85 protein-coding genes, 1 rRNA gene and 1 pseudogene are annotated in these 86,205 nt (G+C 71.1%); 38 read left to right on the plus strand and 49 right to left on the minus strand.

The window, feature by feature from the left end; translation table 11 throughout:
- Positions 1 to 4: 4 nt before the first annotated feature.
- A complete protein-coding gene (locus tag YWW_RS0118525; protein WP_035696939.1) occupies positions 5 to 1,258 on the plus strand; it encodes an ATP-binding protein in 1,254 nt (417 codons plus the stop codon).
- Between the two features lie 194 nt (positions 1,259 to 1,452).
- Here the strand turns inward: YWW_RS0118525 and YWW_RS0118530 are convergent, their stop codons facing one another.
- Positions 1,453 to 2,718 (minus strand): ATP-binding protein, encoded by a 1,266-nt coding sequence (locus YWW_RS0118530; protein WP_026931281.1) that lies wholly within the window; start codon positions 2,716 to 2,718, stop codon positions 1,453 to 1,455.
- 292 nt (positions 2,719 to 3,010) lie between these two features.
- On the minus strand, positions 3,011 to 3,937 hold the full coding sequence (gene sigJ, locus YWW_RS0118535; protein WP_026931282.1) for an RNA polymerase sigma factor SigJ: 927 nt from the start codon (positions 3,935 to 3,937) through the stop codon (positions 3,011 to 3,013).
- Between the two features lie 182 nt (positions 3,938 to 4,119).
- On the opposite strand from sigJ, the gene YWW_RS0118540 reads away from it, so the two are divergent.
- The 3 genes and pseudogenes from YWW_RS0118540 to YWW_RS0118555 all read left to right on the plus strand — a co-directional run bounded on the left by YWW_RS0118540 (position 4,120) and on the right by YWW_RS0118555 (position 5,969).
- A complete protein-coding gene (locus YWW_RS0118540) occupies positions 4,120 to 4,731 on the plus strand; it encodes a DoxX family protein (RefSeq protein WP_026931283.1) in 612 nt (203 codons plus the stop codon).
- A 184-nt stretch (positions 4,732 to 4,915) separates the two neighbouring features.
- Positions 4,916 to 5,292, plus strand: a pseudogene (locus YWW_RS35240) (transposase family protein); the annotation flags it as partial.
- 101 nt (positions 5,293 to 5,393) lie between these two features.
- A complete protein-coding gene (locus YWW_RS0118555) occupies positions 5,394 to 5,969 on the plus strand; it encodes a hypothetical protein (RefSeq protein WP_026931284.1) in 576 nt (191 codons plus the stop codon).
- A 327-nt stretch (positions 5,970 to 6,296) separates the two neighbouring features.
- Here the strand turns inward: YWW_RS0118555 and YWW_RS31440 are convergent, their stop codons facing one another.
- Entirely contained in the window at positions 6,297 to 7,709 is a 1,413-nt protein-coding gene (locus tag YWW_RS31440) for a helix-turn-helix domain-containing protein (RefSeq protein WP_156037350.1), read from the minus strand.
- 160 nt (positions 7,710 to 7,869) lie between these two features.
- On the opposite strand from YWW_RS31440, the gene YWW_RS0118565 reads away from it, so the two are divergent.
- From YWW_RS0118565 to YWW_RS0118575, 3 genes are all read left to right on the plus strand, one after another.
- Positions 7,870 to 8,811, plus strand: a complete 942-nt coding sequence (locus YWW_RS0118565) for a phosphotransferase (protein ID WP_026931285.1) — start codon at positions 7,870 to 7,872, stop codon at positions 8,809 to 8,811.
- Between the two features lie 166 nt (positions 8,812 to 8,977).
- A complete protein-coding gene (locus YWW_RS0118570) occupies positions 8,978 to 9,418 on the plus strand; it encodes a hypothetical protein (RefSeq protein WP_026931286.1) in 441 nt (146 codons plus the stop codon).
- 48 nt (positions 9,419 to 9,466) lie between these two features.
- A complete protein-coding gene (locus YWW_RS0118575; protein WP_026931287.1) occupies positions 9,467 to 10,528 on the plus strand; it encodes a hypothetical protein in 1,062 nt (353 codons plus the stop codon).
- A gap of 116 nt (positions 10,529 to 10,644) precedes the next feature.
- Here the strand turns inward: YWW_RS0118575 and YWW_RS0118580 are convergent, their stop codons facing one another.
- Positions 10,645 to 11,565 carry a LysR family transcriptional regulator gene (locus YWW_RS0118580; protein WP_026931288.1) on the minus strand — a complete coding sequence of 307 codons (921 nt, stop codon included), beginning with the start codon at positions 11,563 to 11,565 and terminating at the stop codon, positions 10,645 to 10,647.
- 193 nt (positions 11,566 to 11,758) lie between these two features.
- Here YWW_RS0118580 and YWW_RS0118585 point away from each other — a divergent pair, with 193 nt between their 5' ends.
- Together YWW_RS0118585 and YWW_RS0118590 are read left to right on the plus strand one after the other, a co-directional pair.
- Positions 11,759 to 12,427 (plus strand): DUF998 domain-containing protein, encoded by a 669-nt coding sequence (locus YWW_RS0118585; RefSeq protein WP_026931289.1) that lies wholly within the window; start codon positions 11,759 to 11,761, stop codon positions 12,425 to 12,427.
- A gap of 41 nt (positions 12,428 to 12,468) precedes the next feature.
- Entirely contained in the window at positions 12,469 to 12,696 is a 228-nt protein-coding gene (locus tag YWW_RS0118590; protein ID WP_026931290.1) for a DUF4287 domain-containing protein, read from the plus strand.
- An 11-nt stretch (positions 12,697 to 12,707) separates the two neighbouring features.
- Here YWW_RS0118590 and YWW_RS0118595 read toward each other — a convergent pair whose 3' ends face one another.
- On the minus strand, positions 12,708 to 13,931 hold the full coding sequence (locus tag YWW_RS0118595) for an RNA polymerase sigma factor (protein ID WP_026931291.1): 1,224 nt from the start codon (positions 13,929 to 13,931) through the stop codon (positions 12,708 to 12,710).
- A 4-nt stretch (positions 13,932 to 13,935) separates the two neighbouring features.
- A complete protein-coding gene (locus YWW_RS0118600) occupies positions 13,936 to 14,328 on the minus strand; it encodes a YciI family protein (RefSeq protein WP_026931292.1) in 393 nt (130 codons plus the stop codon).
- Positions 14,329 to 15,015: 687 nt separating this feature from the next.
- Here YWW_RS0118600 and YWW_RS31445 point away from each other — a divergent pair.
- Together YWW_RS31445 and YWW_RS0118610 are read left to right on the plus strand one after the other, a co-directional pair.
- Complete coding sequence (locus tag YWW_RS31445) at positions 15,016 to 15,528, plus strand: DUF3995 domain-containing protein (RefSeq protein WP_051326016.1); 513 nt, start codon at positions 15,016 to 15,018, stop codon at positions 15,526 to 15,528.
- A gap of 345 nt (positions 15,529 to 15,873) precedes the next feature.
- Entirely contained in the window at positions 15,874 to 16,638 is a 765-nt protein-coding gene (locus YWW_RS0118610; protein WP_155830258.1) for a 2'-5' RNA ligase family protein, read from the plus strand.
- A gap of 29 nt (positions 16,639 to 16,667) precedes the next feature.
- Here the strand turns inward: YWW_RS0118610 and YWW_RS0118615 are convergent, their stop codons facing one another.
- The 11 genes from YWW_RS0118615 to YWW_RS0118670 form a co-directional block, all read right to left on the minus strand.
- A complete protein-coding gene (locus YWW_RS0118615) occupies positions 16,668 to 19,298 on the minus strand; it encodes a right-handed parallel beta-helix repeat-containing protein (RefSeq protein ID WP_026931294.1) in 2,631 nt (876 codons plus the stop codon).
- A gap of 124 nt (positions 19,299 to 19,422) precedes the next feature.
- Positions 19,423 to 19,575, minus strand: a complete 153-nt coding sequence (locus tag YWW_RS36100; protein WP_155830259.1) for a hypothetical protein — start codon at positions 19,573 to 19,575, stop codon at positions 19,423 to 19,425.
- Between the two features lie 9 nt (positions 19,576 to 19,584).
- Entirely contained in the window at positions 19,585 to 20,082 is a 498-nt protein-coding gene (gene rbsD, locus YWW_RS0118625; RefSeq protein ID WP_026931295.1) for a D-ribose pyranase, read from the minus strand.
- On the minus strand, positions 20,079 to 21,038 hold the full coding sequence (locus YWW_RS31450) for a ribokinase (protein ID WP_051326017.1): 960 nt from the start codon (positions 21,036 to 21,038) through the stop codon (positions 20,079 to 20,081). The genes rbsD and YWW_RS31450 overlap by 4 nt, the downstream gene beginning before the upstream one ends.
- Positions 21,028 to 21,732: a deoxyribose-phosphate aldolase gene (gene deoC, locus YWW_RS0118635; protein WP_026931296.1), complete on the minus strand. Its 705-nt coding sequence runs from the start codon at positions 21,730 to 21,732 to the stop codon at positions 21,028 to 21,030. The genes YWW_RS31450 and deoC overlap by 11 nt, the downstream gene beginning before the upstream one ends.
- Before the next feature lie 58 nt (positions 21,733 to 21,790).
- A complete protein-coding gene (locus YWW_RS0118640; protein ID WP_026931297.1) occupies positions 21,791 to 22,633 on the minus strand; it encodes a carbohydrate ABC transporter permease in 843 nt (280 codons plus the stop codon).
- Positions 22,630 to 23,544 (minus strand): carbohydrate ABC transporter permease, encoded by a 915-nt coding sequence (locus tag YWW_RS0118645; RefSeq protein ID WP_026931298.1) that lies wholly within the window; start codon positions 23,542 to 23,544, stop codon positions 22,630 to 22,632. The genes YWW_RS0118640 and YWW_RS0118645 overlap by 4 nt, the downstream gene beginning before the upstream one ends.
- 1 nt (position 23,545) lies before the next feature.
- Positions 23,546 to 26,377: an ABC transporter substrate-binding protein gene (locus YWW_RS36960; RefSeq protein ID WP_211228616.1), complete on the minus strand. Its 2,832-nt coding sequence runs from the start codon at positions 26,375 to 26,377 to the stop codon at positions 23,546 to 23,548.
- Positions 26,374 to 27,369, minus strand: a complete 996-nt coding sequence (locus YWW_RS0118660) for an aldo/keto reductase (protein ID WP_026931299.1) — start codon at positions 27,367 to 27,369, stop codon at positions 26,374 to 26,376. The genes YWW_RS36960 and YWW_RS0118660 overlap by 4 nt, the downstream gene beginning before the upstream one ends.
- Positions 27,362 to 28,372, minus strand: coding sequence for a hydroxyacid dehydrogenase (locus YWW_RS0118665; protein WP_026931300.1), 1,011 nt, complete (start codon positions 28,370 to 28,372; stop codon positions 27,362 to 27,364). Before YWW_RS0118665 ends, YWW_RS0118660 begins: the two co-directional genes overlap by 8 nt.
- Positions 28,369 to 29,541, minus strand: coding sequence for a mandelate racemase/muconate lactonizing enzyme family protein (locus YWW_RS0118670; protein ID WP_026931301.1), 1,173 nt, complete (start codon positions 29,539 to 29,541; stop codon positions 28,369 to 28,371). The genes YWW_RS0118665 and YWW_RS0118670 overlap by 4 nt, the downstream gene beginning before the upstream one ends.
- 156 nt (positions 29,542 to 29,697) lie before the next feature.
- Here YWW_RS0118670 and YWW_RS0118675 point away from each other — a divergent pair, with 156 nt between their 5' ends.
- The 3 genes from YWW_RS0118675 to YWW_RS0118685 all read left to right on the plus strand — a co-directional run bounded on the left by YWW_RS0118675 (position 29,698) and on the right by YWW_RS0118685 (position 33,603).
- Positions 29,698 to 30,450 (plus strand): FadR/GntR family transcriptional regulator, encoded by a 753-nt coding sequence (locus YWW_RS0118675; protein WP_026931302.1) that lies wholly within the window; start codon positions 29,698 to 29,700, stop codon positions 30,448 to 30,450.
- Positions 30,451 to 30,649: 199 nt separating this feature from the next.
- Positions 30,650 to 30,991 carry an effector-associated constant component EACC1 gene (locus YWW_RS36505; RefSeq protein WP_026931303.1) on the plus strand — a complete coding sequence of 114 codons (342 nt, stop codon included), beginning with the start codon at positions 30,650 to 30,652 and terminating at the stop codon, positions 30,989 to 30,991.
- A 17-nt stretch (positions 30,992 to 31,008) separates the two neighbouring features.
- Positions 31,009 to 33,603 carry a tetratricopeptide repeat protein gene (locus YWW_RS0118685; protein ID WP_162145975.1) on the plus strand — a complete coding sequence of 865 codons (2,595 nt, stop codon included), beginning with the start codon at positions 31,009 to 31,011 and terminating at the stop codon, positions 33,601 to 33,603.
- A 231-nt stretch (positions 33,604 to 33,834) separates the two neighbouring features.
- Here the strand turns inward: YWW_RS0118685 and YWW_RS0118690 are convergent, their stop codons facing one another.
- Together YWW_RS0118690 and YWW_RS0118695 are read right to left on the minus strand one after the other, a co-directional pair.
- Positions 33,835 to 36,249 (minus strand): MMPL family transporter, encoded by a 2,415-nt coding sequence (locus YWW_RS0118690; RefSeq protein ID WP_026931305.1) that lies wholly within the window; start codon positions 36,247 to 36,249, stop codon positions 33,835 to 33,837.
- Between the two features lie 23 nt (positions 36,250 to 36,272).
- Positions 36,273 to 36,908 (minus strand): TetR/AcrR family transcriptional regulator, encoded by a 636-nt coding sequence (locus tag YWW_RS0118695; RefSeq protein WP_026931306.1) that lies wholly within the window; start codon positions 36,906 to 36,908, stop codon positions 36,273 to 36,275.
- Positions 36,909 to 37,121: 213 nt separating this feature from the next.
- Here YWW_RS0118695 and YWW_RS0118700 point away from each other — a divergent pair, with 213 nt between their 5' ends.
- Genes YWW_RS0118700 through YWW_RS0118715 form a run of 4 tightly spaced genes read left to right on the plus strand, consistent with a single transcriptional unit; the run spans position 37,122 to position 41,029 of the window.
- On the plus strand, positions 37,122 to 38,036 hold the full coding sequence (locus tag YWW_RS0118700; protein ID WP_035704705.1) for an ATP-binding cassette domain-containing protein: 915 nt from the start codon (positions 37,122 to 37,124) through the stop codon (positions 38,034 to 38,036).
- Positions 38,033 to 38,836, plus strand: a complete 804-nt coding sequence (locus tag YWW_RS0118705; RefSeq protein WP_026931308.1) for an ABC transporter permease — start codon at positions 38,033 to 38,035, stop codon at positions 38,834 to 38,836. Before YWW_RS0118700 ends, YWW_RS0118705 begins: the two co-directional genes overlap by 4 nt.
- A gap of 43 nt (positions 38,837 to 38,879) precedes the next feature.
- Positions 38,880 to 39,581 (plus strand): response regulator transcription factor, encoded by a 702-nt coding sequence (locus YWW_RS0118710; RefSeq protein WP_026931309.1) that lies wholly within the window; start codon positions 38,880 to 38,882, stop codon positions 39,579 to 39,581.
- Positions 39,578 to 41,029 (plus strand): sensor histidine kinase, encoded by a 1,452-nt coding sequence (locus YWW_RS0118715; protein WP_211228617.1) that lies wholly within the window; start codon positions 39,578 to 39,580, stop codon positions 41,027 to 41,029. Before YWW_RS0118710 ends, YWW_RS0118715 begins: the two co-directional genes overlap by 4 nt.
- A gap of 8 nt (positions 41,030 to 41,037) precedes the next feature.
- Here the strand turns inward: YWW_RS0118715 and YWW_RS0118720 are convergent, their stop codons facing one another.
- Positions 41,038 to 41,757: a TetR/AcrR family transcriptional regulator gene (locus YWW_RS0118720; RefSeq protein WP_026931311.1), complete on the minus strand. Its 720-nt coding sequence runs from the start codon at positions 41,755 to 41,757 to the stop codon at positions 41,038 to 41,040.
- An 84-nt stretch (positions 41,758 to 41,841) separates the two neighbouring features.
- Here YWW_RS0118720 and YWW_RS0118725 point away from each other — a divergent pair, with 84 nt between their 5' ends.
- Entirely contained in the window at positions 41,842 to 42,699 is an 858-nt protein-coding gene (locus YWW_RS0118725; protein WP_026931312.1) for an NmrA family NAD(P)-binding protein, read from the plus strand.
- 25 nt (positions 42,700 to 42,724) lie between these two features.
- Here YWW_RS0118725 and YWW_RS34290 read toward each other — a convergent pair whose 3' ends face one another.
- From YWW_RS34290 to YWW_RS0118740, 3 genes are read right to left on the minus strand one after another with little or no spacing between them, the layout of a single operon-like run.
- A complete protein-coding gene (locus YWW_RS34290; RefSeq protein ID WP_026931313.1) occupies positions 42,725 to 43,021 on the minus strand; it encodes a hypothetical protein in 297 nt (98 codons plus the stop codon).
- Positions 43,018 to 43,296, minus strand: a complete 279-nt coding sequence (locus tag YWW_RS34295; protein WP_051326018.1) for a hypothetical protein — start codon at positions 43,294 to 43,296, stop codon at positions 43,018 to 43,020. Before YWW_RS34295 ends, YWW_RS34290 begins: the two co-directional genes overlap by 4 nt.
- A complete protein-coding gene (locus tag YWW_RS0118740) occupies positions 43,293 to 43,544 on the minus strand; it encodes a hypothetical protein (RefSeq protein WP_026931314.1) in 252 nt (83 codons plus the stop codon). The genes YWW_RS34295 and YWW_RS0118740 overlap by 4 nt, the downstream gene beginning before the upstream one ends.
- A 305-nt stretch (positions 43,545 to 43,849) precedes the next feature.
- Here YWW_RS0118740 and YWW_RS0118745 point away from each other — a divergent pair, with 305 nt between their 5' ends.
- Positions 43,850 to 44,308: a GNAT family N-acetyltransferase gene (locus YWW_RS0118745; protein WP_026931315.1), complete on the plus strand. Its 459-nt coding sequence runs from the start codon at positions 43,850 to 43,852 to the stop codon at positions 44,306 to 44,308.
- Positions 44,309 to 44,527: 219 nt separating this feature from the next.
- On the opposite strand, the gene YWW_RS31470 is transcribed toward YWW_RS0118745, so the two are convergent.
- The 8 genes from YWW_RS31470 to YWW_RS0118785 form a co-directional block, all read right to left on the minus strand.
- Positions 44,528 to 45,442 carry an N-acetylglucosamine kinase gene (locus tag YWW_RS31470; RefSeq protein WP_035696947.1) on the minus strand — a complete coding sequence of 305 codons (915 nt, stop codon included), beginning with the start codon at positions 45,440 to 45,442 and terminating at the stop codon, positions 44,528 to 44,530.
- 54 nt (positions 45,443 to 45,496) lie between these two features.
- The gene (locus tag YWW_RS0118755) at positions 45,497 to 46,705 is read right to left on the minus strand and encodes a family 16 glycosylhydrolase (RefSeq protein WP_026931316.1); all 1,209 of its coding nucleotides are present in this window, start codon (positions 46,703 to 46,705) and stop codon (positions 45,497 to 45,499) included.
- Between the two features lie 27 nt (positions 46,706 to 46,732).
- Positions 46,733 to 47,560: a carbohydrate ABC transporter permease gene (locus YWW_RS0118760; RefSeq protein WP_026931317.1), complete on the minus strand. Its 828-nt coding sequence runs from the start codon at positions 47,558 to 47,560 to the stop codon at positions 46,733 to 46,735.
- Positions 47,557 to 48,465 carry a carbohydrate ABC transporter permease gene (locus YWW_RS0118765; RefSeq protein ID WP_026931318.1) on the minus strand — a complete coding sequence of 303 codons (909 nt, stop codon included), beginning with the start codon at positions 48,463 to 48,465 and terminating at the stop codon, positions 47,557 to 47,559. Before YWW_RS0118765 ends, YWW_RS0118760 begins: the two co-directional genes overlap by 4 nt.
- A 13-nt stretch (positions 48,466 to 48,478) precedes the next feature.
- Positions 48,479 to 49,891 carry an N-acetylglucosamine/diacetylchitobiose ABC transporter substrate-binding protein gene (ngcE, locus tag YWW_RS0118770; RefSeq protein ID WP_026931319.1) on the minus strand — a complete coding sequence of 471 codons (1,413 nt, stop codon included), beginning with the start codon at positions 49,889 to 49,891 and terminating at the stop codon, positions 48,479 to 48,481.
- A gap of 21 nt (positions 49,892 to 49,912) precedes the next feature.
- Entirely contained in the window at positions 49,913 to 50,680 is a 768-nt protein-coding gene (locus YWW_RS0118775; RefSeq protein ID WP_051326019.1) for a sugar isomerase domain-containing protein, read from the minus strand.
- Complete coding sequence (locus YWW_RS0118780) at positions 50,677 to 51,588, minus strand: MurR/RpiR family transcriptional regulator (protein WP_035697018.1); 912 nt, start codon at positions 51,586 to 51,588, stop codon at positions 50,677 to 50,679. Before YWW_RS0118780 ends, YWW_RS0118775 begins: the two co-directional genes overlap by 4 nt.
- A gap of 112 nt (positions 51,589 to 51,700) precedes the next feature.
- A complete protein-coding gene (locus YWW_RS0118785) occupies positions 51,701 to 52,231 on the minus strand; it encodes a TetR family transcriptional regulator (protein ID WP_035696951.1) in 531 nt (176 codons plus the stop codon).
- Between the two features lie 23 nt (positions 52,232 to 52,254).
- On the opposite strand from YWW_RS0118785, the gene YWW_RS0118790 reads away from it, so the two are divergent.
- Positions 52,255 to 52,683 carry an SRPBCC family protein gene (locus tag YWW_RS0118790; protein WP_026931323.1) on the plus strand — a complete coding sequence of 143 codons (429 nt, stop codon included), beginning with the start codon at positions 52,255 to 52,257 and terminating at the stop codon, positions 52,681 to 52,683.
- Between the two features lies 1 nt (position 52,684).
- Here YWW_RS0118790 and YWW_RS0118795 read toward each other — a convergent pair whose 3' ends face one another.
- Positions 52,685 to 53,590: a LysR family transcriptional regulator gene (locus YWW_RS0118795; protein ID WP_026931324.1), complete on the minus strand. Its 906-nt coding sequence runs from the start codon at positions 53,588 to 53,590 to the stop codon at positions 52,685 to 52,687.
- Positions 53,591 to 53,703: 113 nt separating this feature from the next.
- On the opposite strand from YWW_RS0118795, the gene YWW_RS0118800 reads away from it, so the two are divergent.
- The 3 genes from YWW_RS0118800 to YWW_RS0118810 all read left to right on the plus strand — a co-directional run bounded on the left by YWW_RS0118800 (position 53,704) and on the right by YWW_RS0118810 (position 57,050).
- The gene (locus YWW_RS0118800; RefSeq protein WP_026931325.1) at positions 53,704 to 54,564 is read left to right on the plus strand and encodes an aldo/keto reductase; all 861 of its coding nucleotides are present in this window, start codon (positions 53,704 to 53,706) and stop codon (positions 54,562 to 54,564) included.
- 18 nt (positions 54,565 to 54,582) lie between these two features.
- Positions 54,583 to 55,515 (plus strand): aldo/keto reductase, encoded by a 933-nt coding sequence (locus tag YWW_RS0118805; protein ID WP_026931326.1) that lies wholly within the window; start codon positions 54,583 to 54,585, stop codon positions 55,513 to 55,515.
- Positions 55,516 to 55,835: 320 nt separating this feature from the next.
- Positions 55,836 to 57,050 carry a sulfotransferase family protein gene (locus YWW_RS0118810; RefSeq protein ID WP_026931327.1) on the plus strand — a complete coding sequence of 405 codons (1,215 nt, stop codon included), beginning with the start codon at positions 55,836 to 55,838 and terminating at the stop codon, positions 57,048 to 57,050.
- Here YWW_RS0118810 and YWW_RS0118815 read toward each other — a convergent pair.
- From YWW_RS0118815 to YWW_RS34300, 5 genes are all read right to left on the minus strand, one after another.
- Positions 57,044 to 57,583, minus strand: coding sequence for an alpha/beta fold hydrolase (locus tag YWW_RS0118815; RefSeq protein WP_026931328.1), 540 nt, complete (start codon positions 57,581 to 57,583; stop codon positions 57,044 to 57,046). The genes YWW_RS0118810 and YWW_RS0118815 overlap by 7 nt on opposite strands.
- A gap of 62 nt (positions 57,584 to 57,645) precedes the next feature.
- Entirely contained in the window at positions 57,646 to 58,488 is an 843-nt protein-coding gene (locus YWW_RS0118820) for an alpha/beta fold hydrolase (RefSeq protein WP_026931329.1), read from the minus strand.
- 112 nt (positions 58,489 to 58,600) lie between these two features.
- Positions 58,601 to 59,584 (minus strand): Gfo/Idh/MocA family protein, encoded by a 984-nt coding sequence (locus YWW_RS0118825; protein ID WP_026931330.1) that lies wholly within the window; start codon positions 59,582 to 59,584, stop codon positions 58,601 to 58,603.
- A 141-nt stretch (positions 59,585 to 59,725) separates the two neighbouring features.
- Entirely contained in the window at positions 59,726 to 60,166 is a 441-nt protein-coding gene (locus tag YWW_RS0118830) for a DUF4383 domain-containing protein (protein WP_026931331.1), read from the minus strand.
- Positions 60,167 to 60,337: 171 nt separating this feature from the next.
- Entirely contained in the window at positions 60,338 to 61,861 is a 1,524-nt protein-coding gene (locus tag YWW_RS34300; RefSeq protein WP_162145976.1) for a serine/threonine protein kinase, read from the minus strand.
- A 219-nt stretch (positions 61,862 to 62,080) separates the two neighbouring features.
- Between YWW_RS34300 and YWW_RS0118840 the strand changes: the two genes are divergently transcribed.
- Complete coding sequence (locus tag YWW_RS0118840) at positions 62,081 to 62,590, plus strand: SigE family RNA polymerase sigma factor (RefSeq protein WP_026931332.1); 510 nt, start codon at positions 62,081 to 62,083, stop codon at positions 62,588 to 62,590.
- Complete coding sequence (locus YWW_RS0118845) at positions 62,587 to 63,873, plus strand: hypothetical protein (protein ID WP_026931333.1); 1,287 nt, start codon at positions 62,587 to 62,589, stop codon at positions 63,871 to 63,873. The genes YWW_RS0118840 and YWW_RS0118845 overlap by 4 nt, the downstream gene beginning before the upstream one ends.
- A 96-nt stretch (positions 63,874 to 63,969) precedes the next feature.
- Here the strand turns inward: YWW_RS0118845 and YWW_RS0118850 are convergent, their stop codons facing one another.
- Positions 63,970 to 64,521 (minus strand): TetR/AcrR family transcriptional regulator, encoded by a 552-nt coding sequence (locus YWW_RS0118850; protein WP_026931334.1) that lies wholly within the window; start codon positions 64,519 to 64,521, stop codon positions 63,970 to 63,972.
- Positions 64,522 to 64,623: 102 nt separating this feature from the next.
- On the opposite strand from YWW_RS0118850, the gene YWW_RS0118855 reads away from it, so the two are divergent.
- A complete protein-coding gene (locus YWW_RS0118855; protein WP_035697023.1) occupies positions 64,624 to 65,697 on the plus strand; it encodes an aldo/keto reductase in 1,074 nt (357 codons plus the stop codon).
- 6 nt (positions 65,698 to 65,703) lie between these two features.
- Here the strand turns inward: YWW_RS0118855 and YWW_RS0118860 are convergent, their stop codons facing one another.
- On the minus strand, positions 65,704 to 66,711 hold the full coding sequence (locus tag YWW_RS0118860) for a cytochrome d ubiquinol oxidase subunit II (RefSeq protein ID WP_026931336.1): 1,008 nt from the start codon (positions 66,709 to 66,711) through the stop codon (positions 65,704 to 65,706).
- Positions 66,708 to 68,135 (minus strand): cytochrome ubiquinol oxidase subunit I, encoded by a 1,428-nt coding sequence (locus tag YWW_RS0118865; protein ID WP_211228618.1) that lies wholly within the window; start codon positions 68,133 to 68,135, stop codon positions 66,708 to 66,710. The genes YWW_RS0118860 and YWW_RS0118865 overlap by 4 nt, the downstream gene beginning before the upstream one ends.
- Positions 68,136 to 68,288: 153 nt before the next feature.
- Between YWW_RS0118865 and YWW_RS0118870 the strand changes: the two genes are divergently transcribed.
- The 4 genes from YWW_RS0118870 to YWW_RS0118885 all read left to right on the plus strand — a co-directional run bounded on the left by YWW_RS0118870 (position 68,289) and on the right by YWW_RS0118885 (position 70,548).
- The gene (locus YWW_RS0118870) at positions 68,289 to 68,942 is read left to right on the plus strand and encodes an SRPBCC family protein (RefSeq protein ID WP_026931338.1); all 654 of its coding nucleotides are present in this window, start codon (positions 68,289 to 68,291) and stop codon (positions 68,940 to 68,942) included.
- Positions 68,942 to 69,325, plus strand: a complete 384-nt coding sequence (locus tag YWW_RS31480; RefSeq protein ID WP_035696955.1) for an ArsR/SmtB family transcription factor — start codon at positions 68,942 to 68,944, stop codon at positions 69,323 to 69,325. The genes YWW_RS0118870 and YWW_RS31480 overlap by 1 nt, the downstream gene beginning before the upstream one ends.
- A 50-nt stretch (positions 69,326 to 69,375) precedes the next feature.
- Positions 69,376 to 70,056 (plus strand): nucleoside/nucleotide kinase family protein, encoded by a 681-nt coding sequence (locus YWW_RS31485; protein ID WP_051326021.1) that lies wholly within the window; start codon positions 69,376 to 69,378, stop codon positions 70,054 to 70,056.
- A 144-nt stretch (positions 70,057 to 70,200) separates the two neighbouring features.
- Positions 70,201 to 70,548, plus strand: a complete 348-nt coding sequence (locus YWW_RS0118885; RefSeq protein WP_026931339.1) for a DoxX family protein — start codon at positions 70,201 to 70,203, stop codon at positions 70,546 to 70,548.
- 52 nt (positions 70,549 to 70,600) lie between these two features.
- Here the strand turns inward: YWW_RS0118885 and YWW_RS0118890 are convergent, their stop codons facing one another.
- Positions 70,601 to 71,329, minus strand: a complete 729-nt coding sequence (locus YWW_RS0118890) for a class I SAM-dependent methyltransferase (protein WP_051326022.1) — start codon at positions 71,327 to 71,329, stop codon at positions 70,601 to 70,603.
- A complete protein-coding gene (locus YWW_RS0118895; protein ID WP_026931341.1) occupies positions 71,326 to 72,048 on the minus strand; it encodes a DUF998 domain-containing protein in 723 nt (240 codons plus the stop codon). Before YWW_RS0118895 ends, YWW_RS0118890 begins: the two co-directional genes overlap by 4 nt.
- A gap of 144 nt (positions 72,049 to 72,192) precedes the next feature.
- Between YWW_RS0118895 and YWW_RS31490 the strand changes: the two genes are divergently transcribed.
- From YWW_RS31490 to YWW_RS0118910, 3 genes are all read left to right on the plus strand, one after another.
- Positions 72,193 to 73,560 (plus strand): sensor histidine kinase, encoded by a 1,368-nt coding sequence (locus YWW_RS31490; RefSeq protein ID WP_155830262.1) that lies wholly within the window; start codon positions 72,193 to 72,195, stop codon positions 73,558 to 73,560.
- 5 nt (positions 73,561 to 73,565) lie between these two features.
- Entirely contained in the window at positions 73,566 to 74,249 is a 684-nt protein-coding gene (locus YWW_RS0118905; protein WP_026931342.1) for a response regulator, read from the plus strand.
- Positions 74,250 to 74,379: 130 nt separating this feature from the next.
- Complete coding sequence (locus YWW_RS0118910) at positions 74,380 to 75,204, plus strand: NmrA family NAD(P)-binding protein (protein ID WP_026931343.1); 825 nt, start codon at positions 74,380 to 74,382, stop codon at positions 75,202 to 75,204.
- A gap of 75 nt (positions 75,205 to 75,279) precedes the next feature.
- Here the strand turns inward: YWW_RS0118910 and YWW_RS0118915 are convergent, their stop codons facing one another.
- On the minus strand, positions 75,280 to 76,125 hold the full coding sequence (locus YWW_RS0118915; protein WP_026931344.1) for an oxidoreductase: 846 nt from the start codon (positions 76,123 to 76,125) through the stop codon (positions 75,280 to 75,282).
- A gap of 177 nt (positions 76,126 to 76,302) precedes the next feature.
- On the opposite strand from YWW_RS0118915, the gene YWW_RS0118920 reads away from it, so the two are divergent.
- The 3 genes from YWW_RS0118920 (at position 76,303) to YWW_RS36510 (ending at position 79,499) form a co-directional block, all read left to right on the plus strand.
- A complete protein-coding gene (locus YWW_RS0118920) occupies positions 76,303 to 77,190 on the plus strand; it encodes a LysR family transcriptional regulator (RefSeq protein ID WP_026931345.1) in 888 nt (295 codons plus the stop codon).
- A gap of 285 nt (positions 77,191 to 77,475) precedes the next feature.
- Complete coding sequence (locus tag YWW_RS31495; RefSeq protein WP_035697028.1) at positions 77,476 to 78,630, plus strand: S1 family peptidase; 1,155 nt, start codon at positions 77,476 to 77,478, stop codon at positions 78,628 to 78,630.
- Positions 78,631 to 78,833: 203 nt separating this feature from the next.
- The gene (locus YWW_RS36510) at positions 78,834 to 79,499 is read left to right on the plus strand and encodes a lytic polysaccharide monooxygenase auxiliary activity family 9 protein (RefSeq protein ID WP_026931346.1); all 666 of its coding nucleotides are present in this window, start codon (positions 78,834 to 78,836) and stop codon (positions 79,497 to 79,499) included.
- Between the two features lie 115 nt (positions 79,500 to 79,614).
- Here YWW_RS36510 and YWW_RS36515 read toward each other — a convergent pair whose 3' ends face one another.
- The 3 genes from YWW_RS36515 to YWW_RS0118945 all read right to left on the minus strand — a co-directional run bounded on the left by YWW_RS36515 (position 79,615) and on the right by YWW_RS0118945 (position 83,571).
- Positions 79,615 to 80,736 (minus strand): DNA glycosylase AlkZ-like family protein, encoded by a 1,122-nt coding sequence (locus YWW_RS36515; RefSeq protein ID WP_051326025.1) that lies wholly within the window; start codon positions 80,734 to 80,736, stop codon positions 79,615 to 79,617.
- Between the two features lie 152 nt (positions 80,737 to 80,888).
- On the minus strand, positions 80,889 to 82,424 hold the full coding sequence (locus tag YWW_RS0118940; protein WP_026931347.1) for a gamma-glutamyltransferase family protein: 1,536 nt from the start codon (positions 82,422 to 82,424) through the stop codon (positions 80,889 to 80,891).
- Between the two features lie 67 nt (positions 82,425 to 82,491).
- Positions 82,492 to 83,571, minus strand: a complete 1,080-nt coding sequence (locus YWW_RS0118945) for a tetratricopeptide repeat protein (RefSeq protein WP_081687580.1) — start codon at positions 83,569 to 83,571, stop codon at positions 82,492 to 82,494.
- A 231-nt stretch (positions 83,572 to 83,802) separates the two neighbouring features.
- Between YWW_RS0118945 and YWW_RS31505 the strand changes: the two genes are divergently transcribed.
- Positions 83,803 to 84,939 (plus strand): hypothetical protein, encoded by a 1,137-nt coding sequence (locus tag YWW_RS31505; RefSeq protein WP_155830263.1) that lies wholly within the window; start codon positions 83,803 to 83,805, stop codon positions 84,937 to 84,939.
- A gap of 5 nt (positions 84,940 to 84,944) precedes the next feature.
- On the opposite strand, the gene YWW_RS0118960 is transcribed toward YWW_RS31505, so the two are convergent.
- From YWW_RS0118960 to rrf, 3 genes are all read right to left on the minus strand, one after another.
- Positions 84,945 to 85,100 carry a hypothetical protein gene (locus YWW_RS0118960; RefSeq protein WP_155830264.1) on the minus strand — a complete coding sequence of 52 codons (156 nt, stop codon included), beginning with the start codon at positions 85,098 to 85,100 and terminating at the stop codon, positions 84,945 to 84,947.
- Between the two features lie 255 nt (positions 85,101 to 85,355).
- Positions 85,356 to 85,697 carry a VOC family protein gene (locus tag YWW_RS0118965; protein ID WP_026931350.1) on the minus strand — a complete coding sequence of 114 codons (342 nt, stop codon included), beginning with the start codon at positions 85,695 to 85,697 and terminating at the stop codon, positions 85,356 to 85,358.
- Positions 85,698 to 85,969: 272 nt separating this feature from the next.
- Positions 85,970 to 86,086 (minus strand): 5S ribosomal RNA (gene rrf / locus YWW_RS0118970).
- Positions 86,087 to 86,205: the final 119 nt, after the last annotated feature.

The following is an 86,205-nucleotide window of genomic DNA, read 5'->3' on the forward strand; positions in this document are numbered from 1 at the left end:
CATTATGAGCAGGGAATACATCGCGCGCATCGCAGACCAGTTGGTTGACGATCTCATGGAGGATTTTCCGGCTGTGCTCATCGTCGGACCGCGAGCGTGCGGCAAGACAACGACGGCTCGGCGTCACGCGCGGACCGTGATCCAGCTCGACCGCGAGGCTGAAGCGGCGGTTGTGCGCGCCGATCCTGAAGGGGCCCTTGATGTGGACCGGCCGGTGCTGCTGGACGAATGGCAGGTGGCGCCGGGGGTCCTCGGTGCCGTGAAGCGTGCGGTCGACGCTCGGCCCGGGCCGGGCGCGTTCCTCATCACCGGTTCCGTCCGTTCGGACCTCGAAGCCGAGGGGTGGCCGCTAACAGGGCGTGCGATTCGGGTCGAGATGTACGGCCTCATCCAAAGGGAGGTCGAAGGGAACGTGGAGGTGGCTCCGCTCTTCGATCGTCTGCGTTCCGATCCCGAGGGAGCGCTACGAGGGGCGACGACGGATCTAGCCCTCAACGACTATCTGGACTTCACGATCCGCGGCGGATACCCCGACTCCGTCCTGGCGCCCAGCGCTACTGCTCGGAACCGATGGCTCAGGGCATACGTCGATCAGGTGGTCTCGAGGGATGCCGAACTCATCGACGGCGGACGGGATCCGATCAAACTGCGGCGATACCTGCATGCCCTCTGCCTCAACACCGCCGGGGTCACGGTCGCGAAGACGCTCTACGAGGCCGCAGGCATCAACAGCAGGACCGCGCAGGCGTACGACCGCCTGTTGGGGAACCTCCTACTCGTCGAGGAAGTGCCGGCGTGGTGGAACAACCGCTTGAAACGCCTGGCGAAGACGCCGAAACGGTACATCATCGATCCCGCCGTAGCGGCCGCCGTCCTTCAAGTGGACCGCCAAGGTCTGCGACGCGACGCCGACATGGTCGGGCGGATGCTCGACACCTTCGTCGCCAGTCAGCTCCGTGTCGAGGCCCGCTTGGGCGAGTCCGATCCCGTGCTGCACCACCTGCGTACGAGCGACCAGCTCCACGAAGTGGACCTCCTTGCCGAGTACCCCGACGGCAGTGTGTTCGCCTTCGAGATCAAGTCGTCATCGGCGGTCGCCGCCAAAGACGGGCGACACCTGGCCTGGCTCCGCGATGAACTCGGCGACCGATTCCTCGGAGGCGCAGTCCTGCACACCGGCCCGCGTTCGTTCACTCTCGGCGACCGGGTGATCGCCGCACCGATCGCCGCCCTCTGGTCTCGACCGACGTCGACCTAGAGCGAATGGTTCCAATCGGGTGCGCACGACCGTGACCTGCGGGTACAAGTTCCCATAGGCCTCGATGATCCCTGCAGATCGCTGAAGGGCCTCTCCGGTATGTCGGAGAGGCCCTTCACTTTCCCCATTCGAGTTGCCGGGCGCACGTCGATCGCTGCCGAGTTGCGGTGGGCCTCAATGCGTCGAAGCGGCGGTCACGGCAGGGGCGCGCCACCCCAGAGCGCTGAGAGGGGAACGGCTGCCATGTCAGGTCCGAACGGCCGCAGCTCCTCACCCAGGTAGAGGACATAGCCCGCGCGGAACCGGTCACCGAGTCGATCACGCAGCCAATGGAGGTGCTTGAACGAGTCGGACCGCACCGTCGCCGAAGCCTTGACCTCGATGGCGACTACCGCTCCGTCTCTGCGTTCGAGTACGAAGTCGATCTCGCGGCCGTCCCTGTCGCGGTAGAAATGCAGTCCAGCCCTGATCGCGCTCACTGTGAGCTGTCGGGTCAGCTCGGCGAACACGAAGGTCTCCACCAGCGGTCCCGCGAGCGGGTGCCCAGGGGCGGACACCGCTTCCAGATCCGCCCCGAGCAGCGATGCCGTCAGACCCGAGTCGGTGACGTAGGCCTTCGGGGTCTTGATGAGCTTCGAGGTCAGGTTGGTCGACCACGTCGGCAGTTTCGCGGTCAGGTAGACGATGTCGAGATAGCCGAGGTAGTCACGGACGGTGGCGTGGTTGAGCTCGAGGCTCCTGGCGAGATCGGAAAACACCAGGTTCGACCCGCTACGCGCGGCGACCAGGCGCAGGAGTTGCGGCACCAGGTTGGCATGGCGAACGTCTGCGAACTCCGCGACGTCCCGCAATACCACCGTGGACACATAGCTGTCGAACCAGTCCGCGCGAAGCGATTCGGACCGGATTCGGATCGCCTCCGGATAGCCTCCCTCGCAGATGAGTTTGAAGTAGTCGCCCCTACCCCACTGCGATGCCGGCGATGAGTGCAACAATCGCTCCCGATCGAACAGGAGCGCAGGCGCATCCACCTCTGACCTCGTCCGCTCGGCGGCGCTCAACGGCCAGAGATCGACGAACACGGCTCGCCCCGCAAGCGACTCTGACAATGTCGGTACCGTCAGAAACCGCGTCGAGCCCGACAGCACGAACTGGCCGGGCGCATCGTCGAGATCCATGAGCCGCTTGACCGCGAGCAGAAGATCATCGCCACCGCGTTGGACCTCGTCGAAGATCCGCGGCGCCGAACCATATCCTGCGAATCCCGACGGGTCGGCCCGGACCGTCTGGAGAACGGTCGGATCATCGAGCGTCGCGAAGGTTCCGCCTCGTTCAGCATGCAGCTGCCGCAGCAGCGTGGTCTTTCCCGCTTGCCGAGGACCACCGACCACGACCGCTCGGAACGCGTCAACGCGCTCGTTCAAATGGGCGAGCGCTCGGCGAGGCAGAAGGTTCGACATGCGGCGACGATATCAGACGAATTTATGATCGTAATAACAGATCTGCCGATACTACAGTCATAGTTTCGCCGAACTTCTGATCCCAGTTCGGCCGCGCTCAACGCTGGTTACAGCTACCACCTTCCAGCCAGACTGACCACCATGCGGGTATGAAGGGCGTCTACCTGCGGGAACAAGTTCCCATAGGCCTCGATGATCCCTGCAGATGCATAGAAGGGCCCAGGCCGAATGGCCTGGGCCCTTCACTGTCGTTGTCGCTGATTCCGGGGCGCGGCACCGGTTGGGCCGTGTTTCACCACCGACTGAGTTTCGCGGGGTTGCGCACCGCCCAGATGCGGGTGATGCGGTCGCCCTCGAAGTCGAACGCGTACACCGACACGGTGACGCCGCCCAGCTGTGCGATGAGGCCGGGCTGGCCGTTGACCGTGCTTTCCAGGAACTCCATCTTGCGGAGCCGGCTCTCGAACGGGGCCAGGGAGCGCACGATCTGCTCGGCACCTTCGACCGGGCGGAGCAGCGCACTGGCGGCACCGCCGCCGTCGACGATCGCGGTGACGTCCGGGTCGAGCAGGCCGATGAGCGCGTCGATGTCCTTGGCCTCCCAGGCTCGCTTGAGGTCTCGGACGATCGCGGCGCGCCGGTCCGCGGACGCGGCGGGCGCGCGCTCCCCGCGGACGCGGCGGCGGGCCGATGAGGCCAACTGGCGGCAGGCCGCCGGTGAACGCCCCACGACCTCGGCCACGTCGTTGAAGGGATAGCGGAAGACGTCGTGCAGGATGAACGCGACGCGCTCGGCCGGGGTCATCGACTCCAGCACGACGAGGAACGCCATGTGGACCGACTCGTCGAGGGTGATCCGGTCGGCCGGGTCGACCGCCGCGGCGCCCGAGGGGCCGACGTCCCGCTCGGAGAGGTCGGGCAGCGGCTCGGGAAGCCATTCGCCCACATAGGTCTCCCGTCTGGACCGCGCCGAGTTGAGCAGGTTGAGGCAGATGCGGCTGGCGACCGTGGTCAGCCAGGCGCCGGGTGAACTGATGTCGTCCCGCTGCTCCGGGGACATGGCGCACCACCGGGCGTAGGTCTCCTGCACGACGTCCTCGGCGTCGGCGAGGGAGCCGAGGAGCCGGTAGGCGACGTTGATCAGCTGGGGCCGCTCGCCCATGATCGCGCTCAGGTCCGGATCGGCCTGACCGTGCTCCGGCCCGAATCGGTTGGTCATGGCATGCCGCCCGTCATCCCGCTCCCCCTCTCGCTTCGGTCCTCACCGTTCCGACATGACAGCACGCTGGAATGTGAGGTCGTCGCGTCACCTCACATTCCAGAGGGCTCGATTGTCGTACTGGTGTAGGGCGGCGTGCTGCTCAGGGCACACCGACCGGACCGAAATGACGAGGAGCCGCCATGCCGACACGAACGACCCACGACTTCCCACGCGCGACCGTCGAGCGCTCGACGGCGCGCAGCGGGCCGGGCCGATTCCGATCGATCGCCTTCTGGGCCGTGACCTTGGTGGTCGCCTACGAATTGGCTTCTGGGTCGGTGTGGAACCTGGTGCCGATCACATGGGTCGAAGTCCAGCTGCACCACCTGGGCTACCCGCACTACTTCGCCCACATCCTGGGCGCGGCGCAACTCGGCGCGGCCATCGCGATCGTGGCGCCCGGCCTCCCGATCCTCAAGGAATGGGCGTATGTGGGCTGCTGCTTCCTGTGGGTGGGCGCGGTGGTGTCGCACCTGATCGTCGGCGACGACGTTCAGACGTGGTCGGTGCCGCTGGGTTTCGGGGCCCTCGCCATCGCCTCGTGGGCGCTGCGCCCCGCCGACCGCCGCGTGCCCCGAACAGGCAGGGGCGCCGACGAGCCGGGGACCGGCGCCTGGGAGATCCGCCCGCGCGCCTGGGTCGTCCCGCTCGTCGTCCTCGTCGTCCTGTACGCCGTCTCCATCCTCACGCTTCCCATCTTCGATGACATGACGTACCAGTGGGCGGTCGACTACGGCTGGATCACCGAATAGCCGCCTTGCCGAGGATTCGCAGCCACGCCCTGGACCGGCCGGATCAGGTCTCGCTTGGTCGGTACTCGCCGATCACTTCGATGAGGCCGATGATGTGGCGGTTGAACTCGTCGAATTCAGCACTCGCCATGCATCCGGTTTGCGAGCGGACGGGCGCTGGACGAGCCGGACCGTGTGGGAACCACTGACGTCCGGTTTCAGGATCTCGCGGGCGACCGCCGCACAGCGAGTGCACGAGGTGATCGACCTGCTGGCCGCCTGCGCCCCGAAACCGCAGTCCGGGCTGCGCCGGGCCAAGCGCTTGGGCCGGGCTTCGTCATCCTCGACGGCACCCTCGTCCGCTGCGACCGGCTCGCGGCCGATCGGCCGTTCTACGCCGGCAAGCACCGGTCGTGCGGGATGAACCTCCAGGCCATCGCCGATCCCGATGGGAACCTGCTATGGGCCTGGGGCGCGATCGGCGGCTCAGTGCACGATGTCAAGGCCGCCTGGATCTGGCAGGTGCCGCGGCTGCTGCGCGAGCACGGCCTGTTCGCCCTCGCGGACACGGCCTACCAGGGCCTCGACGTCGACCTGGTGATCACGCCCTGCAAGGGCGAAGGCAAGCCGACTCGCCCCAATCGGGTCCTCGCGCCCTGAGGCCCGCCGATTCAGTCGCCGAAGTGGTCGTTCAGAACGCGGAAGCGGTCGAGTACGTCCTGACGGAACAGACTCCCGTGGCCAGCCGCCGCGCGGGGTACGGCAGCTGCGGGTTCAGGCCGCTCACCGGATACGGTTCATGTATGGCCTACAGCTATTTCTCTCAGGACGATGCTTCGGCCGCCCTCCAGTCCACGCTCGCGCATGCGCAGCGTCTCCCCGCATTGTCGGCACTGCTCGACGGCGACCTGCTGTGGGACCGGTCGGCGCACCAGCTCGTGTTCATGGTCGATTCCTGGATCGACGGCACCGGATACGGGCGTCGCATGCACACCTGCACGGACCGCCGCGTCATCGACGACATCGACCTCGTGCGCGGGTTCTCCAACGGCACCAAGACCGCCGACCCCGAACTCGTGAACGCGGCGGCCGACGAGGTCCTCGATATCATCGGCGCCTGCATCTCCGCGGTCGACAGGTCCGCGGCGTCGGCCGCGATCACCGCGACGCTCCATGGCGGCCTGGCGGAGTCCCCGTCTCGAAAGCCGATGTTCACAGCGCTGCGGGCACGGCAGCTCGAGCGTACGGCCCAGCGCTGAGCAGGAGGCGAGAGCCGACTCGATCGCGGAATGACAGGTGGCTCGCGAGACCTTCGGAACAGTCCGGGCGCTCCGTGTACGCCCATCCGGGGCTCGGCGCTTCACTGATGGCGCAGACAATCCGATGTCCGATGAGCGCTCAAGATCGCTACTTCGGGATACAGGTCCCCATAGACCTCGATGATCCCTGCAATGTGATGTATCAGAACATGAAAAACGGTCCGATCCTGCAGGGTTCGAGCCGCTCGCCGTTCGTTGGCATGCGGGTCCTTCGGGCCAGTCGGCGGCCCGGTGTCCGCCTATCCTGCCGGCGGGATCGACGAGACATCAATCGGGAACGGGCTCGCCCAGGCCTGAGAACAGCTTCAGGGTCTGCGTCGACGGGTAGTCGGACAAGGAGGCGATCCCGTGAGCGAGGTCGATGGGCGCCAGAGATCCCTCGTGCAGATAGCTGACCAGGTGCGGCAGGGTGGCGACGATTCGATGAAAGCCGATGAAGTCCTCAGGATGTGATGGTTTCTCTAGTTCATCGAGGTACTGTCCGGTGGGGATGTTGAGCACAAGCGAGAAGTTCGAATCGAGCCGGACCAGGATCTTCTCACCGTAGTTGGTGCGCTTCCCGTAGAGATTCTCCATCTGCGGTGCCCGCTGGACCTTCTCCCGGATGTACCGATGGGACAGGATCGCGGTCTGCGGCCACTTGGTCTCTTGCCCAGCGTGCAGCGCCCGGCGTTCGTCTTCGAGGTGGTCGAAGAGCATTCCGGACTTCTCCTGCCCCATCAGGTGGATGGTGACTCCTTGCCGCTTGGCGTACTCCAGCAGTTCCCGAAGCCGTCTGGTCAATTTCGCATACTGCCGAGGGAACATGAGCGGGCCGTCCTTGACCAGCAGGGTGTTCTCCAGGGTCGCGAAGTCTCCGCGCTCCCAGCAGTGCTGGATGAACGAGACCAGCAGGAGCATCTCGTGGATGGCCATATAGGCGCTCGCGACCGTGTCTCGGGCCGACTCCTCGTTCATATCGAGGTGAAGGCCGGGTACGTCGGTGATGTAGACCGGCTCACCACACCTCAGGTTGGGGCACTGCGTCTCGTCCACCCCATGTGGAAGGCCACCGGTCAGGTTGTCGCAGTGCGGGCATTCGACGCCGGGGCTGGGTTCATCAGATGATTCCCACTGCTTGTAGAGCAGCCACTTCAACGCGTCATGAAGCAGGCCGCCGTGCTCTTCGCGGAGGATGTCCCGGACGATCTCGCGGATCGAGCGGTACACCGCTCCGGCCTCGCCGAACCGTTCCTCCAGGGACACGTTGCGCAGCGGGAACACGGCATTGCAGTGAAGCGCGGAGTCGCTCATGAGCCGCTCCATGTGGAGCGGATGCGGGGCGTGCGGGTCAATCCGCTCGGTCTCGGCCCGGCTCAGCTTGAACAGGGCCGTCTTGACGAAGCAGATCTCGCGCATCCTGTCGTCGGAGGTGACCCGTTGGAGCGAGTCGATGATTGACTCCACCAGGGCCCAGGCCTCCGAAGCTGAGAGCTTCGTCTGCTCACCGTCCCGCCGGCCCGGCGTCCCCGAAGACAGACCCGCGGCGCCACCGGTGTCGAAGCGCGCCCTCCAGTTCCGGACCGACCCGCGCGAGACTCCGAACACCCGCACCGCCTCGGCAGTGCTCATGCCGTCCCCTACAGCGGCCATCACTCGCTTCCGCAGCACTTCCTGCTGCTGGGGCGAGAGCCTGCGCATGTCCACCCTCAGATCATCGCCCACACCAACCACACGCGATGATCAACCGATAAGTTTCGGATCAATACGAGTTCCCACGGGCCGCTGTGAAGTCTGTGAACCGGGAGCGGCCCGGTTAACCTGTTGGCGCGGTGAGGGGCGCTGCCGTGATACTGCTCGGATGACGAGCGATCAGTATTGGCCCAAGGAGCGGTTCGGGCTCGATTTCCCGAAGTTCTTGCAGCAGTATGGGCTTCAGGCCCGGGGCGAGCCGGTGCCCTTGACCGGGGGCGAGGACAACCGTCTCGCTCGGATCCCCACCGACCGGGGCGAGGTGGTGATCCGCGAATACCTCCACTCCGGCCGTGCCAAGGTCGGCGCCGAAGTGTCACTGCTCGAGCACCTCGCCCGAGACGGGTTCCCGACGCCGATGCCGATCTTCCCCAAGGCGGGCGAGCGGGTGGCGTTGGTCGGCGGGAACCCGATCGTGGTGTTCCCGTTCGTCTCCGGCCGCGTCCCCGAGGCGATGACGGAGGCGCTGGCCGGCCAGTGCGGGGCCTTGCTGGCCCGGATGCACGTGAGCACCGAGGGCTGGGCCGACGAGCGGATACCGGTGGTCGACCGCCGCGGCATCCTCGAACAGGCCGCCGCGAGCGACGTCAAGCTCGCGGGGGCGCAGTTCTGGCGGTCCGAGACACGCGGCTTCCTCGAGCGGAACGCCGCGGCACTGGGGCTGCTCGGCGAGCTTCCCTCCGGCCCTCTCCACCATGACCTGCACCGGCAGAACGTGCTCGTGGACGGGGACGCGGTCACCGCGGTCCTCGACTTCGACGAGCTCAATCGAGGCCCGCTCATCCTCGATCTCGCCCGATGGTGCCATTACGCGGCGCTCGAACAGGACGACATGCGGCTGCCCGCCGCCCTCGTCGAGGCGGCCGTGGCCGGCTACCAGAGCGTCAGGCCCCTCACCGGCGCCGAGCTGAAGATGCTGCCGTTGGCACTCGACCTCGCCGGCATCGTCGACGCGGCGGGCTTCGTCATGTGGGCCGCACCGTATCTGGGCCTGGAGTCGATCAGCGAGTGCCGCAGCTGGAAGGCCTACCTCGCGAACTGCGACTCCTGAGCCCAGAGAGCGGGCTTCGCGGGCCGGTCGAGCTCGTCATGGATGCGTCATGGATTCGACGGCGGCGAGAAGGACCGATCGAGGACGCGCACCGGCACGCTTTCCCTGTTCGCAGTGCGTCGCAGTGCGACGGCGAGAGATCTGCACTCGAAGGAAGTGATTCGCCATGGGCGACAGGATCAGCTACAGCCCGGAGCACATCAGGGAAGTCGGGGAGACCGTCTGCCCCGACATCGCGAACTTCTACGACGACGTCGGCTACAAGGCGGCCGAGGCCGGGCGCGTGGGGGCTTCGGTCTTCGGCGACCACGGCCTGGGCGAGACCTGGACGACCTTCTTCAACCTCTACTACGACGTCGTCTACGAAACGGGGTCCAACACCCGCGCCATGGGCCGGACCCTCACGCAGATCGCGGAAGATCAGGAGATCCTCGAGGGCGAACTGGTGAACACGTTCGGGCAGATGGAATCCGAGATCGACGCGGGCGGATACACCTCGACGCCCTCGACCAGCTACCCCGAGGCGCCCTTGAAAGCCCCCGCGCCGGAGGACAAGGACGAGAACCCCTACACCGCCGAACTGGGCGGCCCGGTCCCCGGCCTCTGACCCGCCCCGACCGCTTTCAAGGTCCTGCACGACGAAGGAGCAAGCCGCATGAGCGCCTATCAACCACTCGACTTCAACTCGCTGGCGGAGGCGACCGGCGACATCCCCCAGATGATCGCCGACCTCCGCGACCCCTTCTTCGACATGTACCAACGGGAGATCGCGATCGCGAAATGGCCGGCCTACGCCGACGTCATCAGGCTCAGCAAGGAAGAGGCGTGGCGCCGGATCGGCATCGGCCCGGGCCAGGGCATCCCGAACTCGGACAACCCCCTGAACCACCGGCAGCCGAGCCGGCAGTCGAGCATCCTCCCGTTCTTCGTGCCCCAGGAGGCGACCGCCGCGGAGGAGCAGGCGATCGCCGACAGCGGAGCGGCCAGCGCGACCTCGGCCGTCGACGAGATCCGTTCGGCGTTCGACGAGGTGCTGGAGAACGGCTCCCTGGCCGCGGCGGACACCTTGCTCCAGAAGCTCTCCGCCGCGGGCGAGTCGGTCGATCACCTCATCGAGACGCATGACCGGGGCGGGTTCGCGAAGGTGGAGGACCTGTTCGACGCCTGGGACGGGCGCGACTCCGAAGCCGGCGCGGAGCAGTTCGGCGAGCGCCTGCGGACCGCGGCGGGCCTCCACCGCATGATGACCGCGCAACTGATACAGGGCGGCTCCGCCGAGTGCGCCGCCAAGCTCACGACGCAGATGTACCTGGGCTCGACGCTCAAGAGCGTTCACGAGCAGATCGACGAGCTCATGACCGGCACGAGCACGCTGGTGAAGGTCCTCGTCCGGACCGCGTTCAACGAGATTCCCCACTCGGGGGGCATCGTCAGCCTCCTCGACGGCCTCCTCGAGCAGCAGGGCAGCGGCGAGACCGCGGCCGGCAACTGGCTCACGGCCGCCTTCGGCAAGCTCGACATGGAATACGACATGGGACTGGAACCGCAGAAGGGTTCGGTTCTGCGTCAGCAGCTCCTCGCCGCCGCCGCGTACTGCAAGGACACGCTGAAGAACGCCCGTGACGAGGCGCAGCGGGGCCTGGGCATCGACCTGAGCACCTGGCAGGGCTTCTTCCCTCAAGCGGCGAACGTCCTCATCCCGGGCGAACCCGTCTAGGCAGTGTTCGAGAGGTCGATGCGCGCACCGGGCGAGTCGGATCCGCCCGGCGGTCGGGCCGGGCCCGCCGGGACGGCCATCGACTCGCAGGACACCAGGGCCGGCCGGCACTGAGTTCAAGCGGATCCTGGTGTCGCCGCCCGCGAAGAGGGCCGGCTGTTCGGGGCGGTCTCGGCAGCGCAGTCCACGAAGGCGCGCACCCTGCCGGTTTCGTTGGATTCGAGCCAGACCGGCGCCCATTGGAGTTCAGGCGCGCCGGTGATCGGCAGGTAGACGACGCCGGGGCGCGGGTAGAAGCGCGCGGCGTGCGCGCCGACCGGAAAGACGCCCTGTCCAGCGGCGACCAGCGCCAGAATCTCCGAGAAGGTCTCCGCCACCGGGCCCGACCGCACCGGGCGGCCCGAAGGGGCCGTGGCGGGGACGCGGTAGCGGATCGCCGCCTCGGGGAGGCCGCTGGGGTGGATGACCGGATGGGCTGCGAAGGCCTCAGCGGTCGCCTGCCGTTCGCGCGCGAGCCGGTGGCCTTCGGGGACGGCCAGCACGAGCGGCTCGGTGAACAGCACCGGCCCGACCCGCACCCCCTCGACCGGAAGGGCGGTGATGAGCACGTCGAGCTGCCCGGACACGACGCGTTCGCAGGCGTCGTGGAGCTGCGCCTCGTGGAGGTGGACCCGGCAGTCCCGGTATCGGCCGCTGAACCGGTCGACGGCCGAGAGGAGCGCTTGACCGGCCGCGGCGCCGACGAAGCCGACGTGCAGCTCCCCGGCGAGTCCGCGTCCGGCCTCGACCGCGCGCCGCTCGGCCGCGTCCATCTGCGCCACCAGTGGACGCAGCTCCGTCGCCAGCCGGGCGCCGATCGGGGTGGCCGCGACGGTGCGGCTGGTGCGGGTGAACAGCGGGGCGCCGATACGGCGCTCGAGGCGCTTCACTATGCGGCTGACCTGTCCGGTCGACAGGCGCAACCGCTCGGCGGTCCGGCCGAAGTGCAGCTCCTCGTCGAGCGTCAGCAGCACTTCGATGTCAGTGCGTTCGAGCACCTCAGCCTCCATCGTTGCGTCGGACGCAACGACTGTAGCCGGAATCGATCTTGATGGCGGCGCGGGCGGCGCGCAGAGTGGTCTTCGCATACGGCACCGGGACCTGCCGCGGAATCGTCGCCCGCGATGAATCCGCGCCCGCCGCCTCGTCTAACCGGACAGCACCCATCACCCGCCACAAGGAGCACTGCTCATGACCACCGTGACCACCACCCGCCCTCTGGCCGCCCCGGCCGCGACCGCCGCCGTCCCGCGCCGACTGCTGGCGTGCGGAGTACTCGCCGGGCCGCTGTTCGTCGGCCTCACCGTCGCCCAGGCCGCGACCCGCGACGGCTTCGACCCGGTCGTGCACCCGCTGAGCCTGCTCAGCCTCGGCGAGCTCGGCTGGATCCAGATCGCGAACTTCGTCGTCTCGGGCCTGCTGGCCCTGACCGGAGCGGTGGGACTCCACCGCTCGCTCGCAGGCGGCCCCGCCGCCACGTGGGGCCCGAGGCTGTTCGGCCTCTACGGGATCGCCCTGGTGTGGGGCGGCGTCTTCGTCGCCGACCCGGCCTTCGGCTACCCGCTCGGCACCCCGGACGGCGCTCCCGCCGAGCAGAGCTGGCACAGCGTCCTCCACGCGTTCGCCGCCCCGGGAGCCTGCCTCACACTGTTCGCCGCCTGCTTCGTCTTCGCGCGCCGGTTCGAGCGCGAACGCCGCACCGCCTGGCGCGCGGTCTGCCTCACCGTGCCGGTCCTGTACCTGGCGCTCACGGCGGCCTCCTTCGCCGCGGCCGACTACCGGTTGATGCTCGCCGGCGGCGCGCTCATCTGGCTGTGGGCCTCGGCCCTCACGTTCCAGCACCTGCGCTCGGTTCGCTAGCGCAGACCGACCACCCGACGACGACCCCACGGAGGATTCCCATGACCACGCCGCCCAAGGGCCCCACCTCGTACTTCCCTTCGATCGAGCGGACCCACGGCCGAGCGATCGCCGACTGGCTCGACGACATGCGGGCGAGCGGCCACACCGGACACAAGGCCCTGGTCAACTGGCTCAAGGCCGAGCACGGCCTCGGCCACGGGCACGCCAACGCGCTGACCGCCTACCACCTCAACCCCGGGAAATGGCCCGAATACCGGGCGACGTAGGCCCCGCCCCGTCAGGGGCGGCACGCGGCGGCTCTGCGCAAGAGGTATCGCTGCTCGGGCATGCTCGTGGCGAGCCGTGCCGCCTCCAGGTAGGCGGTGCGGGATTCGTCGATGCGGCCCGCCCGCTCCAGCAGGTGCGCCCTGACCGCGTGCAGGCGGTGGAGCGGCTCCAGCTTCCGTTGCCGCATCAGCGGTTCGAGCATCGACAGGCCGGCGTCGGGTCCCTCGGTCATCGCGACGGCCACGGCGCGATTCATGGTGACCACGGCCCCCGGCGCGACGGCGTCGAGCATTCGGTAGAGCTCGGCGATCTGCGGCCAGTCCGTGTCGGCGTAGTCGGCCGCCTCGTCGTGGACGGCGGCGATCGCCGCTTGGAGCTGGAACGGCCCGACCGGGCCGGTCGGCAGCGCGTGCTCCACGAGCGCCACGCCTTCGGCGATCATCGCCCCGTCCCACCGGGCGCGGTCCTGCTCGGCCAGCGGCACGAGTTCGCCGCGGTCGTCGACTCGCGCCCTCGCCCGCGCCTCGGTCAGCAGCATCAACGCCAGCAGGCCGGCGGTCTCGGTGTCGCTGGGCAAGCGGCGCCGAAGTTCCCGGGCGAGCCGGATCGCCTCCCGGGTCAACGAGATGTCGAGCAGCTCGGTTCCGGCGCTTCGGGCGTACCCCTCGTTGAAGATCAGGTACAGCACCTGGCGCGCCGACCGCACCCGCTCGGGCAGGTCGTCCGCGCCGACGTCGCCGAGACTCGCGTCCGAGGCCGACAGCTTCGCCTTGGCCCGGCTGATCCGCTGCGCCATGGTGGCGACCGGCACGAGGAACGCCGAGGCGATCTGCTCGGTGGTCAACCCGCCGACCGCGCGCAGAGTCAGGGCGACCTGGGAGGCCTCGGAGAGCGAGGGGTGGCAGCACAGCAGCAGCACATGCAGCGAATCGTCCCGTTCGGCGCCGGAGCGGCGGGGAGTGGGGTCGCGTTCTGCGGCGGTCTCGCGAGCCGTGCGGGCCTGGTCGCTGCGCTGGGCGTCGATCAGCCGCCGCGACGCTGCCCGGACCAGCCAGGCGCGGGGGTTCCTCGGCAGCCCTTCGCGCGGCCAGTGCAGCGCCGCCGCGATCAGCGCCTCCTGGACGGCGTCCTCGCAGCGGTCGAAGTGCCCGTAGCGGCGGACCAGCGCCCCGAGGACGTGCGGCGACTCGCGCCGCCACACCGCCTCGAGGTCGCCGTCCGGAGTCTGGACCATGCCCTTACCGCTCCTCGCCGCCCGGCCACATCGCCGGTCGCAGCTCGATCGTCTCGCCGGGCCCGGAGAAGGCGTGCGCGATCTCCTGGGCGCGTTCAGGGCCGGCGACGTCGATCAGGAAGAACCCGGCCAGGTGCTCCTTGTACTCGGAGTAGGGGCCGTCGGTGGCCAGCGGCTCGCCGTCGCGCCAGCGGTAGAGCGTCGACGTGGTCGGATCGCCGAGGGCCTCTCCGGTGATCAGCTCGCCGTTCTCCTGCATCTCCCCCAGCAGCCGCTCGAACTCGGAGTTCAGCCGCTCGCGCTGCTCGGCGGGCAGGGCCTGGTTCTCGGCGACGAAGTCGCCGGTCGGGTGCCCCCACGGCTGGGGGTTGGAGTGGATCAGAATGACGTACTTCATGGTGACCTCCTGGCCATCGTCATCGGGCCGGACTTTCCGGCCGCTCACCTGAGACGACGGAGCCGCACCGCGGTTCTCGACATCGTCTGCCGCCTCACCCGGAAAATGCTTCACCGGCGCCGCCCGCCTGGGCGTTCCCCGGCTCGGCTCCGCGATGAACTCGACTGCCGGTCCCCCGGCAAAGCCCGCAGTGACCGACTCACGGCCGATCTGGTGCCCCGGTCGGAGACATCGTAGTTCAACAGTTCGGCGGACTGCTGAGCCAACGCTGCGGGCACATGCATCGTTAAGCGACCATGCACGGCCACTACCTGTCGAAAGAAATCCACATAGGCCTCGATGAGGCCTGCCGTGGTGCCCGCACCGCCCGACGCGTCCTCGACATCGCCTGGGCGGCCGACGGCGTCACACTGCGCGCTCGCCTCCATCGCCGCAGCGCCGTTTCACGGAGCGTCACAGCTGCGAGGTCGGTCCACGTTCAGGTTCGGCAATGCTCTTGATCGTCTCCTGGTATTCGTCCAGACGGCCCTCCATGCCAGAATGCGAAGTGCGGTCAGCCCGTGGCACGCATCGAGAACGTCGCCACCGATGCCCGCGTGCCGATTGCCCTTCGGCAGCCTGAAGGCCAGGGATCCGCGACCGGCGGCCGACTTCCGTCGAGCACTCGTTCTTTGACCGGGAGACAACATGGCAGAGCCCAATGGTCACCCGACCGCCCTCAACCCCGCCGCCTGGCTGCTGATCCTGTGGTCGCTGGGCTTCGGTGGCCTCAGCGTCTTCTGGGCCTGTGGCGGCACCTGGCTGGCCGACAAAGTCTCCGAACAGGCCCAGCAGATGGCCGCCGACCGCGTGTGGTGGTTCATGCTCCTGCTGTGGCTGACGGCGGCACTGAAACTCGGCTACGGCGTGCGGGCACTGGCGATCACCCGCGCCTGGGGGCGGGTCTTCCCCCGCTGGCTGCTGCTCCTCGGCGGCTGGGGCGCCGGCCTGGCGACCCTCGGCTACGGCGCAGTGCAGTTGGCATTGTCACTCCCGGTGTACACCGGCGCGGTCGAATACGCCAACGCCCCCGACCGCGAGACGCTGTGGTGGCACGTCTTCGTCTGGCAGCCGGTCTGGATCGCCGGAGGACTCCTCGTCCTGACCGCCACCCTCACCTACCAGATCCAAAGCGGACGGTCCCGGGCGCGAGCCGAGTGACATGTCCGAAGGAGAATGGTCTTCCCGTCGGTGGGGGTGTTGTTCCGGTCCTGGTGCGGGCTCACCTGTCGTCCGCGTTCAATGAAACCCTCCGAGGCCCGATGGGTTGCTTGAGGGCGATCGCCGGTTGAGCACATATGAGCACTGCGGCACCGGGCTCGGCGGTCGCAGCCGTGCAGGGATCAATTCGCCGTCTCGGCGGGGAGGCGAGCCGGTTCAAGTCCGCGGATCCGATCCGGAGCGGCGAAACCACGTGTCACGGCCATCAGGGTCGACACCCATCCGGTCGAGGGCGGCGGGTTCGCCCTCCAGGGTGCCGAAGGCCTGCTCGGTCGCCTGAGCGCCTTGAGCGGGTTCGGCGGTTCGTTCTCGATTTCTATGCTGGTGGCATCGTTTTCGAGTGAAGGGGTGGCCTTGAGCGGCGAGGATGAGCGCTTGCGGAAGCTCTATGACGAGGTGTGGGCCGGTGGGGCCGCCGCGTTCCGGGGTGGGACGTATCGTGCGGATCCGGTTCCGGCGCATGGTGCCGGGCGGTGGGGGCTGAGTTTCGTGGTCCGGGTCGAAGGTGCTTTGGCGGAGGCGTTCGCGGCCGAGTGCGATCGGATCGCGCGGGTGCGGCGCTCGCCGCATCTGGTGTACCGGCGCGATGAGCTGCACATGACCGTTCGCAGTCTGGAGGGCTACCAGGAGACCGTGCCTGAGGAGCAGGTGCTGCACTACCGGTCGCAGCTCGAGCGGGCCGTCGAGGGGGTCGGCCCGTTCGCGGTCCGGTTCAGGGGCCTGTGCGGTTCACCCGCCGGGGTCTTCGTGCGCGGCTATCCGGACGGGGCGTTGTTCGAGCTGCGGCACAGGCTCACCGAGGCGCAGCGGCCGCAGGGGAATCTGGGCGTGCCCGGTGGGGACGGCGAGCGGGTCAGGGACAACGCGCACGTCTCGTTGCTGGTCGCCAAGTCGCCGGTCGTGGCCGAGCCGGAGCTCGTGGAGTATGTGGACGCCCGGAGCGAGGTCGAGTTCGGGACGCTGCGGTGCGCGGCGGTCGCTCTGGTCCGGTATCGCCCTGACGCGGTCTCGGTCGGGCTTGAGGAGTACGAGCGGATCCGACTCGGGTGAGGGCCGGGAGACCGGCCCTCACCCGCCTGCTAGCGGCCTATGCCGTCGAGGGTGAAGTGCTCGTTCCACTCGTGGACCCATTGCCTGCCGAAGGCGTCGGCGACCGCTCCGTTCCTGGAGAAGGTCAGGGTCTCGGCGTCGAGGCCGGCGTCGTCGAGGGAGGCGGGCTGCACGACGTTCGTGTTGATCTTGTCGCTCCACCTGGCCAGCTCGTAGGTGGACGACGGGTTCGCGAACGTCGCCGAGGCCGCGCTGTAGTCGCCGCCGCCGATGATCACGGAGTGGTCGAGCTCGTTGCGGGACGGGACGTAGAGCGAGTCCGGGTCCTCCCAGACGGCGGCCCGGTCGCAGCCGTTGCTCGCGTCCGTCGCATAGTGCTCGGCTTTGCAGTCCTCACCGGTGTCGTCGACGCGGGGCACGTACCAGTCGTCGATCTCCGGGTAGAGGATCGGCGTGCCGTCGGCGTACGTGTGCTCGCCGCTGGTGTAGTGCTCGTGCCAGGCGGCGACGATCTCCGGTGTCGCGCTGTACTTCTCGCCCTCGCGCACGTCGAGGAAGGAGTTGAAGCGGCTCTGCACCACCCAGCCGTTGGACACGGGCAGGTCGGTCTCCCCGTCCTCGTGGTAGAGCTTGTCGTGCCCGGTGTGCTCGACGTCGATGTACACGTTGTCGTTGGCGGTGTTCGAGTGTCCGGACTGGAAGAACACGCCCGCGTTCGCGTCCTGGACCACGTTGTGGTGGAACCGCATCCCTGAGGCGCCGTCGTCCATGTAGAAGGCGTTGTTCGAGCCGCCGATCGTCTCGAAGTAGTTGTAGGCGACCTCGTTCCCCAGGTAGGTGTAGTCGCGTCCGGTGTAGACGACGCCCTGGTCGCCCGCGTTCAGCACCAGGTTCTGGAAGTGGTTGTGGTTGACCTTCATGTCGTTGCCCATGATCTGGATCGCCATGTGCGGCGCGTCGTGGACGTAGTTGTACTCGAAGGTGTTCCCCACTCCGTAGAGGTATCCGGCGGGCGTGTAGGTCGCGAGTTGGGAGAAGCGCGCGATCTCGTTGTGCCGAGCGACGTTGTCGCCGCGTTCGAGGGTCTCGCGGTCGCCGCCGCCGAGGAGGACGCCGCCTCCTCCGAGGTCGTGGAGGTAGGAGTGCTGCACGACGTTGCCGTGCCCGCCGCGAGTGGTCTCGTAGTCGGGCAGGGCCGTGAGGGTCTCGCTGGTCTCGCCGATGCGGATGGCGTCCATGCTCACATTGGAGATCTCGACGCCGTCGATGAGCGTGTCGACCGCGTCCAGCAGCTGCACGCCGGTCACGAGCGAACCGGTCATCGCCATGCCCTGCAAGGTGACGCCGGCGGTGCCCTCCAGGCGGAAGAAGTTCTGGTCGAAGGTCATCAGCTCGATGTCCTTGCCCTCGACCGTTCCGTCGGCGGGCGCGTAGTAGAGGACGTCGTTGCCCTCGTAGCGGTCGATGTAGTACTCGCCGGCGACGTCGAGTTCGGACAGGGCGTTGACGACCTTGACCTTGGTCCACTCGTCCTGCGGGATGTACATCGAGGGGTACTTCGCGTAGAGCCGGTCCTCGCTCCAGGAGACGAGGCGGACCATGTCGTTGGCGTAGTTGTTGCCGAGGTAGCCCGAGAGCCAGGTCTCCGTCTCGTACGTGGTGTTGTCGATGTCCTCGATCCACTGCGGGTCGAGCTGGGTCGCCACGTCCGAGTACTCGCCGAAGCCGCGGCCGCCCAGGTCGTCCACGACCGGCTCGCCCTCCGGGGCCCAGGCCTGGTACCGCTCGGCGGCGCGGCCGCCGACGGTGAAGATCGACGGCGTCATCGTCAGCATCTGCTCGTAGGACCACGAGTCGCTGTCGTCGGGGTGCTCCTGCTTCTTGTCCTCGAACTGGGCGCGCGGGGTGGTGCCGCTCCACTGCCAGTCGTCCTGCGCGCCGAAGCGGCCGAGCAGGTCGACGTTCATCAGGTCCTCGGGGCCTTCGGCGTCCCACTTCTCGCCGGTGCCCCACAGGTGGCACGCGGTGTCGGTGGTGTCGCAGGAGTCGCCGTTCGGGTACTCGGCGAGCGTCTGGATCGATCCGTCGACGATGAGCTCCGGCGCGAAGGGCTGCTGCACCCAGTTGAAGCCGTTCTTGTAGAGCGTGCCGGGGTCGATGCCCGCCGCTCCGAGGTCGTAGACCCAGACGTCCTCGCGCAGGGCCGCGTCGGTCAGGCGCGTGTTCGAGGAGTACTGGGGCTGGGCGAGCTCGTCCTCGCCGAGCTCGGCGAGCCGCTGCCAGCCGTCGGCGGGGAGCCCGTGGGAGCCGGTGATCGTCACCTGCTCGTCCTTGTAGGCGGTGTAGGTGACCCACGAGTGCTCCTCGCCGGTCAGCTCGATCGTCTCGTCCAGGACGTACTCGCCGCCGCGGAGGTAGACGGTGCCGCGTTCGTCCTCAGAGGTCTGTCCGGCCAGCGCGTCGCGCGCGGCCTCGATCGTCCGGAGCGGGGCCTGCTTCGTGCCGGGGTTCGCGTCGTCGCCTTCGGTGCTGGAGACGTACACGGTCAGCGGCGGCGACGCCTGCGCCGGGGCGCTCACGCTGAGCGCCGCGCTCACCATGAGGACCACCGCGGCCGCTTTCGCGGCGAGGCGTCTGGCGGGGTGGTGCGTTCTCGTCATCGAGAAACTCCCTCGTCGTAGTGCCATGCGCCGATTCGTGAGAGCACACATGACACATCTACATGTATGACATGTTAAGAATAGGGGTCGGGAGGGCGGTACGCAAGACCTGAGGGCGACCGGTTCAGTCGTCCTGCGGCGCCCGGGTCTCGCACTGCGGCTGTTGGCGTCCGAGGCCGTCGATCTCGGCGGTGAGCGGGCGCAACCCGCGCCGGCGCTCGCCGCCGTGCGCCGCTGGGCGCTCCTCGCCTCCGGCGCCGACGCGGGCGGGCTTCACGCGGTCTCCTCAGCTGAGGTCGGGGCGCTCGCCCTCGGTGATGCGGCGGCGGCGTTCGACGTAGGCGGGCAGGATGGTCACGTCCTCGTCGGTGAACCAGTCGAAGGGCGCAGTGGAGGCGACAAGCGCGAAGTTCGCCCACGGCTCGAAGGAGCCCGAGCGGACGACGAGCTTGGCGCGCGGGGCCCACTGTTCGATGAGCGTCTCGTGCGTGGTGCCGTGGAAGACGGCCCCCGAGCCGGTGAAGCGGTCCTGGACCTCGCCGTAGAGGCGCGGGTGGTGCGTCTTCAGCTCGGTGGCGAAGTGGACCTCCTCGACGCAGACGGCGTCGAGGAGCGCCTGGAGCACGACGCGGACGTCGATCTGGCCGCGCGTGAGGGCCAGGTCGATCCGGTTCGCGTCGGCGGGGATGGGGAATCCGGCGTCGGTCACCAGGACCACGTCGGTGTGTCCGAGCGCGGCCAGGCCGCGGGCGAGCTCGGGGTGCAGGATGGTGCCGTTTCTCATTGCCGCTCCAATGCGTTCGTCGGGTTCGTGCGGGCGAGGGCCGCCTCGACCGCGGCGCGGTCCTGATAGGAGGGGACGGTCTCCCAGTGCTCGCAGCACAGGCCCGCCGTCGCGTTCGCGAAGCGCGCCGCCTCGGGGAGGCTCCCGCCTTCGCCGAGCGCCACGGCCAGCGCGGCGTTGAAGCTGTCGCCGGCGCCGTTCGAGTCGACGACGGTGACGGGCACCGGCGGGACCGGCACGGCGCCCTCGGCGGTGGCGACCAGGGCGCCCGCTTCGCCGAGGGTGATCACGACGGCCTTCGGGCCGAGCGCGAGGAGGCGGCGGGCCAGTGCCTCGGCGGGCGTGCCGTCGCCCGGTTCGAGGCCGAGGACGGTCTTCGCCTCGTGCTCGTTCGGCGTCAGCACGTCCACGCAGGACAGATCCACCTCGCGCAGGTCCGCCGCGGGAGCGGGGTTGAGGATCGTGGCCGCGCCGCCCCGCCGCGCGAGCGCGAGCGCGTGCAGGGCCGTCTCCAGGGGTGTCTCCAGTTGCGCGAGCGCCGCGTCGGCGGCGAGCAGCGCGTCGGCGCAGCGGTCGACGTCGGCGGGGACGAAGGCGGCGTTCGCACCCGGGTCGACGACGATGACGTTGCGGCCCACGGTGTCCTTGACGATGAAGCCGACGCCGGTCGGCCGGTCCGCGGTGGTGCGCAGGCGCTCGATGTTCACGCCTTCGTCCTCCATGAGCGCTTTGAACTCCTCGCCGTGGGCGTCGTCGCCGACGACGCCCAGATAGGACACCTCGGCGCCGAGGCGCGCGGCCTGGACGGCCATGTCGGAGCCCTTGCCGCCGAAGGTCTCCCGGTAGTCCCGGCCGATGAGGGTCTCGCCCGCCCCGGGGATCCGGTCGGCCGTCATGACCAGGGCCTTCGCGTAGCTGCCGACGACGGCGACCCTCGCGCGCGCGTCAGTAGGCATCGGGGTCCCCCTCCAGGCCGTCGACGATCGCCGGGCCCGAGCTGGTGCCGACCAGTTCGGCCCCCGCGGCGAAGAGCGAGCGCATCTTCTCCAGCGTGTTGACCTTGCCGGAGACCTTGACCCGGCAGGGCGCCTCGATGTGCTCGGCGAGGATCCGCACGTCGTGCTCGGTGGCGGCCAGGCCGCCCCTGCCCCAGCCGGAGGACTGCTTGACCCAGTCGACGCCCGCCTCGTAGGCGATCCGGGTGGCCTTGGCCTTGAGCTCGTCGGTCTCCAGGAAACCGAACTCCAGCATGGCCTTGACCTTGATCCCCTCGCCGTGGGCGGCCTCGACGATCGCGGCGATGTCCTTCGCGTACAGCTCCTCGTCGCCGCCGAGCAGGAGCCCGGGGTGCGGCGGGAAGTCGAACTCGTCGACGCCGTCGGCCGCGAGCGCCTGCAAGGCCGCCAGGCGCATCGCGAGGGTGTCGTTCGCCATCGGGAAGTTCAGGGTCGAGGCGACTCTCACGCCGGTGCCGGACAGCGCCTCTTTGGCCAGGCGCACCCAGTACGGCGCGATCATGGCCGCGTCGAAGCCGTACTCGACGCAGGTCTCGAGGTGCTTGAGCAGCCCCGCCCGGGTCAGGTCCGGGTTGACGTTCGTGTACTGGATCGCCCCGGCGACCTGTCTGGGGTCGGTGAAGTCGGTGGTCATCGTGGTCTCCTTCCGAATGCGGGCTCAGCCCCTCATGGCGAAGCCTGCGAGCCGTAAATCAGCCCTTGACGGCGCCCGCCGAGAGGCCGCCCATGATGTGCCGCTGCATGACCACGAAGATCAGCAGGATCGGGGCGACGGCGAGCAGCAGGGTGGGAAAGACGATCTCGTAGTTCGTCGAGTAGGTGGACACCGCGGCGTACACGCCGGTCGTGATCGTGCGGAACTCCGAGCCGGGCCCGAGGATCAGCTGCGGGCTGACGAAGTCGTTCCAGGCGCCCAGGGCGTTGAGGATGAACGCGGTGGCGACGATCGGCCGCATGAGCGGGAAGATGATCGTCCACAGGATGCGCTGGCGGCCCGCGCCGTCGATCGAGGCCGCCTCGTCCAGGGAGCGGGGCAGCATCCTGATGTAGGCGCTGAAGACGAACAGCGTGAACGGGATCATCGTCGCGGACATGAACAGGACCAGGCCCGGCAGCGTCCCCATCAGGCCGAGCGACTTCAGGACGAAGACCGCCGGGACGAGGATGATCTGCGCGGGCACGAACATGCCCGCGACGAAGAACATCAGCAGAATCCTGAACAGGAGCTTGGGCGTGCGGGCGATGGCGTACGCGGCGGGGACCGCCGTCCCGATCGCGACGGCGTTGCACGCCAGGACCAGGAACAGCGAGACCGCGTAGCCCTCGACGACGGGGAAGCTCGTGCTCTGCCAGGCGGCCTCGAGGTACTCGGTGGACGCCGTCGCGAAGTCGATCCCGAGCGGGGACAGCAGGATCTCCTGCTGCGGCTTGAACGCGTTGACCACCATGATGTACATCGGCACGAGCATGGCGGCCGAGAGCACCGCCACGACGGTGACGCGGGCGGCGGTGCGGAACGTGCGCTTGCTGGTCATCCGAGGCTCTCCGCTCCCTCTTCGGCGCGCCGGCGCAGCACGATGATCGTGAACGACAGGAGCCCGGCGACGAGGACGAGCAGGACCGCCTGCGCGCACGCGAGCCCGATGTCGTTGTTGGCGAAGGAGACCGCGAGGATCTCGTACGCCCAGTTCTGGGTGGCGTCGCCCGGCCCGCCGTTGGTCAGGCCGAGCACGACGTCGTAGACCTTCAGCAGCGAGAGCACGGTGGTCACGAGCGTGACGGTCACGGTCGGCGCCAGCGCGGGCCATGTGACGTGCCGGAACACCTGGCCGCCGCCGGCGCCGTCGATCCTGGCCGACTCCTTCAGGTCCGGTGAGACCGCCTGGAGGCCGGCGAGGTAGAGGACGAGCTGCACGCCGAACTGCGCCCAGACGATCACCGCGATGAGCGTCGCCAGCGCCCACTGCGGGTCGGCCAGGAACGGCAGCGTGGACTGCCCCCAGCCTCCGAGGATGTTGTTCACCGCGCCCTGCGGCCCCAGGATCGCCTGCCACAGGAAGCCGACGATGAGGGCCGAGAGCACGTGCGGGTAGAACATCACGACGCGGGCGAAGGTGTTGAACGGCGTGGTGCGCCGCAGCAGCAGCGCGAGGCCGAGCGCGGCGGCGTTCACCAGGAGGGTGCCGACCACGGCGATCGCCACGGTGACCCAGACCGAGGGGTGCAGATCGCCGATGGGGTCGTCGGCGATCCGCCGGTAGTTCTCGAGGCCGACCCACGTCGGCGTCCGGCTCGGGAAGCCGTTGTAGTCGGTGAACGAGTAGTAGACGGCGAAGCCGACGGGCACGACCAGGAGTCCGACGTAGACGGCGAGCGCCGGCACCGTCAGCAGCCCGTTCGCGAAGGCGCCGGCGCGGGTCCGCCACGAGGTCGAGGTCCGGGGCATGTCAGCCGGCACTCTCCGCCTCGTACCAGGCGGTGAGGTCGGCGGCGACGTCGGCGGGGTCGGCGCCCTGCCACAGGCTCTGGACGAGCTCGGTGAACTTGGGGTTGAACCCGGCCACCGGCAGCGCGTAGTCGCCGACGGTCTGGTTGCCCGGCACGACGAACGACGGCGCCTGGTCGGCGACCTCCTGGACGGCCGAGGCGTACTCGTTGCCGCTGGTGTCCAGGCCCTCGCGGGTGAAGTGGTCCATCTCGGCCTGCGTGGCGATCGCCTCCGCGTCGGTCACGAGGTACTCGACGAGCGCGGTGGCGTCGTCGACCTTCTCGGTGCCGTTCCACACCATGTACGGGTAGGCCATGGTGGCGCCCATGGGGCCGGGGGCGTCGGCGGCGGCGTCGACGGGCGCCGAGAAGACGCCCACTTCGAAGTCCGGCGGCGAGGCGGCCAGCGTCGTGGTGAACCAGGAGCCCATCGGGTAGATCCCGACCTCGCCGGCGATGAAGTTCGCCTCCTGGGTGCCCGAGTCGGTCGCCACGTCGTCGGCGGTCGTGTAGCCGGCGTCGATCCACTCGGAGAGGTGCTCGAACAGCGGCTCGAATTGCTCGCCGAGGCTCGAGGAGCCGTCGGCGACGCTCTGCTGCCAGCCGGGGGCGGCGACGTTCTGCTGGGGGTGCCAGATCTGCTGGGCCTGCACGCCGGTGGCCCATTCGGAGGCGAAGGCGATGGGGGTGGCCACGCCGGCGCCGTCGAGGGCGGCGAGGGCGGCGTCGAGTTCGTCCCAGGTCTGGGGCGGCTCGGTGACGCCGGCCTGCTCGAACAGGTCGGCGTTGTAGTACAGCAGCGACTGGGGCTGCATGCCGACGCCGACGACATTGATCTCGCCGTCGGTGGCGTACAGGTCCGCCATCGGCGTCCCGGAGGCCCACTCGTACTCGGTGAGGTCGAGGATCTCGGGGGCGGTGTCCTCTGAGGGGAAGATCGACTGGATGACGTCGGGGGCCGTCCCGGCGGCCAGGAGCGAGGGGAAGGACTCGGCGACCGACTGGCCGGTGGGGCCCTCGATCTCGACGTCGATCCCGGTCTCGTCCTCGAAGGGCTTGACGAGCGCTTCCCACTTCTCCTGCGTGAGGTTGTCGGTGATGTTCACGAGCATGCGCACCGAGTCGCTGTCGGAGCCGCCGCCGGAGCCGCAGGCCGTGAGCGCGAGGACCGGGGCGAAGCCGAGGATGACGGCGCCGCGGGTGCGGCGCCGGAGCGGAGTTGACATCGTTGTCTCCCAACCTTGGTCCGAGTCGCCTCCACCCGGAGGACGACTACTTGTAATACATACTACATGTGCTAAGTCATGGTCAAGTGTGCGGTCAGCCTCGCGCACGTGCCCCCGGTAGGGGATCGCGCCGAGGACCGAGACGTCGGTCGCGCGCGCCGAGTCGTCGAGGCGCCAGATCCCCTCGTCGGCGACGAAGAAGACCGGCGCCTCGTCGAATGCGAGCTCGGCGGGCAGCGGCTCCTTGTCCGTCCAGGCGAAGAAGGACCGCGCGAAGTCGTCGCGGTCCTTGCGGCCGTAGATGCTGAGGTCTCCGGCCGTCAGCGGGCTGAGGATGCACCAGTGGACGCCGTCCTCGACCCAGTAGGCGCGGTCGGAGAGCAGGACGGACCGCCGCTCCGGCTCGGCGAACACCACGTCCCAGAACGACTCGGCCCAGAAGGACTCGGCGGTGTCGTAGTGCCGCACGAGGAACAGCAGGTCGTGGGCGTGCCAGGCGGTGCTCGGGGCGACGTCCGCCTCGTTGTGCCAGCCGGTGGCGGAGGCGAAGTACCCGGCGGGGGTCTGGTACGCGGCGTAGGTGGCCAGGCAGTCCTCGACGAAGGCCGCGAGCTCGGGGTGCTCGGTCTCGGAGAGGACCTCGTCGATGCCGTAGAGGCTCAGGCCCATGCCCGCGATGAGCATCGGCTCGGTGGTCTTCAGGGCCGTCTCGCCGCGCACGTACCAGTAGCGGTGGAAGCGGGTGCGGCCCCGCTCGTCCGTCCAGGCCGAGCGCGCGACGTGGAGGCTCAGGCGGACCGCCTCGTCGAGCAGGTCCGGGCGGGCGAAGCGCCGCGAGCCGATCACGAGCGGCACGATCATCAGCCCGTAGTACTCGGCCGGTTCGAGGATGCCGCCCTCGGCGCGGTCGGCGGGCTGCCGGTAGGCCCCGCAGCTCGCCGCGTCGGGGACGCCGGGGGCGCGGCTGAGCCGGACGAGGGCGTCGAGGTCGTCCTCCAGCTCGTGGGCGTAGCGGTCGTCCCCCGACAGCTCGGTGTACCTGAACTTCGCCCAGACGCGGGCGTACTCCTGGTTCACGGTCCCGTCCTCGCTCGGGCGCCCGCCGCCGTAGACGCGGCACGCCTCGAGGTTCGCGCGGACGGCCCGCAGGACCTCCTCGGCCTCGCCGGGCTCCAGGAGGTGCCCGGCGTGGCGCAGGCCCTCCAGGAGGCCGATGCACCCGGCCATGTTGTGGATGAGCCCGGAGGTGGCCGACTCGCCGACCTGGAAGCCGATGTGGCGGAACTGGCCGTCGCCTTGGACCGTGCGCGCCTGGAACAGCATCATGCGGCGCCACATCTCGCGGGCCCGGTCGTCGGGCCGCCTGGCGAGGGCCTGGGCGAACGCCGCGGTCGCCGGGGCCGAGAACGCCTGGTGCCCGCTGGTGAAGTCGATGAACGTGGCGGGGTTGGTGCCCCACACGCTGTGGTTGTGGAAGCCCCGGATCTGGCCTTGGGCGCCGATCCAGGTGCGCATCCACCGGGCGAGCGCGGCCGTGTCCGGTGCGGGGGCCTCGTGCGTGCTCATGTCGTGCTCCTTCCCGTGTGCGCCTCGTCGAGTGCCGGGACGAGGCCGAGGCGGTCGAGTTCGTCCCAGAGCGCTTGCGGCACTTCGCGTGCGATGCGTTCGGCGTTGGCCGTGACGTGGTCGGCGGTGCGCATGCCGGCGACGACCGAGGCCACCGCGCCGTGCCGCAGCGCGAACTGCGCGGCGAGTTCGGGGACGGTGACGCCGTACGGCTCGGCGGCGTCGGCGATCCGGTGGACCAGGGCGGCGAGCTCCGAAGGCACCCGCCGGTAGTCGAAGCGGGCGTCCGCGGCGGGGCGCGGCTCGGCGAGGAGCCCGGAGTTGTAGACGGCCGCGGCGACCACCGCGACCCCGCGGTCGAGCGCGGCGGGCAGGAGGTCGGCGAGGGCGCCCCGGTCGACGAGGGTGAACCGGCCCGCGCACATGACGACGTCGATGTCGGTCTCGCGGACGAAGCGGGCGGGCATCGCCGACTGGTTCATGCCCACGCCGATCGCCGAGACGACGCCCTGCTCGCGCAGTTCCACGAGGGCCTGGACGCCGCCGGTGGACGCCTCGTCCCAGTGCTCGTCGGGGTCGTGCAGGTAGACGATGTCGATCCGGTCGGTGCCGAGCCGTTCGAGGCTGCCCTCCAGGGACCGGAGGATGCCGTCCCTGGAGAAGTCCCATTCCCGGCGGAAGGCGGCGGGGACGGCGAAGCCGCCGTCGTCTCGCAGGTGCGCGCGCTCGGGCGTCGGCACGAGCAGGCGCCCGACCTTGGTCGACAGGACGTACTCGTCCCGGGGCCGCCCGGCCAGGACCGCGCCGAGGCGCCGCTCGGAGAGGCCGAGCCCGTAGTGCGGGGCGGTGTCGAAGTACCTGACGCCTGCGTCCCAGGCGGCGTCGACGGCGCCGCTGGCCTCCGCTTCGGTGGTCTCGCGGTAGAGGTTGCCCAGCTGCGCGGCGCCGAAACCGAGCTCGGTCAGCCTGGTGCCGGTTCGCAGTTCACGCATGCCCGGGCCCTCCCAGGTCTTCGGGGCAGGCGAAGGGGAGCCCGGCCGCGAAGCGCTCGACTTCGGCGGCGACCGAGTCGCCGATGCGGTGCAGCTCGCGGCCGATCGAGCCGGCTATGTGCGGGGTGAGCACGACGTTCGGCAGGGTCCACAGTTCACTGTCCGGGGAGGGCGGTTCGGGCTCGGTGACGTCGAGGACCGCTTCGATGCGGCCGGTGCGCAGTTCGGCGACGAGCGCGGCCTCGTCGACGACGGCGCCGCGCGCGGTGTTGATCAGCGTCGCCCCGTCGGGCATGAGCGCCAGGACGCGCGCGTCGATCTGGCCGACGGTCTCCGGCAGCAGCGGCTGGTGCAGTGAGAGCACGTCGCTCTGCGCCGCGACCTCGTCGAGGCCCGCTGTGCGCACGCCGAGCGCCGCGGCGTCCTCGGGCCCCAGCTCGGGGCTGTAGACGACGACGTCGAGTGCGAAGGGGCGCAGGAGCTCGATGAGGCGGCGCCCGACCTGCGAGGCGCCGACGATGCCGACGGTGCGGCGGTAGTTGCCCGCGTCGCTCGGGCGCTCGGGCATGCGGCGGTGCTCGCGGTACTCGCGTTCGAGCGGACGGGCCCGCTTGTTGGCCAACAGGATCTGGGCGAGCGTGTACTCGGCGACCGGGGCGGCGTTGACGGCGCGCGCGTTCGAGGCCCGCACGCCGCGCGCGGCGTGCTCGGCCGGGTCGGCCAGGCAGGTGGCGGCGACGCCGCCCGCGTAGACGACGGCGCGCAGCCGGGGGACGAGCGGGGGCGGAATGCGGGGTGCTCCCCAGCCCGCCAGCAGCACTTCGGCCTCGGCGAGGAGCGCGCGGTCCCGCTCGGAGCCGGTGTCGGTGACGACCCGCTCGGTGTCGACGTCCAGCAGCGCCGAGATCCGGTCGAGCGCCTGCGGGGTGAAGACCTGTCCGATCAGGTCCGCCGGCCGGAAGGACAGGGCCGCCCGGGGCCTGCGGGTCTCGGCGGCGCTCATGCGCTGCCGCCCTCCTCGGCTCCGGCGCGGCGGTGCCGCGACGCGAGCCGCAGGCCCGCGTCGGGCGGGCGCACGTGCGGGCCCGCGGCGTCCCCCCAGGTGCCCGCGCCGCGCTGCGCGGCGATGTGCGCCTCGTCGACCTCGATGCCGAGGCCGGGCGCGTCGCCGAGCCGGATGCCGCCGTCGGCGATCTCCTGGTCGGCGCTGAGGCCGACCGGCAGCGCGAGGTCCTGGAGCTCGGTGGCGAGGTGGTTGGGGACGGCGGCGGCCGCGTGCGCCAGCGGGTTGGCGTTGTACGCGACCGGGCTGACGGGCAGGTCGCGGCCGAGCGCGAGGACCGACACGCGCAGGAAGTGGGTGATGCCCCAGACGCTTCCGGCCTGGACGACGCCGAGGGCGTCGGCGGCGAGCAGGTGCCGGTACTGCTCGAGGCCGGTGAGGTTCTCGCCGCTGGCGACCGCCGAGCGGACGCCCGCGGCGACGGCCCGGTGCCCTTCGACGTCCCAGCGCCGCACCGGCTCCTCGATCCAGGTGAGGTCGACCTGCTCCTCGACGCGGCGGGCGAGCCGGACGGCCTGGTGGCGGCCCCACGCCTCGTTGACGTCGTACATCACCGCAGGCCGCTCGGCGTTGACGCGCAGGACGTCGCGCACGGCGACCAGGCGCTTGGCGTCCCGGTCGACGTCGAGGCCGCCCTTGACCTTCGCGCCGGTGAAGCCGCGTTCGGCCCAGCGCTCGTAGAGGCCGACGAGCGCGTCGTCGTCGAGCGCGTACTCCAGGCCCGAGGCGTAGCCGGGGACGAAGCGGTCGGCCGCGCCGAGGGTGCGCCACAGCGGTTCGCCGGCCATCTTCGCCTTGAGGTCCCACAGGGCCATGTCGAGGGCGCCGATGGTGCCGAAGGCCGCGCCGTTGTGCCCGGTCTTGAACACGAAGGCGAGCATGCGGTCGTACAGGGCGGTCACGGCGCGCGGGTCGCGGCCCTCCAGGGCCGGGAAGACGCGGTCGACGTCGGCGTTCGAGCCGAGGCCGACGCCGGTCAGGCCGCCGTCGGTCTCGAGCAGCACGATCGGGACCTCCGTGACGCCGTCGGCGATGACGCCGTTGACGTCGCCCACTGGGCGCCCCCATCGGTGGACCGTGGTCAGGCTCCGATACCCGGTGATTCGCATCGTGCTCCAGATCAGCGTCGCGATAGCATGCTCGCAGGCTTCCGCCAGCATGTCACTTATAACTTATGATACGACTGAAGATAACACATCACTCGGCTACACTTGGCCGAGCGGCGGAGTCCCGTCTGCCAGTACACCAATGGAGTCCTCGACGACATGAACCCGACACACGCGCCCGGCGGTGAGGTGCCCCGCCCCCAACGTCACCGGCCTCCGCTCGCCGCGGCGGTCGTCCAGAGCCTGGTGCGGGCGATCGTCGTCGGAGAGCACGCCCCCGGCTCGGCCCTGCCGACCGCCGGAGAGCTGTGCGAGGAGTACCAGGTGAGCCGGACCGTCATCCGCGAGGCCACGACGACCCTGGCCGAGAAGGGCCTCGTCGCGCCCCGGCAGGGCTGGGGCACGGTGGTGCTCGACCAAGACCAGTGGAACCTGTTGGACCCCTTGGTCCTCGACGCGCTCTTCCAGCGCGAGGACCGGCTGTTCTATCTCGACAACCTCATCGAGGTCAGGGCGAACCTGGAGTGCGCCATGGCCGCTCGGGCGGCGAGCCGCCTCGACGACGCCCAGCGCTCGGCGCTCACGGCGAAGCTCAAGGAGCTCGGCGAGTTCATGGGCGATCCCGTGGCGTACTCGCGGGCCGACGTGGAGTTCCACGAGCTGATCCACCGCGCCTCGCAGGACGCCTTCGGCCGGGCGATCGTGGCGAACATCCAGGGCAAGGCGCTCCACACGCCCCAGTACAGCGGGCACCCGACCCCCGAGGACATCGAGGTGACCCACGAGGGCCACACGGCGATCCTCGCGGCCCTGCTCCTCGGCGACGCCGACCGCGCCGCCCACGAGATGCGCGAGCACATCACCTCCTCGTGGGCGAGACGCCGCCCCAGCGAAGCGCCGCCCGTGGCCTGAGCGCCCCTCGAGCCGCGAGGCCGGCGCGGCGCTCCCTGTGACGCGATCAGGCGGCGGAGGCCGCCCGCCCGCGGCGTTTCCGCCGCCCGGCCCGCGAGGGCGTTCCGCCCCTCCGGAGTTAGGCGAACCTCTATGGCTCTGCGGCCCAGGGTCTGCCATGATGTAGAGCCAGACTCGGTTTCCGAACGAGGTGCGCCCCTTGCCTGAGATCAGAATTGAAGTCGACGGACAACCTGGTGACACTGCAGATCTCTTCGAGGAGCTGCGGTCCGCCCGGATCCATCCGGGTGTCGAGATCAAGGCCGTATCGAACCGCGATGGAACGCTGGGCCCCTTCGACGCGGTCCTCGCCGTCGTCAACTCGCTCGCCGCGGTCGGGAGTCTGGTGGTCGCCGTCCTGCAATGGAAGACCCCGTCCGGCCCCAAGGTCCGCATCGAACTCGGCGAAGGCAAGTCGATCGTCATCGAGAACGCCGACGCGGACACCGTCGAACGCATCTGGAAGCTCATCGAGCCGCCCGAGGAAGACGACCTGAGGTGACCCCGTCGGCGGTCCCTGTGCCTGAGGGATCACAGGTCGTGCTGATCGGGGTGTCCGAATACGACGACCCGGCCCTGCACTCCTACGACGCCTTGGCAAACGGTGTCGAGGAGCTGGCGCGCCTGCTCAAGGACCCCCGGATCCTCGGCGTCCCGGACGGCAACTGCCATGTCATCACCGGGGCCGAGGCGACTAGAGACCGCATCCACCGCACGCTCACCGACGCCGCCGAGCGCACGACCTCGCTGCTGTTCGTCTACTTCGCCGGGCACGGCCACTGGAGCAGACGGGAGCACCCCACCCGGCTCACGCTCGCGCACAAGCAGGTCGAGCACGACGACTTCCTCGACTGGATGCCCTTCGAGTGGCTGCGCGGCCATCTCGCGCGCGGCCGGAGCCCACGCGCGAAACACCGCGTGCTGGTCATGGAGACCTGCCACAGCGGTGCCGCACTGGAGCATGGGACGCTCGCCGGTGCCGGCACCTGGGTCGACGACGACCGCAGCGATCTCTCCACGATCCTGACCGCCTGCGACAAGGCGGAGACGGCGCGGGTCGTGGACGGGGAGCCGTATCCGCTGTTCGCCTCCGCCCTCATCGACGTGCTCCGAAGCGGCATCGAGGGCAAGGGCGGCTTCCTCACCCCCGACGAGATCTGCGACGCGATCCGCGCCGAGATCGGCGATGTCCAGACGCCTCGGCTCGTGTGCGCCGACGGCGCGGGCGCCCAGCCGCTGTTCGGCAACCGGCGGGCGGCCGCGCCCGCGGCGGTCGTTCCGGGGAAGTCGACGATCCCGCCCCTCGCGAACCCGCTGTTCGGACACAGAGAGCAGGTCGAACGCCTGCTGGAGGGCGCCAGGAGCGCCGCTGAGGACGCCGGGCCGTTCATCGGCGTGATCACCGGCAAGGGCGGCTACGGGAAGTCCCTGCTGGCCCATGCGGTCGCCGCCGAGCTGGGCACGGCCTTCGCGTGGCGCCTCCATCTCGACCTGCGCGCCTCGGAGCTCGCACGGACCGAAGTGGACTCCTTGGTCATGCTCAGGGAGCTGCTGATCCAGTCCGGGCAGACACCGCCGAACTGCCTGGCGTCGAGCCGGAGCCGCTGGACCAACTGGCTCGCCGAGCACCGGGTGCTCCTCGTGCTCGACAACGTCGCCGACGCCCGCCAGATCGAGGCCGCGATGCCGCCCGCCGACTCGCGGTGCGCGGTCCTCGCCACCAGTCGCGATCCGCTCAGGGGCCTGCCGTCCGCGACCACGATCGAACTGGGCCCGCTCGGCCGGACCGACGCCGTCGCGCTCCTGCGCCACCACGTCGGCGACCGGTGCAGCGAGAGCGAACTCGTCGCCCTCGCGGCCGAGGCGTGCGGCGTGCCCGCGGTCCTCCACGCCCTCGGCGGGCAACTGGAGTACCAGCCGCCGCGGATCCTGCTCGAACGGATGCGCCGCTCCGGAAGCGGGGTGATGAAGGAGATCTTCCGCAGCACCGTGGCGAACCTCGAGCCGGACGCACTGCGCCGGACCGCGCTCGCCTGCGGCCTCCACCCCGGGCCGAGCTTCGACCCCGACTCGATCGCGGCCATGACCGGCGCGGACGGCGACGACACCTGGGACCACTGCCACTCCCTGTCGGTGCGTCGCATCCTCAAGCCGCTGCCGGGCTACCGGTACCGCCTCCATGACGAGGACCGGGCCTTCGCCCCGGCGGTCGCCGCGGCCCTCGGCCCCGACACGGCCGAGCACGCCGGGGACCGGCTGTGGGACTGGACGGCGAGACGGGTCGACGCCGCGGTGTCGCAGCTGTGGGGAAGCGAGCGCCCGTCAGCGCCCGCCGAGCCCGATCGGCGGATCGGGTTCGCCGAGCCGCACGAGGCGGAGCACTGGCTCTCGCGCGCCAGTGACGAGCTGCTCGTCAGCGGCCGCCTGGCGCTGCGCCGACGGCACGAACGCGGACTGCGCATGGCCGCCGCCTACACGCGCTGGCTCCGCCTGCGCGGCAGGTTCGAGCCGGCGGCCGGACTCCTCAACGAACTCAAGTCCGTTCCCGGCGACGAAAGCGCCATCGCCGCCTCGCTGGGGCTCGGCGACATGGCGCGGCTCCAGGGCGAAGACGCCCGCTCAGAGCGGTTCTTCCACCGCGCGATCGCGATCGCCGTGTCCATAGACGACGTCCGGAGCCAGGTCCGGGCGCTCGACGGGCTCGGGGGCGTCGCGCGACTGCGGGCCCAGCACGATAAAGCGAGGGGCTACTTCGACCGCGCGCTCGATCTGGCGGAGTCGATCGGCGACCTCCCCGGCCAGGGGCACGCGCTGTGGGGTCTCGGCGTCGTCTTCGGCGGCCAGGGCGAGTGGGATACGGCGGCCGAGCAGTTCGACTCCGCGATGAGGACGGCCCGGCGGGTCGGCGACCGCATCGGCGAGGCCAGCGCCCAATGGGGCATGGGCCAAACGCTCAAGGCGATCGGCAACCGCGAGGGCGCCAAGCACGCGTTCCGCTCGGCGAGGCGGCTCTACGCCAAAGTCGGCTGGACCGACTGGGCCGCCAACTGCGAGGAGGTGCTCGCGCAGATGGACGCGGGCTCGACCGTCCTCTGGTGGGGCATCAGCGCCTGAGGAGGCGAACGCGGAACGGCCCGCGGATCCTTGGGGGTCGCAGTGGACGCGGAGTCGCTCCCGCCCTTGGGGCGCGCCACCGCCCCGGCGAGGCGACCGCCGCCCCTGAGGGCTCTCGCGCGGATGGGGACCCGGACCCTCAATCGTCCGCGGCGAGGCCGGGAGCGTCGGTGACCGTGGAGGACTCGGCCGGTGGGGCCGCCGCGCGGACCTGACGCGTGAACGGCCCGGTCAGACCGAGACCTCGACCTTGTCGGCGTCGCGGTGCGGGTGGCGGCGCTCCAGGGCGGCGCCCTCGACGTCCACGTCCGGCAGGATCCGGTCGAGCCACTTCGGCAGCCACCAGACCTTGTCCCCGAACAGGTGCATCAGGGCCGGGATGATGAGCATCCGCACCAGGAAGGCGTCGACCAGGACGCCGAAGGCGAGGGCGAAGCCGATCGGCCGGATCATCGCCGAGTGCGAGAAGACGAAGCCGCCGAAGACGGAGATCATGATGATCGCCGCCGCGGTCACCACGGCCCGGCCGGCGCGCAGGCCGTGGACCACGGCCGGGCGGGCCGGGACGCCGTGGGCGTAGGCCTCGCGCATGCCCGAGCCGAGGAACAGCATGTAGTCCATCGCGAGTCCGAACAGGACGCCGACGACGATGGTCGGCAGGAAGTTCAGGATCGGCCCGGGCGTGTCGACGCCGAAGACGTCCGCGAGCCAGCCCCACTGGTAGATCGCCACGACGCCGCCGAGCGCGGCGAAGTAGCTGAGGATGAACCCGAGCGTGGCGATGACCGGCACGAGGATCGAGCGGAACACCAGGATGAGGATGAGCAGCGACAGGCCGACGACGACCGCGAGGTAGACCGGGAGGGCGTCGGCGAGCTTCTCGGAGATGTCGATGTTGCCGCTGGCGCTGCCCGCGACGCCGATGTCCTCGACGCCCTCGACGTCGAGGCCGCGCAGGGTGTGCACGAGCTCCTCGGTCGACTCGCTCGTCGGCCCCTCGGCGGGGACGACCTGGAACGCGGCGACGGTGCGGTCCTCGGAGAGGCCGACGGGCGCGACCGCCTCCACGTCGTCCTCGGCCGCGATCGCCTGGGCGACGGCGGCCTGGGCGGCCTGCGCCTCGGCCTCGCCGGGCGAGCCGGGGAGGTCGGCGACCACCAGCAGCGGGCCGTTGGCGCCCTCGCCGAAGCGCTCGGCGATCGTGGCGTACGCCTGGTACTGCGTCGTGTCGTGCGGCTCCGAGGAGCCGTCGGGCAGGTTGAGCCGCATGTCCATGGCGGGCAGCGCGACCAGGACGAGCGCGCCGACCGCGACGAGCGCCCGGAGAGCGGCGCGGGGAGTCGACATGGCCTTCAGGGGCTTCTCGTCGCCGCCGCCGCCGTTCGCTTCGCGTGCCGCCCGCTCCTTGCGGCCGAGGACCTTCATGCCCACCAGCGAGAGCAGCGCGGGCATGAACGTCACGGCCACCAGCACCGCGACCGCGACGCAGAACGCGCCGACCGAGCCCATCAGGCCGAGGAACGGGATACCGGTGACGTTCAGCGCCACCAGTGCGATCAGGACGGTCGTCCCGGCGAACACGACCGCGTTGCCGGAGGTGCCGTTGGCGAGGGCGATCGACTCGTCGAGGTCGTAGCCCTCCTTGAGCTGGCGGCGGTGCCGGTTGAGGATGAACAGCGAGTAGTCGATGCCGACGGCCAGGCCGAGCATGAGGCCGAGGATCGGCGTCACCGACGCCATGTCCACGACGCTGGACAGCGACATCGTCGCCAGCGCGCCGACGCCGACGCCGACGAGCGCGGTCAGCAGCGGCAGGCCCGCGCCGATCAGGGTGCCGAGCATGACGATCAGGACGACGCCGGCGACGATCAGGCCCACGACCTCGCTGACGCCGAACAGGCTCGGGAGCGGGTCGCTCATCTCGGAGGAGTAGTCGACCGCGACGCCCTCGAGCGGCGCCTCGTCGAAGACGTCGGTCACGCCCGCCTTGGTCTCGGGGGTGACCTCCATCTGCGGCTCGGTGAACGCGACGTTGACGATCGCGGCGCTGCCGTCCTCGGAGACGGTGGTGATGCCCTCGGCGAGTTCGAGCATGGCCGCGCCCTGTTCGAGGGCGGCGGCCTGCGCCTCGGCCTCGGCCAGGCCCGCCTGGACCTCGGCCTCCTGGGCGTCGAGCTCGGAGGACGATCCGCCCTGCTCGCGGGCGGCGTCGATCTGGGCCTGGGCCGCCTCGAGCTCCTCGCGGGCGGCCTCGATCTCGGCCGCGCCCGCCTCGATCGCCTGCGCCCGCTCGGCGCGCTCGGCCTCGGCGGCGAAGGGGTCGACGACGGCCGCGACGCCGTCGGCCTCGCCCGCTTCGGCGGCCAGGGCGCTGATCTCGGCTCGCTGCTCCTCGGTGAAGGGCTCGCCGTCCTCGGTGCTCAGCACGATGCTGCCGCTGCCGCCCGAGGCCTGGGGCAGCTCCTCCTGGAGGTGCTCGGTCACCTCCTCGGTGGCGGTGCCCGGGATCGAGAACGCGTTGGACAGCGTCCCGCCGAACAGGGTGAACGCCGCGGCCGCGGCCGCGAGCAGCACGGCCCAAGCGGCGATGACGGTCCAGGCGCGGCGGGCGCTCCAGCGCCCGACCCGGAAGAGGAACTCAGCCATGTCGGCCTTTCTGTGTCGGCGGTTCAGGAAGCGTGGGAGTCCGGTTCGCGGAGGACGGAGGCCAGGCTCGCGATGAGCTCGTCCCAGACCCGCCGCGAGGCGGGCGTGTCGGCTCCGCCGGTGGCGGTGATCCACCGGTCGACGAGGCCGAGCAGGCCGCCGCCGAAGGCCGCGACCAGCAGCTCCACCGTGAGCACGTCGCTGTCGGGATGGCGCTGCGCGATGACGGTGGACATCCGGTCGGTGAACAGGGCGAAGGCGCGCTGCATCAGCACGGCCTCGCGGGTCGACTGCCTCGGGTCCTCGGCGTCGAGGACTTCGATGAGGTAGGCCACCGGCGGCACCAGCTGGTCGCCCGAGGCGGTGGCCGCCAGGTCCTCCAGGATGGTGCCGGCCTCGCGCGAGGCGTTCGCGGCCTCCATCCGGCCGACGACCTCGACGAGCATCTGCCCGGCCACCTCGGTCGCCACGTCCTCCAGGGAGGCGAAGTGGTTGAAGACCGTGCGGCGCGAGACGTCGGCCACGGCGGCCAGCTCGTCGACGGAGAAGTCGGCGCTGCGGTGCTCGTGCATGAGCGCCGCGGCGGCCTCCAGGATCGCCTGGCGGCTCTTGGCCTTCAGCGCCGCACGGCGGTCGGCGGAGTCGGATGTCGCGTCCACGGCGCCTACACTAAATGCAACGATGCACTCAGTGCAAAGAAATGGGCTGTGGCAGCTCGCACAGCGGCCGCGCGTCCTTCTCAGGATTTCCTGTGAATCGGCGCCGCGGCGGAGCTCGCGGGCCCTCGGGGCGCACGCCGCGGGAGCGGCGCTCACAGCGTTCTCCCAGAAGTCCCCAGGACCCGGCCAGCCCGGGCCGCCAGGATCGCGGCCATGACCGTGATAGCGATACGAGGGCTGACCAAGCGGTACGGCCCCGACACCGTGGTGGACGACCTGTCGTTCACCGTCGAACCCGGCCAGGTGACCGGATTCCTCGGCCCCAACGGCGCCGGGAAGTCCACCACCATGAAGATGATCCTGGGCCTGGCCGCCCCCACGCGCGGCACCGTCGCCATCGGCGGCAGGCGCTACGGCGAGCTGCCGGTGCCGCTGACGGAGGTCGGCGCGCTGCTCGACGCCGGCGCCGTCCACGGCGCCAGGAAGGCGCGCGACCACCTGCTGGCGCTCGCCGTGAGCAACGGCCTCCCCCGGAGGCGGGTCGACGAGGTGCTCGCCCGGACCGGTCTCGAAGGCGTGGCCGACAGGCGGGCCGGAGGCTTCTCCCTCGGCATGCGCCAGCGGCTCGGCATCGCGGCCGCACTGCTCGGCGAGCCGCGGGCGCTCATCTTCGACGAGCCGGTGAACGGGCTCGACCCCGAGGGCATCCGGTGGGTCAGGGACTTCATGCGCTCGCTCGCCCGCGAGGGCCGCTCGGTGCTGGTCTCCAGCCACCTCATGAGCGAGATGGCGCTGACCGCCGACCACCTCGTGGTCATCGGCAGGGGCAGGCTCATCGCCGACACCGGCATGGGCGAGTTCATGCGCTCCAGCGGACAGGGGACCGTGCTCGTCCGCACCGCCGAATCCGAGCGGTTCTCGCTCCTGCTGACCGCAGCCGGGGCCGCCGTGCGCGACGGCCTCGAAGCCGCGCTCGTCGTCTCCGGCATGGACGGCGACGAGATCGGCAGGCTCGCCGCCTACCACGGCATCGCGCTCTCGGAGCTCACCCCGCAGCAGGCCTCATTGGAGGACGCCTTCATGGAGCTGACCCGGGACAGCGTCGAATTCCAGGGGGCCGGGGCATGACCGCGATCGCCGACGCGCCCGCGGTGGCCTTCCACCGCACCCTCCGCGCGGAGTGGATCAAGCTCCGCAGCCTGCGCTCCACCTGGTACACCCTGGCCGGCCTCTTCGCCGTCGGCATGGGGATCACCTCGCTCGCCATGGGCTCGGCGGTCGCGGCCGAGTACGAGAGCCTCACGGCCGCCGAGCGGCTGGACTGGGACCCGACCGCCCTCAGCCTGCGGACGTACATCGTCGCCCAGTTGATCATCGGGTCGCTGGGCATCCTGACCGTCACCTCCGAGTACGCGACCGGCCTGATGCAGACCTCGCTGGCCGCCACGCCCCGCAGGCACCGGCTGCTGGCGGCCAAGGCGATCCTGATCACCGGCGTCGCCGTGGTCACGGGCGAGGTGCTGATGTTCACTTCCTTCCTCCTCGGCCAGGCGCTCCTGGCCTCCCAGGACGTGCCGAACGCGAGCCTCGGCGACCCGGGGGTGCTCCCGGCCGTGGCCGGCGGCGGGGTCTACCTGGCGGCCATCGCACTGCTCGCGGTCGGTCTCGGCGCCCTCCTGCGGGCCACGGCCGGGGCCCTGGCCACACTGGTGGGCGTCATCTTCCTGATCCCGGGCTTCTCGGGCCTGTTCCCCTCGTGGCTGGAGGACCTGCTCGACTTCTGGCCGACCGCGGGCGGGGCCGCGGTCATGGCGACGGTCCCCGACCCCGACTTCCCGCACCCCTGGCTCAACCTGGGCGGGATGTGCCTCGGCGTCGCCGCCGTGCTGGCGGCCGCGTTCGTCCTCTTCCGACGGCGCGACGTGTGAGGGGCCGCGGCCGCCGCGCTTCCGTATGCTGGGCGTCGTGGAGATGACGGAGACGGATCATCTGCTGGTGGTCGACGACGAGGCGACCGTGCGCGAGCTGCTGTCGGCGACGCCGCGGTTCGCCGGGTTCCGGGTGTCCTCGGCGGCGAACGCCGCCGAGGCGGTCGCCCTGGCCGAGGCCGAGCCGCCGGACCTGGTGCTGCTCGACGTGATGCTGCCGGACACGGACGGCTTCGAGGTGGTCCGGCGGCTCCGCGAGCGGCGCCCGGCGGGCCGCACCGGGCCGGTGCCGGTCCTGTTCCTCACCGCGCGGGGCCGCCAGGCCGACAAGGTCACCGGGCTCTCGCTCGGCGCCGACGACTACGTGACCAAGCCGTTCGACCTCGAGGAGCTGATCGCCCGCATCCGGGCGATCCTGCGCCGCACCGCGGGCCACCGCCCGGAGGTGCTGACGGTGGGCGCGCTCGCGCTCGACGCCGAAGGGCGCCAGGTGACGCGGGGCGGGGAGCCGGTCCGCCTCTCCCCCACCGAGTTCCGGCTCCTGCACTACCTGATGGAGAACGCCGGGCGCGTGGTGTCCAAGGCCGAGATCCTCGAGCGGGTGTGGCGCTACGACTTCGGCGGCGACTCCGGCATCGTCGACACGTACATCTCCTATCTGCGCCGCAAGGTCGACGACACCGAGCCCAAGCTCATCCACACCGTCCACGGCACGGGCTATGTGATGCGGGAGCCGCGGCCGTGAGGTCGCCGCTGCACCGGTTCTCGCTGCGCGCCAGACTGCTGGCGCTGACGTCGGTGCTGCTGCTGGCGGGCCTGTCCCTCATCGGCGCGGTCGTGTCCGACCGCCTGGAGCGGTACCAGCTCGACCGGATCGACGAGCGGCTGCGGTCGTTCACCGCGATCGTCTCGCAGGTGTCGGCCACCGGGCCCGTCGAGCCCGGACAGGCCGCCGAACGGCCCGAGCTGCTGGATCCGGCGCTCGACCTGGTCGGCGCCCCGTACCTGGTCTACCTCGACGCGGACGGCGAGCCGATCAGCGAACTGCAATCGTCGCGAGTGGATGGAGCCTCGCTGCCTCCGCTGGAGCGGCTGCGGGCGGTCCCCGTCGACGGGGAGGCGGTCACCGTGGACGGCGCGGAACGCTGGCGGGTCGTCGCCCTCTCGGCCGCGAACTGGGACGGGACGGTGATCGCCGCCGCGCCGCTCGACGAGGCCGACGCCGCCGTCACCGCGCTGCGGACCACCAGCGTCGTCAGCGGCGCCGTGCTGCTCGTCGCGCTGACCGCGATCGGCTGGTTCGCCCTCGGGCGGGGCCTGCGGCCGCTGCGCCGGATCGAGCACACGGCCGCGGCGATCGCCGGAGGCGACCTCACCAGACGAGTGCCGCTGCTGGCGCCGTCCACTACGGAGATCGGGCATCTGGCGGACTCGCTCAACACCATGCTCGGGCAGCTCGAGCGGGCCTTCGCGGAGCAGGCGGCGTCGGAGGCGAGGATGCGCGACCTGGTCTGGGACGTCAGCCACGAACTGCGCACGCCGCTGGTCGGCATCAAGGGCTCGACCGAGCTCTACCGCATGGGCGCGATGCCCGATCGATCCGATGTGGACGAGGCGATGCGGCGCATCGACGGCGAGGCCACCCGGCTGGCGGCCCTCACCGAGGACCTGCTGCTGCTGGCGCAGCTCGACGAGGCGCCCGAGGCGCAGCTGGAGCGGATGCCGATGGACCTGCGCACGCTCGCGGGCGAGGCCCGGCACGACGTGCGCTCGCTCGATCCGTCCCGGCCGGTCGAGCTGACCGGGCCGGACGGGACCGGCGCGCCCGGCCCCGCGCCGGTCCTCGCCGACGAGGCCAGGCTGCGGCAGGTCGTCACCAACCTGGTCGGGAACGCCGTCGCGCACACCCCCGCCGGCACGCCGGTGCGCATCGGCGTCGGCACCTCGGGCGGGCGATCCGTGCTGGAGGTGGCGGACGAGGGCCCGGGGATGACGGCCGAGCAGGCGAGCCGCGTCTTCGACCGCTTCTACCGGGCCGACCGCTCCCGCAACCGCCAGGGCGGGGCGAACGCCGGGCTCGGGCTGTCCATCGCCCGCTCCCTCGCCAGGGCCCACGGCGGCGACGTCGAACTGACGACGGCCGTGGGCGAAGGCGCCCGCTTCAGGCTGGCATTGCCGTTGGACCGGGACTGAGACGCCGCTCAGCCTTGGAGTTCGGCGACGGCGCGGGTGAGCCACTCGGTCAGCAGCGTCCGCTCGGCGTCGCTGAGCGCGGGCAGGTCCGGGACGGACGCCAGCAACGCGACGGCGAGCGCGGCCGGGCCGGAGGCGGGCGCCGCCGGGCCCGCGGCGAGGATGCCGCCGAGGACGCTCTCGAGCATCGCGTCCGCGAGCCCGGAGTCGCGCTCTCCTTCGGGGCGGCCGAGGAGCGCGAGCACGACGCCGCTGCCCGCGGCGTGGATCATGCCGACCGCGCGGGGCTCCGAGACCCGCAGCAGCCCGGCGGCCGCCACGCGCGCGACGCGGGCCTCGAGCACCTCGGCGCCCGCGGCCGTGGCGGGCGAGCGCTGGAGGCGCCCCGGCGCGGCGAGCAGCGCGTACAGGTCCGGGTTGGCGAGCCCGAAGTCGATGTGCGCGCGCCAGGCGGCGCGGAGGTCCTCGACGGGGTCGCCGTCCTCGCTCGCCGCCCGCTCCGACTTGGCGGCGGTGTAGGCGGCCATGACGTGCTCGGCGACGGCGTCCAAGAGCCCGTCCTTGTCGCCGAAGAGCCGGAAGATCGTCGGCGCGGGCACTCCGGCGGCCTGGGCGACCGCGCGCGTGGTCACGGCGCGCGAGCCGCCGTCGCGCAGCAGGCGAGAGGCGGCGTCGACGATCCGCGAGCGCGCGTCGGCGCGGTCGGCGGGAACGGGCGAATCAGGCATGGATCAACGATATCAGGTAGGTGGACCAACGATCCGAATCAATGATATCTTCTTGAGTGAATCAACGATTCACGAAGGAGAACCATGCTCATCATCACCGGCGGCACCGGCCGCCTCGGATCCCTCATCGTCGACAAGCTGCTCGAACGCGTCCCCGCCGACCGGGTCGGCGTGAGCGTGCGCGACGTCGCGGGCGCCGCGGCGCTCGCCGAACGCGGCGTCCGCGTCCGGGCGGGCGACTTCACCGACCCCGCGTCGCTCGACCACGCATTCGAGGGCGCCGAGCAGGTGCTCGTCGTCTCGCCCTCGATCCGCGGGGACGGCGCGGTCGCCGCGACCCGCGCCGCGATCGACGCCGCCGCCAGGGCCGGAGCCTCGCGCGTGCTCTACACCAGCCACCAGGCCTCGTCCGCCGACTCGCTCTTCGCGGCCCAGCACCAGCACGCGGCGGCCGAGGCGTATCTGGCCGAGCGGGCAGGCCGCTTCACCGCGCTGCGCCACGGGTTCTACGCGAGCACCTTCGAGATCTACGTGCCGACGGCCCTGGAGACCGGGGAGTTCCGGCTCCCCGAGGACGGCCCGGTCTCGTGGACCGCGCACGGCGATCTCGCCGAGGCGGACGCCATCGCCATGACGCGACCCGGCGCCTTCGACGGGATCACCCCGGCGCTCGCCGCGCCCGAGGCGCTCGACCTCGTCGACGTCGCGCGCATCGTCGGCGAGATCACCGGCCGCACGCTCAAGCGGATCGTCGTGGACGACGAGGAATGGAAGGCGACGGCGGTCGCGGGCGGCCTCCCGGCCCCGGCGGCCGAGTTCGCCCTCGGCATGTTCCGCGCCGCGCGGCGCGGCGAGTTCGCGGTCACCGACCCGGCCCTCGAAACCGTCCTCGGCCGCCCGGCGACCTCCGCGCGGTCCGTGCTCGAAGCGATGCTGCGCTAGGGCGTGGCGGAGCGGCCGTCGCGGCTCAGCCCTCGCATTCGCGCGCGAGCCGCTCATTTCCGCGCCACAGCTCGACCGCGAGGTCGAGCACGGCGAGCGAGCGCGACGGGTCGTCCTGGCGCAGCCAGTCGAGGTTGTCGGGCGCGGCGACCAGGCGCGGCGAGTCCTCGAGGGCGACGACCCGGCCGAGCAGGCGCGGCTCGCTCTCGATGAAGGTCACGCGCAAGAGGGGCCGCCGCCAGGCCCAGGCGAAGGCCAAGGTGCGGCCGTCGACCCCGCGGTAGCCCAGTACCGGGAGCGAGTCGACGAAGTGGAGGGTCAACCGTCGACCTCCGCTTCGTGCTGGGCGGCGTGGAGCCAGATCCCGGCGGCCTGCTCCTTGGCGACACGCCGAAGGGCGGGAGGCCACTCGGCCCGGTACAGATGCAGCCGGGCGAAGGGGGAGCCGATGCGGTCGATGTAGCCGAGATCGACGACCGGTTCCGGGGTGAGGCGGCGCAGCCGCACCGAAGTGGTGGAGCGGCCTGCCACCTGGTAGACCTCGATGCGGCGGTGTTCGAGGGTGAAGCGGCCGAGGACGATGCGTTCGGGATTCATGCGGCACCGCCCCAGGAGAAGCCGATGAGCTGGGTGAGCACCTCGCGAAGCGAATCAGAGTTGATCTTGGAGGCGAGCAGCTTGACCGCCGAGCGGCGCTTGGGGCAGCCGTGGGCGCCCCATTTGTGGTTGCACCACTCGCACCTCAGGCGACCGAGACCGAACCACGTTCGGTACGGCTTGTGCAATTCGAGGTCGATTTTGACCGAGGCGGGGACCGGGTCGTAGCGTAGGCTGGAGTGCACCACGGGAGGTTTCCTCTCTGGTAGGGGGCGGGCCGCCTCAGGACGCCAATCTCAGAGGGCGGCCCGCCGTTTTGCGATATTCAGTTGGGGCTCAAGGACACGTGCTACACGCGTGCTGAAACCTTTGCACACCAAGCCCTCAAGATCAACCAGCGACACGCCAGCGACGCAGAACCGTCTAGAAGCCCGCACATGGAACGGCGTGATCCCTTGCCAGGCAACGGGTTCGACCAAGCCCTTGAAATCGTTCCTGTGGAGTGGCCCGCAGCGTGGTGGAGAGTGTGGGAGCCGGTCGCTAGGTTGAAGGGATGAGCGATGCTCCCCGACTCGAGATCATCACGCCCGCCAACGTCGCCTTGGCCTGTCAGATTAAGGTCACGCCCGAGCAGGAGGAGTTCGTGGCTCCTGTCGCGGTCTCGCTGGCCGAGGCGTATGCGTCCTTCCAGATCGCGTGGCCGCGTTTGGTGTACGTCGGTGCCGAACCGGTCGCGTTCGTGATGGGGGGATTCGACCCGGATGCCGAGATCGAGTTCTTCCGTTGCGGCATCTGGCGGCTCAACGTCAGCGCCCAGCATCAACGCGCCGGCCTCGGTCGCTTCGCGGTCGAGGCGGTGCTCGACGAGGCGCGGCGGCGCGGCTCGAAGCGGGCCACCGTGATGTGGAAGCCCGGCGTGAACGGCCCTGAGGGCTTCTACCGCAGGATGGGGTTCGAGCCGACCGGTCAGGAGTTCGCCGGGGAGGTCGTCGGAGCGATCGCGCTGGATTGACGGCGCCCTCGACGTCGGTGGGGCGCATGGGGTCATATCGGCGTGGCGGGTGTGATCAGTGCGGCGGACGAGACGACGATCGGGCTGTTCAGCGGCCTGTCGGTCCGGCAGAGCGCCCAGACCGCCGGCCGCCGACCCGCCTGCCTACGGACAACTGTCGGGACAGCGCTCATGCGCCGAGGAGAGGTCTCCGCGGCCAACGGACGACGAGCAGCCTTGCTAGGCGGCGATGATACGGGCGGCGAGGCGGGCGGCTCCCAGTTCTCCTGGGGCGGCCAGGCTGATTCCAGTGTGTGGCAGGGCTGCGGTGAGTCGGGACCGGACTCCTTGTCGGATCAGTTCGCATTCGCGCAGGACGCTGCCGGACAGGACGATCGGGTCCCTCTGGCCGGGCGCATGGACGGCCAGGGCGCTCCGGGCGAGGTGGTCCGAGGCGCGGTCGAGGATGGTGACGGCCAAGCGGTCACCGCCCTGCGCGCATCGGTCGACCAGCGGCGCCAGCTCGGCCAGGCGCAGAGCAGGTCTCCTGTAGACCTCCCCCGCGAATTCGTCCGCCGTCGCCGCGTCGGTGCCGGTGACGGCCTTGACGATCGCGGTCGTCAGTGGGGTCGGCGCCTCGCTCTGGAGCGCCTCGGCGGTCCCGGCGGCGGCCTCTCGGCCGATCCAGAAGCCCGATCCGCGGTCGCCGAGGAGCCAGCCGAGGCCGTCGCGCACTCGGACCTCCCGCTCGCCGTCGATCCGCGCGGCGGCCGCTCCGGTCCCGGCTATGAGGACGGTGCCGCTCGGTTCGTCGGTGCCCGCCGCGAAGGCCACCACCACGTCGCCGACGGGCCTCACCTCGCACCGCAATCCGATCGCGTCCCAAGCGTTCTGGAAGGCCGAGCCGGTCGCGGCGTGGCCGAAATCGCTGGTCCCGGCGATGCCCATGACGGCGGCGCCGACGCGGGCGGGGTCGAGCTCGGCGAGGGCCGCTCGCACCGCCTCGGCGACGTGCTCGGCGGCCTTCTCCGGGCCCACCGTGATCGGGTTGCCGCCTCCCGCTCTGCCTCGGCCCACCACTCGGCCGCGCAGGTCGGTGACGACGGCTCTCGAGGCGGTGCCGCCGACGTCCAGGCCGAGCACCAGTGGCTCCATACGCTCCTCCACGGGGGTGCGGGTGCGCCGATCCCGACGCACCCGCAGCTTAGATCAGCAGGCTCCCAGGTCGGTCCACTGCGGGGTCCAGCCGGGCTCGGAGCCCTGCGTCCACCACTCGGCCCGCCACAGGTGCGGCCCGTCGCCGGACTTGGGGCCGGACGGGTCGCCGTAGGCGCTGCGCTCGTGCACGACCACGTCCCCTTCGGTGTAGACCGAGCCGAAGGCCCAGTCCGGGGCGGTCTCACAGTCCGCCCCGCCAGGCGGGTCGGTGGGGTCGTCGGGCGTCGTCGGGTCGTCGGGGTCGGTGGGCGGGTCGGTCGGGGTGGGGCACTCGCCGCCGCCCGTGCCGACCGTGTCGGTGTGGCTCACGCCGTCGACCCGGTACCCGGCGACGAGGCCGCCCACCTCGGCGGGAGTGAGCACTTCGTCGGCGCTGTGGAACAGGTAGTCCACCTGCTGGGTGTAGACGCTCGTGCCGCCCGCGTGAGCGGCGGTGTCGATGAACCACAGGTTGAAGTTGATCGACATCGGCGTCTCGGGGTAGTACTCGCCGCTGTGGTCGGCCACCAGTTCACCGTCCACGTAGTACTTGACGTGCCCGTCCGAGACGGTGAACATCAGGTCGTGCCAGCCCGCGAAGCTCTCGCGCTGCGAGGTGTGCGTGTTGTCGGCGACCCACGGCTCGTTCTGGTAGGTCTCCCAGGTGGTCTGGTAGAAGATCGGCCCCTGCTCGCCCCAGCCGCCGTTGGGCAGGTACTCGAAGTCGATCTCCCCGTAGTCGGGGTCCATCGGCGCGTCGAGCGGCGTGATCGTGAAGAAGGTCTCGACGATGTGGTCGCCGTCGGTGCCGCTCTCGGGCGCGTCGGGGAACTTGACGCGGGCGGCGTAGGTGCCCTCGTAGAACTTGCGCTCGTGGAACAGCTCGGCGTGGCTGGTGCCTCCGGCGGTGCCGTCGGTGGCGGCGCGCAGTTGCAGCGAGCCAGCTCCGTCCACTGTGGGGAAGGAGACGTTGGAGGCGGGCCAGGACGCGCCGGGCACGCCCGGGCCGCCGGCGTTGGTGCGCACGGTCCAGCCGCGCGCGTCCAGGTCCGGGTCGGAGGACGAGGCGTAGTCGAAGTCGTCGAACAGGGTCTGGTCGCAGACGGGATCGGCCGCGGCGGCGGTCATGTCGGTCATGCCGACGGCGGTGACGGCGGTCGCCGCTGCGGCAGCGGCGGCGAAGGCGGCGATGCGGCGTCTGGTTTTCGGGTTGGCGGTCATGGCGAGTTCCCCTTCCGATTGAACTCGTTACCGGACCGCCCCGGCGGTGAGGCCGGAGCGGATCTGTCGTTGGAACAGGACGTAGGCGGCCAGGACCGGGAGGATCGCGATGATCAGCCCGGCGAACAGGCCGCTGAAGTCGCTGCGGTAGCCCTGGCTGACCGCGAGCGCGGCCAGCCCCTGTGCCAGGACGTAGCGGTCGGGGTCGGGGTTGAGGACGAGCGGCAGCAGGTATTGGTTCCACAGGCCGAGGAAGTTGAAGATGCCGACGCTGACCATGCCCGGGCGGGCCATCGGCAGCATCACCTTGAAGAACGCGGCGGTGTGGGAGCAGCCGTCGAGGAAGGCCGCCTCGGTGACGGCCGTGGGCAGCCCGCGGAAGAAGGCGTGCAGGAAGAACACCGTGAACGGCAGCGCGTAGGCCGCGTACACGAGGATCAGCCCGTGGTAGGTGCCGAGCATCCCGAGCTGGTCGACGACGAAGAACAGCGGGACGAGGGCGAGGAACACCGGGAAGAGCATGCCCGCGACGAGCGCGTAGTAGATGAGGCGGTTGCCGCGGAACTCGTAGCGGGCCAGGCAGTACGCGGTGAGCGATCCGAGGAGCATCACCAGGGCGAGGGCGCCGCCGACGACGATGAGCGTGTTCAGCAGGTACCGGCCGATGTGGGCCTCCTGCCAGGCGCGGGCCCAGTTGTCCCACTGCGGCGCTTCGGGAACCGACCACGGACTGGCGAAGATCTCGGCGTCGGTCTTGAGCGAGGACACCACCGCCCACACCAGCGGCAACGTCACCAGGGCCGCCCAGCCGAGCAGGACCACGTGCAGGACGGCGTCGGTGGCTTTGCGTCTCATGCGATCTCCACCCGCTCCCTGCGGGTCGCCCTGAGCGCCAGCGCGGTCAGGGTGAGGGTGATGAAGAACAGGGTGACGCCCATGGCCGAGGCGTAGCCGAACTCGCCGTAGGTGAACGCGGCCCGGTAGAGGGTCAGGCCGACGACCTCGGTGGCGTTGTCGGGCCCGCCGGGGCCGACGGTCATGATCTGCACCAGCGCGAAGCCGTCGAGGGCGAGGATGCCGAGGTAGACGTAGGCGACCTGCACGGTGTCCCACACGAACGGGAGGGTGATGCGCCGGAACGTGGTGAGCCGTCCGGCGCCGTCGAGCCGGGCGGCCTCGAGGACGTCGCGCGGGATGGACTCCATGGCGGCGGCGAACAGGACGACGTAGAAGCCCACCGCGGCCCAGACCATCACGGCCATGACGGCCGGGAGCGCCCAGGCCGGCTCGGCCAGCCAGGACCGGGTGAGCGAGCCGAGCCCGAGCGCTTCGAGCAGGCCGTTGAGCAGGCCGTTGTTGGGGGTGTAGACGAACTGGAACAGGACGCCGAGGATGGCGACGGACAGCAGCTGCGGGAAGAAGTAGACGATGCGGTACGCGCCCGAGCCGCGGAAGCCGCCGTGCCGGTCGGACCGGCCCATGGTGAGCAGCGCGGCGAAGAACAGCGCCAGGACGATCGTCAGCAGCGGCACCGCCAGGAGCATCAGGCCGTTGTTGCGCAGGGCGGCGAGGAACAGCCCGTCGCTCCACAGTGCGGTGAAGTTCGCGAATCCCACGTTGTCCGCCTGCCCGGCCAGGCCGTTCCAGTCGGTGAAGGCCAGGTAGAACGCCTGCGCGTAGGGCGAGACGACGAAGACCCCGTACAGCAGCAGCGGCGCCGCCAGCGCCCCGATCAGGAAGCGGTTCTTGCCGTGCCGCATCGCTTCCCGCCTCTCAACGCCGGTGCTTGGTGATGGAGTCGTCCGCGGCCACGTCGTCGGCGGCCGTCTGGATGCGGTCGGCCCACGCTTCGGGGTCGAGGCGTCCGGTGAGGAGCTCCCCGGTGGCGTCGTCGACCGCTTTCGCCAAGGGCGCGTACCAGAGCCGGTACTTGTAGCCGAAGACGTGCTCCCCGGCGGCCTCGACGGCCGCGGCCACGGAGGCCAGACCGGTGCTCATCTCGACGCCGTCGGTGGCGCCGCGCACGACCGGGAGGGCCTTCGCGGTCTCGGTGAAACCGCGCGCGACGTCGAGGGAGAACAGGCAGCGCAGGTAGTCGAGCCCGCCGCGCGGGTTCGCGGCCTGGGCGGGCACGAGGAAGGACTCGCTGCTGGAGCCCTGGAGCGCCCCGAACGGCATCGCGTCCGCCGCGGTCAGGTCCGGGACGGGCGCCATGACCATGTCGAAGCCCTCGGGCGTGACCTCCTGCTGCTCGCCTTCGAGCCATGACCCGCAGGGGATGAAGGCGGCCTCGCCGTTGCTCCAGGCGTTCTGGGCCTCGGTGTGGGACAGGGCCTCCGAGCCGGCCATGATGTGACCGCCGGTGACGAGGCGGTGGATCGCGTCGGCGGCGGCGAGCATGCCGTCCTGGCGCCACGCGTCGGCTTCGAGGTTGTCGATGTTCTCGACCAGTTCGATGCCGCCGGTCTTGGCGGCCAGGGACTGGAGCGGGTCCACCATGTACTCGGGGAACTTGCCCTGCCAGGTCCACGGCGCGATCCCGGCCTGCCCGATCTCCTCGCACAGGGCCAGCATGTCGTCCCATGTCTCGGGGTAGGCCCAGCCGTGGGCCTCGAACAGGGAGGTGGAGTACCAGACGCCCCACAGCACCGAGGAGTAGTTGAGGAAGCGGACGGCGCCGTCGAGGGTGCCGTCGGCGACGACGCCGGGCATGAGGGTGTCGCGGACGGGGACGGCCGGGTCGTCGAGGCTGGGCGCGTCGAGCAGTTCGGCGAGGTCGTGGAGCTGCCCGGAGGCGGCGAGCTGGGCGAGGTCGAGCCGCCCGGCGCCGGTGTTGTCGACGACGTCGGGCGGCTCGCCGGCGACGAAGCGCGGCTGGAGGGTCTCGCCGACGCGCTGGACGCCCTGGTGGTCGACCTCGGCGCCGGGGTGGCGCTCCTCGTAGAGCTCGGCGGCGTGCTCGGTGTAGGCCTGGCCGTAGCCGCCGTTGAACATGACGACTTCGAGGCCGGTGTCGTCGGGGACGCCGAGGGGGTTCTCGTCGGTCACCGCTCCGGTCGCCTCCTCGGTGTCGTCACCGCCTCCGGCGGTGACGCAGCCGGAGAGGAGGCCGGCCGCTCCGGCGGCGGTGGCGCCGCGCAGGAGCGTGCGGCGGGTGGGGCTGGGACGGGTGGGTGGCGGCGTCATGAGGGGGCCTCTTCCGGTGGTTCAGGCGGTGCGGCGGATGCGCCCGGCGTACCGCGCTTCGAGGGACTGGTTGTGCTCGTCCCCGCCGGCCATGTTGGCCGACAGGTAGATCGGCGGGTGCTCTCCTCGGTCGACGAAGCGCTGCGCGACCTCGGCGACGATCATCTGGGCGAGGACGGCGGCGGTGACCGAGGAGACCGCGCCGACCGCGCCGCCGTCCGGCAGCGGCAGGGCGGCGTCGCCGTAGGGCGCCCCGTTGTCGAGGACGATGTCGGCGATGTCGGCCAGGCGCCTGCCCGAGGGGTGGCGCGAGGCGGACTTGGCGCTGTGGTCGGCGGAGGTGAAGGCGATGAGGCGGTGGCCGCGTTTCTTGACCTGGATCGCGAGTTCGACGACGACGCCGTTGATGCCCGAGTTGGACGCGATGGCGAAGACGTCGGCCGGGTGCACCGGCGCCGTCTCCAGGAGCCGGTGGGCGACGGCGGGGTCGCGTTCGAGGAACGGGTCGTCGAGGGCGGTGCGGGGCTGGTCGCCGTGGAGGACCATGTCGCGCAGGGCGATGCGGTTGCTGGGCACCAGGCCGCCGGCGCGCCCGGCCAGTTCCATCGCGAGGGCCTCGGAGTGGCCGGAGCCGAAGGCCTGGAGGATGCCGCCCTCGTCGAGGCTCGCGGTGATGAGTTCGGCGGCCCGCCGGACGGCGTCGATCTGCTCGCGGCCGACCCGCTGCACGGTGTCGGTGATCAGCGCCAGGTAGGCCCCGGCGGTGGCGGGCGGGGTCGGCTCGGTCATTCCTGCTCCTTGGATCGGTTGCGGCGGTGGTGTTCCGGTTCGTCGGCGAGGCGGTGCGCGTGCACGGCGCGGGCGGTCACCTCGAAGGCCTCGGTGGTGCGCTCGAAGGTGCGCTGGGCGACGGCGACGTAGATCAGGTCGAGGACCAGCAGCTGGGAGTGCAGCGCGGAGAGGGCGGCGAGGCGGAAGGTGGTCTCGTGGACGGCGGTCGTGAGGACCACGTCGGCGGCCTCGGCCAGGGGCGAGCGAGAGAAGGAGGTGACGGCCACGGCCAGCGCGCCCTGGTCGCGGGCTTCGGCGAGGACCTCGACGCCCTCGCGGGTGCGCCCGGAGTGGGAGAGCGCGATGGCGACGTCGCCGCTTCGGAGCAGGGCGGCGCCCGTGAGCGCGGCGTGGGCGTCGGAGCGGAACCAGCAGGGGACGCGGATGCGCTCGAGGCGGAAGGCCATCTCGCGGGCCGCGGTGCCGCTGGAGCCGAGGCCGAACAGTTCGACGCGCCCGGCGGCCGCGACGGCCTCGGCGACCCGGTCGACCAGGCTTATGTCCAGTTGGGACGCGGTCTCCTGGATGGCGCGGGAGTCCGCCCCGGCGACGACGCCGAGGACCCGGTCCAAGGGGTCGCCGGGTTCGATCTCCTTGTCGATGTCGGTCTCCCAGCGGGCCTGGGCGGCGCGCCCGTTCTCGGCGGCCAGCGCGACGCGCAGGGCCGCGTAGCCGGAGAAGCCGAGGGTCCGGCAGAAGCGGGTGACGGTGGCGGTGGAGGTGCCGGCGCGTTCGGCGAGGTCGACGATGGACGCCTGCGCCGCCGCGTCGGGGTCTTCGAGGATCTTCGCGGCGACGCGTTGCAGCGCGTCGGGAAGCGTTGACTGCTCCATTCGGAGCCGACCGGTCACACCTTGATTCACCATCGAGACCTTCGCCAAAATAATTTTCACATGGAAACACTTATGAAGAAAATTACGATTACCAGCGGAGAAAGTCAAGACACTTTCAAAATAATTTTCGCCGACGGACGGCCGTTCACCGTTCGAGGGCGGCGATGAACGCCTCGTGGGCGGCGTCGACCGCCCGCCGGTCCGCCCCGGCGACGAGGTCGAGCAGCAGCCCTCTCGTGACCGCCACTCCGGCGCGCAGCAGCGCGGGGTCGGCCTCCATGCCGACCGCCGTCGCGGCCTTCATGGCGTGGTCGAGCCACGCGTCGGTCAGGTCGGGCAGCAGGTGCCGCCGGCCCCCGGCGGCGAGCCCGACCACCTCGAAGAACAGCCGCACGAACGGCAGCATGCGCGGCTCGGACAGTTCCGTCCACAGTGCCGCCATGAGCTCGCGCGGCGTGCGGGCCTCGGCGGCGAGGGCGACCAGGAGCTCGTGCTGGCGGCGCTCCATGTCGGACACGATCGCCGCGATCAGGCCCTCGCGGGACTCGAAGTGGTACAGGAGCATGCGGTGACTGGTGCCCGTCCCGGCGGCGATCTCGCGGAGGCTCTTCCCGGCGAAGCCGTGCCCCGCCGCGTGGTCGATGACGGCCGCGAGCAGCTTCTGACGAGCATTCATGTACCAGATGGTACATTGAAGGCATGCGATACGAGAACGCGCTCGTCATCGGCGCGCCCGCCTCCGTCGTCTGGGACCTGACGACGGACATCGCGCGCTGGCCCGAGCTCACCCCCACCATGCGAAGCGTCGAGCCGCTCGACCCGCTCCCCCTGAAGACGGGCGTCCGCGCCCGGATCAAGCAGCCCCTGCAGCCCGCCTCGGTCTGGACGGTCACCGAGTTCGAACCCGGCCGCCGCTTCGCCTGGGAGACCAGGCGGGGCGAGCTGACCATGACCGGGACGCACCTGGTCGAGGAGGTCGACGGCGGCTGCCGCAACACCCTGGGCCTCGAGTTGAGCGGCAAGGGCGAGGGGCGCTTCGCCTTCCTGTTCGGCGCGGCCGTCCGCTGGGGCATCGCCAAGGAGAACCAGGGCTTCAAGCAGGAGGCCGAACGGCTCGCCGCCGAGTAGCTCAGGCCGTGAGGCGGCTCGGCTCGGCGGGCGCGTCCCCCAGCAGTTCGAGGAGGTGCGCCGCGGGCGAATCGGCGTGGCCCCAGGCGGACGAGACCACCGAGACAGTCCACTCGGGATTATTGTGGTCGGCCAGCGGGAGGACCTTCAGCCCGGCGGCCTGCGGCTTGGCCGCGACGTGCCTGGGCACCACAGCGACGCCGAGACCGCGGCACACCAGGTCCAGCAGGGTGTGCACGTCGTTGACCGCGCAGCGCAGGCGGCGGCGCACCCCGTGCGCGGCGAAGGCGGCCTCGTTCATGGTGCGCACGCCCCAGGCGGGCCCGAAGTCGATGAAGTCCTGGTCGTCGAGGGCGTCCAGGCGCACCGAGGCGCGGGAGGCGAGCGGGTGCTCCGGCGGCAGGAGGAGCACCAGCGGCTCGCGGCCGAGCACGGTTCGCGGCAGCCCGCTCAGGTGCTTGTCGGTGGCGACGAAGGCGACGTCGAGCTCCCCGGCGCGGAGCATCGTGAGCAGATCGTGCGAGCCGCACTGCGTGAAGTGGGTCTCCACCCTCGGGTGGCGGCGGTGGAAGCGCTCGAGCAGCGCCGTGACGTCGACCAGGCCCAGGCACTGCTCGGCGCCGATCCGCAGCGAGCCGGAGACGGCCCGGCCGGCCTTGACGACCGCGTCGCGGGCGTCGGCGGCCTGCTCCAGGATCGAGCGGGCGAACGGCAGCAGCGCGAACCCGGCCTCGGTGGGCTCGACGCGGCGGGTGGTGCGGGTGAACAGGCTCGTGCCCAGCTCCTCCTCCAGGCTCCGGATCGCCGCCGACAGCCCCGACTGGGAGATGCCGCAGAGCTCGGCGGCGCGGGTGAAGTGCCGCTCGTCGGCGAGCGCGACGAGGTACTCGAGCTGCCGCAGATCCATGATTCACGACTCCTGGTTCTGAATTGCATGAGGAAGATTTGTTGGACTTCTAGATCAACGCTTCGTAGGATAGCCGCGTCCGACGGCAATCCGCTCGTTCCAAGGAGAGCTTCATGCAGCAGCGCACCATCGGCGACCGCCGAGTCTCGGCGATCGGCCTCGGCGGCATGCCGATGTCGATCGAGGGCAGGCCGGACGAGGCCCGGTCGATCGCGACGATCCACGCCGCGCTCGACGCGGGCGTCACCCTGATCGACACCGCCGACGCCTACCACCGCGACGCGAACGAGGTCGGCCACAACGAGACGCTCATCGCCCGCGCGCTGCGCGAGCGCGGCGCCGGAGCCGACGAGGTCCTGGTCGCCACCAAGGGCGGCCACCTGCGCCCCGGCGACGGCAGCTGGACCAAGAACGGCCGCCCCTCCTACCTCAAGGAGGCCGCGAAGGCCTCGGCGAAGCGGCTCGGCGTCGAGGCGATCGGCCTCTACCAGTTCCACCGGCCCGATCCCGAAGTGCCGTACGCCGACTCGATCGGCGCGATCCGCGAACTGCTCGACGAGGGCGTGATCCTGGCGGCGGGCATCTCGAACGCGGACGTCGCCCAGATCGACGAGGCGAACGAGATCCTCGGCGGGCGGCTGGCCTCGGTGCAGAACCAGTTCTCGCCCCGCTTCCGCTCCAGCGAAGGCGAACTCGAGCACTGCGCGAAGCTCGGCGTCGCCTTCCTGCCGTGGAGCCCGCTCGGCGGCATCCGCAACGCGCCCGAGCTGGGCAGCCGCCACGCCGTCTTCAACGAGGTCGCGGACGAGGTCGGCGTCAGCGTCTACCAGGCGACCCTCGCCTGGCAGCTCGCGCTCGCCCCGGTGGTCGTCCCGATCCCCGGCGCCTCCCGGCCCGAGAGCATCCTCGACTCCGCGGGGGCCGCGGATGTCGAGCTCTCCCCCGACCAGATCGCCCGGCTCTCCGCCGCCTGAGCTTCCAAGGAACCGATGATGAAGACCTTCACACTGCCCGGCACCGACATCACCGCGCCGAACGTGGTCCTCGGCCTGATGCGCATCCAGGAGAAGACCGACGAGGAGGTCCGGACCCTCCTCAAGACCGCGACCGACGCGGGCGTCACCTTCCTCGACCACGCCGACGTCTACGGCAGCGAGGTCCACGGCTGCGAGCGCCGCTTCGCCGAGGCCATGCGGCTCACCCCCGCCGAGCGCGAGCGCCTGGTGATCCAGACCAAGACCGGCATCGTCAAGGACGGCCCGTACTTCGACTTCTCCTACGAGCACATCGTCGAGTCCGTCGACGGCTCGCTGGAGGCGCTCGGCACCGACTACATCGACATCCTGCTGCTCCACCGCCCCGACGCGCTCGTCGAGCCCGAGGAGGTCGCCCGCGCGTTCAGCGAGCTCGCCGCCGCGGGCAAGGTGCGCGCCTTCGGCGTCTCGAACCACACCGGACGCCAGATCGACCTGCTGCGCCGATACGTGGAGCAGCCGATCGTCGCCAACCAGGTGCAGCTCTCGATCACCCACGCGCCCTTGCTCGCCCAGGGGATGGCCGCGAACATGCAGGGGCTGGACCAGTCGATCAGCCGCGACGACGGCATCGTCGACTACTGCCGCCTGCACGACATCACCGTCCAGGCGTGGTCGCCGTTCCAGGCGGGCTTCTTCGACGGGCCGTTTCTCGGCTCGCCGCGCTATGCGGTGCTGAACACGGTGATCGACCGGATCGCGGCGAAATACGACGTGCCGCCGCTGGCGATCGCCACCGCGTGGATCACCCGGCACCCGGCGCAGATGCAGGTGGTCATCGGCACCACCACGCCGGAGCGCGTGGACGCGGCGGCGCGGGGCTCGGAGATCCCGCTGACCCGCTCGGAGTGGTACGAGCTCTTCCGCGCCGCCGGATACACCGTGCCCTAGCGCTTCGACGCCGACCGGGCGCCCCCGCGCGTTCGACAGTAGAGCCCTTGCCGGATGATGTTCTCGCACAATGAGGGCATCCATCCGGCAGGGGCTCTTTTCGTCCATTCTTCTCGGATCCGAGCCGGTCGGCGACGTGTCTTGTTGGGGGGCAACGGGAGCCCACCCCGCGACGGGCCGCGGCCCCGGGCCCGGACGGGGCGGCGGGCGGCCGGCCGGGCCGGGCGCCGCGGCTCCCGTTCGGACTTGACAGACCTAGCACGACCGTTACTATCCACCATATTCCTTCCATGCCCAGGTAAAAGGAGAGGAATCGCCCCATGGACTCCCGTACCACCCCGTTGTTCAAGGCGGTCAACGCCGCCATGGCACCGGCCCTGCGCTCGCGAAGGAACCCCGAAGCGGCCTGGGAGAAGGCCGTCCACCAGGCCGAACGGGTCAGCGGAGTCGCCGTCGACGGCGACGATGAGCAGTGGATCGCCGACTTCGAGTTCCTGATCCGCTGCGTCGCGGCGGTGCCGGGGCTGAGCCCGATGGGATGGGCCACGACCGTCATGGACGCGCGGGCGCGCCTGGTCAACCGGCTGCGCATCCGCGAGCTGCACCGGCGGCACCCCGAGATCGGCGCCGAGCCGATCGAGAAACCGGTCTTCATCGTGGGCCTCCCGCGCACCGCGACCACCCTGTCCCACCAGGTCCTCGCCGCCTCGCCCGCCTGCCGCGGCCCCCTGATGTGGGAGCTGACCCACACCGGACTCGAACCCGACCCGGCGGCGAAGGCCAAGCGGATCAAGCGCGCCCGGCGGCAGTTCTCGACGACGAAATGGGCGCCCGAACTCGCCCACATCCACCCCCTCGACGTCACCAAGCCCGAGGAGAGCATGTTCCTGCTCCCCCACGGGGTCTACCACCTGCTGTTCCACGCCCCCATGCCGAAGTACCGGGAATGGTTCGCCGAGCGGGACACGAGCGCGGACTACCGGTACCTCAAGGAGGCGCTCCAGGTCCTCCAGTACGGACGCGAGCGGCGCCGCTGGATCCTCAAGTACCCCTTCGACATCTGCCACATGCCGGTCATCCAGCGGGTGTTCCCCGGCGCCAGGTTCGTGTGGACGCACCGCGACCCCGTCGCCGTCGCCGGATCGCTGTGCAGTCTCGCCGAGCTGTCGCAGTCGCTGTTCCTCACCCGGCCCGACCGCGAGACCGTCGGCAGGCTCACCCTGGAGCTGATGGTCGAGGCCGTCGAGGCCGGCCGGGAATTCCGCCGCCGCCACCTGGCCGCGGTCGTCGACGTGCCCTACCACCGCTTGGTGTCCTCGCCCGAGCGCTACGTGCCCGAGCTGCACGAGCGGCTCGACATCCCGTGGACCTTCGACGACGGCGAGCGGCTGGTCGATTCGCTGAACCGCAGCCTCCGCGAACGCGAGCGCGACCGCAGGCACGAGTACCGCGTCGGCGACTTCGGGCTCGACAGCGAGGAGCTCGAGAAGGCCTTCGCCGACTACCAGCGCTGGACGGCCGCGATCGACTACTGAGCGGGCCAGTCGGCGGCGGTGAGGAAGTCCTCGGCCGCCGCGACGATCCGGCCGAGCACCGCGATCGACTCGGTGACGGCGCCGGGCACGAACATGCCGTGGTCGGCGCCCTCGACCTCCAGCACGTGCGGTGTCAGGCGCCTGGCCGCCTCGCCGTCCCACAGCCGGTCGGCGGTGCCGCCGACGAGGAGGAACGGCGCCGTCGCACTCGACAGGGCCTCGGTCACCCACGGCACGGTCAGCAGCGGCGTCAGCCAGATCGCCGGCAGGCCGCGCTCGGCGGCGAGGCGGGCGGCGTTGGTGCCCAGCGACTTGCCGATCAGCAGCGGGCTGCCGCCGACGGTGTCGAGGAGCGGGGCGACCTCCCCGGCCACCCACTCCTCGATGGGCGGCTCGAACACGTCCACCGGCCGCTGCGACCAGCTGTGCCGGTGGACGGACGCGCCGCGCCGCTCGGCGACGGCGGGGACGTACAGGAGCATCCCCGTGCTCGGTCCGTACATTCCCCCGGGGATCACGACAGCGTCGGCCATACGTCGACCTTAGACCCCCTGCCGCCGCGCCCCCGGCGCCCGTTCGCGGACATCAACGGGCGCTAGGCGCGGACGAAGGTCAGCAGCGCCTCGTTGACCTCGTCCGTGTGCGTCCACAGCAGCCCGTGCGGGGCGCCTTCGACCTCGACGTAGTCCGCCTCCGGGAACGCCTTGTGGAAGCGCCGCCCGCTCGCGTCGATCGGCAGGATGTCGTCCTTGGTGCCGTGGAGGATGAGCGCGGGCCTGCCGGAGGCGCGGACGGCCTCGACGTCCTCGCGGAAGTCCTCGATCCAGCTGGACACGACCGCGTAGGCCGCGACGGGCGCCGAGGCGGTCGCCGTGGCCCAGTTCGCGTCGACGGCCTCCTGGCTGATCCTGCTGCCCAGGTTCTCGTCGAGGTTGTAGAAGTCCTGATAGAACTGGGTGAACCAGGCGTAGCGGTCGGCGCGCGCGGCCTCGGCGATGCCGTCGAACACCGACTGGGGCACGCCGTCGGGATTGTCGTCGCGCTGGACCAGGAAGGGCTCCAGCGAGGCGAGGAAGGCGAGCTTGGCGATCCGGTCGGCGCCGTGGTTCTTGACGTAGCGGGCGAGTTCGCCGGTGCCCATGGAGAAGCCGACGAGGATGACCTCGCGCAGGTCGAGCGTCTCGAGCAGCCCGTTGAGGTCGGCGGCGAAGGTGTCGTAGTCGTAGCCGGTGCCGGTCTTGCTGGACTGCCCGAAGCCGCGGCGGTCGTAGGCGATGACCCGGTACCCGGCGGCGACGAGCTCGCGGGACTGGCGCTCCCAGCTGTGGCAGTCGAGCGGGTAGCCGTGGATGAGGACGACGGGCTGCCCGGTGCCCCAGTCCTCGTAGTAGAGCTCGATCGCGGCGCTGTTCTCTTGTCCGACGATGATGGTCGCCATTGATTCCCGTCCTTTCGTCCGGGAGGACGCTCGTCCCCCGCCGTCCAGCAAATCACGATCGGGGGGACGGGAGGCGGTGTTCCGAGGACGCCGGGGAGGCGCCCCCGGAGGCTCAGGCCGCGAGGGCGGCGAAGACCCGGTCGACGGTCCGCATCACGCGCATCGTGGCCGCGTGGTCGCTCAGCGGGTGGGCGGTGCGGCCCTCGGCGATCGCCTCCGCCGTCGCCCGCAGCATCGGCACGTAGCCCCGGCCCTCGATCGTCTCCCGCTCGGTGACGGGCTCGGCGCCCGGCCGGTGCAGGGTGAACGCCGAAGGGCACCAGAACGCCGCCTCGATGTCGATGCGCCCTTCGGCACCGCTGATCGAGGCGTCGCACGGCAGTTGCGAGCGGATCGAACTCGAGCACAGCGCCTGCCGGCCGCCCGCGTAGCCGAGCAGCGCCGCCACCTCGGCGTCGACGCCGGAGTCGGTGCCGTCGTAGCCGAGGCGCGAGCCGGTCGCGGCGACGGTCTCCGGCTCGCCGAACACGAGGTCGGCGAGCGCGAGCGGGTAGACCCCCTGGTCCAGGAGCGAGCCGCCCCCTTTGAGCGGGTCCCAGAGGCGGTGGCCCTCACCGGCGGGGGCGGCGAAGCCGAAGCTGGCGTGGAGCGTGCGGGGCTCGCCGATCGCGCCCTCGGCCAACAGGGCCGCGATGCGGCGGACGACGGGGTTGAACCGCATCCACATGGCCTCCATGAGGAACAGTCCGCGTGCTTCGGCCAGGGCGATGAGCTCGGCGGCGGAGGCGGCGTCGACGGTGAACGCCTTCTCGAGCAGGACCGGTTTGCCCTGTTCGAGGGCGGCCCGGGCGAGTGCGGCGTGCGAGTCGTGGGTGGAGGCGATGTAGACGAGCTCGACCTCGTCGGCCTCGATGAGCCGGGCGACGTCGAGGGCCTTGGGGACGGCGTGGGCGGCGGCGAACGCCTCGGTGCGCTCGGCGCTGCGGCCGGCGACGGCGACCAGTTCGGTCTCCTCGCAGAGCGCGAAGTCCGGGGCGATGGCCTCGCCCATCCAGCCGGTGCCGATCATGCCGACGCGAAGCGGTCCGCTGTCCATTCGGGGTTCCTCCTCAGATGAGAGGCGAGGCCGCCGGGGCCTCGCCTGTTGTCGCCGCCGGCCGCTCACGCGGCGCGACGGCCTCGCTCGATCAGTATCGGCCATCGCGGAGCGCCGGTCAGGCCGGGACCGCCGGGACGGTCAGGTCCTGGACCGGGCGCCGCCGAGCACGACGCCGAGGAGGATCATGCCGACCGCCAGGATCAGGTGCAGCCAGTTGTCGGCGGTGTTGAGCGGCACGAAGTTCGCGGTCGAGTCGTGGTCGACCACCAGTCCGTAGATCCACAGCACCAGGTAGACGAGACCGCCGCCGATGAGGAAGGCCCGCGCGCCGCCCGCGGAGCGGGCCATGGCGAAGCCGACGACACCGAACAGCAGGTGGACGATGTTGTGGAGGACGGAGACCTGGAAGAGACCGAGCAGCATCGCGGACGACTCGTGTCCGGCGAAGCTCATGGAGTCGTAATCGGTGGTCACGCCCGGAATGAACCCGAGCACGCCCACCAGCAGGAATACTGCCGAAACGACCATGGTGACCAGTTGGACCGGCGAGCGGGCGGCCGTGTCCCGCTCCGAGTGCATTGCCTCAGACATCCCTTGGCTCCTTCCTGAGAAGTGGGAATGCCGCTGGGATACCCCGCCCATGGCTTTCATACGCCCGGCGAGCTGCGCGTGCCCGGACGAATCGGCCGTTGGTCCGAGGCGGATCGGCCCGCCGTCCGGCTCAGGGGCCCTCGGGCACGCGGAAAGCGGTCACCAGCACAGGTGCGTGGCGAAGGCATAGTAGGTGAGGGTGATCGTGTCGTCGTGGTCCGCCGTCGTTCCGGCGCCGGGGTCCTGCATCACGACGTCGCAGCCGTCGAGGCTGCCGTCGCCTTCCTTGCTCATGTGCTGCTGCGTTTCGACGCTGTCGAAGCCGAGGGCGTGCAACTGCGCTTGGGCCTCGGCGACCGGAACGCCGTACAGATCCGGGACCTGCTCGCCACCGCCGTCCGCGGTGTCGCCGCCGGGGTCGGTGTCCTCACCGCCGCCGGGGTCGGTGTCCTCACCGCCGGACTCGCCTCCACCGGAGCCGTCCCCGCCGGTGTCGCCGCCGGTGCCCCCGGTGGTGTCGCCGCCGGACTCGCCGCCGTCGGCGTCGGGAGCCGGATCGGTGCCGGAGCTCGCATCGGGCGAGGAGGCCTCGCTCGGCGTTCCGGTGCCCCCGCCGGGCACGGCGCCGGTGCCGGACTGCGAGTCGCCTTCCTGAACGGATTCGCTCGTGTCCTCGTCCCCTGCCGCGGTCGGGCCGTCGTCGGCCGGGCCCGTCCACGGCGACCAGGCGAGCAGCCCGGCCAGCAGGAGGATCACCGCGACGGCCGCCGCCACGAAGCCGAGGCGCCGCGGCCCCGACGGTTTCGCGCCGTTCGGCTGCTGCACCGTCTGCCGCTGCATCGCCAGCGGCACGGTGGCCTCGCCGGCGGCGGCCCGGCAGGCCTCGGCGAACGCCTCGGCCGAGGCCCACCGGTCCTCGGGGGCCTTCGCCAGTGCCTTCATCACCACGGCGGCGACCCGCGGCGGCACCTCGTCGGGCAGCGGCGGCGGCGCGGCGTTCAGGTGGGCGGCGACGACCGCCGTGCGGTCGTTCGAGGCGAACGGCGGTTCTCCCGCGAGGCACTCGTAGGCGACGGCTCCCAGCGAGTAGAGGTCGGAGACCGCCGTGGTGTCCTTGAGGTCGAGCTGCTCCGGCGAGGCGTAGTGGAGCGTCCCCAGTGCCACGCCGGTCGAGGTCAGGGAGGTGACGCCGTTGATCCGCGCGATGCCGAAGTCGACGAGTTTGACGGCGCCGTCCTCTTCGATGAGGATGTTGCCGGGCTTGATGTCGCGGTGGACGATGCCTTCGCGGTGGACGAGCCGCAGGGTGTCGGCGACCGCGCCGATGACCGCCATCGCCCGCTCTGGCGAGAGCCGCTCCTCGCGGTCGAGCAGCGCCGACAGCGACTCGCCTTCGACGAGCTCCATCACCAGGTAGGCGACGTCCTCGTCGCCGACGGTGCAGGAGCCGTGGTCGTAGACCACCGCGAAGCCCGCGCCCTTGAGCCTGGCCGCCGCTCGGGCCTCGCGGTCGAAGCGCTTCCGGGCCTCGTCGTTGTCCTGGAAGAGCGAGTTCCGCAGCAGCTTGACCGCGACCGGCCTGTCCAGCTGCGCGTCGTGGCCGCGCCATACCGCGCCCATGCCGCCGGTGGCGATCAGCTCCTCGAGCACGTAGCGGTTCGCGATACGGATGCCGGATTCCACCATGTCTCCCTTGAGGTTTCGTGTGAGCCGGGGGCGCGGCGCAGGTGGCGTGCAGGTCGATCGCGAAGACGCGCCGGTATGCGACCAGCTTACCTACCGTAGGGTAGGCGGCCCGCTCCGCGGCGGCGTGAACGGCGCCGCCCGACCTCCTTCTCCGATGCAACCTCCCTGAGGGCCCGTTCCGTAGAAGGGGAGACGGAGACATGACGAGAGGCCCTCATGACGCCACAGCAGGAGACCGAGTTCCGCGAGTACGTGGAGGCCCGGCGCAGCGCGCTGCTGCGGACGGCCTTCCTCATGTGCGGCGATTGGCACCGAGCCGAAGACGCCGTGCAGACCTCGCTGATCAGGTTGTACGGCAAGTGGAGTCGCACGCGGCCGGAGACGGCCGACGCCTACACCCGCCGGATCATCGCCAACGCGCTGATCGACGAGTCGCGGCGGAGCTGGTTCCGCCGCGAGCGCTCCTACGCCGCGCCGCCCGACGTCCCGGTCCGGGCCGGCGGGCACGACGACCGCCTGACGGCCGTCTCCGTCCTCGCCAAGCTGCCACCCAGGCAGCGGGCCACCCTGGTCCTCCGCTTCTGGGAGGACCTGTCGGTCGACGAGACCGCGCGGATCCTCCGCTGCTCGACCGGCACCGTCAAGAGTCAGACCGCGCGGGGACTGCAGACGCTGCGCGACCTGTATGAGAATGCCGATCTCACAGGCCAAGGAGCCGAATCATGAACCCACACGAGATGCGCGAGCTGTTCAACGACGCGCTCGCGGGACCCGCGCCGGCCCGGCGGGCGAGCACCGACGACATCGTCGCCTCCGGGAAGAGGTCGCATCGGCGGCGCCGAGCCGCCCAGACCGGAGCCGGCGCGCTCGCGGCGGTCGCCGCCCTCGCCCTGGTCGTGACCGCGCCCATGGTGCTCGGTCGAGGCGGCGACGCCGGACCGCCGGCCTCCGGCGAAAGCGGCGAGGAGTCCCCCTGCTCGGAGCCGAGCGAGGAGATGACCGCGGAGCAGGCCGCCGTCGCGACCATGTACGACCACGAGTTGCGGGAGCACGTCGCCGGCATCGGCGGCTCCGTGGGCGGCTCGTGCGGCCAGGGCGAAGCGGACCACGACGACTTCTACTACGATGCGGAGCTCGGCGGCTACCGCTTCGAAGGGATCGCGACCTTCCCCGACACCGACGAGCGCGTATCGCTCACTGTGGATGTGCTCGATCCGGCGGGCGATCCGATGGTCCGGGCCGAGGAACTCGCCGGATGCGAGTCCATCGACGGCACCTGCACGTGGGACGGCGGCCTACTGATGGTCGAAGAGCAGCGCACGGTGCTCGTGGACGAAGACGTGCCGTCCTCCGAGGAGCGACTCCCGTACCACAGCGCACTGCTGCTGCACGGGGACGGCACCGTCGTCCACGTGCAGATGGGCGTCGCCGGCGGGCCCGGCACGCTGAGCACGACGCCCGAGCAGCTCGGCCAGCTCGCGGCAGCCATCCCGGTCGGCGAGGAGGCGCCGGAGGCGGAGCAGTCGGAAGAGGAGTCGACCCCTGCCGAGGAGGAGCTGATCGGCGCGTTCACCGACGCGATCGCCTCGGAGCTCCCCGGGGCGGTCGTGGACGCGGAGGCGTCGATCGCCTTCGCCGACGTCGAGGAGGGCTCCCACTACGGCGAGGACGACACCGCCGTCGCCGTCGTCGAGGCCGTCATCGACGGGCAGCCGGTGACCCTGTTCCTGCAGAAGACCCCCATCGACGCCCCCGGCGACGGGGGAGCCGGTCAGACCGCCGCGGAGCACTACTCGAAGTGCGATGACGCCGCGGACTGCCAGTTCATCGAGGTGGACGAGTCGACGTCGCGGGTGCACCGGACGGTGGAGGACGCGGGGACCGAGCTGACCTCGGTCGAGTTCCGAGCCGGGAGCGGCTGGGTGCTCGGCGTCGGCGTCAAGGCCGCCGAGGGGACGCCGCCGGTCGACTTCGAGACGCTGGACGCGATGGTGGCCCTGATCGGCTGACCCCGCTGCGAGATCCGACACTGCGGGCCGGTGCGCCGAACACGCACCGGCCCGCAGTGTGTCGGAGCGGCGGAGCGGGGTCGGCGAACGGGGCGGTCAGGGTGCGAGGGCCTTGAGAGCCAGCTCGACCACGCGCGCCGGGGCGGTGCCGTGCTCGGCCATGACGATGCAGCCCGCGATGAGGGACTTGAGGTCGGCGGCGTCGAAGTCGCGTCGGACGGCGCCTGCCGCTTGGGCGCGTTCGAGAATGCGGCCTTCGGCGGCGAACATCTCGGCGCCCAGGTCGCTCCCGGGGCCGATCTCGACATCGGCCACTTCGGCCAGGCCCTGGTAGAGCGAGCGGTCGCGGACGGTGCGCTCGATGATGTAGGCGATGAACTCGCCGAAGGCCGCGGCCGGGTCGTCGCCCTCGGCGAAGCCGCGCAGGACATCGACCAGCTCGTCCATCTTGCGGGCCAGGATGGCCGCGAACAGGGCCTCCTTGGTCGGGAAGTGGCGGTAGACGGTGCCCACGCCCACGCCGACCTCCTTGGCGATCGCGCTGACCGGCACCCCGAAGCCGCGCTCGGCGACGAGCGCCTCGGCGACCTCCAGGACCTGGGCGCGGTTGCGCACCGCGTCTGCGCGCAGCGGCCGTTCGGCGTTCAAGGGGCCCCCTTGTTTGCAAACGGAATCAACATTCCGTATATTTAAAACGGAACAATCATTCCGTTTTCGTTCCTCTCAGCAAGGAGCCTATCCGTGACCACCATGAACGCCTACCACCTCCTCGGCGGCAGCGGCCTGCGCGTCTCCCCGCTCGCCCTCGGCACCATGACCTTCGCCCAGGACGACTGGGGCAGCGACGCGGCCACCGCCCGCGCCGTCCTCGACCGCTACCTCGAGGCGGGCGGCAACTTCGTCGACACCGCCGACGTCTACTCCCAGGGCCGCAGCGAGGCGCTGCTCGGCGAGTTCCTCGCCGAACCGGGCCTGCGCGACCGGATCGTGCTGGCCACCAAGTACTCGCAGGGCGGCGGCACCCGCAACCCCAACCGGGTCGGCAACGGCCGCAAGAACATGCTCGCCACGCTCGAGGAGTCCCTGCGCCGCCTCGGCACCGACTACATCGACCTGTACTGGGTCCACATCTGGGACGCCGTCACCCCGGTCGAGGAGGTCATGTCCACCTTCGACGCCCTGGTGCGCTCGGGCAAGGTCCGCGCCGTGGGCCTGTCGAACGTGCCCGCGTGGTATGCGGCCAAGGCGCAGATGACGGCCCGGTGGCGCGGCTGGGAGCCGGTCGCCGCGCTCCAGCTCGAGTACTCCCTGATCAACCGGGAGATCGAGGCCGAGCACGTCGGCGCCGCCCTCGACCTCGACATGGGCGTCGTGCCCTGGAGCCCGCTCGCCAGTGGCTTCCTGACCGGGAAGTACCGCCGCACCGACGACTACGTGGAGGGCGAGGGGCGGCTCAACGACGCCTCCCAGCGGTACTTCCGCCAGATGCTCGGCGGCTTCGGCGAGCGCCACTGGCGCACCCTCGACGTCCTGGACGAGATCGCCGGGGAGACCGGCCGGAGCATGGCGCAGGTGGCGCTGAACTGGGCGCTCAGGCGCCGCGGCGTCGCCTCGGTCATCATCGGCGCCCGCGACACCGCCCAGCTCGACCAGAACCTCGCCGCACTGGACTTCGAGCTGACGCCCGAGCAGGCGGCCCGGCTCGACGAGGCCAGTGCGCCGCCGGTCGGCAAGCTGCGGCTGATGCAAGACCCCGAGGTGCTCGGATCGGTGCTGACCCCCGGCTATACGGTCGCCGGGGAACCGGCCTGGTACCGAGGCTGAGGACCGTCAGTGCCCGGCGCCGCTCCACTCCTTCGTCTGGGTGAGGCGGAACAGGTACAGCAGCGCCGGTCCGACGACGACCGCGGCGATGCCGGCGGCCACCAGCAGCCCCCAGAGGGTCGCCCGCGCCCCGGCGGCGTCGTCGATCGTCATGTGGTCGACCAGCAGCCACGGGTACTGGCCGAGACCCCAACCCGAGACCACGGAGGACACCGCGAGGACGGCGGTGAGGCGGGCGGGGCCGTAGCGGCGCCGCAGCAGCAGGAGCAGGGTCGCGCCGCCGCCCAGCGCCGAGAGGACGATGAGCGGCGCGGCCCGCCCGGCGAGGCCCTCGCTCAACGTCGGCGCGTCCGCGGTGAGCGGTATGAGCGCGGCGAACACCACCGCGCCGGTCACGGCCCCGACGGCGAGCGAGCGGACCCGCAGCCGCTCGGCCAGGCGCCGCTGTCCCCCGCGGGCGGCGTCGGCGGTCAGGAACACCCCGGCCAGGAACGCGCACGTGCCCACCGCGATGACCCCGCCGAACAGCGAGGTCGGGTTGAGCCAGGACGTCCACAGGTCGCCGTGGCCCTCGGCGGGGACGCGGCCCGAGGCGAGGGCGCCCGCGACGGTGCCGAAGCAGAACGGCGCCAGCACAGAGGAGCACGCGAAGATCGCTCCGAACAGCCGCGCCTGGCCGAGGGTCTCGCTGTACTTGCGGAACGCGAAGCTCGCGCCGCGCAGGACGATGCCGAGCAGCGCCAGCACCAGCGGCACGATCACGGTCGTCATCGCCGCGGCGAACGAGGCGGGGAACGCCGTCCACCACATGACGAGCACGTAGATCAGCCAGACGTGGTTGGCCTCCCAGACCGGGCCGATGCTGCGGTCGATGAGGGTCCGCACCTCGGCGCCCCGCCTGCTGCCGCCCGCGGTGAGGTCGAAGAAGCCGGAGCCGAAGTCGGCCCCGCCGAGCACGGCGTAGGCGACGACGCCGACGAACAGGGCCGCCGCGACGGCGATCTCGAGGCTCATCGCTCCTCCCCCGCGCCCGCTTCGGACAGTTCGGGGCCGTAGGGGCTCGGCAGATCGGAGGCGCCGTTCCTCCAGCGCCGGGCCATCGAGCGCAGGACGATCGCGGCGCCGACGGTCATGGCGCCGTAGAGCACGATCGAGGCGATCAGCACGCCCCACAGTCCGGCCGTGAAATCGCCGACCGCCTCGGGAGTCCGCATGACGCCGTAGACGATCCACGGCTGCCTGCCGACCTCGGTGGCGATCCACCCGGCCTCGAGCGCGAGCACCGCGAGCGGCCCGCCGACGGCGGCGAAGCGCAGGAACCAGCGGTTGTCGAGCAGGTCCCGGCCCCGCCAGCGCATGAACCAGTAGAGCAGGACGGCGAGCATGAGCAGGAGGCCGATGCCGATCATGGTCTGGAAGGCCCAGTGGGTGATGTTGACCGGCGGCAGGTCCTCGGCGGGGATCGTGTCCATGCCCGGCACCGGCTCGTCGAGTGAGCCCTGGGCGATCAGGGAACCGAGGTAGGGGATGTCGATCGCGCCCTTGACCTCGCCGTCGATGTAGACGCCGCCGATGCGCAGCGGCGATGCGCCGTCGGTGGTGGTCTCGGCGAGCTCGAAGGCGGCGAGCTTGGCGGGCTGCCGCTCGTCGAGGCCCTCGCCGAGGAAGTGCCCGACGAAGGGCTGGGCGAGGGCGGCGATCGTCGCGAAGACGAACGGCACGAGGAAGCCGATGCGGTGGTGCCGGTCGCGCCTGCCGCGCAGCATGCCGACGGCGTACACGCCGGCGATCGAGAAGCCGGCGACCATGTAGGCGGCCACCCACATGTGCGCGAACTGGGCGAAGACGTGGCCGTTGAACAGCACCGCCCACGGCTGGACGTCGGTGATCTCGCCGTCGACGATGTTGAAGCCCGTGGGCACGTTCATCCAGGCGTTGACGGCGATGACGCAGTAGGTGCCGATCACGCCGGTCACGGCCATGGGCAGCACCATGAGCAGGTGCCGCTTCGGCGGTATGCGGCCCCAGCCGTAGAGGTAGATGCCGAGGAAGATCGCCTCGAGGAAGAACGCGAGGCCTTCGAAGGCGAAGGGCAGGCCGAGGACGTCGCCGAAGGTGCCCATCAGGCCCGGCCACAGGATGCCCATCTCGAAGCTGAGCACGGTGCCCGAGACGGCGCCGATGGCGAACAGGACGGCGGAGACCTTGGCCCAGCGCTTGGCGAGGTCGAGCGCGACCGGGTCGTTCTTGCGGATGCCGCGCAGGTGCATCACGAAGATGATGGCGGGGAAGGCGACGCCGAAGCAGGCGAGGATGATGTGCCAGCCCAGGGACAGGGCCATCTGCTGGCGGGCCGGGAGCAGTCCGGCGGGTTCCGCGGAGGCGAGCACCGTCGGCGCCGCATCCGACATCTGGGCGAGGACCTCATGGACCGACATGCCTTGAAACTACGTCTGAACACGTTCAAATCCTCGCGCTTGTGAAAGTTTTCACATGACGCGCCCCTCCCGCTCCCGCGCGACTTCGCCGAACGCTTGACACGACCACCCCGGGCCTCCTAATATAAGTTGCAACTTATATTAGGAGGAGACATGGCAACGCCCGATCCCATCAAGACCGCCCGGCTCGTGACGCGCGAGCTTCGGGGCGGCTCCCGCGACGGACGACCGACCAAGATCGCCGTCGCGCGCCGCACGTACAGAGCCGAGCGCTCCGACGTGTGGGACGCCCTCACCGACGCCGAGCGGCTGCCGCGCTGGTTCCTGCCGGTCAGCGGCGATCTCTCCGTCGGCGGCCGCTACCAGTTCGAAGGCAACGCGGGCGGCCTCGTCGAACGCTGCTCCGAGCCCGAGAGCCTCGCCGTGACCTGGGAGTTCGGCGGGCAGGTCTCGTGGCTGGAGGTCCGCCTCAGCGAGACCGACGGCGGCACGGCCCTCGAACTCGTCCACGAGGCCCACGTCGACCCCGCGCTGTGGGAGCAGTTCGGCCCCGGCGCGGTGGGCCTGGGCTGGGACGGGTCCCTCATGGGCCTCGGCCTGCACCTGGACACCGGCGAGAGCGCCGACCCGCAGGAGCACGAGGCCTGGGCCGTCGGCCCCGAGGGCGTCGCCTTCTTCACCGAGTGCGCCGAGGACTGGGCGCGGGCCCAGATCGAGACCGGCGACGACCCCGACAAGGCGCGCGCCGCCGCCCAGGGCGCGATCGCGTTCTACACGACGCCGCCGGAAGCGGCCCAGGAGGGCTGATGTCCGTCGAGGTCTTCGACGCGCTGGGCGACCCGGTGCGCCGCCGGATCCTCGAGCTGCTGAACGAGGGCGAGCGGCCGGCGGGGGTGATCGCGGAGGCGCTGCGCGCGCAGTTCGGGATCTCCCAGCCGGCCGCCTCCCAGCATCTGCGGGTCCTGCGCGAGGCCGGGCTGGTCACCGTCCGCGCCGAGGGCACGCGGCGCGTGTACGGCGTCGACGCCGCCGGGCTCGCCGTCGTCCAGGAGTGGCTCGCGCGCTTCGCCGACGCCTTCGCGCAGCCGCTGGACGCCTTGGAGACCGAGCTCGCCAGGGGCCGCCGCGAGCGGCGGCTGGCCCGAGGCGCGGCGCCGGACCGGCGGGGCCGGGACCGGCGCGCCGGTTGACCGCCCCGCCGCGGCCCCATCGGACGGACCGGTCCGCTAGGTTCGGCCACATGGCGATCGAAGCATCCGAATCGGCGCGGCGGCGCGAGGAACTGCTGGACCGCGTCCGGGCACTGGCCTCGGGCGGCGGGCGGGTCCTGATCGGGATCACCGGCTGCCCCGGCGCGGGCAAGTCGACCGTCGCCGCGTGGCTGGCGCGCTCGCTCCACTCCTCGGGCACCGGGGCGGTGTGGGTGCCGATGGACGGCTTCCACCTCGCGCAGGCCGAGCTGGAGCGGCTCGGCCGCGCCGGCAGGAAAGGCGCGATCGACACCTTCGACGCCGCGGGCTACCGGAGCCTCCTGGGCCGCATCGCCGCCGAGCGCGACCGGGTGGTCTACGCGCCCGCCTTCGACCGGCGCATCGAGGAGCCGGTGGCCGGGTCGATCCCGGTCCCGCCCGAGACGGCGGTGGCGGTCACCGAGGGGAACTACCTGCTGGACCCCGACGAACCGTGGGGCGAGGTGCGGCGGGAGCTGACCGAGGTCTGGTACTGCGAGCTCGACGAGCCGATCCGCCTGGCCCGGCTGGCCGCCAGGCACGAGCGCTTCGGGAAGTCGGCCGAGGCGACGCGGGCCTGGATCGAGGCGGTGGACGAGCCGAACGCGCGGCGCATCCGCAAGGGCCGCGACCGCGCCGACCTCGTCTTCGACTTCGACGCGCTCAGCATCGGCGCGGGCCCGGCCGCCTGACATCCGCCACGACGATGTGATCGTCGGCATATTTTCTCGGTTTCCTGTCACACGCGAGCGAGACGCGGGTTCGACCTGGTGAAGACCACGAGCACCCGCCCGGTGCCCATCCGCACCCGGCGCGCAACCGACAGGAGTACTCCGATGTCCACCGCCTACACCATCGTCGCCCTTTTCGCCGCCGCCTTCGTCGCCTTCTCGGCCATCGCGATCTTCTTCAACTTCTCCTTCGTCACCGATCAACTCTCCGAATACGGCGTGCCCCGTTCCGCGTGGCCCTGGCTCGGCGCCGCCAAGACCGCCGGGGCGATCGGCCTCGTCGTCGGCCTGTTCGTGCCGTTCATCGGCGTGGCGGCCGCGATCGGCCTCATCCTGTACTTCACAGGTGCCCTCATCACCGTCCTCAGGGCCCGTTGCTACTCCCACATCGGCGCCCCCCTGATGTACATGGCGCCGGTGATCGGGGCCCTCGTCCTCGGCGCCGCCGCCTGAATCCCGGGCCGCAGGCCGGTGCGGTGAACCGCACCGGCTTTCCGTCCGCCGCTCAAGCGGTGTGGAAGAAGATCATCGGGTTGCGGCGGCCGGTGCGGAGCGGGTCGTCGAAACCCAGGGCGCGGCGGACCCGGTCGAGCTGCCGGTGGATCACCGGCTGCCTGGCCGGGGCCGCGGTGAAGTAGTCCATGCGGCCTTCGCGCAGCCATTTCAGGATCAGCGCGGCCTCCCCGAAGGGGCGCGGGCGCCGGTGGCGGAAGACGCCGTCGACGCTCACCGGCGTCCCCGGCGCGAGCCGGGCCACCACGTTCGGCAGGTACCACTTGGCGAGGCGGGCCGAGTGGTCCCCGTCCAGGAACAGGTAGTCGATCTCGGCGGGGAGGCGGTCGGCGCGGGCCCGGACGTCGCCGGCGGTCAGCTCCCAGCGGCCCGCCGCCAGGTCCTCGGGGACGGTCGCCGCCGCCCGGCCGCTCGGGTCGAAGGAGTGGAGCCGCCCGTGGCCGTTGTCGCGCAGCGCCCGCAGCAGCCACGCGGCCGACCAGCCGTCGCCGCCAATCTGGACGACCGTGGCCGGCTCGACCGCCCGCAGCCGCAGATAGGACAGTTCGGCCTCCATGTCGTCGAGCCGCGGCCGCAGTCCGGGGCGGAGGCGGCGCAGTCCAGCCTGCTCGGCGCTGGCGCGATGCAGCTCGGCCGCGTACCGCTCGTAGCGTTCGACGTGGACCGCGATCGCGTCGATCGCGGCCGTCAGCCGCTCGAAGTCGCGCATCGGATCGCTCATGACTTCGACGCTATGAGCACCGGGGCGCCGGGCGCATCGCTCCGCGGAGCCATTCCCGCACCGACGCTCCGGGGTGAGGGCACCGGCCGCGGGGCCGCTTCGAGGCGCGAGTTGGCGATGAGCACGCCGACCAGCGCCGAGAGCACCACGAGGAGGACGCGCTGCGGGACGCCGCGCCAGTCGCCGCCGTCGGCCAGGCCGGGCAGGAAGGTGTTGACCGCGGTGGTCAGGAACGTCAGCGAGGCCAGCGCCGTCACCCACCACAGGGCGCGGCGGACCGCGGTCGAGGCGCCGGACTCGCGCATGCGGACCGCGCACAGCCCGGCCGCGACGGTGAGCAGCACGAACGCCGCGCCCGCCGTATAGCGGTGGATCTGGGCCGCGACGGTCAGGCCGGACTCGGGGGTGCCGCTGCGGAACAGCGAGGCGAGGACGAGCATCACCGCCGTCGAGCCCAGCAGGAAGCGGACGAGCGACTGCCGCGGCAGCCCGACGCCGCGCCCGGCCAGGATCGCGCAGGACAGCGCCAGGCTCACCGCGCCGAGCGGGAACAGGACGGTGCCCGGGGACGAGAGCGCGTACATCGACACCGGCGTGCTCACCGGGTCCACCGCCTCGGACATGAGCAGGTGCAGCAGCGCGAAGCTGGCGACGCTCGTGACGAGGCCCGCGGTGGCGGCCAGTTCTGCGGCGGGGCTTCGGAACAGGGTTCGATTCATGGGACCGAACGCTAAGTTCGCCCAGGCCCGCCGCCCTCACTCCGCGGCGCGGAATCGGGCCTCATACCGAGGGGTGAGTCGGCACGGGCCGAACCGTACCGGCGGGTGAGGCGGGCCGGATGCGCGGCGGCATACCTTGGGGCAGTGGCATCCAAGAACGCGGAATCCGAGGCGGCGCGATCCGAGGAGCGGCGGCGACCGCGCCCGGTGCGGTGGATCCTGAGCTACCTCATCAGCACCGGCCCGGTCGGCGACGTCTCGTGGCGCTTCAGGCTCACCACGGTGCCGGCGCTGATCGGGCCCGGCTCGGTCCCGTTCGCGCTGCTGCTGCTCGGCACCCAGAACGAGGTGCTGGCACGCGCGGCCCACGTGTCGGGCCTGAGCCAGCTCATCGCGGCGCTGACCGCCGCGGCGGTGATCCTCGCGCGGTTCCGCCCCGTGCTGGCGTGGCTGCTGGTCATGGCCGTGTTCACCGCCACCGTGCTGGGCACCGACGCGGTCGGCTCCGATCCGTGGCCCATGACCTCGCCGAGCCTGTTCGCGTACCTGGTGGTGCAGTTCGCTCTGGCCAGGGACCGCCGGGCGGTGGTGGCGATCGGGGCGTGGCTCGGCTACCTGGCCGCGGGCACCTGGGCGCTCTGGGCGGTCAACGCCCGGTTCCTCGACATCGACGTCATCATGCCCAATCCGACCGCTCCGGCCCCGGCCGACAGGGGCGCGGCGGCCCTGGCCGGCGAGAACCTGGGCGTGATGGCCGTGTTCGGGGCCCTGGTGTTCGTGGTGGGCCTGTCGGTGCGGATCTGGCGGCAGGGCCGGGCCCGCGTCGCCGAGGAGGAGCAGGTGGCCTCGGCCGAACGCGGCAGGCGGCGGATGCTGGAGGAGCGCACCAGGATCGCCCGCGAGCTGCACGACATCGTGGCCCACCACATGTCGGTGATCGCGGTGCAGTCCTCGACCGCCGAGTACCGGATCGAGGGTCTCGACGAGGCCGCGCGCGAGGAGTTCCGCTCGATCGGCGCGCAGGCGCGGGAGTCGCTGGCGGAGATGCGCCGGCTCCTGGCGGTGCTGCGCAACGAGGACCAGTCGGGGCTGCGCGATCCGATGCCGGGGCCGGAGGGCCTGGCGGGCCTGGTGGAGGCGGTGGACCGCTCGGGGACGCCGACGACGCTGGCCGTCGTCGCTCTGCCCGAGGACCTGCCGGAGGCGGTGGGCCTGACGGTCTACCGGGTGGTGCAGGAGGCCTTGAGCAACGTGGTGCGGCACGCCGCGGGGGCCGCGACTGCTGTCGAGGTCCGCGGCGAGGGCGGGTCGGTGGTGGTTACGGTGGTCAATGCCGCTCGGCCGGACGGCGGCGCCCCGCCCGAGCCGGACGGGTCCGGGCTCGGCCTGGTGGGCATGCGCGAGCGCGTCGTCATCGCGGGCGGCGGGCTCGAGGCCGGTCCCACCGAGGACGGCGGGTTCCGGGTCCGCGCCGAGCTGCCGCTCGGCGACCGCCTCGACGCACAGGAGTGACCACAGTGACCATTCGGGTGCTCATCGCCGACGACCAGGCGATGGTCCGCGCCGGCTTCGCCGCGCTGCTGGCCGCCCAGGACGACATCGAGGTCGTCGGCGACGCCGCCGACGGCGTGGAGGCGGTGGCCGAGGCCTCGCGGTGCCGTCCCGACGTGGTGCTCATGGACGTCCGTATGCCCAAGATGGACGGTCTGGCGGCGGCCCGGAACCTGCTCTCACTGCCCGAGGACCGGCGCCCGCGCGTGCTCATGCTGACCACCTTCGACGTCGACGACTACGTCTACGAGGCGCTCCGCATGGGCGCCAGCGGCTTCCTGCTCAAGGACGCGCCGCCGGACGACCTCATCGCGGCGGTCAGGGTCGTCGCGGACGGCGAGGCGCTCCTGGCGCCGTCGGTGACGCGGCGGCTCATCGAGGAGTTCTTCAGCTCCCGGCCGACCGAGCCGGTCCGCTCCTCGAAGCTGGACGCGCTGACGGCGCGCGAGGAGGAGGTGCTGCGGCTCATCGCGCGCGGCATGTCGAACCCGGAGATCGCCTCGCACCTGTTCGTCTCGGAGCAGACGGTGAAGTCGCACGTCGGCAAGGTCTTCGCGAAGCTGGGCCTGCGCGACCGCGCCCAGGCGGTCATCTGCGCCTACGAGTCCGGCCTGGTCAAGGCGGGGGACCCGCGCTCACCGAAGCCGTAGGCCGGGCCGTCCGCCGACTCGGCTCCGGAGATTCCTCGCAAGAGTCCGCCGTTTTACTGGAAGAGATCATTCCGTTCTGCTATTATCAGAACAAAGCATTCCGTTCTAATATTGCATCGAGGAGTACCCCATGAACGTTCTCGTCACCGGCGCCACCGGGACCGTCGGCCGCCACGTCATCGCCCAGCTCATCGAGCTCGACCCGGGCGTCAAGATCCGCGCGCTCACCCGCGACGCCGACGCCGAGGTCCCCGACGGCGTCGAGCTCGCCGTCGGCGACCTCTCCTCCCCCGAGACCCTCGGGGGCGCCTTCGACGGCGTGGACGCCGTCCACTTCATCAACTTCGCGGGCGATCAGTACGCGCCGCTGCCCGAGGCCGGCCGCATCGTCGCCCTCGCCGAGGCCGCGGGCGTGTCCAGAGCGACCGTCCTCGGCGGCAGGGCCGAGGGCGAGCTCGAACGGGCCCTGGCCGCGAGCGGCGTCGAGACCACGCTGCTCCACCCCGTCGAGTTCATGTCGAACACGCTGATGTGGTGGGCCGCGGCGATCCGCACCGAGGGCCGCATCCGCGAGCCGTTCGGCGACCGCGTCAGCGCCATGATCCACCCCGCCGACATCGGCGCGGTGGCCGCCAAGATCCTGCTCGAAGGCGGCCACGGCGGCGAGGCGTACCTGCTGACCGGCCCCGAGGCGGTCACGATCACCGACAAGGTCCGGATCCTCGGCGAGGCGATCGGCCGCGAGCTCGAGTTCGTGGAGCTGACCGTCGACGAGGCCCGCGAGCAGTGGGCCGCCCAGGGCATGGGCGAGGAGATGGTCGCCTTCCTCGTCGAGGCGCTCGGCGACACGCCCGACGAGGGCAAGACCGTCGTGTCCACCGTGGAGGAGATCACCGGGCGGGCGCCGCGCTCCTTCGCCCAGTGGGCCGCCGAGCACGCCGATGCGTTCCGGTAGCACCGCTGCGAGGGCGCCGCTCCGCTCGGAGCGGCGCCCTCGCGCGCCGGTGGGATCGCTCAGCGGCGAGACGGCTCAGTCGAAGTCGGTGCCCCGCGAGACCGGCTCCCACGCCTTGAGCTCGGCCGACTGCGTCTCCAGCGCGTCCCCGATCGCGTCGGCGGCGTCGGCGCCGAGCACCAGGCGCAGCGGCGGCTCGTCGGCTTCGAGCGCGGCCAGGATCGCGGCGGCGGCCTTGGCCGGGTCGCCGGGCTGGCTGCCGTCGCTGTCGGGGAAGGCCGTGCGGAACGGCCCGACCGTCTCCTCGTACCCGGCGATCGGCGCGGACTGCGACTGCGAGGCGCTGGCCAGGCCGGTGCGGAACGCGCCGGGCTCGACGATCAGGGTGCGGATCCCGTGCGGGGCGACCTCGGCGGCCAAGGCCGTGCTCAGGCCCTCGAGCGCGTGCTTGCTCGCCGAGTAGGCGCCGACGCCGGGGAAGGAGAGGCGCCCGCCCATGCTGCTCACTTGGACGATCGCGCCCGAGCCCTGGGCCCGCATGTGCGGCAGCACCGCCCGGGTGAGGGCGGCGGGCCCGAAGAAGTGCAGTTCCATCAGCGCGCGCAGTTCGCCGTCGAGGCTCTCCTCGACGGCGCCGACGTGGCCGCGCCCGGCGTTGTTGACCAGGACGTCGATGCGGCCGTACCAGAGGGCGACCTCGGCGACGACGGCGGCGATGCGCTCGGGGTCGGTGACGTCGAGCCGGACGGGCACGGCCCGGTCGGGGTGGGCCGCGACGAGATCGTCGAGGGACTTGGTGTCGCGGGCGGTGGCGACGACGGTGTCGCCCGCCGCCAGGGCGGCCTCGGCGATGGCGCGGCCGAAGCCCGAGGAGGTGCCGGTGATCAGCCAGACGCGGCCGACGGGGTTCTTGGTGGTCATGGTGCTCCTTCGAGGTGCCGGTGGTTCAGGGGAGGATCGGCGTGCGGCCGACGGGGCGCCCGGTGGGCATCGGTGATGCCTTTCGGTTCGCGGTTCCACTCAGTTATCCCCCTGCGGCCCTTGCGGTGTCCAATACCGAGTTTCGCGCGGGTGATAAACGCGGCTTATGATCGCAGCATGGAGCTGCGTCAACTGCGGTACCTCGTCGCGATCGACGAGCACGGGAACCTCGGGCGCGCCGCGAAGGCGCTCTTCGTGAGCCAGCCGGCGCTCTCGTACGCCCTCAAGGGCCTCGAAACGGAACTGGGCGTGCGGCTGTTCGAGCGCACCCCCGGCGGCGTGGTCGCCACGGACGCCGGGCGCGACGTGGTGCGCGCGGCCTCGGAGGCGGTGCGCCGGGCCGACCTGGTCGCGGCCGTGGCCGCCCGGCACCGGCGCGACGCCGCCCGGGTGCTGCGGGTCGGCTTCGAGGCCAGCGGCGCCGGGGAGCTGACCAGGCGCGCCCGCGCCGAGTTCGCCCGCCGCCACCCGGCGGTGCGGGTGGAGCCCAAGCGGTTCGACTGGGGCGAGGAGGCGGAGGCGCTGCGGGACGGGCGGGTCGACGTGGCGTTCGTGTGGCTCCCGGCGGATCTGACGGGGCTGCGGAGCGCCGTCGTCCACACCGAGCCGCGCGTGGTCGGCCTGCCGATCGGGCACCGCCTGGCGTACCGGGCGGGCGTGTCGGTGGTCGAGACCAACGATGAGCCTCTGATGTGGACCAAACGCGCGCCGCGGAGGTGGGTGGACTGGTGGGCGGTCAATCCGCGGCCCGACGGCTCGGAGCCGCTGTGGGGGCCGACGAACGACAACGTGGAGGAGATGCTGGAGCAGGTGGCCGAGGGCGCGGCGATCTGCTTCGCGCCGTCCAGCATGGCCAGTTACTACGCGCGTCCGGACCTGGTGTGGGTGCCGCTGACCGACGTCGAGCCGCTGCGGGTGGCGCTGGCGTGGCCCGACGGCGCGGGGACCGCGCTGGCGCGCGGTTTCGTGGAGGTCGTGGCGGACCTGACGGTGACCGAAACCTGACTCACCACGTTCTGCGAGCAGAACGGCGGCAATGGAAACACTGGCACCTATCGTCCACACCAGCCACCGCAGTGCACCCCAGTGTGCATGCAATAGTCGCGAATACCACGATTGCCCGTATATACGCGGCTATGCCGAACCCGCAGGGATATTAACTGAATTATTTACATCTTCTGATATATGCGTTTTACCTCTAATCTCCTCATATGGCCCGGCTCACCATCGCCGGGCCGTGGCGGCCGTCCCCGCGGCCGCCCAACGGCCTCACCCGAAAGGCATGAAGAGATGAAACGCCAACGAGTGCTCGCGGCCACCGCCGCCGGCGCCCTCGCCACCACCTTCGCCCTCGCCTTCAGCAGCGGCACGGCCTCGGCCGACCCGCTCGAGCGCAAAGCGGACGAAGCCCGCGCCGAGCTGCTCGGCACGGCGAGCCCCGCCATGATCGAGGAGATGACCGAGACCTTCGGCATCTCCGCCACCGAAGCCTACGACCGGCTCGCGGTCGAGGCCGTCGCCTCCGAGCTCCTCACCGAGGTGCCCGAGACGTACGAGACCTATGCCGGCCTGTGGGTCTCCGACGACGCCGAGGAGATCCTCGTCGCCACCACCTCCGAAGCCGACGCCGCCGATCTGGAGGCCGAGGGCGCCACCCCGGTCCTGGTCGAGCACGACCTCGACGAGCTCGAAGCGGCCGCCGCCGAGCTCGACGCCGTAGAGGCCGAAGGCGTCTACGGCCACTTCGTGGACGTCGAGTCCAACTCGGTCGTCATCGAGGCCGCCGACGATGCCGCCGCGACCGGGCTGGCCGAGGCCGCGGGCGTCGACCCCGAGCTCATCACCGTCGACACCACCGCCGAGGCGCCCGAGACGTACTTCGTCCGCGGCGGCGACGCCTACCTCATCAACAACGCCTCGCGCTGCTCGGTCGGCTTCGCCGTCCGCCAGGGCAGCACGCCCGGCTTCGTGACCGCCGGCCACTGCGGCGGCACGGGCGCCGACGTCACCGGCGGCGAGGCCGCCCCCGGCGTGTTCCGCGCCTCGGTCTTCCCCGGCGAGGACCGCGCGTGGGTGGAGGTCGGCAGCGGCGAGCAGCTCCAGAACGTCGTGAACATGTACAGCGGCTCGCGGACCGTCAGCGACGCGAACCAGGCCGCTCCGGGCGCCTCGATCTGCCGCTCCGGCTCGACCACCGGTTGGCACTGCGGCACCGTGGAGGCGCTGAACCAGACCGTGTACTACGCGGAGGGAACGGTCTACGGCCTGACCCGCACCGACGTGTGCGCCGAACCGGGCGACTCGGGCGGCTCGTTCATCTCCGGCAACAGCGCCCAGGGCATGACCTCGGGCGGCTCGGGCGACTGCACCTCGGGCGGCACGACCTACTTCCAGCCGATCGGCCCGGCCCTGAGCGACTGGGGCCTGACGCTGGTGACGAGCTAGCGCCGCCGCACCCCCGGCTCATGGCAGGCAGTTGGGCGAGCCGGGTCCGCCGGAGGGCCCCACGAACGTGGGGCCCTCCGTGGCGCGCGGGGCGAAAGGCTCGAAATACTGATCTATTAGGACAATGCCGGGTGATGTTTGCGATCATGGACGAATCCCTATATATTGACCTTTATCAATAGGACGATCTGAGGAGGTGGACGATGTCCATCACCGGCACCGCCTGGCTGCGGCGCTCCCTCGTCGTGCTGTTCGCGTTGTGCGCGGCAGTGGCGATGAGCGTCGTGCTGGCGCCCGAGGCGTCGGCCCACGGCACCGCTACCAGTCCCCCCGCCCGGCAGTACAGCTGCTGGGAGCGCTGGGGCGACGACCATCTGAACCCGGACATGGAGCAGGAAGACCCCATGTGCTGGCAGGCCTGGCAGGCCAATCCCAACACCATGTGGAACTGGAACGGCCTGCTGCGCATGGACATGCAGGGCCAGCACGAGTCACGCATTCCCGACGGCCAGCTCTGCTCCGGCGGCCAGGCCGAGGGCGGGCGCTACAACTCGCTCGACGCGGTCGGCCCCTGGCACGCCACGCCGATGAACAACAACTTCACACTCCATTACGAGGACACCGCCAACCACGGCGGCGACTACTACTGGGTCTACGTGACCAAGCAGGGGTACGACCCGGCCACGCAGCCCTTGACGTGGGGCAGCCTGGAGCGCGTCGCCGAGACCGGCGTCATCGCACCGGGCGAGCCGGTCGACATCCCGGTCAGCGCGCCGGGCCGCACCGGCCACCACGTCGTCTACGTGATCTGGCAGGCCAGCCACCTGGACCAGGCCTTCTACTCCTGCAGCGACGTCGACTTCGGCTAGCTACGGGAGCGCTCCCAATCACATCGAGATCGGACGCCGGTGAGCAGGCGTCCGCCCGAAGGGCCTTCCGTTCCGGGAGGCCCTTCGCGGTGCCCGAGCACGGCCCGAGGGCCGCTCAGACCGCGGCCGCGTCCCAGCGCGGCTCGGCGTCCACCCAGGACGCCACCTGGTGCACCGCGGTCTTCAGGTGCCCGCGGTCGGCCCGCTCGTCGTCCCACTGCACCGCCTCGACGACGAGCTCGCCGCCCGTGCGGCGCAGCGCCACCCGGCCGGGCAGGTCGTCGCCGACGAAGACCGGCAGGCAGTAGTACCCGAAGGTGCGCTTGGGAGCCGGGACGTAGATCTCGATCTTCCAGCCGTGCCCCCACAGCCGCTCCATGCGCTCGCGCAGCCACACCAGCTGGTCGAACATCGACACGGCGACGGCCCGGTCGGGGTCGGGCGCCCGCAGGCGCCGCGCGCCCGGGTCGATCCACGTCCGGCCCCGCCACCCTTCGACCTTGACCTGCTCGATCTCCAGCTCGCGCAGGGTCCGCTCGACGGCGGCGTTCTTGATCCGGAAGTAGTCGGCGATGTCCTTGGTGGTGGCCACGCCGAGGTTCCGCAGCGCGGTGCTCACCAGGAAGCGCAGCCCCTCCTCCTCGGTGGCGTCCCAGAAGTGCCTGGCGGGGACGGCCCGCTCGGCGAGCCGGTAGACGCGCCGGAAGCCGACCCGGTGCGTGCAGGCGACCTCCCCGAACCACAGCATCCGCTCCACGGCCCGCTTGTGGTCGGTGCGGAGGTTCCAGCTGTCGCCCATGTTCCCCTCGCCCATGCCGCGGTGCATGGCGCCCTTGGGGAAGTCGCCGACGGTGATCGAGCCGCGGTCGGCCAGCAGCGCGCGCACCTCGTCGTTGACGCCGTCGGCGAGCGCGTGCTCGGCGGTGAAGCGCTCACGCCAGTGGCGCCTGCGCCAGGCCATGTACGGCCAGGCCGACACCGGCATGAGCGACATCGCGTGCGCCCAGTACTCGAAGGCCACGGCGGTGCGCCGCTCGTCGAGACTGGCGGCGGCCTCGGCGACGTCGACGTCCCGCGCCAGCAGCGCCAGCTCGTGGGCGCGCCGGACCGCCGAGATCGTGTCGAGTTGGATGCAGCCGAGCCGCTCCAGCACCGTCCGGTAGCGGACCGCCTTGCGCGGCAACTGGCTCGCGACGGCGATCCGCCGGGCTTCGGCGAGGCTGAGGGTCTCGGGCACGTCGTCGTCCTTCCGGGAAGAGGTCTCCGGGGGACCGTAACCGAAGCCTCCGACAAGTCGGCCGGGAGCGCGTCCGCGGAGCCGTCACCCGGCACACCACGGCGACGCTCGCGGAGCCGTCAATCGGCACCACGTCGACGCTCGCGGAGCCGTCAACTGGTGCAGGCGACCGTCCCGGTCTCGGCGCGCGGGTCGGCCGCGCCGACCGCGTGCCCCTCGGCGTCGATCTCGATGAGGTGCGCGTGCCCGAAGCCGCTCCCGGCCTCGGTCTGCGCCACGGCGTGGCCGCGTTCGGCCAGCCCCGCGCTCCACGGCGCACCGGCTTCGAGCTCGACGTCGACCTCGTAGGGGCCGTGCCAGGTGCCGAAGCCCGTCTCGCCGGGGTGCAGCCGCCAGCGCGGCGCCGCCACCGCCTCGCCGACGGACTCGCCCGAGGCGAGGACGCGGCCGAGCAGCTGGGCGACGATCTGCGGCTGCGAGTCGCCGCCCATCGTGCCGGCGATGAGCCGCAGCGAGCCGTCGGGGCGGGTGACCAGGGCGGGCACAAGCGTGTGCGGCGGCCGCCTGCCGGGCGCGAGCTCGGCCGGGTGCCCGGGGGTGAGGTTGAAGCCGGTGCCGCGGTTCTGGAGCCCGATGCCGGTGCGCGGCTCGAACAGCCGCGTCCCGAACCCGGCCGCGTTCGACTGGATGTAGGAGACGCCCATGCCGCTGCCGTCGAGGACGGCCATGTACGTGGTGCCGCCGGCCTGCTGGTGGACCGGTACGTCGACGCGGCCGTCCGGACTGATGCGGGCGGCGCGCTCGGCGGCCGAGGCGAGCACTCCGGCGACGTCGGCGCCGTCGCAGAGGTGCGCGGGCCGGTCGTGCCCGGCCAGGCGCGAGGCCTCGACGAGGTAGTGCGCCCACAGCGGATCGGCCGGGTCGGCCGGCAGCTCGAGGCGGTCGGCGATGGCGAGCGTCAGCAGCAGCAGATAGCCCTGGGAGTTCGGCGCGGCCGTCCACACCCGGTGGCCGAAGGCCTCGGCGCTCAGCGGCGCCTCCCAGGCGGCCTGCGAGGCGGCCAGGTCGGCCTCGGTGAACAGGCCGCGGCCCGTCTCGATGAGGCCCTGCCCGAACTCGCCGAGGTAGAACCCGTCGCGGCCGCCTTCGGCGGCCGAGCGCAGGGCCGCGGCGGTGCGCCGCCGCGTGACGATGTCGCCCGGTTCGAGCCCGACGAGGTCCTCGGCGCCTTCGACGCCCTCGAGCGCGGCACCGGCGACCGCGAGCATCCTCGTGGCGGGCCAGCCCTCGTCCGCGAGACTGATCGCGGGCGCCAGGAGCTCGGCCATCGGCTTGCTCGCGTACCGCTCGTGCAGCGCGAACCAGCCGTCGACGCAGCCGGGCACGGGCGTCGAGCGGATGTCGTCCCGGAACGGCATCACCGCGTGCCCCTCGGCGCGCAGCGCCTCGGGGTCGGAGCCGGACCCGGCGCGCCCGGAGGCGTTCAGGCTCGCGGGCGCCTCGTCACCGGGCCGGTGGACGAGCGCGAACAGGTCGCCGCCGAGGCCGCACAGGTGCGGCGCCACCACGGTCAGGGCCGCCCCGGCCGCGATGGCGGCGTCGACGGCGTTGCCGCCCTCGGCCAGCACCTGCCGACCGATGCCGCTGACGAACGGATCGACCGAACACACGACACCCTGATCGACCACGGGACCTCCCTATCGCTCGCGTTCCGCGCCACGAAGCCTACCTTGCCGCGCGGCTAGCAGCGAGCGGTCAGTAACCGGAGATGCGCACCGCCCGGCGGTACCAGTCGACGTAGCCGAGCACGATGACGGCGAGCAAGCCCAGGTGCTGCAAGGCGTTGAGCTCGACCAGCAGGACGACCGCCGTCCCCGCGAGCACCGCCGCCGTCCTGGCGGCCGCTCCGGCGAAGTGCCCCCGGCGGCCGGGGGCGAGCATGTCGCGGCGGCACGGCGCGGGCAGCGCGGCGAAGGTGCGCGCCCACTGCACGGCGAAGGCGGCGAGGAGCAGCCCCGCTAGGGAGGCGCCGAACCACGACGGCGTCGGGAAGATCCAGTCGAAGGCGTTCAGCACGAGCGCCGCCCGCAGCGCCCACTCGTACCAGCGCCACGACCAGCGCAGCAGCACCGAGGTGTAGACCTCCTCGTGCTCGTCCTCGGCGCCCGGCGCGGGCTCGGTCTCGTGCACGCACACCACGCCGCGGGTGATCCGGCCGCGGGCCTGGAGCAGCGAACCGAGATCGTAGCGCGCCTCGGCGTTCTCGGGGTCGAGTTCGAGGGCCCGTTCGTAGTGGGACTGCGCGCGCCGGTGCCGCAGATGGTGATCGAAGATGCGCCCGGCCGTGTACTGCACCCAAGCGTCGTCGGGCGCCAATTCGAGGGCCTTGTCCACCAGATCCCGGGTGACGCCGAAATCCTCTTCCTCGTAGCGGATCCAGGCGAGCTCCATGTGGTGGGAGCCGTTGTCGGGCGCCAGTTCGACGGCACTGCGCAAGGCGGCCGCGGCCTCGTCCCGGCGCTCGAGCTCGAACAGGACGTTGGCGAGCACCCAATGCGCGTCGGCGTTCTCGGGCTCGGCCTCGACGGCGCGCACCGCCCACTCGTGCGCGTCGCTGTGGCGCCCGGCCCTGTTGAGCGTCCAGGCGAGCAGCAGCTGCGGCACCGTCGCAGGCCCGTAGCGCTCCACGGCCTGCACCAGCACCGCAGCGGCCTCGTCGAAACGACCGGCGTCGATATGCTCGCAGGCGCGGGCCTCGACGGCGTTCACGATGAAGCCGGGCCATGTCCTGGCCACGGCTCCCAGCACACGCCCGCGGGCGACACCGTTTCGCATGCGCGACTCCAGATCACTCGGGATGTGTCGATTCGATGCTAGAAACAATTGTCAAGGCCTGCCCGATCTCCATTCCCGCCGCGGATGCAATGGAGTGCCGATGCTCTCACGGTGGGTGCTTTTGCGGCTCGACGGAATTAGCATAGAGGTGGACCGCGTCCACCTGTACGGCAAAGTCTCTTGTACGGTGGACGACAGTGGTGGGGACGAGAAGAAGGATCGGAACCTGTGATGGAAGAGCCGACACAGCCGGCGGATCTTGCCGGCCCGATCTCATCGACCGTGCGCCGCTGGCGTCGATTGGCCGTGCGCCACGACCTCCAGTGGAGCGAGCTGCTGCTGATCGCGCTGAACCTCTACGGGCTGCGCGGCAACAACACCGAGGGCATGCGGCTGCGCGGCAGCTCCGAGGGCGAAGAGTTCATGACGGTGCTGCCGGCGGACCGGGCCACCTCCCCGTTCAGTCTGCGCGCGCACGTCGACCCCTCGTCTCCGCAGCACGGGCTCAGTGAACTGTGCGTCGACGGCACCCCGGTGGCCGAGATCATCGAGGCCGAACCGGGCGACGAGGTGCGCGGCTACCTGCGCGCCGACGGGACGGCGGCGACCCTGCTGCTGCAGAACGGCACGGACTCGCAGGAGCTCGTGAAGAACTACCGAGACCTGTTGCAGGCCTTGGCCTCAGACCTGTCCGACGACGGCACGCCGCACCCGATCCGAGAGGTGATGCTCACGGCCATCCACACGCACGACGAGGCGCTGGTGGTCGAGAACCTCATCGCGGTGCGCGAGGCGATGACGGCCGAAGGGCTGTCGGAGAGCACGACGCTCGGCGTGCTGACGCCGGCGCTGCACAGCGAGGCGGCGTTCGCCGAGCTCGCCGAGAAGGTGGGGTCGGTCCTGCTCTTCCTGACCACCGAGTCGGTCGAGGGGGGCCGCGCCGAGCCGGCGGCCGAGACGACCGCGACTCAGGACGCGGCGGCCGCGGACCCGGGCGTCCTCGCCGAGGCGCAGCCGTCGGAGCGCCTCTCTGAGATCCTGGCGGCGGCCCGGGAGTCCGGACACCGGACCTCGTTCACGTACACGGTGGGAAGCGAACCGCTCGACGAGATGCGGGCCTGGTTGCTGCCCTTGGCGGAGCAGACGACGATGTGGCCCTCGCTGACGATCCTCCCGGCGGAGACGCCGGTGGACGACTCGCAGCACGTGGCCGCGCCCGACGAGCGCCTCGACTTCTTCCTGGAGGCGCGGAGCCTGCTGGAGCAGATCTTCTCCCCGACGGAGCTGCGCCCCGAACCGTGGCGCTGCTACCGGGGCCTGTGGTACCGCCAGCATGCCGGTGAGCCGCTCCCCGGCCCGTACGTCTAAGGCGTTCAGCGGTTCTGGGCGCGGGCGGCTATCGCCTTCGCTTCTTCGAGCGTCCGCCCTGACTTCTCCAGCAGGTGCAGCCGTTCAGGGTTGACGTATCGCTCGGTGTACCCGCAATCTCTGCAGACGAGGAAGTGGCTGTCCTGGGTCCGGCTCGGCACGATACCCAGATACAGATCGGGACGGCCGTACCCGGTGGAGGCGGAGGCCCCGATCACATAGATCCGGTTGCCCTGACACTTGACACAGATTCCGCTTCACATGGTGTACCTCCATCGTTGTGGCCCATGATGATAGTCACCGGGTGCAATCAAGCGTGAACACCGAAAGCCCCGCCGTCGCCCCGCTTGCGACGGCAGGCGGGTATTGAGGCGGGACGGAGAGCATCGGTCGCCGGGGCCCGGGCGAGCTCGTTCTCAAGCGGGAGCGCCGCCGAACGAGATCTCGTTCCCTTCGGGGTCGTGGTAGGTGGCGTGGCGAACCCCGTTGGGGTAGGTCTCGCGCGCTGAAGGTTCGATGCCCCGCTCGGCGATCTGGGCGAGAAGCGTCTCGAAGTCGTCGACGAAGACGGTGAGCATGGCGTTACCGGCGCGCTCGGGCCGGTGTTCGACGGCCACCGACCGATGCTCGGCAAGCTCCCACACGGCCTCGGTGTCACTGGCGATGAACGTTGCCGGGGAACCGAACAGCTTCTCGTACCAAGCCAGTGCCGCCGAATAGTCGCTCACTGGGATTCCCGCATACAGGTCTACTGCCATCCGGCCATGCTAGTAGGGCAGGCCCATGACACCGCCCGGCATAGCGGGCCGGCCGTGGGGTTGGCTCAGGATGCGGCGGGGGGTCTGCTGGTCTGGCCGGCGGGCCCTGCATGCGTCGGCGGGGCGGTGTCGCTGCGAGCACGAGAGCTCGGACCGCGCGGCCAAGACAGCCCGATCGCCGCGCCCCAGAAAGGTGCAGGCCGGGCCCCGCCAATGCCGGGGGGACGGCGAAGGGCCCCCGCTGTTGGCGGGGGCCCTTGCGTCATGTCAATGTTTGGCGGTGTCCTGCTCTCCCACACCCCCTCGGGTGCAGTACCATCGGCGCTGGAAGCCGTAACGACCGGGTTCGGAATGGGACCGGGTGTGCCACTTCCGCTCTCACCACCAAACAAACCAGTGAGACCACATACACAAGCCCGCAGAACCTTGAACGACCGACCTTGCGGGATCGTCGTATCACGGTCCTGGGCGTGTTGCCTCAGAATCGCATAGCGTGCGTGAATGTCAT

Source organism: Glycomyces tenuis DSM 44171 (genome assembly GCF_000427885.1).
Taxonomy (GTDB): domain Bacteria; phylum Actinomycetota; class Actinomycetes; order Mycobacteriales; family Micromonosporaceae; genus Glycomyces; species Glycomyces tenuis.

Excerpts from the sequence above, each read along its gene's own strand:
- YWW_RS0118525 (WP_035696939.1), top strand. The coding sequence starts at position 5 with ATGAGCAGGGAATACATCGCGCGCATCGCAGACCAGTTGGTTGACGAT.
- YWW_RS0118530 (WP_026931281.1), bottom strand. The coding sequence starts at position 2,718 with ATGTCGAACCTTCTGCCTCGCCGAGCGCTCGCCCATTTGAACGAGCGC.
- sigJ (WP_026931282.1), bottom strand. The coding sequence starts at position 3,937 with ATGACCAACCGATTCGGGCCGGAGCACGGTCAGGCCGATCCGGACCTG.
- YWW_RS0118540 (WP_026931283.1), top strand. The coding sequence starts at position 4,120 with ATGCCGACACGAACGACCCACGACTTCCCACGCGCGACCGTCGAGCGC.
- YWW_RS31440 (WP_156037350.1), bottom strand. The coding sequence starts at position 7,709 with ATGCGCAGGCTCTCGCCCCAGCAGCAGGAAGTGCTGCGGAAGCGAGTG.
- YWW_RS0118565 (WP_026931285.1), top strand. The coding sequence starts at position 7,870 with ATGACGAGCGATCAGTATTGGCCCAAGGAGCGGTTCGGGCTCGATTTC.
- YWW_RS0118570 (WP_026931286.1), top strand. The coding sequence starts at position 8,978 with ATGGGCGACAGGATCAGCTACAGCCCGGAGCACATCAGGGAAGTCGGG.
- YWW_RS0118575 (WP_026931287.1), top strand. The coding sequence starts at position 9,467 with ATGAGCGCCTATCAACCACTCGACTTCAACTCGCTGGCGGAGGCGACC.
- YWW_RS0118585 (WP_026931289.1), top strand. The coding sequence starts at position 11,759 with ATGACCACCGTGACCACCACCCGCCCTCTGGCCGCCCCGGCCGCGACC.
- YWW_RS0118590 (WP_026931290.1), top strand. The coding sequence starts at position 12,469 with ATGACCACGCCGCCCAAGGGCCCCACCTCGTACTTCCCTTCGATCGAG.
- YWW_RS0118595 (WP_026931291.1), bottom strand. The coding sequence starts at position 13,931 with ATGGTCCAGACTCCGGACGGCGACCTCGAGGCGGTGTGGCGGCGCGAG.
- YWW_RS0118600 (WP_026931292.1), bottom strand. The coding sequence starts at position 14,328 with ATGAAGTACGTCATTCTGATCCACTCCAACCCCCAGCCGTGGGGGCAC.
- YWW_RS31445 (WP_051326016.1), top strand. The coding sequence starts at position 15,016 with ATGGCAGAGCCCAATGGTCACCCGACCGCCCTCAACCCCGCCGCCTGG.
- YWW_RS0118615 (WP_026931294.1), bottom strand. The coding sequence starts at position 19,298 with ATGACGAGAACGCACCACCCCGCCAGACGCCTCGCCGCGAAAGCGGCC.
- rbsD (WP_026931295.1), bottom strand. The coding sequence starts at position 20,082 with ATGAGAAACGGCACCATCCTGCACCCCGAGCTCGCCCGCGGCCTGGCC.
- YWW_RS31450 (WP_051326017.1), bottom strand. The coding sequence starts at position 21,038 with ATGCCTACTGACGCGCGCGCGAGGGTCGCCGTCGTCGGCAGCTACGCG.
- deoC (WP_026931296.1), bottom strand. The coding sequence starts at position 21,732 with ATGACCACCGACTTCACCGACCCCAGACAGGTCGCCGGGGCGATCCAG.
- YWW_RS0118640 (WP_026931297.1), bottom strand. The coding sequence starts at position 22,633 with ATGACCAGCAAGCGCACGTTCCGCACCGCCGCCCGCGTCACCGTCGTG.
- YWW_RS0118645 (WP_026931298.1), bottom strand. The coding sequence starts at position 23,544 with ATGCCCCGGACCTCGACCTCGTGGCGGACCCGCGCCGGCGCCTTCGCG.
- YWW_RS36960 (WP_211228616.1), bottom strand. The coding sequence starts at position 26,377 with ATGAGCACGCACGAGGCCCCCGCACCGGACACGGCCGCGCTCGCCCGG.
- YWW_RS0118660 (WP_026931299.1), bottom strand. The coding sequence starts at position 27,369 with ATGCGTGAACTGCGAACCGGCACCAGGCTGACCGAGCTCGGTTTCGGC.
- YWW_RS0118665 (WP_026931300.1), bottom strand. The coding sequence starts at position 28,372 with ATGAGCGCCGCCGAGACCCGCAGGCCCCGGGCGGCCCTGTCCTTCCGG.
- YWW_RS0118670 (WP_026931301.1), bottom strand. The coding sequence starts at position 29,541 with ATGCGAATCACCGGGTATCGGAGCCTGACCACGGTCCACCGATGGGGG.
- YWW_RS0118675 (WP_026931302.1), top strand. The coding sequence starts at position 29,698 with ATGAACCCGACACACGCGCCCGGCGGTGAGGTGCCCCGCCCCCAACGT.
- YWW_RS0118690 (WP_026931305.1), bottom strand. The coding sequence starts at position 36,249 with ATGGCTGAGTTCCTCTTCCGGGTCGGGCGCTGGAGCGCCCGCCGCGCC.
- YWW_RS0118700 (WP_035704705.1), top strand. The coding sequence starts at position 37,122 with ATGACCGTGATAGCGATACGAGGGCTGACCAAGCGGTACGGCCCCGAC.
- YWW_RS0118705 (WP_026931308.1), top strand. The coding sequence starts at position 38,033 with ATGACCGCGATCGCCGACGCGCCCGCGGTGGCCTTCCACCGCACCCTC.
- YWW_RS0118710 (WP_026931309.1), top strand. The coding sequence starts at position 38,880 with ATGACGGAGACGGATCATCTGCTGGTGGTCGACGACGAGGCGACCGTG.
- YWW_RS0118720 (WP_026931311.1), bottom strand. The coding sequence starts at position 41,757 with ATGCCTGATTCGCCCGTTCCCGCCGACCGCGCCGACGCGCGCTCGCGG.
- YWW_RS0118725 (WP_026931312.1), top strand. The coding sequence starts at position 41,842 with ATGCTCATCATCACCGGCGGCACCGGCCGCCTCGGATCCCTCATCGTC.
- YWW_RS34295 (WP_051326018.1), bottom strand. The coding sequence starts at position 43,296 with ATGAATCCCGAACGCATCGTCCTCGGCCGCTTCACCCTCGAACACCGC.
- YWW_RS0118745 (WP_026931315.1), top strand. The coding sequence starts at position 43,850 with ATGAGCGATGCTCCCCGACTCGAGATCATCACGCCCGCCAACGTCGCC.
- YWW_RS31470 (WP_035696947.1), bottom strand. The coding sequence starts at position 45,442 with ATGGAGCCACTGGTGCTCGGCCTGGACGTCGGCGGCACCGCCTCGAGA.
- YWW_RS0118755 (WP_026931316.1), bottom strand. The coding sequence starts at position 46,705 with ATGACCGCCAACCCGAAAACCAGACGCCGCATCGCCGCCTTCGCCGCC.
- YWW_RS0118760 (WP_026931317.1), bottom strand. The coding sequence starts at position 47,560 with ATGAGACGCAAAGCCACCGACGCCGTCCTGCACGTGGTCCTGCTCGGC.
- YWW_RS0118765 (WP_026931318.1), bottom strand. The coding sequence starts at position 48,465 with ATGCGGCACGGCAAGAACCGCTTCCTGATCGGGGCGCTGGCGGCGCCG.
- ngcE (WP_026931319.1), bottom strand. The coding sequence starts at position 49,891 with ATGACGCCGCCACCCACCCGTCCCAGCCCCACCCGCCGCACGCTCCTG.
- YWW_RS0118775 (WP_051326019.1), bottom strand. The coding sequence starts at position 50,680 with ATGACCGAGCCGACCCCGCCCGCCACCGCCGGGGCCTACCTGGCGCTG.
- YWW_RS0118780 (WP_035697018.1), bottom strand. The coding sequence starts at position 51,588 with ATGGTGAATCAAGGTGTGACCGGTCGGCTCCGAATGGAGCAGTCAACG.
- YWW_RS0118785 (WP_035696951.1), bottom strand. The coding sequence starts at position 52,231 with ATGAATGCTCGTCAGAAGCTGCTCGCGGCCGTCATCGACCACGCGGCG.
- YWW_RS0118790 (WP_026931323.1), top strand. The coding sequence starts at position 52,255 with ATGCGATACGAGAACGCGCTCGTCATCGGCGCGCCCGCCTCCGTCGTC.
- YWW_RS0118795 (WP_026931324.1), bottom strand. The coding sequence starts at position 53,590 with ATGGATCTGCGGCAGCTCGAGTACCTCGTCGCGCTCGCCGACGAGCGG.
- YWW_RS0118800 (WP_026931325.1), top strand. The coding sequence starts at position 53,704 with ATGCAGCAGCGCACCATCGGCGACCGCCGAGTCTCGGCGATCGGCCTC.
- YWW_RS0118805 (WP_026931326.1), top strand. The coding sequence starts at position 54,583 with ATGAAGACCTTCACACTGCCCGGCACCGACATCACCGCGCCGAACGTG.
- YWW_RS0118810 (WP_026931327.1), top strand. The coding sequence starts at position 55,836 with ATGGACTCCCGTACCACCCCGTTGTTCAAGGCGGTCAACGCCGCCATG.
- YWW_RS0118815 (WP_026931328.1), bottom strand. The coding sequence starts at position 57,583 with ATGGCCGACGCTGTCGTGATCCCCGGGGGAATGTACGGACCGAGCACG.
- YWW_RS0118820 (WP_026931329.1), bottom strand. The coding sequence starts at position 58,488 with ATGGCGACCATCATCGTCGGACAAGAGAACAGCGCCGCGATCGAGCTC.
- YWW_RS0118825 (WP_026931330.1), bottom strand. The coding sequence starts at position 59,584 with ATGGACAGCGGACCGCTTCGCGTCGGCATGATCGGCACCGGCTGGATG.
- YWW_RS0118830 (WP_026931331.1), bottom strand. The coding sequence starts at position 60,166 with ATGCACTCGGAGCGGGACACGGCCGCCCGCTCGCCGGTCCAACTGGTC.
- YWW_RS0118840 (WP_026931332.1), top strand. The coding sequence starts at position 62,081 with ATGACGCCACAGCAGGAGACCGAGTTCCGCGAGTACGTGGAGGCCCGG.
- YWW_RS0118845 (WP_026931333.1), top strand. The coding sequence starts at position 62,587 with ATGAACCCACACGAGATGCGCGAGCTGTTCAACGACGCGCTCGCGGGA.
- YWW_RS0118855 (WP_035697023.1), top strand. The coding sequence starts at position 64,624 with ATGAACGCCTACCACCTCCTCGGCGGCAGCGGCCTGCGCGTCTCCCCG.
- YWW_RS0118860 (WP_026931336.1), bottom strand. The coding sequence starts at position 66,711 with ATGAGCCTCGAGATCGCCGTCGCGGCGGCCCTGTTCGTCGGCGTCGTC.
- YWW_RS0118865 (WP_211228618.1), bottom strand. The coding sequence starts at position 68,135 with ATGTCGGTCCATGAGGTCCTCGCCCAGATGTCGGATGCGGCGCCGACG.
- YWW_RS0118870 (WP_026931338.1), top strand. The coding sequence starts at position 68,289 with ATGGCAACGCCCGATCCCATCAAGACCGCCCGGCTCGTGACGCGCGAG.
- YWW_RS31480 (WP_035696955.1), top strand. The coding sequence starts at position 68,942 with ATGTCCGTCGAGGTCTTCGACGCGCTGGGCGACCCGGTGCGCCGCCGG.
- YWW_RS31485 (WP_051326021.1), top strand. The coding sequence starts at position 69,376 with ATGGCGATCGAAGCATCCGAATCGGCGCGGCGGCGCGAGGAACTGCTG.
- YWW_RS0118885 (WP_026931339.1), top strand. The coding sequence starts at position 70,201 with ATGTCCACCGCCTACACCATCGTCGCCCTTTTCGCCGCCGCCTTCGTC.
- YWW_RS0118890 (WP_051326022.1), bottom strand. The coding sequence starts at position 71,329 with ATGAGCGATCCGATGCGCGACTTCGAGCGGCTGACGGCCGCGATCGAC.
- YWW_RS0118895 (WP_026931341.1), bottom strand. The coding sequence starts at position 72,048 with ATGAATCGAACCCTGTTCCGAAGCCCCGCCGCAGAACTGGCCGCCACC.
- YWW_RS0118910 (WP_026931343.1), top strand. The coding sequence starts at position 74,380 with ATGAACGTTCTCGTCACCGGCGCCACCGGGACCGTCGGCCGCCACGTC.
- YWW_RS0118915 (WP_026931344.1), bottom strand. The coding sequence starts at position 76,125 with ATGACCACCAAGAACCCCGTCGGCCGCGTCTGGCTGATCACCGGCACC.
- YWW_RS0118920 (WP_026931345.1), top strand. The coding sequence starts at position 76,303 with ATGGAGCTGCGTCAACTGCGGTACCTCGTCGCGATCGACGAGCACGGG.
- YWW_RS31495 (WP_035697028.1), top strand. The coding sequence starts at position 77,476 with ATGAAACGCCAACGAGTGCTCGCGGCCACCGCCGCCGGCGCCCTCGCC.
- YWW_RS36510 (WP_026931346.1), top strand. The coding sequence starts at position 78,834 with ATGTCCATCACCGGCACCGCCTGGCTGCGGCGCTCCCTCGTCGTGCTG.
- YWW_RS0118945 (WP_081687580.1), bottom strand. The coding sequence starts at position 83,571 with ATGCGAAACGGTGTCGCCCGCGGGCGTGTGCTGGGAGCCGTGGCCAGG.
- YWW_RS31505 (WP_155830263.1), top strand. The coding sequence starts at position 83,803 with ATGGAAGAGCCGACACAGCCGGCGGATCTTGCCGGCCCGATCTCATCG.
- YWW_RS0118965 (WP_026931350.1), bottom strand. The coding sequence starts at position 85,697 with ATGGCAGTAGACCTGTATGCGGGAATCCCAGTGAGCGACTATTCGGCG.